Below are 115,343 nucleotides of genomic sequence, written 5' to 3' on the forward strand. Positions count from 1 at the left end.
CGCAGCACCCCGCCACTCCGACCTGCCGGGGTGATCCTGGCCCGGACCGCCTTCCGGGCCGGCAGTGAGGACCAGCGCAGCGAACTGTTCCTGGCAGGGACCGAACCGTCGACCATGGAAACTGTTTCGCAGAAGGCCGAGGCCTGGCTGATCCCGCGCATCGCCTATCCCCCCGAGGGCACCATCATCGTGCTCGATCCGGATATCCCCGAACAGAACCAGCGGGTCTTCTTTGAGGTCGAGAACGCCAATAATAGTGAACTCAGATGGCAGCTGAACGGTGCGCTGCTGCCGCCCGGTGAAGAAGGCCGGCGCTGGGCACCGCTGCCCGGCAAGCACGAACTGGCGCTGGTTGACCTTGCCGGAAAAACCCATGATGCCGTTTCCTTTGTTGTGCGTTAACATGTATGGTCTGAATAACATGCTGGCGCTGAGGAGGGTATCATTGCCATGATCAATGCTGCGATCGCCATAACCTGCGCCTACCTGCTGGGTTGCTTCAACACCGGCTACTACCTGGTGCGGATGATGGCCGGGCAGGATATCCGCAGCCTGGCCAGCGGCGGCACCGGCAGCCGCAATGTGGGGCGGCTCTTGGGGACCAAGGGCTTTGTCATCACCCTGCTGGGCGATGCCGGCAAAGGGATGGCGGCGGTCTGGCTGGGCCAGTATCTGGCTCTGGGGGCGTGGCAGCTCATGTGCGTGCTGCTGGCGGTTACGGCCGGCCATATCTTTCCGGCGCAACTCGGTTTCCGGGGCGGCAAGGGCTTTGCCACCCTGGCGGGAGGCTTGATCCTTCTGGCGCCTGCCGTGCTGCTGGCCGGGCTGCTGCTCAGCGTACTGTTTCTGCTGGTGCTGCGCCGCACCACCATGTCCGGCCTGCTGGCCCTGGCCTGTTCTCCCGTGATTCTGGCGATTGAACGCAGTCGCCACGGTCAGTCCTGGTTTTCAGGAGAGCTTGTCATCTACTGCCTGCTGGTGCTTCTGGTTCTCTATGCCCACCGCTCCAATATTCGCAATGATTTCTTCACTAGTGAGCGAAGGTTTCCTGAAAAATGAAGTTTATGCGGTGTATGTTTAATTTGTTTGACCTTTTAATAATCTCATGTAGATTTTCAAAAACTAACTTTTCTGTTTAGGAGTCTCTGTGAACGTATCGTCCTTTCTACCGGTGATGTTTTTCTGTTCTCTCTTGACTGCCATTCCGTTTCTCTGTCCCTCAGATGTTCAAGCCGAATTTTACAAATACAAGGACTCTAGCGGGGCGCTGGTCATCACTAATCAATTTGAGGACGTTCCCCTGAAATACCGCAAACGAGTCAAGGTGGTCTGGGACGAAGAGCTGGTTGCCAAGGATCCCCATGCACGGCGCATGGCTGCAGTCGAGGCGCAGCGGGAGGAATGGGAGCGGCAGCAGGCCCGGGAAAAGGAACAGCAGGGTGGAGGTAAAAAGTTGCAGCCAAGTGACGGCAAGCGGCTTGTCATTACTGTTGATGAGCAGACCGGTCAGTTGATCCGCACCATGGAGTAGGAAAAGGGGTTTCTCATGAGACAGGTTACTGTTGTAGTGTTGGTCATGCTGTGTTCCGCGATTGCGTGCCAGGCTGAAATGTACAAGTGGGAAGAAAACGGTGTCGTGACCTTCAAGGATACACCGCCACCGGCATCGAAAAAACGAAAGGTCCGGGTCTACAAGGATAACGACTTTGCCGCTGCACCACCCGCCCCGGCACCCTCGAAAAACAGCCGAAACAGTTCCCCACCACCTTCACAGCCTCCCCAGTCGGCAGCAAAAAAGACGGAGCGCTTTAGCGGTACCATTGAGATGTATGCCACCTCGTGGTGCGGCTACTGTGTGGCTGCCGAAAACTATATGAAAAGTAGAAACTATTCCTATGTGAAATACGATATCGAGAAGGATAGCGCGGCCAAGCAGCGGCACAAGGAACTGGGCGGCCGTGGCGTGCCGCTGATCATTATCGGCAACAACAGGATGTCCGGTTTTTCTCCGGAAAACCTGGAATATTACCTGGGAAAACCGTAGGTCGTTCCGTCAAGTCTAGACGGTTGTCGGTTGGAAAATTTGTACTAGCTGCATACATAAAATGTACAAATTATTTTTTGCAATATTCTTGTGGTGTCAGGAATATATTTGAATAGGCTAGCAATATTAGTGCATTATCCCTGTTTGGCTGTTTTGGCACACTCCCTGTAATACGTTCAGCGGAACACGAACACACTCTGCAGGGAGGCACACAATGGAACCTTTCATTCTCAAGCTGGCTGTCGCCGTCATCCCCCTGGTTGTCCTGGTTGCTTCAATCGTACTCATCTCTCACCTGTCATCATGGTACACCCATCATTCACTTACCTGGCACCGCAATCGCCGAAATGCTCTGCGCGCGCTGGCAGGCGGCGTCATGCTGCGCTGATTCGAAAGGAGATTTCCATGTCGAAACGTTTTGTTATTCCCTTGGTTGTGATCGTGCTGATTGTTGCATCCCTGGCGGCGGTTGCTGCCGTTGGAACAGGTTCCACGCCGACGCTGCAGATCGTGCCCCAGGTTCATCGGGAAGCGGATCAAGGCTGGTTTCGCCTTGCCGTACCGCTGCCCGGGAACTCTCCCGTGCTGCCGGGACTTGTGGTCAAGGTTGTTGAGGGTGATGTCTGGCTGGTGAACGCCCAGGTCTCGCAACCCTCCACCAGGGGACATGACGAGGATGACGATGACGGGGATTCTGTGCCATCTCCCGCAGGTCGTGAGATAATTGTCACGGGTCGTTTTTCCCGCCCCGGCCCGGCCCGGCTGAATATCCAGGGACGAACGGCCAATGAACCGTTTAAGCCGTTGATGGCGGTGAGTTTCCGGCTCCCGAAAGACGCTGTCAGTCAGCCTGATGTGCGGGCGGCCTGGGCACGCCAGCAGCAGGCACTCCTCTCCAGCGCCGATCCGCGGAGCGAGGACTCCTACACCCACTACTGGAATCTGGCGATTGCACCGCGCTACGGCCTGGAGCCGAACCTGCGCGAGGCTGTCAGCCGTTTCCGGCGTGAACCGCCTGACTTGTACAGTGTCTTCACCGGAGCAGCCGCCATCCAGGAGTCGCTGCAGCTGGAGCTGCTCGGCAGCGGCCCGCAGCGGTTCTCGGCCAAGAGCAACGATGAGGCGGAGGAGGGCCCTGTGCCTCTGTCGGCCCTGGTTGGGCCAACGGTAAAGTCTCATCCCTTCAAAGAGATGCTTAAAGGTCGAAACCCTCAGCTGCCGGCCCTGGCCGCCATGATACCGGGTGACCAGTACGCGGTCTTCTTCAGCAACATAACCAAACAGATCGAGCTGGCCGACCTGATGGACGAGTGGGGCGGCAACCTGCTGCACCAGGCCCAGGCCAGCGCCCGCGATTTCCGGGTACGTGAGAAGGTCACCCATCAGCTCTGTCTGGAAAACAGCTGGCTGACCCGCATGTTCGGTGACCGGGTTGTCGCCGAGATGGCCTTTACCAGCAGCGACCCCTTTCTGAAGGAGGGGACCGCCTTCACGGTGCTGTTCTCCCTCAAGGACCGGGAGCGTTTCCGCAAGCAGATCGACAAACGCTACGCCGAGGCGGCCTCTGGCAAGACTGCCAAACGTTCCAGTTTTACGGTCGACGGATTCAGCGGTTTCAGTGTGGTCTCGCCTGACCGCAGCATCTCATCCTATACCCTGATCATGGGCAATACCGCGATTGTCTCCACCAGTCTGCCGGCCCTGCAGCGGATTGTGGCGGTCTCCGCCAAGCGCCTGCCGGCACTGGCGCAGGCCGATGATTTCCGCTATATGCGTACCATCTTTCCCCAGAACGCTGACGAGGAGGATATCTTTATCTATCTCTCGGATGCCCACATCCGCAACCTGGTGGGGCCGCGCTGGAAGATCGGCGAGGCGCGCCGCATGCGCTGTTCCGGCAACATGACCCTGCTGGCCAATGCCCGGCTCTGGTTCAGGGCCGAGAAACGCTGTGAGCCGACGGTGCAGGAACTGGTTGCCGGCGGGTATCTGGGTGCTACCCCGCCGGTCTGCCCTGATCACGGCAGCTATGAAATCGACAGGGCCGGCCAGCCGCACTGTTCCCTGCATAATCGCCAGGGGCTGCTGACTCCGGTGGGCGAGGTGGCGCTTGACCAGGTTACCCCCCAGGAGGCGGAACAGTACACCGCCTTTGTGGAGAACTACAACCGCTACTGGACCAAGTTCTTCGACCCGATCGGTATCCGGGTCAAAATGGGCAAGGATATCCGCGTGCAGACCTGTATCCTGCCGCTGATCGAGAACTCCTGGTACGACGGAATGGCCGCCTTCTCCGGCCGCTCGCCGGGCGTCCTCAGCGAGAGTTCCGTGCTGCCGCGCACGATTATGTCCATTCGCGGGCATATGGCCAGCGATTGGCTGCAAAAGAGCGGCATGGAGCGCCTCATTGCACGGGGAAACGGTCTGCGTCTCGATTGGCTGGGGGACGGGATCGCCCTCAACCTGTGCGACGGCCAGGTGCTGTTCAGTGTCGGCGGCAGTGCTATGGGGCTGATGGGGCAGCAGATGGGGCGCTCGTCGCTGGAGCCGATCATTGTAGGCTACCTGGGTTCGGCCCTCAACCTGCCCACCTATCTGACCGTCAAGGTCACGGATGCCAAAAAGGCCGAGCAGGCCATCCCCGGGATGTTCCGGGCGCTTGGTCCACGGCATGGCAGCAGCGATGGATTCTCCGTCGAGACCTACAGCATCGAGGATCACCGCGGCAAGCCGCTCTACGTGGCGACCTTCAACATCTGGCTGCTCAAGCTGCGGCTCTTTTCGGCCGTCGTGGATGACCGTCTGGTAATCGCCTCTCGCCGGGATATCGTCACCGACCTGATGGATGCCTCCTCCAAGGGGGGCGGAGCAGAGGTCGCCAAACATGAGGGCAATCTGGAGATGTCGGTCTATCGCTCGGCCTTCAAACAGCTGGAGGAGACCGTCAACCTGGGATGGCAGGAGGATCTGCGCCACGCCTGTCAGCAGAACCTGCCCCTGGCCGCCATCCTGCTCAAGTCGCTGGGTTTTCCTCCGGACAGCCTCAATGCGACCATCGCGGGTCTGCGGGGGTATCAGCACTACTGCCCGTCGGGTGGCCGCTATGGCATCGACGAACAGAGCGGTGCCGTTGCCTGTTCTATCCACGGTACCTCATGGAATCCGAAGCAGCCGCCGGCAAGCGACACGGCCTCCAAGACCCTCGCGTTGGTCAATACCCTGGAGCGGGTCAATGCGCGGCTGGCATTCACTCCGGAAGGGTTGATGACGACGGTAGATATCAGGAGATCAAAGTAGTAAGTTGAGTGGCTTAAATAGATTCGTTACCAATGGGAGGATTTCCGGCAGCCGAGGGAATCCTCCGTTTTGTTTGTCGGTGCAATGTGCTCAAAATGTATATATGTAATACACGAAATGTACTAATGGCGACGCGGTTTAGCGACGGCTCAGTGTTTGTGCTAAAATAAGAACTAAATAACAGTGTGTTATGCGGTGGTTGCGCCTTGGCACGCTCCCTGTAATACGTTAAGTGAAGCACGAACGAACTCAAACAGGGAGGCAATCATGAAAACCTTCATCAGCAAACTGGTAATCGCTGGTATCCTCAGTTTCACCCTGGTCGCCGTGGTCAATATCTTCTCCCATATCCCTTTCAAATCGCTGCCGTACCGGACCGCAGCAGTGTCGCAGACCCAGCCGGGTCCGGAGATTCTCAGCGGCAGCTACAGCAGCATGATAAACTCCCTCAATGCCAATTCCGGGAGATAGACATGAGCCTCTTATCCGCACTCATCGGCATGGTCGTGGGGGGGATGCTGTTCCACTTCGTCGGGGCGGTCTCCGGTGGCATCATCGGCTGGCTCTGCAGTAGTCTGTACGATCTGCGGCAGCGCCAGGACAAACAACAGCAGGAACTGGCCTGGCTGCGCAAAAGGTTGTCGGAACACCTGCGGGACGCTCCCGGGGAAACGGAGCCGGAAACGGCTATGCAGCCGGAGGCAGCCTCCGCTGTAGAGCCCCTGCCTTCATCCAGGCCAATTGTGTCCCCACCGCTGTGGCAGGAGGTACGGGTGCCGGTCGCTGCCGAGGCGGGTGAGACATGCGGAGCTGAGTCGGAACCCGAGTTCGAATTCTCGAACGAAGCGCTGAATCCCGCCGAACCGTCGGCCATTGAAACAGCCATTCGCAAACTCTTCAGCGGCGAGAACCTGCTGGTCAAGCTGGGGGTGGTGATCCTGTTCTTCGGCGTCTCCTTCCTGGTGAAGTACGCGGCCCAGATCGGCCTGTTCCCGATCCAGCTGCGCCTGACGGCGGCGGCTCTGGGCGGCTGCGCCCTGCTGGCAGTCGGTTGGCGCTTGCGCGAACGACGCGCCGAGTATGCCCTGGCGCTGCAGGGGGGCGGTATCGGTATCCTGTACCTGACGACCTACGCCGCCTTCCGGCTGTTCGCCCTGATTCCGGCGCTGCCGGCCTTCGGGCTGCTGGTGGCCATCACGGTCGTGTGCGGTACTTTGGCGGTATTGCAGGAATCCCGCACCCTGGCCCTGTTCGGTATTTCAGGCGGGTTTGTCGCCCCGCTTTTGGCCCCCATCGGCAGCGGCGACCCGCGACCCCTGTTCGGTTACTACCTGGTGCTCAACGCCGGGATCATCGGTGTGGCCTGGTTTCGCTCCTGGCGCTCGCTCAACCTGGCCGGATTTCTCTACACTTTCCTGTTCAGTATGCTCTGGGGCGCCCAGTTCTATCGTCCGGCCTACTTCGCAACTGTGGAGCCGTTTTTGGTGATCTTCTTCCTGATGTACGTTGCCGTGGCGGTTCTGTTCGCCTTCCGCCAGCCGCCCGACCTGAAGGGGATGCTGGACGGTACCCTGGTCTTCGGCACGCCGATCGTGGCCTTTGCCCTGCAGGCCGGGCTGGTGGAACAGTATCGTTATGGATTGGCCTGGAGCGCGCTGGCGGCCGGACTGATCTATCTGGCGCTGGCCGGGCAGCTGCTGCGCTGCGACAAGGAGCTGCGCCCGCTGGCCGAGGCCTTCCTGGCCTTCGGCACGGTATTCATGAGCCTGGCGATCCCGCTGGCCTTCGACGGGCGCTGGACATCAGCGGCCTGGGCCGTGGAGGGAGCAGCCATGATATGGGCCGGATTCCGCCAGGAACGACGCCTGGCGCGCGGCCTCGGCATCCTGTTGCAGTTTGCTGCCGCTGCTGCCTTTCTCGCAGACATCACTCGGCCGACCGGCCATCTGCCGGTCCTGAACAGCATCTACCTGGGAACTGTTCTGCTCAGCCTGTCGGCACTGGTCTCCAGCCGGATCATCCTCTGTAACAGCCACCGGGCCAATGAGATTGAAGCCGTAGTGGGTAGCATCCTGGATGTATGGGGAGTTGCCTGGTGGTTCGGCGGTGGCTTGAATGAGATCGGCACTCAGCTGCAGCGTGAGCTGGTCTACAACGCCCGGCTGGTCTTTATCGCCATCTCCTGCGGCGTCTGTCACCTGGCCGAACGGCGTCTCGTCTGGCAGGACCTGGCCTGGCCTTCCGTACTGCTGATCCCGGTCATGGCCGGCTACTCGCTGGTGGGTGATCATCACCACCCATTGGCCAACTACGGCTGGCTGGCCTGGCCGCTGACCTTCGGGAGCGCCTGGTGGCTGCTGCATGCTCGCGAGCAGGAGCTGGATGAAACGTTCCGTAGCTGGCTGCATGCGATCGCCATCTGGTTGCTGGCCGGCCTGGCCACCTGGGAGCTGGGCTGGCAGGCCTATTTCTTCCTCGGTGATAAGGGGAGCTGGTTCATTATCAGCCGTGGCTGCGTGCCGACCCTGCTGTTGGCCTTCTTGACCCTGTTCAGCAGGCGCATCGTCTGGCCGCTACGGCATAACGAAGAAACGTACCTCGGCCTGGCAGCCGTGCCGCTGGCGGTTTGGAGCCTGGCCTGGGCCATCTTTACCGCCTTCACTCAGCGGGGCGACAGCTGGCCGTTTCCCTGGCTGCCGCTCTTCAATCCTCTGGACCTGGCCATCGTTGCCGCTCTTGCTGTCCTGGCCTGCTGGGTGCTTAAGTTACGAAGCATTATGTCGCTTTCAAGTTATGTGGAGAGCAACCGCGCCCTGCTTCTGTACGGCCTGGCGGCGGCCCTCTTCATCTGGCTCAATTCGATCCTGGCGCGCTGTCTGCATTTCTGGGGCGGTGTGCCGTTTAATGCCGATGTCATGTTCCGCTCGAATCTGGTCCAGACCTGCTACACCCTGTTCTGGAGCCTGTTGGCACTCTGTATCATGGTGGCCGCTGTCAGGCGCCGCTTGCGGCCGGTCTGGCTGGCCGGTGCCGGCCTGCTGGGCATCGTGGTGGTCAAGCTGTTCCTGGTGGACCTGGCCAGCCACGGTACGGTGGAGCGCATTGTCTCCTTCGTGGCAGTAGGCTTGCTGATGCTGGTGATCGGCTGGTTCGCGCCAGTGCCGCCGAGATCCGTTGATGAAAACGTATGAGAAAACGGTAGAGAATATTGCGATGAAATTCGGCCAAGCTGTGATAAAAAAGAGCAGGGTTGTTAAATGAAACTTTTTCCCGAAAAAATAGTGATGATTCTCTCTGCCCTGGTGCTCACCTTGCCATGCCAGGGCTGTGTGAGCGGCATGTTCTATCAGCCGGATCACACGGTGTACGATACTCCCGACCGCCATGGCCTGAAGTATGAGCAGGTCGCATTCCGGAGCAAGGACGGCACCCGTCTGTCTGGCTGGTTTATCCCGGCCGTCGGCACGCCCAGGGGGACCGTCATTCATTTTCATGGCAATGCCCAGAACATGAGCGCCCATTTCGGCTTTGTTTCCTGGCTCCCGTCACAGGGCTTCAACCTCTTCGTTTTCGACTACCGAGGGTATGGTAAATCGGCCGGAAGGCCCGACCGGCGTGGTGTGTATGAAGATTCGCTGGCAGCGTTGGATTATATCGCTGCCCGTCCGGGGATCGATGACAGCAGACTGCTGGTGCTGGGGCAGAGCCTGGGGGGCGCCAACGCCATTGCAGCGCTCGGCAGCCGTCAGAACAAAGGTATCCGCGCCGTGGTCATTGACTCGGCATTCGCTTCGTACCGAGGCATTGTCCGTGACAAAATAGCTGCTATGCCGCTCCTGTCCGTTTTTTGCACCCCGCTTTCGCGCCTTTTGATCGGCAATGATCTCAGTCCTGAGGACGTCATCGCCAGGATCGCTCCGACGCCGCTCCTCATAATTCACGGCACCAATGATTCGGTCGTCCCGTACACGCATGGAAAGCGTCTCTTCGAGCTGGCGCAGGAACCGAAGCGCTTCTGGACCATCGAGGGGGGCGATCATACCGAGGCCTTCGCCGATCCTGGCTCCGAATATTGCCGACGTCTGGTTGCCTTTTTTGATGAGGTACTGGCAGGGCGATTAGTGGCCGGCATGACGCAAGCTACATCCAATGTCGGCGATGACAAAAAGATTGAAGGACAGGCAAATTGAGTGCGATAAGGGAAGTTGCAATGGTGAAATGCCGGCCGGAGTTTGACGAGATGTGTATATCGAAGGGGATGCTGGCCGTGGTGGTGAAAACAGAATGAACATCTCCCGACGACAATTTCTCAAACGCAGCCTCCAGTTTGGTTCAATCGGCCTGTTGGCGAGCTACCCGGTGTTTGTTGAGCGCATGACCGTTCTTACAAACGAGTACCGGATCGCTGTTCCCAACCTTCCCGCTACGTTCTCTGGATTCAGGATTGTACATCTCTCCGATATTCATCATGGACGTATGATGCCGCTGCCGTTTATTCAAGGCATTATAGAGCGTGCAAACGCTCTCAAGCCGGACCTGATCGCCTGCACCGGCGACTATGTGTATCGGAAAAGCAGGCCGGATGAGATCGATGCTGTCTGGCAGGCCCTTTCACACCTGTCTGCACCCCATGGTGTCTGGTCGGTTCTCGGTAATCATGACCACTGGGCAGATACTTCCCGGGCCGACCATTGGCTCAAAAAGAACGGTCAGGACCTGCGACACAAGACAGTGCGGATCGAGCGGAATGGCCAGGCGCTCTGGTTGGCCGGCGCGGGCGATTTCATGGCGGATCACCGTAACCTCGACCAGGTACTGGCAAAGATACCGGACAGCGATTTCCGGATTGTTCTGGCCCACAACCCCGATACAGCCGACAGCTTCTTCTCGCGTCGGATAGACCTGATGCTCGCAGGACATACGCACGGGGGGCAGGTACAGATTCCGCTGGTAGGCGCGCCTTTTTTGCCGGTAAACAACAAACGCTATGTCAGCGGAATCGTGACAACATCGCGGGGCGGCCAGATGTTCATTTCCCGCGGCATCGGCTGGTCGATCCTGCCGGTCAGGTTTAACTGCTATCCCGAAATCGCCGTGCTGGAACTGGTCCCGCAAGCGGTTTGAATGTTGTCACTTCCCCTGTAAAGGAGTTCGTTATGAGGCTGAAAAATTCTCTGGTCCTGTCACTTATTCTGGTCGTCGCCGTGTCCTCGACTGTTTTTGCATCGGTTGGCAATCTCGTTTCTCCTGCACAACTCACACTACCTGCCACTGCTCACTCCTCCGAGCGTCTCTATAACCTGCCCGGCCTCTCCAATGTCGGCCGCTTGGCGCCGGGTGTGCTGCGCGGCGCCCAGCCGGGCAGGGAGGGTTATGCCACCCTCAAGGACATGGGGGTCAGGACCGTGATTGATATGCGCACCTCCGAAAGCGAAAAAAGCCAGGTTGAGGGGGCTGGGATGCGGGCTATCGCCATCCCGATCGAGATGACCCGCGAGGGGTTGAAGGAGAAGGTAGAGCGGGTGGTGGCCATGATGGCCGATCCGGCCAACCAGCCGGTCTACGTGCACTGCCGACACGGCCAGGACCGCACCGGAATCGTGGTGGCCGCCTACCGCATGAAGCTGCAGGGGTGGTCCCTGGCCGATGCCGAGACCGAGATGCAGGCCTTCGGCTTCAATGATGTCTGGATCAATTTCAAGCGGTTCATCCGCCAGTATGGTGCGCAGCTAAAACAGTGATTTCGGGAGGGCTTCAGAATGTCCAAAGAACAAGCCGTACCCAAAAAAATCGCCATCCTGAGCGTTTCGGCCGGGGCCGGACATGTGCGGGCCGCCCAGGCGCTGCAGGCTGCTGCCGAGAAGTGGTATCCCGGCGTGGAGACGGTGCATGTGGACCTGATGGAACTGGTGCCCAAGCTGTTCAAGACGATCTATGCCGACACCTACATCAAGGTAGTGGAACGGCATCCCGCCTTCTGGGGCTACCTGTACGACAAGTCCGATCACGAAAAGGTGGACTCGGCCCTCTCGCGACTGCGCATCGCCATCGAACGGCTCAACACCCAGAAACTGAAACAGGTACTGGCCGATATCGACCCGGACCATGTCATCTGTACCCACTTTCTGCCGGCCCAGCTGCTGTCGGGCAAGATCGCCCGGGGGGGCTTCAACAAACCGGTCTGGGTACAGGTGACTGACTTCGACGTGCATGCCCTCTGGATCCAGCCCCACATCAGCGGCTACTTCGCTGCCAGTGAAGAGGTCGCGTGGCGCATGGTAGAGCGTGGCATTCCGGCCGAACGGGTTTGCGTTACCGGGATCCCGATCATGCCGGTTTTCGATGAAGAGTATGAGCGGGCAGCCTGCGCGGCAGAGTTCGGGCTTGACCCGGCCAAGACCACGCTCTTGATGATGTCAGGCGGCGCCGGGGTGGGCGGGATCGAGACCCTGGCCGAGCGGCTGCTGCAGCTGGAGGGTGCATTCCAGCTGGTGGCCCTGGCCGGCAGGAATGAGAAGCTGCTGGCGGATTTGAAGGCAGTTGCGGCCAAACATCCTGGCCGCCTCTTCCCTATGGGCTTCACCAGGGTGATCGAGCGCATCATGGCCGCCAGCGACCTGGCCATCACCAAACCGGGCGGCCTGACCACCTCGGAATGCTTGGCGGTCGGACTGCCGATGATCGTGGTCTCACCGATCCCCGGGCAGGAGGAGCGTAACGCCGACTTCCTGCTGGAAAACGGGGCGGCCCTGAAGGCCTGTGACGCCGGGGCACTGGCCTGGCGGGTGGACCGGCTGTTGCGGGAACCTGAACGTATGGCAACCATGCGGGCTCATGCACTGGAGTTGGGCAGGCCGGATGCCGCCCGGGAGGTGCTGGCGGTGGTCCTCGCTTCGGAAGGTCGCCAATGACCGGACGTTGTTGGCTGCATGTACTCTTCCTGCTCGGCTGGGTTGTGCTGCTGGGGCTGTTCTTTGCCATGACCGAGATCCAGATCGAAGGGGCCAACGGCTGGGCCTGCGCCCTGCCGACCTGGCGCATCGAGCAGCACTGGCTGCTGGATATCTTCTGGGGCGGTCGTCCCATGACCGGCTATCACGCCTGGGTCTTCCCCTTCATGTTTCTGGCCTTTCATCTGCCCCATGCCGTCAGCGGCACAATCTCCTGGAGGCTGGAAGCCCGTTGTCTGGGTGCGCTGATGTGCTTCTGGATCATCGAGGATTTCCTCTGGTTTGTCCTCAATCCCTGTTACGGCCTGGCGAAGTTTGCGCCCTGGTTCATCCCCTGGCATAAGAAGTGGCTGTTGGGGGTGCCGAGCGATTATCTGCTGTTTTCAATCATCGGCATTTTGCTTATCATGGCATCATTTTACGTGAAGGAGTCCCGCTCATGAAACTGACCTCCATTTTTTTCACCTTCCTTGTCTCCTTCTCCCTGTCTCTGCCCGTATTCGCAGCCAACAGCTGCAAGGAACATCAGGCCGGCGTCCACGGCACGACACAGGCGACGGTGGAAAGTTCGCTGAAGCAGGAGGTCGAGGAGTTCCGCTACCTGGCGGAGCGTGCCCTGACCCTGCGGGCTGAGACCATCACGGTCGGCACGGCAATCAAGAACAAGATGGACAAGGGCAGGCCGCTTTCCGGAGAAGACCTGGCCATGATCAATGCCGGCATCAACGAGCATCTCTCGTTGCGCAAGAATCTACTGGCGGTGGCCGAGGCCCATGAGTGCTGGCTGGACGGATCCGAAAAGGAACTTGCCCGGCAGGGGGTTTCGCCTGAATCACGCCTGACCGGGGTGATGCTCTCGCTTTCATCCGCCATGCTGCTGTATGATAACTACCTGCTCTCCATCGCGCTTTTCGAGGGGGACGGCAAACTGCGCCGCATACTCAACGAGCGCGACCCCGGCTATGCCGTTACCAGCGCCGCCCTGGCCAAAGTGACGCTCAACTACAACTCGATCAGCAATCGGGCCAGGGTGCGCAAAGCGATCCGATTCTATGAAAAAGAAACAGTGCGCTTCCAGAAAACGCTGGAGCAGAAGCCAGAGAGCGAGTATCTCAACCTGCTGATCTCCCAGAGCCCCTCCTACTCCATGGTAAAAAAATGGTCCCCCTTCTACGTGGTGGGTCGTAAACTGGGCTTCCTGACCGGTGTCACCACCGACACGCTGAGCGGCATGGAGCGGGAAGGGGTCAGCCTGTTCAGCATGGTCTTCGGCAATGCGGTTGGCCTGGTGGAGACCCGCAAGGGCAAGCTGTACAAGAAGGGAGAGGTTTTGGCCGAGGTGCGCGCCAGTCTGAAAGCCGGCGACATCCTGCTGGAGAAGACCCCCTTCCGGCTGACGGACAAGATGATCCCCGGCTACTGGGGTCATGCCGCGGTCTGGGTCGGCACGGAGGCCGAGCTGAAGGAGCTGGGCATTTGGGAAAATCCTGTTGTGGTCCGCCACCGGGATGCGATCCGCGAAGGTCGTTTGGTGGTGGAGGCGTTGCGTTCGGGGGTAGAGATGAACTCGCTGGAGCATTTCCTTAATATCGACAGCATCGGTGTGCTGCGCAAGCCGGACTTAAGCCGCGAGGGCAGGGCCACGACAATCATCCAGGCGCTGCGCCAGGTGGGCAAGCCCTATGACTTCAATTTCGACGTGGAGTCCAAGGGACGGGTCTACTGCTCCAAGCTGGTCTACCTGAGCTACAGCGGCATCGACTGGCCCACCAAGCGGTCCCTGGGCCGGACAACCTTCACACCGGATGACGTGGCGGTCAAGGCTGCCCGCGATAAAACCCTTGAACTGGTGACCTTCTACCACGATGGCCAGCGGGTCACTGAGGCGCCTACCGTGCGCATGGCTGAACTGATGGGTGTTGCGGGGAAATAAACTGGTGCGGGATGATGTAGCGTAACCAGGAAATTGAGTTCCGACTACTTGTCCAAGCGTTTTCCGGCCGCCCGGTACACCGCCAGGTTTTCCCGCTTGCCGACGGCCACGACAATGACAACGATACGGTCGTCATTCACTTGGTAGACCAGCCGGTAGCCGGCGTTTTTCAGCTTGATCTTGTAGCAGTCCGGCATCCCGGAAAGCCGGGCCGATTCCACGCGCGGGCGCTCCAGCCGCTCGACCAGTTTCTTCTTGAATTGTGACCGGATTGCCCCATCGAGCTTTTTCCATTCCTTGAAGGCGCTTTCCTTGAATTCAAGGCTATAGCTCATCAAGGGAGACCTTGACAGTTGGTTCCTTCTCCCGCTCCTTGACAAGCCGGGTAAGTTCGTAATCCTCGAACCGTTCCATCAGCGCCTCGAAGGCCTCGGCCGGGATGAGGTAGGCACTCGGTTTGTTGTGGTTGAGGATTGCTACCGGGGAGCCTTCCGCTTCATTGATGATGCGGGAGGGATTCTTCTTCAGGTCGCTGATACTGACCGATGCACGTGCGTAAAGACGATCCATTGCTGACCTTTCCTGAGTCATAAATTGTGGTACAAATATAGGTCATATATTGCGCCGCTGCAAGTCGATAATTCATCGGTAGGGGCAGCAGGGACGTTCCTAGGATGAAGGGCATGGGAGTTGTACCGCGACCGTGTGATAAGAGTGCATTAATTTTATTGCAAGTCGTCTGGAGATTAATGGTTGCCGGTTTTATTAATGTGCACAGACTAAATATTCCATTTGGGTAGATCACCGGTTCACGCGCGTGCGTGAACCGGTCAATACCGAGTTAGACAAAAAATGAATACACAGAGGCGAAAATGACAAAATCCATCATGAGGTTGGGCCTGATAGTTTTTCTGATTTTATTTGCGCCTCTTATTTACACCGAGGTCCAAGGATACATAACCACTCATGCGGCCTTTCCTGTGCTAAATGAATTCTCAGCCAAATCGAAAATGGCACTAGCCATATTCACAACTTTCAACCTCTTGAGTGCAATATTGACAGCAATTATCATAGCGTTGCCTTGTGGATATTTAGCAAAAAAACAACCTAAAATGATTGCCATTCTTTTTATAATTTCAGTTCAATGCATTCCAGTGTATGTGTTTTTTCAAGAGCCAAAAGTAGGGAGTTTTGTCACAAATGTCTGGCTTGGACAATTTGTTGCCGTGGTAATATCAGCTTTTGCTTTTGCAGAGATAGGCAGTCGTATTGCAGCAAAGAGGCAAGATAAAGCAACTGTGTAACACGCGAATAGACCTGCTTCGCTACGCTCACAGGTTATCTGCAGCACTGTTCGTCCCCAACAGTGGGGAGCTTGGTATGGGGGAGTGGAATATTGCTGCATTGTAACGCGTGAACCGATGATGCGACACAAAGGCCTCCCATGACAGCACCAGATCCCCTCATCGCCGACTGCCATTATCTCTCCGAACTGCTCCGTCCCTGGAAGCTGGTCACGTTCTCCCTGGGGATGGTTTGGTTGATCTACGGCGCCCGGGTCTACGGGATCAGCGACTGGGACGTGGGCATCAGTCTGATTATGGGGGGGCTGACCTATGTTTGCGCCCCCTGGAGCGTACTCGTCCTGCACCAGGCCCTGCGTTACCGCCCTAGAGGATGGGTGGTGCAGGTGCTTGCTGCCCTGGTGCCGGCCATGTTCTCCGTGGACTGGGTCTACTGGATTTACCATAGCGCTGTCGGCAATCGGATGCTGCGCTGGGAGAACTTCAAGGTCTCCATGGCGCTCTATTTCATCTGCGGGATCGGCTGGTGCTATCGCGGCTCGCTGAAAGAAATGTACCGGGAACTTGCCCGCATTACTAAAATTTGATACTCAAGTGCTTAGATATTTAGTCCGGATCGCTCAAACAGATTTCCTTGTCCCATATCATAACGGAGGACCCGCATGTTGCGTTTCATTCTGCTCGTTTTTATCGCCATCATCGTTTTCCCCCAGTGGGCAAAGGCCGTCCCGGTTACCCCCGATCCCGTCTTCCAGAAGCACATCGCTGACGACAGCAGGGCTTTTGCTCTTCTGCGCGGCAACCTGTGCAAGGCCGCAGATTTTGCCCGTTCCCGGCCCGAACTGTTCAGCCCGGCCAAGGAGCATAAAAAAGCACTGCTGGCTCGCGAGGACAAGCTTGCTGTCTGGAACACCTGGAGCGGGGTGCTGGACAGCCTGTCCGGTCTGGACCAGCTACGCCGCGAGCACAAGAAGTTTGATCTGTTCCAGGACAGTGAGCGCAGGAATGCCTCGTTCGCCATCGCCAACGCCGCATTTCTGGCCGGGTATCGCTACGCCCTGGAGATCATCGCTCTGGCTGACAAGAATCCCGCCCTGGATACGGTCCTGAACGAAGCGGTGCCGGAACTGGGCATTCCGGCCGGGACCTTCAACCGCTTCAAGTTCCGCTTTCTGAATGTGGCGGTGGCCACCGAGTTTGCGGCCCTGCAGGTGATCGGCAAGGCCTATGTCAATGGATCACAGGAATTACGTAGCGCCATTGACGAGGACAGCAGGATTATCTGGGAGATGGGCAAGGGTAAGGGGCATGAGCTGACGCTGAAAAATGCCCTGGCAATGGTGCAGAAAAGCGGCTTTGCCGCCTGGTTCCCGCTGCAGAAAGGGGTCTCGGAATGGATGGGGGACACCAAGGTGCTGCGCAAGGGCAGCCACCTGATCTCGGCCAAGCAGATCGAAGCCATGGGTAAACGCCTGCAGCCGGGGGATATCCTCTTCGAACGCCATGAGTGGTATCTCTCCAACCTGGGACTGCCCGGCTTCTGGACCCATGTGGCGCTGTACATCGGTACGCCGGACGAGCGGCGCTCCTTTTTCAATGATCCGGAGGTGAAGCAATGGGTCAAGAGCCTGGGAACTGCCGATGGCGAGTATGAAAGTCTGCTGCGGCAGCGCTACGCGACCACCTACAGCAGAAGCCTGATCCCGAAGGAGGACCGGCACCCGGCCCGGGTTTTGGAGGCCATCTCGGAAGGGGTCTCCTTTACCTCGCTGGAATACACCGGTTCGGCCGACTCGATCGGTGTGATCCGCCCGCGGCTCTCCAAACGCGAAAAGGCCCAGGCCATCATGCGGGCCTTCCATTACAGCGGCCGACCTTATGATTTCAATTTTGATTTTCAGACCGACTCGGCCCTGGTCTGTTCGGAACTGATCTTCAAGGCCTACGAGCCGGGCGGCGGCATGCTGGGGCTGCGTTTTCCGATCAGTGAGGTCATGGGGCGCAAGGTCAGCACCCCCAACGGGATGGTCAGGCAGTTCGATGAGCAGATGAGCGGTGGTGGAGGCCAGTCTGATTTCGTGCTGTTTCTGGATGGCTACGAGAAGGGAAAGCGGGCGGTGGAATCAGTTCAGGATCAGTTCCGCTCCAGCTGGAAACGCCCCAACTGGCATATCCTGATCCAGGATGCGCCGCTGGAGGCGCGGAAGAAATAAAATTATCGGGAGGGCCAACGGTTCATTTCCGGCTCAGTGAAGGCGTGTGCCAGCTAGAGGTACGGCGAAAAAAGGCGGGCAAAATTGTCCCGGAGTTTGCACGGCAGGGAGCGCTGTTCAACTTCCTGCAGAGTAATTTCCCGGGCTGCGTTGAAGGACTGTTCAAAATGCCGGTTAACTGCGGCTGCAAAACCGGTGTCAAAGACACTCATGTCCAGTTCGAAATTGAGCCGCAGGCTGCGGGTGTCAAAATTTGCCGATCCAACCAAAGACCAGATTCTGTCCACCAGCATGAGCTTGGTATGTACAAACGGTGACGGCTGGTAGAATACCCGGATGCCGTTGGCGAGCAGTTCCCAAAGCAGCGCCCGGCTGGCCCAGTGGACAAACGGCAGATTGTTGAGGCCGGGCAGTACAATGCGAACGTCGACCCCGCGCAGTGCGGTGGTGATCAGGGCTGATGTCATCACCCGGTCGGGGATGAAGTAGGGTGTCATGATGCTGACCTGCTGCTTTGCGCAGGAAAGCGCCCCCATGATGATCTGCTCCAGCTTGCGGAAGTCCTTGTCCGGGCCGTCACTGACGCAGCGCACAAGCGCATTGCCGCATTGCTCGATAACGGGGAAATAAAGCGGGGTGTCCAGGCGCTCTCCGGTCACGAAATACCAGTCCTCCAGGAATGCCCGCTGCAGATCCGCGACTACCGGCCCCTGTACACAGAAATGCATGTCGCGCACGGCCGTGGCGGTCGGTGTCGCAGCTGTCAGGTGACGATCACTGATATTCATTCCGCCTGAAAAAGCCTCGCGCCCGTCAATCACCAGCAGTTTGCGATGGTTGCGCAGATTGATGTAAGCGCCGTGCTGCAGAGGCAGGTAGTGTTCAAAGCGGACCCGCGTGCCGCGGAAAGCCTGGTGAGGTGATATGCGGCTATACTTTTCTCCCAGGGCATCAATCATGACCCTGACCTCGACGTCCCGCTCGGCGGCCTTTATCAGGTGTTTGACAAAATCCGCGCCAATGCCCTCGGCATCGAAGATATAGCTGGAGAGGTTGATGCTTTCCTGGGCGCGTCGGATGGCGACCAGCATGGCCGGGTAGGCTTCCTCACCATCGATGAGTGGAATGATGCGATTGCCTTCACGCAGACGGTTTGTGACGACCCGGTCAGCGAGAATGCTCAGGTCTTGAAGGTGGGCAGCGGCGGCGGGCAGCGGCGGCGCTGCACCCTGGTGGTCTTCGAGCGGGTAGATGTCTGTCCCGCTCAACCTGCGGCCGCTTTCCTGCCAGCTCCGCGCCCTGCGGGAGATGCGGTTGATGCCCATGCACCAGTAGAGGAAGGGGCCGATCAGGGGCAGTGTGAGGGTAAGGATCATCCAGACCAGGGCCGAGCGGGAGTCGCGCTTGTTCAGCAGGGCATGACCTGCTGCGGCCAGCGACAGCAGGCAGGTACCTGCAGCCAGCAGTGTGATCAGCACGTGATCCAAGCGTTAATCCAGAGAGATCAGAATGTCATCGCCCTGCAGTTCCACCGGGTAGGTGCGGAGTGTGTACTCCGGGTGTTCGCTGCATGTGCCGTCGGACAGGTTAAAGCGGTAGCCATGACGTGGACAGGCAATGTAGCCATCCTTTACTATTGCGGCAGTTAACGGGCTGCCCTGATGGGGGCATTCGTTTTCTACAGCAAAGATGCTCCCTTTTATATTGATGAATAAGATATCCTGCCCGGAAACCGTGATTACTTTTTTGCCGAAATTTGGTACATCGCTGATTTTTGCCGCTGCGATCATAGGGGTGCCTCCATTAGTATAGTCGAAGTTTTTTTGCGAATTTTCGGCAGAAAAACTTCGTTAACGTACGTATCCTGTTTGTCAGGGCGAAATTTTACTGAATTTTGACAGAGTACCCGAAAAAAGCCTTCCACGTCAAAGCGTTTCATCTCCTGCCCTGTTTTAGAGCAACTACCCCGAAGACCTGATGCAACCTGTATGAAACGCACAGAATATGTGACGCTTTCGGATTACTGTGCAGTTATGTAACGCTCGCTGCCTAAAAATAAAGCAGAGCGGTTGAGCGGAAGTGTCAGCTGAGTCTGATTTGTAGTGCTATTAATTTAGTAACATGCTTGAATTGTTGTAAAAAACAAGATTGGCACGGTCTCTGCTAAGTGAAAGTCACAAATGGCAGGTGCTGTAACAGATGTTATGGCCAACCACATTTCACTCTACAGAACGTGCAGCGATGAGACCAACGTAGCTTTCATCCCATCACCGTTCAAAATCAACGTTGAAAAGGAGAGGAAAGATGAAACTCGGAAAAATCATGGCAATGGCAGCAGTACTGGTAACACTGGCAAGCGGTTCGGCAATGGCGACTCCCTCAACACAAATCTGGATTCCGTCAACCGATGTCAAAGGCTTCAAGGACATTCATATCGATGTTGACAACTACATGCGCTTTTCACCAAAAACCGATGCAGGCCCCAATTACTATAACCTTGGTTTAAGTGCCGGTGTACTCCCTTCTGAAAATATCAAGCTCGAAGTCGGGATTGATATGCTCATGACCAGTCTCCAGGGCGACAATCAGGCCGACAATCACCCCTTCTATTTCAATGCAAAACTGGGAACACCCGAGGACGCCTTTGGTGTCAAAGGGTTGCCGGCCTTCGCAATAGGGGCGTATAACCTGGGAACATACGATAAGCCTGAAGTAAATGGCGTTTCCACTCGTCAAAACATTGTGTACGGTCTGGTTGGAAAAACCCTTCCGGTGATTGGTCGTCTCTCCGCCGGAGGATATTACGGCTCATCACGTGCGCTGGCTTCTGCCGGCAACCCGAGCGGCACAAAAAACAACAGTGGCGTGATGGCTTCATGGGACCGCAGTATGCCTGAAATATCCGATAAGCTCTGGCTGGCTGTTGACTATATGAGTGGCAACAATTTTAACGGTGAGATCAGTGTCGGCGGTTCTTGGGCCTTTTCCAAACAGGTTTCCCTTATAGTGGGCGTAGTATTCTTTAACCCGTTTTACAACGTCTCTGCCGCTGATAACGGTATGATCCCCGGCGGCAAACCGGCTCTGACCACGCAGCTCGACATCGCATTCTAGGCTGTCCCTCCTTCAATTCGGGGGTGGGCGCCACCCACCTCCACCTTTTTGAGGAGTTCCCATATTCACACACGGAGGTAGAGCAATGAAACTCATTGAAGCAATCATAAAACCATTCAAGCTGGATGAAGTAAAGGATGCCCTCAACGAAATCGGCATCGAAGGTATCACCGTCAGCGAAGTCAAAGGTTTTGGCAGACAGAAGGGACACACCGAACTTTACCGCGGCGCAGAGTACGTGGTTGATTTTATCCCCAAGATCAAGATGGAAATCGCAGTAAGCGATGACCTGGTTGCCAAGGTGGTCGAGACGATACAAAATACCGCCAAGACCGGCAGGATTGGTGACGGCAAAATTTTCGTCATCTCGCTGGATGAAGCTGTTCGCATACGGACTGGTGAACAGGGAAATGACGCGATCTGACAGGGATGATCACAACTACTTACACGGAGGAATTAGTATGAAACTCAAATTATATGTATCAGCACTTATGTTTATTCTTCTGGCAGGCCTGATCCCGATCAGCGCCATGGCAGAAGAAAAGAAAGAAGCCGCTCCGGCAGCTGCCGCAACAGCTGCCCCGGCAACAGCAGCCCCGGCAGCAGCAGCGGATGCCGCCAAGCCTGCTGATGCAGCAGCGCCTGCAGCCGCTCCGGCCACACCGCCGGATGTCAAGCCGGTGCTGAATACGGGTGACACCGCCTGGATGCTGGTCTCTTCGGCCCTGGTCCTGCTGATGATCCCCGGCCTGGCCCTGTTCTACGGCGGCATGGTTCGTCAGAAGAACGTCCTCTCCACCATGATGCACTCCCTGGTAGCCATGGGTATTGTCGGCGTACAGTGGGCCGTGATCGGCTACTCGCTCTCCTTCGGCCCTGATATGGCGAAGATGGGTCTGATCGGTGACTTCAGCAAGGTCATGCTCAACGGCCTGATCATCATGAAGGATGCCGCCAGCGGCACCGTCGAGTGGGCACTGTTCCAGAACTACGCCAAGGAGCCGGGTGCTATCCCTGAGCTGGTCTTTGCCATGTACCAGGCCATGTTTGCCATGATCACCGTGGCCCTGATCTCGGGCGCCATGGCAGAGCGTGTCAAGTTCTCGGCCTACTGCGTATTCGTCCTGCTCTGGACCACCCTGGTCTATGACCCGTTGGCCCACTGGGTCTGGATGACCGATGGCTGGTTGTTCAAAAAAGGCGCTCTGGACTTCGCCGGTGGTACGGTTGTTCACCTCTCATCCGGTATTTCGGCTCTGGCCTTCCTGATCTTCCTCGGTAAGCGTCACGGTTACCCGACCGAGCGCATGGCTCCTCATAATCTGCCCTTCACCCTGCTGGGCGTCGGCCTGCTCTGGTTCGGTTGGTTCGGATTCAACGCCGGTTCCGCCATCGTGGGTGTCAATACCTCTGATGCAGCAGGTGGTTTGGCCGGCCTGGCCTTCGCCACCACCACCATCGCCCCGGCTGCAGCCGGCCTGACCTGGATGATCGCTGAATGGGTCCACTCCGGCAAGCCTTCAGCACTCGGTTTCGGTTCCGGTGTTGTGGCCGGTCTGGTTGTCATCACCCCCGCAGCCGGTTTTGTACAGCCCGGTGCTGCCCTGCTGATGGGAGCTGCTGCAGGTATCATCTGCTACGGCGGCATCCTGCTCAAGGCCAAGCTGAAATATGACGACTCACTGGATGCCTTCGGTGTACACGGCATCGGCGGTACCTTCGGCGCTATCCTGACCGGCGTGTTCGCCACAGTCGGCGCCACCGGGCTGCTGGCCGGCAACGCCAAGCAGCTCATGATTCAGCTGATCGCGGTTGTGGCTGCAGGTGCCTATGCTTTCATCGTTACCATTGTCATTGCCTTTGTCCTCGAAAAGACCATGGGTCTGCGGGTCGAGAAGGAAGACGAGATCATGGGCCTCGACCAGACACAGCATTCGGAGTCCGGTTACAATATGTAATCTCATCTCCTCAACTTTGTTAAAAACAGAAAAGCCGTCCGGGGGTCCGGGCGGCTTTTCTGTTGGGTCTGAAGTGAGGGTAACCTGTTTTTTAATTGCCCACAACAATTGACAAAACCTGAATGCCTAGTATGGTTAATTAATGTGTAAATATATGAATTACAAGGAAAAAGGAGACTGGGCCATGTTCAGGAAAGTAATGGTTACCTTGATGTGCATTTCGCAGCTGTTTTTCGCCGCAACACAGGCTTCTGCTGCAGATGCTGTTAGGATACCTGTTGGAGATCTCAGGATTTCTGACGGTGATATCAGGCTGCCAACACAAGGAAAGGGTATTGTCTTCTCAGATAGCAGTGTCATGAACAAATTAAGTGATGCGCATGGGATAGCGGGGCCTCAAGGGGAAAAAGGAGACCCCGGGCCGCAAGGGATTCCCGGCTCCAGTGGCGGCTTGTCTGGTACCCAAATTGTGCAGCAGTCAAGTTCCGGAACTAATTTTGTCGAAGTTAATGCAAATTGTCCTGATGGAATGGTCGTGACCGGCGGCGGGGTAACAAAAAACAACAATGGGTCGGGAAATATGATTCTGACCGATTCCTGGCCCTGTTCTACCGTTACGTGGTGCGGCACAGGGTTAAACATGGGGGGAGGCACTATTGCGACATTCAATATGACGACCTACGCAGTATGTGCTGCAGCTGCACCCATTACGCCGGATATCAATGCAACGGTGCTCCGCTTTCCGGGAAATGCCGCGCCCTTTGGATGGCTTCAGCAGGTAGATGTGTATTCCGATGCCCAGCAATCGACGCCCGTCACAAATGCTACCGTTACGGTAAATGGAAATCCACTCGTCTACAACCCGAGTAACCAGAGCTACGAGGGGATGCTGGATATCCCGCTGGGAGCCTCTGTGACGGTTTCTGTAACGGTTGGAGGCGTCATCTATACTGCATCCGGTACCCAAGTTACGGCACTCCCTACTCCTTCGCTCAGTTCCACATGGCAGGCCAATGCCGCCAACGCAATCAGCTGGACAGACGGCGCTCCATTGACGGGCACGGGATATCTGGTCGGAGTGATGGGTAATACGGGATTTGTGTACCCTGCCGGTGACACCGGACCTCTGGTCCTGCCGATCAGCCCCGCCAATCATACCGTTCCTGCCAACAGTGTGGCTGCAGGCAGTTATCAGGTGCTGGTCGGAATCGGCGCGCAAATTCCAGTAACCAACGCCGCTCCCGGATCAAAACTCTTTTTAGCCGGGTTTGCGACGCCTGTTTCCATAACAGTCCAGTAGCCGCAGTCATTTAATAATTTCAGAAATATGCTGATGTAACAGAAAAGCCGCCCGGGATTCCGGGCGGCTTTTCTAATGGGACATCATACGGTTGGATGATGCATGCGTCGGTTTACTTCACTTTAATGTTCTTGAAGATCACCTTGCTGGCGGCTCCCCTGATGTTCACCCTTCCCGGTATGGTCGTGTATCCACTGACCGCACTGTAATCGTTGCTATACCCTCCGGAGATGGTGACACCCTGTGTCAGCGTCAAAGGTGGAGTCAGCGTAATAAGCCCTGCCTGGGCGTTGATCACCCCGCCTGCGGTAACGAATGAAAGTGCGCTGGCCAGATCGGCATACCCGGTCGTGCTGATGCGGAAAGGCGCAAAAATAGGGGCTATATCGACAGTGTTAGATGCAGAACTATACAATACACCATTGTATGCTACTACCGAAAAACTGTACGTCACGCCGCTGGTCAATCCGATAACAGTAATTGGACTTGAAGTCCCTGAAACCTGGATATTGCCGGGATTGGCTGTAACAATATAGCTCTGAATCGGGCTGCCGCCGTTAAAGGTCGGAGCGCTGAAATTGACGGTTGCTTCGCCGTCCCAAGGGGTAATGAAATTGAGAGTTGGAGCGCCGGGAACGGTGGCTGCGACGGTTCCGGTAAGGGAAAGCGTAAATACCGGGTTGGACGCATTGGAATTAATAGTCAGGGTAGTGCTTTTTGATCCGACTGTCGTGGGTGTAAAGGTGGCCACAAGTGTACATGAACCCTGGGGAAAATCAGCCGGCAGTGAAGATGGGCAGGGTGATGTCCCGCCTGGCTGAATATCCAGCTCAGAGGTATTTCCGGTAGTGCCGGCAATTGAAATGGTAACAGTGCCCGGGCCGCTGTTGGTGAGGGTAATCTCCTGTGTGGTGGCACCGCTTCCAGCGTTGACGGTCCCGAAATTGACAGGTGAAGGTGTCGCACTGAGTGTACCGGAGGTGGCCGAGTACTCGAATGCCATGCCCAGGCTGTCCGTATTTGGCACCATGTGGCTGAAGCTCGGATTGTAGAAGGTCTTGCCTGTCTTGCTGGCATTGAGGGTGATGTTGCTGTCGCTGGAAACAGCATCAGGCAGTGCAAAGATGCCGTTGGCAAAGGTGCTGCCGCCCGTCACCAGGGTGAAGGCATCATTGGCATACTGTACCGTGTAGCTGTGGGAAGGGGTGGACGATGCTGTCATGGTCACGCCGCTTTGCGGCTGCCCCAGGGTGTCGACCACCATCCCGCGGATGAAGGTTGTATCTGCGGTCAGAGGCCATCCAATCGAGCCGTAGTCGGCGGCCGACATCAGGATAAAGTTGGCCAGGGTGCTGTTCTGGTTCAGTTGGAGATCCTGGCTGTAGGCGGTGCGATAGTCGCTGGAGATAATCTCCAGGACAAAAGGGGCGTTACCAGGCACACCCAGGTTGAATTTGCCATTGCTGTCGGTCAGGGCCGGGTTGCCGATCAAGGTTCCTCCTGTCAGGGAGTAGGCCGAGGCCTTGGCTCCCGCAATCGGAAGATTGAAGCGGTTGATGGCGATTCCGTTCACCGTGATGGGGGCGCTGGCTGGGGTAAGGTAGATGCTCCCCAGGCTGAGTTTACCATTGAGGACATGGTACGTGCGTGAAGCATTTGTAGCAATGTTGTACCCTGAAGCTGCCGTAACGGTGAGGGTAACGGTCGTGCTGATGGCTGTGGAAGAGATATCTTTTACATAAAATTTACCGTTGGCCGATGTGGAGCTGCCTGCTACGGGATTGCCGCTGCCGTCATCGTACATGATGGTCCCGGCAGTGGTGGAAAGGGTGGCTCCACTGATCGGCTGGCCGGTCATGCCGTCTCTGATTACCCCACTAATGACGGCGCTTGCCGTTCCGAAACCCCAGGTGGTAAGTTGGCCGCTTGGGAACAAGGTGTAGGGACGATTGGTCCGGTCCATGTTGCTGCCGGTTCCCATATTGCTGCTGTAGGTTTCAATATAGGAGGTACCGCCACTGAAGCGAAGGTAATAATTGGTCCCTTGTAAAAGGTCTGCAACGGTAAAGAGCCCATTGGAATCGGTGGGGACCTGGCCGACGATCTGATTGGCATCGGTGAAGAGTGTCACGTTGTTTCCGAAAACTGGAGCGACTGCTGAATCGAGCACTTTACCGGTGTAGGTGTAGCTGGCCGAGCTCGTAGCAATGCCGATCCTGCCCTGTGAGACGCTGTCGGCTGCAACCAGGAAGTTTCTTGAGCCGCCGTTGTAGCCGGACTTACTGGCGGTGACCGTAACCTGTTGACCGGCCGGGACATTGAGGATATAGAAACGGCCGTTCGCGTTGGTTGCTGTTAAACCGCAGTTAACTGTTCCGTTATTGTAACAGATCGTATACGGGGTGCCGGTCCCGTCGGATGCCGACAGGGTTACACCGGGCAGGGTCATGAGCTGGTTGGCGGAGGATGCCACCCGGCCGGCGATGGTCCCGGTATTAGGGGTGTGGGTGATACTTGCCTGGGTGTACCAGGATGCCACATCTGTTGAAAATTGCAGCGAGTACGGGCGATCACTGGTGTCAGAATCCTTGTTAAAGGACATGATGCTTGTGGTGGTTGTCACATAATCCGTTTTAGATATTCGCAGGTAGAAGGGGGTCTGGGACGGTACGCTGATGTTGAACATGCCGTTGACATCGGTGCTGGTGGCGTTGAGGATAACATTCCCGGCATACACATCGATCTGGGCACCGAGCAGTGCAGCGGAGCTGCTGTCGGTGACCTTGCTGGTGTAGGTGACCGTGGCGGGGATCGGCGGCAGGTTAATAGTGGCCGGTGTCGTTTGACCTGAAACCACGTTGTAGACGGTTACGGGGGTGCTGGTCCGGTAGCCTGTGGCGCTGATCATGAGTTTGTAGCTTCCCGGATTGATAGCTGAAATCTGGAACCCACCGTCAGCAGTGGTGAGCATCGATGGGACCCCGCCGACCATGTTGTTGGAGGTGTCCAGCAGCTGTACGGTCGCATTGGAGACCGGCTGGTGGGTGGTGGCGTTGACCACGAAACCGGTGATGGTGCCGCTGTTGGGGGCCGTGTTCAGTTGTGCGTCAACAATCACGGGAGGGCCGACGGTAACATTCAGCATCTGGTTGTATATCTGGGACTGGTATCCGGGGCCGGCACTGAAGTAGAGCCGATAGTTGCCGGCCGGGATGTTGTTGATGGCATATGCGCCGCTGCCGCTGTCGGACGGAATTGCCGGAAAGCCGGCCATCGGTAAGTTGCTAAACGCGTCGAGCAGTACGGCATAGGTGCCGGCAATGCCGTTTGTGCCGTCACGGGTGACCTTGCCGCTGATGCTGCCGCTGCCATAGGTGAAATTCGTGCTGGCCTGGGTGCTGTTGCCGTTGGCGTCCTGAAGGGCGACGGTCCAGTTGTAATTGAGACCCGCCTGGGGGGTGAAATCTGTACCGCTTGGATTCACCGTCAGGGTGCTGCCGGGCATGTTGTAATACTGGTCGGAGTTGAACCAGCCATTGGGAATATTCAGCCAGAAGTTGTAGGTGTAGGGATATCCCGGAGTCGGGCTGGGCTGGCCCCAGGTAAAGCTTACGGAAGCTGGTGGTGGCGCAGCATTGACCCCTTTCGGTGAGACCGGTACGGCAAAGTCATCGAGCACCCCGGTCACTGGGCTGTTAACGGCTTCCGAAGTGTCATCGGAGTAGCCGACGGTAAAGCTATAGTTCTGGCCGACGACCGGGCGAAACACATTCGAATAGTCGAACTGGTAACCTCCCCACTGGCTGAGTCCTAGATCAACAGGGCCGGTGACGTTTGGTCCGCCGTTCAGGACCACTGTCACGGGAAGCTTGATCAGGCTGCTGGCTTCGAAACGCAGATTGTACAAGTCCGAGCCGTTGTAGATGCCGTGTGTGGTGGCGGTGGTGACCGATGCGTTGGCTCCGTTAAACGCTATTGCTCCGATGTCCAGCGGAGTGCTGGATACGGTAACCGATCGTTCACGGTTATTCGGGCTGCGGATGTCTCCCAGGTCGATCCGACCATTGACGTTATTGTCGATAAAGGCAAAAACCATATAGTTGCCGGGTGGAACGCCGCTGACAGTGAATGCTTGCGGATTGTCCAGCGGAGCAGGTATCAGCGTAAAGGCGAGCGGAGCACTATTGGAAGGGCTGATCCCGACAAAGAGGGGACCGGTTGCCGTTGCGCCGGACAGCGAGACGGTCCCTGATACGGTGGTGCCGCCGGATGGTGGATTGATCGTAACCTGAGCCGATGTAGCGGCAGCGCTTTCCGCTGCGCCGATCACTGAAGTAACGGCGAAATAGAGTTGGGAAGTGTTTGTGAGACCGGAGACAAACTGGTGCCCGTCATCACGGGCCGGTATGCCGGTAACATGCCCTCCTCCTGGCTCCCCCCAATGATTCAGGACGTCAATGTTTGTGCTCCAGTAGACGTTGTAGGATTGTGCGACTTCCATATTGTTGGTCGAGGGTCCCTTCCACATGACCAGGGCCGCGCCGTCACCCGGCGTAACTTCGACTCCCTGCGGTGGCGATGGGGTCAGCGCACCAGGACCGGCCAGTGGCACAGCCACCCCGGTAAGGTCGGTTCCGCTGACCGTGACGTTTGCCTGTCCCTGCGGGTAGATGGCGTTGGCTACGCCGTAACCGATGGTATCCAAAAAGGCCTTTATTATATAACTGCCTTGTTGCTGGATACCCCTGATCGTGAAAGACCTGGACGGAGAAACCGTTGATGCGTCTATGCTGGTGCCGAGTCCGGTCGAGCCGTATTGGTTGTATACGGAAAGGTAGACACGGCCGGTTTTGCTGCCGGTGTAATTGACGAAACCGGAGATGGAAGTCGCCCAGGAGGTTCCGGCCGACAAGAACATCACGCAGAGAAGGGTAACTACTGTCAAGAAGTGCCTGACTTCTCTTTTCATTGATGACTCCTTTTAGTGACTCGGTTTAATGAAAATCAGAATAAATTATTAAGTGTGGCTTATTAGCGAATGGTAGGAAAAGATATGAAGATTGTTACCTTGTGGTGGGAAAATTTGCAAGCAAATTAATTCACATAATTACTGGGTAACCTGCTGATAAACCTGATTGAATTATTCCAGCAACAACAAGGGATAATAGCGTTGGCCCACTCCTTGCTCTATCTACGTATAAACCCCCGGATTCCAGCTCAAACAGCCCGATTTTGTTCATTTAGTATGCAATAACACATGTACGGTGCCTCTTTGTTGGGCGCTGTTGACACGACAACCACACATCACCAGTTCCTCTCGAAACGTATAACACACCGGAGTGTTTATGAAAGAAGCACCAGACCGGCATACCACAAAAGTCATCGGCGGAAAACTTCCGACTCTGACAAACGGGATACGTACATTTACCAATGAATTTTTGTTTGAAAATCCGCTGAAAATAAGTTCTGAGATGTTAAAGCAGTTGGCCTACAATGAAAAAATGGCCGAGTTGGGCAGGATATCCGCCGGCGTCGTGCATGAACTGAATGCTCCGCTCTCCGTTATCACTTCCGCCTCGCAGCTGATCCTGCGCGAAGAGGAGTTGTCGGAATTTGTGCGCGAGATGGTGGCCCGGATCAACAGTGAGGCGCAGCGGCTTTCGCAGTTGACCCGGGGACTTTTGAATTTCAGCAGCCATGATGACACCCCCGGTGAGCTGGATGTCAACCTGACGATCGTGTTTATCCTTGATTTCCTGGCCTACGAGGCGGCCCAGCGCGGCGTCAGCATCATCAGGACTCTGGACCACCACCTGCCGGTTGTTACGGTCGATGGCAACGCCCTCAAGCAGATCCTCCTGAATATCATCATGAACGGTCTGCAGGCCATGGAGCCGGACGGTGGCCGGATGCTGGTCGAATCAACGTCCCTCAACGACCACGAAGTTGCCATCATCATATCCGATACCGGTTCCGGCATACCGGCCGAAGCGCTGGATACGATCTTCGAACCGTATTTCACCACCAAGAAGCCGGGGGAAGGTACCGGGCTGGGGCTGTTTGTCACCCGGAAGCTGGTGGAGAACCTGGGGGGGAAGATCAGCGTTACCAGCGAAGCGGGGCAGGGAACCGCATTTACCATTACGCTTCCGACCGGCGAATAATCGGGAAAATGATGCAATTCGGCAGTCAAGCGGGGTTTACAGGTAAAACATCTGCGCGTAACGTATGATGTGCCGTGACGGTTGCAACAGGTGTATAGAATAAATATGCAGGGCATTGCTGCGACAAGCACTGCTTATTGACAGTGATATCAAGGTGTTATAAAAACAAATCCTTCCGCATCGATACGCGCGGTTGTATACGGACTGTATACGTATCACCGCCCCGCCGTCACTCCTATCCCCATAATTAGGAAGCTGCTAATTAAATAACTGCTGTTATTCAGGCATGTTATGCCGAAGGTTTCAAATAGGTGCTTTCTTGGCACGCTCGGTGCTTTAGTTTATATGCAGAGAGCATCTGAACTATTCAGAGCTACAAGGCGCGTAACAGTCATCAAAAAAGGAGGATGTCATGAAAACCATGTCAGCATTTGTACTGTCCCTACTGGTAACCGGATCATATGCATGTGCTTCCGGCGGAGCTGAGGTTGAAGGCCTTGGGTTTATGGCGACATTCTTCATTGCCTTTGGTGTGTTGATCGTCATGTTCCAGTTCGTTCCCGCGCTGATACTTCTCGGCGGGATGCTCAAGGGGATCTTCTCTCCAGCCGACAAGAAGGCCACGGTTGCCAACAGCAAATAGGCCGCGTGCACGTGACACGAGACATCTGATACAGGCATATCATTCAATAAAGGAGAACAGCCATGAACGCAAAACAGACATTGACAGCAGTGTGCAGTGCCGTTGCCCTCAGTCTTGTTACCGGCACCGCAGCCCTGGCCTCAGGGGGCGTAACCAATAAGGTTTTCATAAGCGGTCCCCTGATTCTGCTCTTTCTCGGATTCTGTGCCCTGGTGGTTGTAATTCAATGCGTCCCGGCAATTATCATGCTGTATGGCCTGATCAAAGGCGTCGCCAGCGACAAGGAAAAAGAAACCGTCAAGGCCAGGTAAAGCCGGCACGGGTGGTATCCTGTGCCATCAAATCCGATGAGATTTGGAAAGGAGAAGTCCGGTAAGGAGGTGCTTCATGTTCCAGTTATTTTCAGCGCTCGGTGAATTCAGGGAAGTTTTCACCATGGTAGATTTTTACCAGTACATCAAAAGTGTTGAATACCTGATCTGTGTTGCCTTTTTCGTAGGATTTCCAATGTATTACCGCTGTATCAATAAAAGCGAGGAAGGTGACGCCTCTGATGATCACCGTTAGCCCCGCGGTTGGTCTTCTGGATGTTCGGGGTTCCGGTTGCACGATCCGCCGTTTATTGCGGGACACATCATTCCAGCAACACAGCACTGTTTGACGATGCCGCCATGATCCTGATTTCATTCAGGGGATGGCGGTTTTTGTGTATTGCTACAAAAACCACCGGCACCCTTGCACTTTCACCTGCTAATCATTATTATCTGACTAGTGAAAGCTACTGAACACCATTCAGGCGAGGACGATAATGAATACACTCAAGACAACATTTTTGATGGCACTGCTTACGGTATTGCTGGTCACTCTGGGGGGCGCTCTGGGAGGCCAGGGGGGCATGGCCATTGCCTTTGTGATGGCCGCCGGCATGAACTTCTTCTCCTACTGGTTCTCGGACAAGATGGTGCTCTCCATGTACGGGGCCCGGGAGATCAGTGAAGCTGACGATCCCCGTTTTTACGGTATCGTGCGACGGCTGGCACAGCGGGCCGGACTGCCCATGCCCAAGGTCTATCTGATTGATACGGATACACCCAACGCCTTCGCCACCGGCCGCAATCCACAGCATGCCGCCGTGGCTGCCACTTCCGGCATCCTGCGCATCCTTACCGAGGATGAACTGGCCGGTGTCATGGCCCATGAACTGGCCCACGTCAAGAACCGCGATATCCTGATATCGACCATTGCGGCCACCTTTGCCGGGGCGATTACCTATATGGCCCACATGGCACAGTTTGCCGCCATCTTTGGCGGCCGCAGCAGCGATGATGACGAGGGGGGCGGAATCTTCGGCATGATCCTGATGGCCATCCTGGCCCCGATTGCGGCCATGCTGGTACAGATGGCCATCTCCCGCTCCCGTGAATTCGGAGCCGATGCCGGCGGCGCCAGCATCAGCGGCAGCCCGCTTTCGCTGGCCAATGCCCTGCAGAAGCTTGAGATGGGCAACCAGCAGGTTCCCATGGAGGCAAACGCCGCTACGGCCCATATGTTCATCGTCAGCCCGCTGACCGGGGGGGGCATGATGTCCCTGTTTTCCACCCATCCGCCCATGGCCGAACGGGTGGCCCGCCTGCAGGAGATGTCACGGATGCGCACCTTTTGAGCGCCGCAGGTTCGACCTCATCCAATCCCCGCCAGGCAGCCTGTTCCGTACTGCTCCGTATCCACAAGGAAGGCTGTTACGCCGATCAGCTGATGGATCGCGAGTTGACAGGCGGAAAGCTGAACGGTCCGGACCGTGGGCTGTTCGCCGAGTTGGTGTTCGGCGTGCTCCGCCGTCAGGGCACCCTGGATTATATCCTGACCGGCCTTCTGACCCAGCCGCTCCTCAGGCTGGAGCCCCAGGTATTGATCTTTCTGCGTCTGGGCTTGTATCAGCTGATGTACCTCGACCGCATCCCCGAGTCGGCTGCTGTCAATGAATCGGTCAACCTGGCCAAGCAAACCCTGCCCCGCGCCAGCGGCCTGGTCAATGCCGTCCTGCGAAATTATCTACGTAACAAGGATACGGTCACATTCCCTGATCCGGTTGCCGCCCCGGTCGACTCGATAGCTGCCCGGCATTCACATCCGGCCTGGCTGGTGAAGCTGTGGTTCAGCCAGATCGGGGAAACTGAGACGGAGCTGCTGGCCGAGGCCTCATCCCGGCAACCCCCCCTGACACTGCGTGCAAATACCTTGAAGACCACCCGGGACGAACTGCTGCAGACCTTTGCCGCCAATGGCATCTCTGCTGCTGCCTGCCGTTATTCACCTCACGGGATTCAGGTCGAGGGTCGTCACCATATCCCCGGTCTGCCCGGTTTTCGCGAGGGCTTGTTTGCAGTCCAGGATGAGGCGTCGCAGATGGTCGCATTTTTGCTGGATCCGCAACCGGGGGAGCGGGTGCTGGATACCTGTGCCGCTCCCGGCGGCAAGGCGACCCACCTGGCCCAGCTGATGGTCAATCAGGGCGAGTTGCTGGCGATGGACAACTCCGCTTCCAAGCTGCCGTTGATACTGGAGTCATCCGTAAGGCTGGGCATTACGAACATCCGTACTCGCGCCGCCGACCTGCTGCAATCAGCGGCGTTACCAGCCGCTGCCTTTGATCGGGTCCTGCTGGATGCCCCCTGTTCCGGTCTGGGTGTCATTCGACGGAATCCTGAGGCCAAATGGCGACTGACGCCTGACGATATTACCCGTCTGGCAGCTGTTCAGAAGACCATGCTGAAAAATGCCGTCAGGCTGCTGAAGCCGGGCGGGGTGCTGGTTTATTCAACCTGTTCGACCACGCTGCAGGAAAACGAAGAGGTCGTGCGCGATTTCCTTTCACGCCACAGCGATTGTGTGATAGAAGACCTGAAGAAGGTCTGCCCGGAGTATCGTGAAATTTTTACAGAGGATGGCATGTTCCGTGCTTGGCCACATCGCCATGGCATGGACGGGTTCTTCGCGGCACGACTCAGAAAAAAGACATGAGGACATGTATGAAAAAGATCGCCCCTTCCATCCTGTCTGCAGATTTCTCCCGACTGGGGGAAGAGATCCGCGCCCTTGAAGCGGCCGGTGCCGACTATATCCACATTGACGTGATGGATGGGCACTTCGTACCCAACATCACCATCGGTCCGCTGATTGTTGAGGCCGCCCGGCGGGTGACCCCGTTGCCGCTGGATGTGCACCTGATGATAGAAAATCCGGACCGCTATATCCCCGACTTTGCTGCAGCCGGCGCCGACATCATCGTTGTGCATGCCGAGGCGGTCAACCACCTGCACCGTACCGTCCAGCTGATCAAGTCCCTGGGCAAACGTGCCGGTGTCTCCCTTAACCCGGCCACACCGCTCAATTGCCTGGATTATGTGCTCGATGACCTGGACCTGGTGCTGCTGATGACGGTCAATCCCGGTTTTGGCGGGCAGAGTTTCATCGATGCCTGTCTCCCCAAGATTCATGCCCTGCGTGCCATGCTGGACCGGCGCGGCAGCGAAGCCGAGCTGGAGGTGGATGGCGGCGTCAAGATCGACAATATCGCCCGCATATCCCATGCCGGGGCTGATGTCTTTGTGGCAGGCAGCGCCGTTTTCGGTAGCCCTGATTACGGAGCAACCATTACCGAAATGAAGCGATTGGCACAGGAGCCGCTGTTATAGGGTACAACTACCGGATAGTTTATACGCAGGTATTGGGGTAGAGTTCATGACCATGTCTAATAGTGTGCTGATAATAGATGACTCGGAAGCCATCCGTGAGCGGATCATCAAGACCCTGGAATCATTCAATCTTTTTGTTCGTTATTACGAGGCTGAAGACGGGTTGGAAGGTTTTAAAAAGCTGCTCTCTTCACCGGTCGATATTATCCTGTGTGATCTGGAAATGCCGCGCATCGATGGTTTCAAGTTCCTGAACATGATGAAATCACGTCCGGACCTGCAGGATACACCGGTCATCATGCTGACCGGCATGGATGATCGCGATCTCAAAATAAAGGGCCTGCAGCAGGGGGCCAGCGACTACATCACCAAGCCATTCGATCCGGATGAACTGGTGGCACGTGTCAAGATCCACCTTAAGATAAAAAATCTGCAGGATGACCTGAAGCGGACCAATGAACTGCTGCTGGAGCTGTCCAACACCGACCACCTGACCGGACTATTCAACCGCCGTTACCTGATGGAGGCGCTGGATAAAGAGATTCAGCGCAGTGTCCGCAAGGGGGGCAACCTGTCCCTGATCATGCTGGATATAGATCATTTCAAGCAGGTAAATGATGTCTATGGTCACCTGCAGGGGGATATCGTCCTGCAGAAGGTCGCTGTCCAGTTGCAGAAGGAACTCCGCAGTTATGATGTCGCTGCCCGTTACGGGGGGGAAGAGTTTATCGCGGTGCTGCCGGATGCGACCCTCAAGGAAGCGGTCTTTGTAGCCGATCGCGTACGTATGTCGCTCCAGAAGGCCAAGTTCAGCGGTGCGTTGACAAAACTGTCACTGACGGTCAGTCTGGGAGTTGCCCTCTTTTCAACAGCTGGACCAACCACGGTGGATGGTTTCATCAAAATGGCTGATGATGCCCTTTACCGGGCCAAGGCCAATGGCAGAAACCGGGTCGAGTGCGCCGAATAAGATTCCGTAACAAGGTTCGTGCAGGATGGAAATGTATACGCAATCTGATCGCCTGAGTCGATATATCGGGTTGTCGGTTGCGTTGTTTTTTAGTAAGTTAGAAATCATATCTGCGGCTTTAGTACGGATGGAAAAGGACTACTCGTGAAACGATTATTGTATGGTGCTCTATTCTGTCTCCTGGTATCAGCGGGCATCTGTCAGGCAGCGGCTGCACCCTTGAAAAAGCTGGATAAACCTGCGCTTTCGGAGAATTGGTTCGGTATTTATGTCGATAATGAACGGGTAGGATTCTACCGGCAAAAGATCTCCGAGACCGCTGACGGCTACCGCTTCGAAGGGGACGGCAGCGTACGCATGAAGGTCATGGGCTTTTCCAAGGAAGCCTCCATGAGGGAAACGTATCTGGTGGCAAAAAATCTGACCATGCGCTCATTTGAGGTGGAGCAGACCATCAATGGCGTTTCATCACGCGTTTCGGGCAAGGCTGCAGACGGAAGGGTGCGGGTAAAAAGTGAACATAACGGTAAAATAACCGAAAAACAGCTCAAGTTTAAAGGTGATCTGTATCCGGGGCCGGCCCTCAACATATTCCCGCTGATGCGCGATGCGACGCCCGGCAAAATCTACCGGACCACTACCTTCGATGCGGAAGAGGTCAAGACCAAAGAGGTCAAGATCACTGTGCTGGGTGAGGAGAATACCCCCGATGGCCAGCCGGCTCTCAAGCTGCGCAATGACCTTTATCCCTTTGTCAGCAATGATATCTGGGTTGATGCACAGGGCAACACCCTTATCGAATCGGTTCGCGACGGTCTGGTCACCACCAGGGCCGAGAACCCGAAACAGCTCGGTGCATTTGTAGGTGAACTGGTGCTGTCCAAAAAGGACCTGATCTACGATTTCAGCCTGGTACGGGTTGATCCGCCTATTCTCGACCAGGCCAAACTCACCGGTCTGGCTGTGGAGATCAGCGGCTGGAATGAAGCCCTGCCGCTGCTTCAGGAAGGGGGCCAGTCCGTGGATAAAAGCGGTGAAGGGCGTATCACCGTACGAACCGGATCGGCTGTTCTGCCGGTTCCCGCGCCCGCAGCAGCGGTCGCAATGGATATGTACCTGAAGCCAGCGGACAAGATCGAGTCCGCTGCCCCCGAGATCATTGCAAAAGTAAAGGAGCTTGCGGCCGGCAAAAAGGATGCGCGGGAAATTGCGCACGTGCTGGCAGCATGGACAGCCGACTGGCTGAAGGATACGATCGAGGATGGCGGCAGCGCCCTGGTCAGCCTGAAGGAACGCACCGGAAACTGCCAGACCCATGCCCGTCTCTACACTGCCCTGGCACGGGCTGCCGGTATTCCGACCCGCTTTGTATCCGGGCTGGTCTACCAGCAGGGCAAGGGGTTCCTGTATCACAGCTGGGCAGAAAGTTTGCTGGCTGATCGCTGGGTCGCTGTCGATCCGACTTATAACCAGCTGCCGGCCGATCCGACCCATCTCAAGTTCTTCGAAGGGCACACCCAGGAAGACATGGTCCCGATCATTGCCATTATCGGCAGGATCAGGATTGGGGTGCTGGAGGCGAAATACAACTGAATTTCAGTGCACATGCAACACAAAAAAAAGGCAGAAACCAAGGGTTTCTGCCTTTTTTGCGTCTGACAAGCCTTCTCCGCACGGTTACTCCTGATATCTGGAATTCCCTGCGTGCCTAGCGCGCCTTTTTCAGCCGTTTGCAGAGCGCCGACTGGGTGATGCCGAGCAGGCGGGCGGCTATGCTCTGGTTGCCGCCTGCCCGGGCCATGGCCTCTGTCACCAGCAGTTCTGCGCCCTCGGCAAAGGTCGGCAGGTGCTCGAAATTCGTGAAGGGGTTATTCTCCGAAAGTTCTGCAACAGCCGGGCTGACCTCTACCCCGGGGCGGTCGATCACCTTGAGGAACGATTCCATGGAGAGGATCCGGTCGCGGTGGATGCTGACAGCATCGTAGACCATGGCCCGCAATTCCCTGACATTGCCGGGAAAGCTGTAGGTGGCGAGCAGTTGTGCCAGCTCCTTGGGTGGTGTCGGCTTCTTCTTGCCCAGTTCGCGCGCCGCCTCGTTCAGAAAGTGGTCGAGCAGCAGCGGAATATCTCCCTTGCGCTCCCTGAGCGGCGGCACCTGGATATGGTGGGTGCAGAGCCGGTAATACAGGTCCCGCCGGAAGGTACCGGCAGCCTGCTTTGCCGCCAGATTCTGGTGGGTGGCAACGATCACCCGCGCCTTGAGCCTTTTGGGCCGGTCGCTGCCCAGGGGGAAGTACTCCCCTTCCTGGAGCAGGCGCAGCAACTTCACCTGGGAGGGGATGCTCAGGTCTCCGATCTCATCCAGGAAGAGGGTGCCGTCGCCGGCTTCCTCCACCATGCCGCGTCGGGCCTGGTCTGCACCGGTAAAGGCGCCGCGCACGTGACCGAAGAGGGTATCGGCGAAGACCGTGTCGTCCAGGCCGGCCACGTTGACCGCTACCAGCGGTCCTCGGCAGCCGCTGAGGGCGTGGGCGGACTGGGCGATCTGTTCTTTGCCGACCCCGCTCTCCCCGCTGATCAGCAGCGGTTGCGGACTCTGGGCCACAGCCTCGATGTAGGCGAAAATGCCGTGCATGGCCCGATCGGTGGTTACGATGCTGCTGAAGGTCCGGGGGTGTTTCAGCGCACCCGTCAGGATGCAGTGCGACATCTCGCGGTTTTCACGCTCCAGTTCAATCATTCTGACGGCCCGCATGACGCCGCCCATCAGCCGGTCTTCCTCATCGGTTTTGACGTAGTAATCGAAGGCCCCGTTCTTGATGCAGCGCACCGCAGTCTCAAGCTGATTCAGGCCGCTGATGACGATGACGGCGATCTCGGGGTGCTGCTCGCGGATCAGGGCCAGCAGCTCTTCACCCCCCAGCTGCGGCATAACTAGATCGAGCAGGATCAGACCGATCTCCTCCCGCCCAAGGATTTCCATCACCGCACGGCTGTCCTGACAGGTGATCACATTGGTGATGCCGGCGCAGCGCTCCAGGCTGACGGAGATGGACAGATGCCAGGCCGGCTCGTCGTCTACCAGCAGGATGCCGAACGATGGATAGGGGGTGTCGTTCATGTCAATGCTCCTCGTCTGCCGTCGGCAGGGTCAGGGTGACGGTCGTACCCTCTCCGGGTTGCGATGCGAATTCCAGCGCACCACCGTGGTCCCTGACAATGGTGGTGGAGACCGACAGTCCGAGTCCGGTGCCGCCCGCCTCCCGCTTGGTGGTGAAAAAGGGGTCGGAGAGGTGGCTCAGGTGCTCCAGCGGGATACCGATCCCTTCGTCTTGCACCTGCAGTGTGACCGTGCCTGCCTGGCGGTCGCAGGCGGTGGCGATGGAGATGCCATACGTGCAGTCGGGCAGGGACTGGCAGGCGTTCAGGATCAGGTTGATGATGACCTGTTCGATCCTCTGGGGGGTGCCGCGTACCTTCGGCAGGTTGTCAGCGTAACGGACCTCGCAGCGCCTGGTTGCCGAGCGGATGGTGGCATCGACCAGTCGCAGTGCCGTTTCCAGAACCCGGTTCAGATCAAACAACTCATGGGAATCGCCTTGGTCGATGCGGGCGAAGTCCTTGAGGTCATCGACAATCCGTTTGATCCGCTTGGCACCATCCTGCATCTCCGTCAGCAGTTGGGGCAGCTTGTCCCGCATGCGCGAGTAGGGGATGCCGCCGTAGGTGAAATCACCATGTTCGCGGAAATACCCTTCAAGGATGGTTTCGGCATCCTGCTGGGCCTCCCTGATGGTCGGCACATTCAGCAGAATCAGGCCATTGGGGTTGTTGATCTCGTGGGCAACACCCGCGACCAGGATCCCAAGCGATGCCATCTTGTCGGCCTGCACCAGCTTGTCCTGATGGCGGTGCAGTTCATCCAGGGCGAGATTCTTCTGTGCCACCTCCTGGGCCAGTTCCTCCGTGCGCTGGGCCACCTTGCGCTGCAGGGTCCGCGACCAGACCACGGTGCCGGTCAGGAGGAGCATCAGTGGAATCATGACCATGGCGCCATACTGCAGGACTTTGTCCCAAGGCACCCGGTGCGGCTCCAGCACCCCCAGCCACTTGTCGTAGATGGTCTGGTACTGCCCGTTCTTTTTGAGGATCGCCAACCCCTCGTTCAGGTGGGAAAGCAGTTCCGTGTTGCCCTCTCTCACGGCAAAGGAGAAGCGGAAGGAGGCCACGTTGCGGGCCACCGGGACAAGGTTGTCGAGTTTGTTTTCCCGGATGAGGTACATGCCCGGCAGCAGGGCCACCACGGCGTAGTCGTGTTCGCCCGAGGCCAGCAGGCGCAGTGCACCGGCCGGGGTATCGGTGAACACCAGGTCCTTCTCGAAACCCAGTTTTTTCAGGCGTTCGTGCATGATGCCGTTGCGGTGCAGGAGCACCTTCCTGCCGCGCAGCTCCTCCAGTGAATTGACAACCGGCGACTCCTTGCGGGCAAAGATGGCATGCTGGACGATGGTATGGGGCGAGGTGAAATCGAAGACCTTCTCCCGGTCGTCCGAGTTTGACATCCCCAGGGTCATGTCGATCCTGCCGGCCAGGAGGTCATCGTGCACCTTGGCCCACGGACCAAGCTGGATGTCGAGCTGCATACCCATGACGCCGGCAATCGCTTTCATCAGATCGACCGTAAAGCCGGTCGGCTTGCCGTCCTTGTCGATCAGCTCGTACGGGGGGTAGTCGCGGTTTCCACCGACGTGGATGACCCCGTCGCCGGCCTGCAGCGGCGCGGCGATAATCATTGCCAGCAGCAGGCAGGACAGGGTGAGACAGGCGTGCCACAACATAGGCGGCTTGCGGCCTGCCAGGCGTATCACCCCTGTTACGTTGTTCATCTAGTCAATCCTGTTGATTGATATGATTGTTTTGCCTGTATCGAACAGACCTGCCTTCTGAACGACCTCCAGCAACAGAACCTCATGTGATGCCGGGTCGTAGGTATAATCCGCCAGGTAACTCTGTGTCGTGCGGGTATGCCAGGCTTCTTTGAGCAGTGAGCCGGTCCATTTCAGGGCAAACAGGGAATGCTTGTTAAAAGAACGGTTATTGCCGACAGAGAATATCCCCTCGTTGTGCGGCACGAGCAGGGTGCCGTCGGGCAGGGCAATGATTCTCTGCTCGATAAAGGTCCAGCGGTACTGATCGCCCATGGAGCGCATCTGGGTCAGGGACTCGTGTTTGAAGCTGGTTTCTGAACCGCCGTACTTGTCGCTGCTCTTCCAGAGCTTTTTACCGTCATTCGTGGAGACGATCAGGTAGCCGTCTCCATCCAGAATTGCCAGGAGTTCGACTCCGGCGGCATCACGAAAACGGGTGAAGTTGAAGATGTTGCCCTGAGCGGGCAACTTGCGGCTGTTCCTGGTCTCGAATCGGTTTCCGATTTTTATCAGTTCGGCGACATCGTCGAAATAGTTTCCGTCAGTATCCATTCCCTGGACAATAATGGTACGACTCTTCAGATCAGCGCCAATGCCCCTGAAGAACCAATGCAGATTGTCCGCCAGCAATTCAAGGCCGGAATCAGTCGGGCGGTAGATGCGGGAACTGAGGGTCTCCCGGTCCAGCACCGTGACGTAAAGTTCAGGGGTGCCGTCGCGGTCCAGGTCAGCCGTATCGATAGCCAGTATTTTTGCGGGATTGGGGATGACGACTTCGGCGATCAGCTTCTGTTCGATGCCGGCCCGAAGAAAACGGATTGTTCGTTCCCCGGCCACAAACAGTTCTCGCTCACCTGACGGAAAGGTGCGGCCCAGGGCGATGCTGGTAAACACCCCCTCCAAGGGAGACGCGGCGCCACTTGCGGGGAGTGCGCTGTCAGGCTTGATCATATAAGCGTCTGCCGGGGTGGTGGGCTGTGCGGCGGTTTTCAGTATGGTGGTCGTGGCAGCAGCCTGCGCAGGGGCTGGGAGAGCAAGCACTGGCTGAGAAGCTGAAAGGGCTGAAGTAACAGGTGTTGTCGCCGGGATCCTGCCCAACTCACGGTCGATCTTCCCGGCCAGTCGCCCCATGGCGGGAAGCAGGTCGTCCTGGCCCTCTCCCTGTTCGAAGACACTGATCATTGCACCGTTGCTGGTCTGTTTGATGAGGACGTCGAGACTGAAGATCCTTCCGAACAGGGCATAGCTGCCGGACAGCAGCAGCTCGGCTTTGTCGGCACTTTCGACGCGTATCACCTGATCGCGGTTGAGTCGGGAGGCCAATAGCACCTGTAGCGTCGTTTTGAGCTCATCCTTTCCGGGTGCCCCTGCCACCGTGAATTCGGATATATAGGTTTTAAGCGGTTCGGCAGGAGCGGCACACGTCAAGGTTAGCAGCAGGAGGGCAGACATCAGGACAGGGAAAGGCAGTTTCATGGTGACTCCTTAGTAAGTTAGAAAGTATTTTCTGCGGTTTTTTGCAGAAAAAACTTTCGTTAACGCACTTATCCAGTTTATCTGGGTCAGGAAGGCGATGGGGCGCAGCCGGGTTTATTATTACCCGACTGCGCGCCAAACCGGCAACAGAAATTCAAACTGCTCAGGTTTTTGTTGGCAAACGAAAAAAACAGCCGATATGGACAAACCTCCGGTGTTTTGAAACCCCGGAGGTTGTCGGATGGGGCATGCCCGGCTGAAGCGCCTAGAATGTCAGGTTGAGTACCACCATGTTTTTCCATGGGTTGTCAGGTGTTTTTACAGAGCCGTTGGGAAGGATGGCCGTATCCTTGTAATAGTCACCCAGGAAGACATAACCGCTTACCAGGCTGGCGGTCAGGTTCTCACTGATGCGGTATCCCACTTCCGCGTTGATCTCGGTGCCGATGTAGTTGCTGTTGTAACCACCGGTTTTCTGATTCTTGGGTTTGAAGGTCTTGTTTTCGCGGGCTGCTGCAGCCAGGCCAAGATTGGCCTTGATAAAGGACTTGTCGATGTCCATGTCGTAGCCCAGAAAGGCGCCCATGACGCCCTGGTCATAGTTTGTAGCGGTATAGATCAATGCGCGGTCTGTGTTTGCGGCGTATTTGGTGTTGGCGATCAGCAAGAACATCTGGGCAGAGGAGAAGGTGGAGGTGCCGTTGCCTTCACCCAGCTGGTTAACGGCCTGGAAGGCATGGACGCATCCATCTTTGCCGTCGTCACCCGAGGTGTAGAGGAAGGTCGCCCGAGCCGTACCGGGACCGGCCTTGATTTTGCCGGCCACGTTGGCGGCAAATGCGGAGACCTTTTTACCGACCTGACCAAAGTTATTGGTCGGGTTGTCGCCGGCCTGGTACAGCAGGAAACCGTCCACAACGCCGGGACCAAAGTTGTAGGATGCATTCACACCCAGCGTGTTCAGTATGTTATACCCCTTGTTGAGATTGTCGTACGTCATGTAGTACGATCCGCCGACCTTGAACGCCTTGCTAACGTCATGCTTAGCTTCCAGAATTCCGATATCCAGCGAGTAGCGTCCGGGAGTGTAGTTTCCGTTTGACGAAGCGCCGACGGTGTCGGAAACGGGGCTGTCTTTAAAGCTCTTGTTGTCATAGCCGCGCAGCCATCCAGCCGTGATCACGGTGTTATCAAGTCGAGTGTTCGTAATGACACCACCGGTGTCTGTGCCCAGAAATATACCTTTGTAGGCATCATCATACGACTGGATGCCGGCCCGCACGGTAGTTGGCATGTAGGGCACCTTGAATTCCATGTAGACATTTTTGGTTTCCAGGTTGATGGTGTCAGCTTCCATGCCACCACCCTCATTCCGTTTGACATCCTGGGAATTGTCACCCCAGCGGGAGTCGATTTCAAACTGGGTCACCAGTTTGATATCGTTGGTAAGTTTGCCGGTGTATTTAAGCCTCAAGCGTTGTTCCGTGTAGAAATAGGATTTGCCCAGGCTGTCACGGGACAACATGCTGTTGGTTTGGTTGGCCGGGGTGGGGGCGGGTGTGACTCTGACCGCCGAATCATTCTTGCCGGCCTGGTCCCAATTGGTAAAATCTCCCTTGATTCTGAGCAGGCCGTTAAACTCATGCTCCATGGCCAGTGCCGTCGTGCCCATACATCCCACTGCCGCCACGGCAGCTACCGATACCTTAAGACTGTGTTTCTTCATGTTGCCTCCTGATAATAGTGTGTTTAGTAATGAACTCTGCACCGGAGCGGGTGTAACCGCGTGCTTGGAATGTTTCCGGATGAAGCTGCCCCCTTTCTCTGAGATGTGGATATCGTGGACTCCGTGTCACAAAATCACTTCAAAATACCCGTACATGAATGAGTGGTGAAAAAGTGGGGGCATCTCATAACTGCCCCCCATTGAAGGAGGTACTGCTGTTTCAGGTGCTGCGAGAGCTGCCGGGTGTCAGAATATCCACAGGTGTTCGGCCGGAACCTCCACCAGTTGGTCCCCGGGCGGCAGTGGTTCCGTGCCGTAGCCGCGCATCAGCGTGCCGGCCATGTCGAAGACGTACTCCCAGGTGTTTCCCAGGTAGACCGAGGAGGAAAGCGGCAGGCGCAGGGTGTTTTCCCCCGGGGCATTGGCCAGCCGCAGCCGCTCCAGACGGATGACCGCCGTGCCCTTGTCCCCTGTCTTGAGGGGGGATTTGAGCCGGCCGTTAAGTGCCCACCCTTCACCCACGATCCTGGCGTTGTTTCCCGAGACATCGGCCACCTGGCCGGAGAGCCGGTTGTTGTTTCCCATGAATTCGGCCACAAAGAGGGATTCCGGTGCGCCGTACATCTGCTGGGGTGTGCCGGCCTGCTCGATGATCCCGTTCTGCAGCAGCACGACCTGGTCGGCCATGGCCATGGCCTCGGCCTGGTCGTGGGTCACGCAGACCGCCGACAGGTTCAGGTCGATGATCAGTTGGCGCAGCCAGATGCGGGCCTCTTCGCGCAGCTTGGCGTCCAGATTGGAGAGTGGTTCGTCCAGCAGGATCACCTGCGGCTTGTAGACCAGCGAACGGGCCAGGGCCACGCGCTGCTGCTGGCCTCCGGAGAGCTGATGGGGATGACGGTCGCCCAGATGGCCCAGTCCCAGGTTGCCAAGGACCTCCTGCACCCGCTCCCGAATCTCCTCCTGCGGGGTCTTGCGCAGTTTGAGGCCGTAGGCAACGTTTTCAAAGACCGTGCGATGGGGCCAGAGGGCGTAGGACTGGAACACGAAGCCGAGGCTGCGCTTCTCCACCGGTACCTCGATCCGGCTCGCCGAGTCGAAGACGGTCTGGTCGCTGATGCGGATCATGCCCTGGGTCGGGAGTTCCAGCCCGGCGATGGATCGGAGCAGCGTCGTCTTGCCGCTCCCGGAAGGGCCGAGCAGGGCCACGATCTCGCCCCGTTTGACTTCCATGGAGACACCCTTCAGGATGTGGTTTTTGCCCAGTGTGACGTGTAGATCTTTAATAGTTAATTCAGTCATGCAGTTTCACTCCATAGCGCAGGGCGATGCCCATCCCGACGCTGACCAGTAGTATGTTGATGAACGAAAGTGCGGAGATGATGTCAATGGAGCCGGCGGCCCACAGGGAAACCATCAGCGAGCCGATGACCTCGGTGCCGGGACCGAGCAGATAGACCCCGGTGGAGTATTCACGCTCGAAGATCATGAAGATCATCAGCCAGCTGGCCAGCAGGCCGTACTTGATCAGCGGCACGGTCACGTGGCGGCTGACCTGGCCCGGTGTGGCGCCGGTCACCCGGGCGCATTCCTCCAGCTCCGGCCCCACCTGCAGCAGCGAGGTGGAGACCAGCCGCATGCCGTAGGCCAGCCAGACGACCGAATAGGCCAGCCAGAGGCTGAAGAGCGTCTTGCGGAAGGGTGCCAGCGGCGGGAAGAAGAGGAACACCCACAGGAAGGCCAGGCCGGCCAACAGCCCGGGGACCGCACGCGGGGTCATGACGGTGTAGTCCAGCAGCCGTGTCCAGCCGTTGTTCTTGCGGTGCGATGACAGTCCGATGAAGGTGAAGCAGATCACCGACAGACCGCCGCCGAATACGCCTAGCAGCACGGTGTTGATAACGCCCCGCATCAGGTTTCTCTGTTCGAAGACCTCCTTGAAATTGTTCAGGGTAAAGGCCTCAAGGAAGGTGACCCCCTCGCCCCAGTTGGTGACGAAGGCGCGGAAGACGATGCCGACAATCGGGATGATCACGGTTACCGCCAGCCAGGCGAAGATGGCTCCGGCTGCCACCCAGCGCCAGCCACCCAGGGGCAGGGTGCGCTGCAGCGCACCTTTTCCCTTGAGGGTGATGTACTTGTGGGCGTTGCGCAGCAGGAAGCGTTGTGACAGCACCATCGGCACCGTGATGGCGACGATGCACATGGCCACGGCCGCCATCAGGTGATAGGACGGCGTGCCGAGTTTGTTGGTCAGCTTGTACAGGTAGGTGGCCAGGACCAGGTGCCCCTCGGGATCACCCAGGACCAGGGCCAGGCCGAAGACCTGGAAGCCGAGGAAAAAGACCAGCACGCCGCTGTAGAGCATGGCCGGCATGACCATCGGCAGGCTGACCGTGGCCGCCACCTTGAGCGGGCCGGCTCCGGCCACCCGGGCCGCTTCCTCTACATCCGACGCCAGGCTGCGCAGTGCCGAGGAGGAGTAGATATAGACGTGCGGCACATGGGAAAGGCCGGCGATGATGACGATGCTGGTCATGGAATAGATGTTCCAGGGGACCATGCCCAGGATGTTCTGGGCCCAGATGGAGATGAAGCCGACCGGCCCGACCGAAACCGTGTAGCCGAAGCAGAGGATCATCGGCGATACGAATACCGGAATCAGCAGCAGAGGTTCGATCCAGCTTCTTCCCGGAAGGTTGGTGCGCACCATCAGAAAGGCCAGCAACCCTCCCAGCGGCACAGAGATAAACGCCATGCCGAGGGAGATATAGAAGGAGTTGAGAAAGGCCCGTTTGAAGTCCGGATCTTCAAAGATGAAGCGGTACGCATCCAGGCCGTACAGCTTCTTTGGGTCGAAGAACGGCGCATCCAGAAAACTCTGCCAGCAGAGCAGGCCGATCGGCAGGAAGACCGCGATGGCGGTGAGTATGATCACCACAATCTTTGAGAAGGGCATCTTGTTCATTATTTAACCGTCCCGAGTGCCTGCTGCCATTTTTTGAGGAAATCCAGGCGCTTTTTCTGATCGAGGAACTCAACGGTTTCCTTGCTGATCGGGATCGTTTTGGCGCCTTTGCCCAGCTGTTTGGAAAGTTTGGCCATGGTGGTGTCACCAACGATATCGGAGCGGATGGCGAACAGATCGGCCTTGTCGGATACGATCTGCTGGCCCCTGGCCGAGAGGAGGTAGTCCAGCCAGAGCTTGGCTGCATTGGGGTTCTTGGCATGTTTGGAGATAAACATGACGCGGGACATGACCACCGTGTAATCCGATGGGTAGAGATAGCCGATGGAGGGGTCTTTCTTTGCTTTCAGGAAGGCGTAGGAACCGATGATGTTGTAGCCCATCAGCGCTTCGCCGGAGCTGACCTTTTCCATCATGGCACCTGTACTGGTGTAGACCTTGACCTTTGCATCGCCCATGGCTTTGGCCATATTCCAGAAGCCCGCAGTATTGTTTTTAAGATCCTGTGTCAGGTACGAAAAGCCGACGCCGCTCCGCTCAGGATCGTAGGTGACGACCTTGCCTTTCAATTTCGGGTTGGCCAGGGCCCTGGCCAGGTCGGCGTGTGACTTGGGTATCTCGTCACCCTTGAGCAGACGCTTGTTGTAAACAATGGAGATCGGTTCGTAGGTGGTGCCGTAGGCCTGGTCCTTCCAGTTTGCCCACCCCGGGAGGCTCTTGGCTTCAGGGGATTTGTATGCCAGGGCGTGCCCGTCGAGGACCAGTTTGACCTGCAGGTCCATGGATGAACTCCAGGTGATATCACCGGTGCCGCCGCCGGCAGCGGCTTCACCGATGAAGCGGTTATACAGTTCGGTGCTGTTCAGGTCGTTGTACTCGACCTTGATGCCGGGGTAGAGCGCCTCGAAATCCTTCACGATCGGTTCGGCGGCCTTGGTGTCGGTGGTGGCGTAGATCACCAGCTTGCCTTCCTTCCGGGCGGCGTCGATAATTTTCTGGTAATCGGCCGGGTAGCCGGCAGGAGCTGCCCATACGGCCAGCGGCAGCAGGAGTGCGCATGCCCCTGCGATGACCTGCGTGATTCTTCGTGCGACGGTGTTTGATTTCATGCGGTACTTCCTCCTTTGGTGTGGGTCGCCTTTAGCACGGTGCATGGCAAAGGTCCGTTAGATGATATATAAAACAATGTTAGCAACCAGTGTGCCACGTGATTTCTGGATTTATAATTGCTTGATGTTGCAGGGGAAACGCTGCTATTTCTTGATTGAGGCTACGGAGGAAGGGTATGACCAGATTCATAGGCATTGGTGTGCGTGGACGTTCAACCTGCTTGAATTGCAGGCATAAAGGCACTATGCCCAAAGGTATGACCTTTCCTTTGGGCATAACCTTTCGTCTGATCGATGTAATGAATCGAATGTTGCTCAATGCAAAAAAGGCCCACGGTTGCGCGGGCCTTATTGCATTGATGTGAGACAGGATTTATATCGTGTACTAAGATTCAGAGACTCGTACTACGTTCATACGAGGTTACCGGAAAGAGCAGGTTCGAGACGGTGCTGTAGCAAAGAAAGGCATCTGTTGGCGATACCTCACAGGGATGAAAACTTTTCGGCATAGCCCGCGACCAGTGCGCGCACCTGTTTTTTCATCCCTTTTTTCCAGGGACCGACGGCTACCAGGCGCAGGTTGGCCGGCGTAAAAATCGCCCGGGCAATGGCGGCTATATCCGCAGAGCCGGTGTTGCGGGCCGCATGCTGATCTTCTTCAATAGAACGCACACTCTGCATCAGTTCGCCCCAGCCGTAGCGGCCGCCCATCTCGTAGGTCGAATCCTGGCTGTACTCCAGGTCGAAGATATATGATTGCCTGACCCGATCCAGTTCAGCGTCAGGCATGGGCTCTGTTGCAATTCTGACGAGCTCCTCCAGCGTGACCTCGATAGCCTGAGCCAGGGTTTCCGGGGCCGTGGAGAGATCGATAGCCAGGCATCCGGTTTCATCATAGGTGCCGATGGCGGCCTCCACCGAATAGATGATGCCGAGTTCCTCCCGCAGACGCAGATACAGGCGCGCGCTGCCGCCGCCAGCCAGCACCCGGCGCAACATCCGCAGTGCCGTAATGCGGGAGTCTCCACGGGGTATGGCCAGAAAGGCTAGCTGCAGATTCATCTGGCTGTCGGAATCATGCACAAAGCTCATCCGGGGCGACGTGATTCGGCTGAGCGCCGGAGTGACCGGTGGAAGTAAGCCGGCCTGCCAGGTGCCAAAGATTGTTTCGGCGCAGGCGAAAACCTCGTGGCTGCGAACCGGGCCTGAAACTACCACCACCGCGGCGTTGGGGCGATAGTAGGCCTGCAGGTGGGCGCTCAGATCCTCCTGGGACATGCTGCTGATGCTTTCCAGGGTGCCGATGGTCGGCATACCCAGGGGGTGTCGCGGCCAGAGCAGTCGACTGACGATCGTATCGGGGTTGATCTCCTTCCCCTGCTCATTCAGGTCTTCCCGTGCCTCTTCGGTGATGATGCGTTTTTCGACCTCGATCCCGGTCAGCAGCGGCCGCTGCAGCATCGAGGCGAAGATCTCCATGCCGCGCCTGACATGATCGGGGTGGATGCGGGAATAATAACAGGTTGATTCGGCATCCGTGGCCGCATTCGGGGCGCCGCCGATGGCTTCGAAGGCATTTTCGATCTCCAGCGACGAAGCGAAATCCTGTGTCCCGCGGAACAGCATGTGTTCAAGGAAATGGGAAAGTCCCGTTTTGCCGGGTGGATCATTTCGGCCGCCGACCTTGAGGTAAACGGCCAGTTCTGCCGCATGCAGATGGGGCATTTCCACGCAGACCACCCGCAGGCCGTTGAGCAGGGTATGGATGTACGGGCGGATCATGGCAGCGCCTGCCGGATCAGCTGGATGCGCCGGCAATACTCTTCCGGTGATAAGGTGAGCTCCTCATGGTGCTCGGCCCAGATCGGGCGTGGCCAGAGTGGTTCCGTCGCAAAGCGCGGCACCAGGTGCCAGTGGATATGGGGTACCATGTTTCCCAGCAGTTCATAGTTGATCTTGTCGGGCTGAAACAGGGTGTGAAGCGCCTTGGCAACAGTGCTGACCTCTTCCATCAGCGCTGCGCGCACCGTGTGATCCAGATGAAAGAGTTCGGTTACATGTTTTTTGGTGAACAGCAGGGTATAGCCGGGGAAGAACTGGTCGCGATTCAGGACCACGAAAGAATGTTCCAGTTCAATGATCCGCAGATCGCAATGTTCTTCCCAGCGCTGACACATGGGGCAACCTTCAACATAACTCATGGAGCGTGTCCTCCTGGATGTGTGGCTTTGGTGGTCCAGCGGGTACGCAACCGCGCCAGCTCCCTGTTGTCCTTTTTGTTGATGATCTGGTGCAGGCACAGCCCGGGCCCGGTCACGACACAGCGGGACAGGACGGCTTCTCCGTACAGCACCTCGGCCCGGAAGGAAATCTCCAGCTCGCACAAGGTGCCTGCGGCGATCTCATCCGGCACGGTTTCCAGGGCCCAGCCGGCATAGATGGCATTGTTGACATGATGATTGGTATCCAGGTCACTTCGCAGCACGCGGAAGGGGTACTCGGCTGTCGAAGCAGCCGGTAGCAGCGGCAGGGTTGCAAAATCATCATCGATCGCCCGGTGAGGGTGCAGTGGATAGGCGGGGAGGTGTTCCTCAAGCCTTACCGGCCGGCGGCTGATAATGTTGAGAACCGCCCAGGAGGTCGTGGCCCGGCCGTAGACCAGCCCACTGGCGCCGGTCAGCTCGAATTCGCGGCAGCTGAACAGACCCTGCCGTGTGGCCGGCCAGGTTTTTACCACCACACTCTCATCTGCCCGCGGATACTGTGCGACATGCAGGTGGATCCGTGAAAGTACCCAGGTAAGACCCTGTCTGCGCAGGTCTGTTACCGAAATGCCGAGTCGGGCGGCATGGAGCCCGGCGGTGTCCTGAAGGTAATTAAGCAGGGTCACCGGGCTGACGTTGCCATGAGAATCAAGCTCATGGTAACGGACCGGCAGTTCATATTCAAAAATGGGGCCCTCTGCAGTCATTATGGCCAGCCTGTTATGGCGTCTCTTCCTGGTCTGCCGCTTGATCCGCGTCCTCTTCGGTTTCCTCGGTCTCTTCGGCTCCGTCGGTCCCTTTTTCCAGTTTGCGCTGGGCCTTTTCCTCTTTTTTCTTCTTCTTTTCCAGTTCCTTCTGCCGCTTGATAAAGTTGAAATTCGGTTTTGCCATGTGTCACCGCCTTTTAGTTAAGTATGGACCATGTAACTGTTTAAATCTTCGCAAAAGTTCCCCTCCCGTCACCAGAAGTAGGTGCCTCTGGGCAAGGGAGGGGAGTACATACAATCTGTATTCATTGTATCCGGCTGCTATTCGTAGCGTAGCGCGTCGATGGGGTTGAGCCCGGCCGCTTTCCTGGCCGGGTAAAAGCCGAAGAAGATGCCCACGGCCCCGGAGAAGAAGAAGGCCACCGTAATCGACTGGATCGAGATCAGTGTCGGCCAGGAGAGAATCCGGGAAACAATCATTGCGCCCGCGGCACCCAGGATGATGCCGATAATGCCCCCCAGCATGGTCAGCAGCACCGCTTCGGTCATGAACTGCCACAGGATGTCTTTCTTGCGCGCCCCGATGGCCATGCGGATACCGATCTCCCGGGTGCGCTCCGTCACCGAAACCAGCATGATGTTCATGATGCCGATGCCGCCGACGATCAGCGAGATAGAGGCTACTGCGCCGAGCAGCAACGACATGGCCTTGGAGGACTGCTCTGCCACGGCCAGGATTTCGGACAGGTTGCGGGTGGAAAAATCCGCCTCCTTGCCATTGGTGATGCGGTGGCGCTGTTTCAGCAGGCTGTTGATCTCCTCTTCAGCTTTATCCAGGAGCGCCTCGCTTTGTGCCTGTACAATCACGGCGCCGACCGAGTTGGGATGCGAGGAACGCGACAGCTTGATCTGGGCCGTACGCAGCGGCACGAAAACGGTGTCGTCCTGATCGGTGCCCTGGGGTGACTGTCCCTTGCGCTCCAGCACGCCGACCACCGTAAAGGGTATCTTTTTGATGCGCACCATCTTGCCGATCGGGTCATCGCCGCTGAACAGGTTGTCGGCCACGGTCTGACCCAGCAGGCAGACCTTGGCTGCTCCGTCCACATCCTGCTGGCCGATACTGCGTCCGATGACAACCGGCCACTCGCGGATATCGAACAGTTCCGGGGTGGCACCCATGATGAGGGTCGACCAGTTCATGTTGCCGTAGACCACCTGGGACGTGGTGCGGGTTGTGCCGGATGCACGAGCAACCGAAGGACATTCAGCCATGATGGCGCGGACATCATCCGCAGTCAGGGTCTGGCTGCCGCCGCTCCCCATGCGCAGTCCACCGCTGGTCGTGGAACCGGGGATGACCAGAATGATGTTGCTGCCGATACTGGCGATCTGCTGCGAGATGACGTAGCTGGCGCCCGAACCGACCGCCATCATGGCGATAACGGCGGCGATGCCGATGATGATGCCGAGCATGGTCAGAAACGAGCGCATTTTGTTGGTGCGCAGGGCCCGCAGGGCTATTTTGAGGGTCTGAAGGAAGTCCATCCGTTATTCCCTGGTGTCGGTGATGATCTGCCCATCCTTGAAGGTGATCTGCCTGTTGGCATAGGCTGCCACGTCGTGCTCGTGGGTTACCATGATGATGGTAATGCCCTGTTTATTGAGGTTGGTGAACAGGGTCATGATCTCTTCCGTGGTAGTGCTGTCCAGGTTTCCGGTCGGCTCGTCAGCCAGGATCACCGCCGGGCTGTTGACCAGGGCCCGGGCAATGGCCACCCGCTGCTGCTGGCCGCCGGAGAGCTGGCTGGAGTGGTTGAATTCCTTGCCGGCCAGACCAACCTGCGCCAGGGCTGCCAGGGCCTTCTCACGGCGTTCCCGGGAAGAGAGGCCGGCATAGACCAGCGGCAGTTCCACATTTTCCACCGCCGGGGTGCGGGCCAGCAGGTTGAAGCCCTGAAAGACGAAGCCGAGCTTGCGGTTGCGGATAGCGGCCAACTGATCCGGATTCATGCCCCCCACGTCCAGTCCGTCCAGCAGGTACTCGCCGGCAGTAGGACGGTCCAGGCACCCCAGGATATTCATGCAGGTTGATTTTCCGCTCCCGGAAGCCCCCATGATGGCGACGAATTCACCGGCAGCCACACCAAAAGAAACCCCTTTGAGCGCCTCGAACTGCTGGTCGCCCATGATAAACACACGACGGATACCGGTGAGGGAGATGACATCAGCCATGACTAGAACGGCCGTCCCATGGGCGAACCTGTCCCGCCGGTCTTCTTCTTGCTGTCGCCCCCCTGCTGCTCGATGATGACTTCATCGCCTTCCTTGAGGGTGCTTTCCACCAGTTCGATGCTGGTATTGTTGGCTATGCCGGTTTTGACCGGAACTGCCAGCGGTTTGCCCTCTTTCAGGATATAGACCTGTTTGCCTTTGCCCTTGCGCTGGCCTTTGGCGGTATCTGCGGAGCCCGGGCGCTTCGTCGCCGGCTGATCATCCTCTTTTGTTTTCGGTTTGAATCGCAAGGCCGCCGGCGGCAATTTCAGGATGTTGTCCCTGCTGTCAACCTCAATGGACACATTGGCGGTCATGCCGGGCTTGAGTTTCAGGTCCGTATTATCCACGTTGACCACGGTGATGTAGGTAACCACGTTCTGGTTGATGATCGGTGAGCTGCGGATCTGGACAACCTTGCCCTTGAAGGATTGTTCGGGATAGGAATCAACGGTGAAACTGGCCTTCTGGTCCATCTTGATGCGGCTGATATCGGCCTCGTCCACGCTGACCTCGATCTGCATCTTGGTCAGGTCCTGGGCAATGGTGAACAGCGTCGGGGTCTGGAACGAGGCGGCCACGGTCTGGCCCACATCCACAGCCCGGGAGATGACCACACCATCCACCGGGGAGCGGATGATGGAATAGCGCAGGTTGGTTTTGGATTGCATCAATGAGCCGCGGGTCTGGGCGACACTCCCCGCAGCGGCCTTTACGCCGGCTTTGGCCGACTGGTAAGCGGTTTCCGCCACGTCATAATCGCTCTGGGAGATGATGCCGTCTGCCAGCAGTTTCTTGTTGCGGTTGTTGGTCCGCTCGGCATCCGCCAGAGCGACCTTGGCCTTCAGCAGGTTGGCCTCGGCACTCAGAAAATTGCCCTGTGATTGTTCGACCGAGGCATTGAACAGCGACGGGTCGATCTCGGCGATGGTCTGGCCCTTCTTGACCCGCGAGTTATAGTCTACATACAGCTTCTGGATCGTCCCCGAGACCTGGGTACCGACCTGGACGGTGGTGACGGCGCTCAGATTGCCGGTGGCGGACACGGTGCTGACGATGGCGCCCCGTTCAATTTTAGCGGTCTTGTACGTGATCTCCGGTTTCCTGTTCAGAAACAGGTAGATGGAGATACCGGCAATGAGCAGAAGTGGTCCGACAATCAGCAGTATCTTTTTCATGGAACGCTCACACGGGGAAGAATGGGTGGATAGGGGGGCATCATACCAGAAAAACAACCAAAAAAAAGCCCCATGTCCGCGGACCGGGGCTTTTCTTCGAGGACGCCCACCGCGATTAGGCGGCGGGCCAACTAGGGCAACCCTCTTTGCAGTGGGATACCGGACGGATTCTGAATCTTGAAGTCCACATACTATGGGTCTCCTTTCGTTGGTTATTTGATTCTTAACAGGACTGATCTTATCTTAAAGCTTTTCCCCGATAAGTCAATCGAAAAAAATGGGTGGTCAGGCTGGTCTCATACCACTGCGTGCAGATGGAAATGCCGTTACGCGGAATAGATCAAATCGCTCCTTTATCACAGGCATGGATGTCCCAATCAAAGACCCGCAGCTTTTCCATGACTTCACTGTCGATCGGCATGGCCCAGTAATTCTGAAACCACACGAGCGTGAGGCAGGACGAAACGGGCGGGTTGCTGTCGTTCTCATCCCTGACAACAGGTTCACACGGCTTCGATTCCATTCGGGCAATGCAGGTAACACCGGGAAGCACCTCAAACGGGTCCTCGGCACACCTCTTTGCCAGCGAAGATCCGGGGGGGAGCATCCGGGCAATAGTACCGTAGAGACGCGGTGCATGCAGGACGTAGGTTTCGCGGTCATAGGCATAATCGACCTTTCTGTCATTATAGCTTCTGGTCGGCAGGATTTTTATCGCCCGCGAATACGTCGGACGCTGGACCAGACTTGTCATTATCAGGACTCTGCCGTTATTCAGGGTGATTTTGTGTCCGCTTCCATATATGATAGTGGCCATTTCCCGTTTCATCCGGGCAAGTTCGGCTTCCATATCATCATTTTGATGCGTATCCATGTTGCGGCCTCCCTGGTTATTGCCACCGTCTCAGAACGACGTAACTTCCCCGGATTGGAATAAGATTTGCGCACACTACCATTTCGGGCTTCCCTGCGTCAACTTGCGTAACCATTCATGTGCCCCGGGCCGGACGCTCTTATGGTAGAAATATATGTTAAACTGAAACGTCTTGACGCCATGACGTCATAACGCTAAGGTAAAACAAAGGAGGTACGAACCATGGGCACACTCACCAAACGGGCAACCGTATATTTTGACCCTGCCATGCACCGGGCACTTCAGCACAAGGCGCTGGAGACATCGCGTTCACTTTCCGATGTCGTCAATGATGTGGTTCATCGTGCCCTTGCCGAGGATGCCGAAGATCTGGCGGCCTTTGAGGAACGGGTCAACGAACCGCTGGTTTCTTACGAATCCGTGTTGAAAGAGTTGAAGGCCAATGGCCGCCTATAGTATTTTCTTCAAGGATTCGGTCAGGAAGGATCTGGATTCCATTCCCAATGCGTATCTGCAACGGATCATGGAACGGATCGGAACTCTTGCTGAAGATCCCCGACCTGCCGGTTGTGAAAAACTCTCCGGCCAGGAAAAATACCGCATTCGCCAGGGAGATTACCGCATTATCTACTCGATACAGGATACCCAGCTGACCGTCTGGGTGGTCAAGGTCGGCCACCGACGAGAAGTTTACCGAAACTAGTTTAGGGAGAACCCAATGTCATCACCCGTTTCATTCGTCGGTGCAGGACCAGGTGCAGCAGATCTTATCACCGTCCGGGGGGCGCGCCTGCTGCGTCATGCTGATGTGGTCATATTCGCCGGCAGCCTGGTCGACCGGGAGCTGGTGCGCAGATATGCCACCTCCGCCGATGTATTTGATTCGGCCGGCATGACCCTGACGGAGGTCATTACCGTCATGATGGATGCGATCGCGGCCGGTCGGAGCGTGGTGCGCCTGCATACCGGCGATCCCTCGATTTACGGCGCCATTCAGGAACAGATGGAGGCCCTTGACCGGATCGGCATTGACTACCAGGTTGTTCCGGGTGTCACCAGCGCCTTTGCCGCTGCCGCCGCACTCAAACAGGAACTGACCCTGCCGGAGGTCTCCCAGACGGTGATCTTCACCCGGGTCGAGGGACGTACCCCGGTGCCGGAGAACGAGCAGTTGGCCAAGATTGCCGCGCTGGGTGCCACCCTGGTGATCTATCTGTCGGTCGGCATGATCGAGAAGGTGGTCGAACAGCTCCTGCAGGGGGCCTATACGCCCCAGACCGCTGCTGCGGTGGTCTGCCGGGCTTCCTGGGAGGATGAACAGATCATCCGCGGCAGCCTGGGCGATCTTGCCGCTACCGTGCGTGCAGCCGGCATCGACCGCCAGGCGCTGATCATCGTCGGGGACGTGCTGGCGGCACGCCGTGACGGTCTCAAGGCCAAATCGCTGCTCTACGACGGTGAGTTCACACATGGATTCCGCGCAGGCATCGTGGCCTGACATGCGGGTGGCAATCATCGCCATAACCCGCAACGGGGCCATGCTGGGCAAGAAGCTGCGGGGCAGCCTGCCCGGCTCGCAATTGTACGTAGCCGCCCGCTATGCCGGCCAGGCCGGGAAAGAACGGCAGCTCTTCGAGCCCGCTGACCTGCGGGCGCTGATAACTGCTCTCTGGCATGAAGTGGACGGTTTTGTCCTGGTCATGGCCACCGGCATCGTGGTGCGCATGATCGCGCCGCTGCTGGAATCAAAACAGAGCGACCCGGCCGTGGTGACCATGGATGATGCCGGCAGGTTTGCCATCGCGCTGCTCTCGGGCCATCTGGGGGGCGCCAATGAGCTGGCCGAACGCTGCGCCTATCTGACCGGTGCCCGGTCGGTCATTACCACCGCCACCGATGCCAATGAACTGCCCTCCTTTGACATGCTGGCCAAGGAGCAGGGCTGGGTGATCGACGACATCAGCGGCGTCAAGACCCTCAACCGCCTGCTGCTGGATGATGAAACGATCGCGGTGGTCGACCCCAGTGGGAAAACGCGCACCTGGTTTCATGGCCGGGGGCGGCTCTCTTTTTTTGAAACTTTTACTGAAGCCTTGAAAATCACGGCGCAAGGATTCCTGTTTGTCACCAACCGCCAGCTGCCGCCCCAGACGATGCCGGCTAACCTCCTGATCCTGCGCCCCCGCAATCTGGTGCTGGGCATCGGCTGCAACCGCGGCACATCCGCCGCAGAGATTGATGACCTGGTCAGCGCTCACCTCAAACGGCTCTTCCTTTCCCCCAGGAGCCTGTGCTGTATCGCCTCGGCTGCGGCCAAGCGCGACGAGGCCGGGCTGATCGCCTTTGCAGCTCAATATAACTGTCCGCTACGGTTCTTCGAGAGCCAGGAACTCAACGATGTGGCTTGTCCGACACCACCATCGCAGCATGCCCTGGCCGCCATCGGTGCCGCCGGTGTGGCCGAACCGGCGGCCCTGTTGGCTTCCGGCGGCGGACGTCTGCTGCTGAAAAAGGTCAAGTCGGAAAATGTTACCCTGGCGGTAGCAGAGATCAAGGAAGGTTCTGGTGACTGATGTGCAATTGATAGCCATAACCATGGGTGACCCCTGCGGCGTAGGCCCCGAGATCATCGTCAAGGCGCTGACCCATCCGGATTGTGCCGCTGGCTGCATACCGGTCGTGATTGGTGATCCCGGCGCGCTGCAGCGGGCCTTGACGACCTGCGGTTCTCCTCAGAGAATCGTGGAGATAGCGACCCTGGAGCAGGCCCGGCAGGTGGCAACGGGGCAGATTCCCCTGCTGCCGCTCTCGCAGCTGGCTGCAGCTGACCTGCAGTACGGTCAGCCGACGGTTGCGAGCGGTGATGCGGTTTTCAGGTATATCTGTGCTGCTGCCCGTTTCTGTCTGGATGGCCAGGTGGCGGCCATGGTCACCGCTCCGATCAACAAGGAGGCGATGCATCGGGCCGGGCATGATTACCCCGGTCATACCGAGTTGCTGGCCGAACTGTGCGGAACGGACAACTTTGTCATGATGCTGGCCGGGGACGTGCTGCGGGTCAGCCTGGTGACAATTCACGAGGCCTTGCAGGATGTCCCGCGCCTGGTAACCTTTGAGCAGGTCCTCAAGACCATTCGCATCACTGCAGAAGGGGTGTCCCGCCTGACCGGCACGCAGGCGCCGAAGCTGGCGGTGCTGGCGCTCAACCCCCATTGCGGCGAGGGGGGCAAGTTCGGCGCCCAGGAAACAGAGGTTATCGCTCCGGCGATTCAGGCCGCCCGACGGGAAGGCATCGATGCCGTCGGGCCGCTTTCGGCGGATACGCTCTTTCATTTTGCCCAGCAGGGGGCTTATGACGGCGTGGTTGCCATGTACCATGACCAGGGCCTGATACCGCTCAAAATGCTGCACTTCGATGACGGTGTCAACATCACCCTGGGGCTGCCGATCATCCGTACCTCGGTGGATCATGGCACCGCCTATGACCTGGCGGGGACCGGGCAGGCCTCGGAGCGGAGCATGCTGGCAGCCATCAGGATGGCGGTGCAGATGACGAAGTCCCGCTAACAACGCATTTATGTTCTGCATCAGTACTTTTTTGCCTCCGCAGCTGTAAAAGGATATACTTACATCCATGCCCAGCGCATCACCTGTCATATGTTTGCCCAGTGCGAAATTGTCACGGTATCTTCCGTTGATTGTCACATTGCTGGTCTGCCTGTTGTCAACTATTCCCGCATTTGCCGTTCCGCATGACCCTTCCGGTATTACGACCGTTATTGTCGGCGGCGACCGCGATTACCCTCCCTATGAGTTTATCGATGCCAAAGGACAGCCCTCCGGCTACAATGTGGAGTTGACCCGCGCCATCGCCGAGGTGATGGGGATGCGGGTGGAGTTCCGCCTGGGAGGCTGGTCGGAGATGCGCAACGCCCTGCAAAGCGGCAAGGTCGATGTGCTTGAGGGGATGTCCTATTCGATGGAACGGAGCAGTGAGGTTGATTTCTCCCTGCCTCACACCATTATCAACCATGCCATATTTGCCCGCCGCGACTCGCCCGTGGTCAATTCACTGGAGGATTTGGAGGGCAAGTCGGTGGCTGTGCACCGTAGCGGCATCATGCACGACTACCTGGCTCGGAACGGGTTTCGCGGCAGGCTGGAGCTGACCGACACCCCGGCCGACGCCATCCGCTTTTTGGCCGCGGGCAAGACCGACTTTGCCGTGGTGGCCATTGTACCGGGCATGTACCTCATCCGCGAACTGAAGTTGACCAACGTGGAGCCGGTGGTGCGCAACGTGGCCGCCCACCGTTACTGCTACGCCGTTGACAAGGGTAACGGAGAACTGCTCTCCCGCTTCAACGAGGGGTTGGCAATTCTCAAGAAGACCGGACAATACCAGGTGATCTACAATAAATGGCTGGGGGTGCTGGAACCGGCGCCGGTTGACCTGCGCACCCTGGCCAAGCACGCCGCTGTCGTGGTGATACCCCTGGTGCTGCTCCTGGGAGGCTTTGCCCTCTGGTCACGCACCCTGCACCGCCAGGTGGCCCTGCGCACCGCCGATCTGACCCGCGAGATCGCCGAGCGTAAGCATGCCGAGGAGGAGTTGCGCCTCAACCAGCAGCAGCTGGTGCAGGCCGACAAGATGGCGGCTTTGGGGGTACTGGTCTCCGGGGTGGCCCACGAGATCAACAATCCGACCGGCCTGATCCTGCTGGAGGTGCCGACGCTGAAGCGGTTCCACAGCGACGCCTCCAAGGTCCTGGAGCGGTACTACCGGGAAAACGGCGACTTCACCTGTGGCGGGCTGCCCTACTCGCGCATGCGGGAGGAGGTGCCGCGCAGCCTGGAAAAGCTGCTGGACTCGGGCAAGCGCATCAAGCGCATCGTGGATGATCTCAAGGACTTTGCCCGGCAGGGGGACAGTGCCTGCAACGAGATCGTGGACATCAACAGCGTGGCCCAGGCCGCCGTACGGCTGGTGGAACCTTCCATTCGCGAGGCGACCGCCCGTTTCAACGTGTCCTACGGCGAGCATCTCCCGTCGTTCCGGGGCAACAGCCAGCGTATCGAGCAGGTGCTGGTCAACCTGATCCTGAATGCCTGCCAGGCCCTGCCAGACCGGGAGCGGGCCATAGAGCTGACAACCTGCTGCGGGGCGGAGCGGGCCACGGTGGTATTTCGCCTGCGGGACGAAGGGTGCGGCATGACCCCCGAACACCTGGCGCGTCTGACCGACCCGTTCTTCACCACCAAGCGGGACAGCGGCGGGACCGGACTGGGACTGTCGGTCTCAGCCGGGATCGTCAAGGAGCATGGCGGGGAGCTGGCCTTTGACTCAACCCCGGGCAGCGAGACGGTCGTGACACTGACGCTGCCGGCGTTGACTGCCGCTACAGGCGCAAACAGGGAGGAACACCTATCATGAGCGATACCACCTATCCCGATTTCGGCGTGCTGCTGGTGGACGATGAACCGGCCTGGCTCGGCTCCCTGGCGCTGACCCTGGAGAGCTGCGCCGGGATCTCCAACATCACCACCTGCAGCGACAGCCGCCTGGTCATGGATATTCTGGACCAGGGCGCCATCGGGCTGATACTGCTGGATCTGACCATGCCGCACCTGTCGGGAGAGGAGTTGCTGGAGCAGATCGCCGAGCGCCACCCGGAGATTACCGCCATTGTGGTCAGCGGTTTGAACCAGATCGAGACCGCTGTGCGCTGCATGCGCCAGGGGGCCTTCGACTATTTCGTCAAGACCGACGACCAGGACCGGATCGTGGGCGGGGTGCTGCGGGCGGTGCGCATGCAGGAGTTGCAGCGGGATCACCGGGAGATGGCCAGCCGTTTCTGTTCGACCGTTGTCCGGCATCCCGAGGCCTTCGAGGCCATCGTCACCAGCGACCGGGGCATGCTGGCGGTCTTCACCTACGTAGAGGCGGTTGCCAAAAGCCAGCAGCCACTGTTGATCACCGGCGAGAGCGGCGTGGGCAAGGAACTGGTCGCCCGGGCCGTACACCGACTGAGCGGCTGTCGAGGCAAGCTGGTAACGGTCAACGTGGCCGGCCTGGACGATACGGTCTTTGCCGATACACTCTTCGGTCATCTGCGCGGCGCCTTTACCGGCGCCGAACAGGCCAGGCGGGGCATGGTGGAGGAGGCCGCCGACGGCACCCTGTTCCTGGACGAGATCGGCGACCTCTCCATCCCCTCCCAGGTCAAGCTGCTGCGTCTGCTCCAGGAGGGCGAGTATTTTCCCCTGGGCAGCGATCTGCCGAAACGTCTCAAGGCCCGCATCATCGTCGCCACCCATCAGAACCTGCAGGAAAAGGAGCGGCAGGGGGCCTTCCGTCGCGATCTCTACTACCGGCTGCGGACCCACCAGGTCCACCTGCCGCCGCTCAGGGATCGGGCCGGCGATATCCCGCTGCTGCTGGATCACTTCCTGGAACAGGCGGCCCGTGAACTGGGCAAGAAGAAGCCGACCCCGCCCAAGGGCTTGGCACCGTATCTTGCAACGTACTGTTTTCCCGGCAATGTGCGCGAACTGAGGGCCATGGTCTTCGATGCCGTCAGTGTGCACAGCGACCGGATGCTCTCCATGGACGCCTTTGCCAAGGCCATCGAGCCCCTGCGCTCAGCATGCCCGGCTGTCGCGCCTGGCGCCCCGGCCCGCAATCCGTTTGCCGGCTTTGAGCAACTTCCGACCTTCAGCGACGCGGCCGCCTTTCTGGTGATGGAGGCCATGGACCGCTCCGGCGGGAATCAGACCCTGGCGGCGCGCCTCTTGGGTATCTCGCAGCCGGCACTCTCCAAGCGCTTGAAGATGCGGCAGGCCTGATTCCCCCCCTCTGCCAACCCCCATAACCAGCGGTTATAATCATAACCCTTGGCTATATCCTGCCTATCCCGATAAAAATCAGTTAGTTATCGTTGTTTCCCCTTTTGGCCATAACCTCTGGTTATGAGGGTTTCTTTGGCCGTGCGGCCATTGTGGTAGAATTTAACCAGTATAATTAATATGTTGTAAATATCTGCCCGGTTGGCACTCTCCATGCTCTTCATAGATTACGAAGTCGCACTAATCAGCTTAGCGGCTGAATAAGGAGGAATGGTCATGGACTACATCATCGCACTCGAATTCCTGGTTATCATTGCATGCCTGCTGGTGGGCACCCGTTACGGAGGTTTCGGTCTCGGTCTCATCAGCGGCGCCGGTCTGCTCGTCTTCACCTTTGTCTTCCATCTCGCGCCCGGCAAGCCCCCGGTGGATGTACTGCTGACCATCATGGCGGTCATCGGATGCGCGTCGGTGCTGCAGACCGCCGGGGGGCTTAACGTGATGATGCGCTTCGCCGAGAAGATCTTGCGCCGGAATCCCCAGTACATCACCATTCTGGCCCCTATTACGACCTGGAGCCTGACCGTCATGTGCGGCACCGGTCACGTGGTGTACACGATGTTTCCGATCATCTACGACATCGCCATCAAGGAGGGAGTCCGTCCGGAACGCCCCATGGCGGCGGCATCCGTTGCATCCCAGATGGGCATCTGCGCTTCTCCCGTATCCGTGGCTGTCGTCTCACTGGTCGCCATCCTGGCAAAATCCACCCATCCGGTCAGCCTGCTGCAAATGCTGAGTATCGGCATCCCCGCCACGTTCTGCGGTGTAATCGTGGCGGCACTCTGGAGCCTCAAGCGGGGTAAGGACCTGGACAAGGATCCGATCTTCCAGGCAAAGCTCCAGGACCCGGAGCAGAAGGCCTACATTTACGGCGAATCCGCCACCCTGCTGGACAAGGTCTTTCCCAAGGAAGCCTATTGGGCTACCTGGATCTTCTTTGCGGCCATCGCCGCAGTGGTCCTCCTCGGCGCCTTCCCCGAATTGCGGCCGGTCTTCCAGGTTGCCGGGAAAGCCAAACCGCTTTCCATGAACCTGGCCATCCAGATCATGATGCTGACCGCCGGTTCGCTCGTCGTGCTGATCTGTAAGGTGCGCACCCAGGACATACCCAACAGCACCGTGTTCAAGGCCGGCATGGTTGCCGTCATTTCCATCTTCGGGGTGGCCTGGATGGCGGACACCTTTTTCGAAGCGCATTTTGAATTATTGAAGGGGGCCCTGGCGGGTATTGTGGCCACCAAACCCTGGACCTATGCCCTCGTCCTGTTTGTCGTCTCCAAGTTCGTTAACAGCCAGGCCGCGGCCATCGCCGCCATGGCGCCCCTGGGGGTCAGCCTCGGTGTCGACCCGCTGATGATGGTAGCCTTTATTTCAGCCAGCTACGGCTACTTCATTCTGCCTACCTATGCCAGCGATCTGGCCTGCATCAACTTCGACCGCTCCGGTACAACGCGCATCGGGAAATATATCCTCAACCACAGCTTCATCATCCCCGGTCTGATCGGCGTCGGCACCGGCTGTGGCGTAGGCTATCTCCTGGTGAAGCTGCTCATGGTGTAGGCGTGAAATGTTGCAATGGCTATTACTGTTGCCCTCTCAGATAGAATTTTCTTTGAAAACGCAACCAATAGAAGTTATGCTTGCCCATCTTCAAATGAATGAACCTACACAAGGAGACAGGTAATGGCACGAGCAAGCGCCCGCCACATTTTAGTGGCCAGCAAGGAAGCATGTGAAAATCTCAAGACCCAGATCGAAGCCGGAGCTGATTTTGCAGCCGTAGCGAAGGAACACTCGTTGTGCCCGTCAAAGAATCAGGGTGGCGCATTGGGCGAATTCGGCCCGGGGCAGATGGTCAAGGAGTTCGATGAGGTTGTGTTCAGCGGTGAGGTCGGGAAGGTTCTGGGGCCGGTGCAGACCCAGTTCGGCTTTCACCTGCTTGAGGTGACCAGTCGTACCGAGTAAAAATTTTCCATGGGCAGGTAACGGGTGAATAGAAAAAGGCGGCCAGATGGTCGCCTTTTTCGTGAGAGCAGGGCTATACCCGATTGTTATTTCAGGACGCCGAGTATTTTGTTGGCAACATCCTTGCCGCTGATATTGTATGTGCCGGCGGCCAACTGGTCCCTGATGGCAGCCACCCTTTCGCGGCTGATCTCATCCTGGTCCAGAGGTCTGTTCAACTGCTCTGCCTTTGAAGATATATCAACGCTGAAGGCTTCGTCGTTCGAATGGATCGGCTGAGTAGAATCCGAGACAGGGTGCGATGCCGTTTTCTTCGGTTGCGTGTTCATCTGTGGTATTGATCCCATGGTTGCATTTTCAATGTTCATGGCAGCCTCCGTGTAGTACGGTGTGCTCTGTTTCCAGATATAGACTATATCGGCAGACCGCCGGAAAAACTTTAATTAAACCGGTTTTTCGCCCATCTTGCCAAGGATGAAGCGGCCGTAGTTCTGATCGGTGCCCTTGATGTGGCACACAATCCAGTCAACCATGAAGTCCAGCGTCTTCCTGCTGGTCTCGTCACTGTCCTGAAACCCGCCCTGGATCTCTTTAAGTTTCTGAACGAAATAATCATGTTCCTGACGGTGGCTGGTGAAGCCGGGAAAGTTGTATGAGAGCATCAGCTTTTCTTCTGCGGCAAAATGTTCGAAGACGTAATTGATCAGCTTCTGAAGGGTCTCGTCGATCAGGCGCGCTCCTTCACCTTTCTGTACCGCATCGTTGAGGGCATTGATCCAGCCGATCAATGCCTTGTGCTGAGCATCGATAGCAGGAATATGCAGTGCAATACTTTCGTCCCATTCAAGAATCGCCATTCGTTACCTCCCGTTGCCAGATTTTTGGGTAAGATCCAGTTCACGCACGCTTCCGAAGCTGGCCAGCGGTTTGTCGAACTTTGCCGTATCGCCAACCACCACCAGTTTGAAGGCACCCGGCTTCAGATGTTTCCTGGCGGCAGCCAGCACGGCCTCTTTCGTTACCCGCGAGATATTGTCGCGGTAGCTTTCCAGATAATCCGGGGCATAGCCGTAAAACTCCAGGCGCGCCCTCTGGGTTACGATGGAGGCCGGGCTGGTAAAGCCGAACATAAAGGAGTTGATGATATACTCCTTGGCCGCATTCAGCTCCTGATCGCTGACCGGCGCCTGTGTCATGCCGGCAATGATCGACTGCATCAGGGTGATGGCCTTGGCCGTGGATTCGGCCTTGGTCTCGGTCTCGGCAATGAAGCTGCCGGTAAAACGGCGGCCGATATCGAAATGGCTGCCGACATTGTAGGCCAGACCCTGGTTGGTGCGGATTTCCATCGTCAGCCGCGAAGTGAAACTGCCCCCCAGGATATAATCGATGATCCGGATCGCATACAGATCAGGGCTGTCCTTGGTGATGCCCAGGTGTCCCATGCGGATGACGGACTGGTTGACCTCTTTTTTGCCGTAGATGACCTCGGCTGCAAAAACAGGGGCCGGTTGCGGGATCTCCGGCAGAACGGTTGCCTCAAATTTTGAAGGTTTTACGAACAGGGCATTGAGTTCGCGCAGCATGGTTGCCCGGTCGAAGTCGCCGGAGACGGCCAGAATCACGTTGTCGACCCGGAAGAAACGGCGGTGGTAATCAACCATATCCTGACGCGTAATGGCTGCGGCTGACTCGGGTGTGGGGACGTCTCCCAGGGGGTGTCCGGCATAGATGGCCCGGTTGATCTCGCGCCCGGCAATCTCCTTGGGATCGTCGTTCTGGCGGCGCAACCCCTCAATCAGGTGCTTGCGGGCGATATCGACCCGTTTCTCGCTGAACGCGGGACGCAGCAGTACATCTGCGAAGATCTTCAGTGTCCGGCCGAAGTTTTTCGTCAGGCTGGTCAGTGATACGGTACCCATGTCGGGGCCGATGCTGCTTTCTACTGACGATGCCATGAACTCGAGCTCATCGTCCATCTGCTCCGGCGTCAGACCGCCGGCTCCGCCGCTGCGCATGACCGTGCCGGTCAGGGATGACAAGCCGGACTTGGCCGCCGGTTCGTAGACCGATCCGGCGCGTACCATGGCGGTGATGTTGATGATCGGCAGCTCCGGATCGCGCAGCAGAAAGACCGGCATGCCGCACTCCAGCACAACCCGCTCGGCCTTGGGAATGTCGAAACGCAACTCGGGGAAGGTCATGCTGCGGGGATTGGCCTTGACGCTGTCTGCGGCAAAGACTGCCGTAACGGAACATAGAACAAAGGATAATGTAATGATCAGTCGTTTCATTTCAGGCCAGCCCCCTTTTTGGTAATAAAGCCAACCATGCGGTTTTCGCGGGTAAAGTATTCGCGGGCAACCCGTTGGATATCAGCGGGCGTTACCTTGGCCACCTTCTGGCGGTATTCAATCATGTAGCGCCAGCTGCCGGTCGTGGCCTCGTACTCGGTCAGGTTGCGGGCCAGGCCGCCGTTGGTTCCCATACGACGTGATTCTTCGTACTCGATCTTGTTGAGGATGCGCTGCAGGTCCCGCTCCGTAACCGGCTCGCTCTTCAGTCGCTCCAGTTCGGCCAGAACAGCTTCTTCGACTTCCCTGACTGAGTGGGGCGCCCGAGGATTGGCATTGATCACGAACATGCCGGGATAGCGGCTGCCGGGGGCGTCAAATACACCCACCTCGGTGGCCAGCTGCTTTTCGATCACCAGATGCTTGTGAAAGCGCGAGGTGCGGCCACTGCCCAGGATCATGCTGATCACATCCAGCACATAGTCGTCGGGCGCGGTGATGGCCGGTTTATGAAACCCAATGATCATGGTCGGTTCCGATTCCGCCAGCAGTTCTATGCGCCGCTCACCCCCCTGCTTCGGCTCTTCGGCTGTCACCGGTGCCACTGTCTTGCCGGGGAGGATTGCCCCGAAATAGCGCTCCACCAGGGCAATCGTAGCTGCGGGATTGATGTCGCCGACGACCGCTACGATGGAATTATTGGGGGTGTAATAGCTGTGGAAAAACTGCTCGGCCTTGCTGCGCGACAGGTTCTCGATGTCCGTCATCCAGCCGATGGTCGGCTGGCCGTAAGGATGGGCCAGGTAGGCAGAGGCAACAAAGGTTTCCCACAGTTTGCTTTCCGGGTCGGCATCGTAGGAACGTCGCCGCTCCTCCATGACCACCGCCCGCTCGGTGTAGAATTCACGCAAGACCGCATTCTGCATCCGGTCCGACTCTATGGCGGCCCACAGTTCCAGTTTGTTGGAGGGCAGGCTGATCAGATAGGTGGTGCCGTCGCGGCTGGTGAAGGCGTTGTAGCCGACGCCGCCGTTCTTGGAGTACAGCTCGAAGAACTCATCCTTTACGACGAATTTCGAGGCGTCCGCCTCCAGCCCGGCCAGCTGCTTTTCCAGAGCGGCAATTCTGGCCTTGTCGGCATGTTCCCGTTTGGCCTTCTCGGCCATCAGCAGTTGGGCGGTATGTTCGATCTTGTCCAGGATCGGCTTCTCGGCAATATAATCCTTTGTCCCCAGGGTTGTCGTGCCCTTGAACAGCATATGCTCCAGCAGATGGGCGATGCCGCGCTCATCACTGCGCTCGTCGACACTTCCCACCCGGAAGCGGATCCAGGCCGAGACGGTCGGCGAGGTGTGGCGTTCCACCATCAGCAGCTTCATGCCGTTTTTCAGGGTGTGCTCAATAACCTTTTCCTCCAGGCCGACCCTGGGCTCAGCAGCAGGTAGTGCGGCCTGAAGGGTGGTGGTGGACAGGCACAGCGTCAGGGCAATCAGCCAGACATTTTTCATACGGACACCTCTGCTTGATATTTTAAATTGTAATCATACACAGGTAAGGGGGTTTGAATCAATCCATGAATAGTCTTCCGGCCAAAAAACTTGACAACCTTCGGGCGGGGATGCTATCAGAAATGTTCTGATTTTTAAACCTTTTCCTGGAAATCAGGATTCGTGCATTACCGAAGTTGTTTTCTGACGAAAAAACTTCTAACTAACTCATTGGAGGAACAGATGGAACGTACATTCGCAATCATCAAGCCGGACGCAGTCGAGCGCAAGCTGGCCGGTAAAATTCTGGACAGGATCGAATCCAAGGGCTTCAGCATCGTCGGCATGAAAAAGATCAAGCTGACCAAAGCGCAGGCCGAAGGTTTTTACTACGTACACAAAGAGCGCCCCTTCTTCAACGACCTGTGCGCCTTCATGTCCCGCAGCCCGGTGATCGTGCTCTGTCTGGAAAAGGAAAATGCCATCGCTGACTGGCGTACCCTGATGGGGGCCACCAATCCGGCCAACGCCGAACCGGGCACCATCCGCAAGGACTTTGCCGTCAACATCGAGGAAAACTCTTCCCACGGTTCCGATGCACCTGAAACCGCTGCCTTCGAGATTCCTTACTTCTTCAGCGCACTGGAACTCGTCTAGTCCTTTCCATCGCAGCATCATTACAAAAGGCCCTGTTTACGCAGGGCCTTTTCAGATCATTGACAAACCCCGTCTTTTCAGACGGGGTTTTCTATTTCCGGGGCTGTGATGTGCTTGAAGGCCATTTGTACAAAGTTTGTTATGAACCAGCCAAGTTCTTTGAATACCCATTTATAGAGTATTTGGGGCGACTTGAACGGTCGCAGTCGCCTAAATAAACGCAATAAATCGTCCCGGTCGACCACCAGGGCGATCTTCTTCATGTTCTGTACCGCTGAACATAACAGGCATTGCTCAAAGACCTTGCCTCTACCCCGTAACCTCGCATAGCGATGCCCATGCAGTTGCTTGGAATCGGCAAAGCTGCGTTCAACGGTTTCCTTCCGCCTTCGGTAGATCTCCTTTCCCTGTTCCGTGTAACGGTGGCTGTTGACTCTGTCTTTATGGTCCTGCCAGATGTGCCGGGTAACGATTTTGGTGAAGTTTGCCGACCTGGTGCACTGGGGTTGGAGTGGGCATGTTCTGCATTGGGTGGGATCTGATGCGTAGTGACGGTAGCCAAGGCGGTCGGTGGTTCGATAACGGAGGATGCAGCCTTTTGGGCAGGTGTAGCAATCTGTGTCAGTGTCGTATGAGTAGTCACTCTTACGCAAATAGCCTTTGATATGGTTCGGGCGGCGATAGGCAATGGCGCCGTAGATATCCCGGTCTTCAAGTCCCTTGCAGATGCCGGCGGTGAAGTAGCCGGCATCAAGACCGACGGCTTCAGTGCTGAATCCGAATCTCTCCCGCTGACGATCCAGGCGGTCAAGGTAAGGGATGCTGTCATGGACATTGCCTGGGGTCACAAAGGTGTCGGTGATGATGCTGTGGCGACTGTCGACGGTGCGGTGGTCGAGGTAGAAGAATCCCTCCGGTTTGCCTTCCCGCATCATGTAACCACTATCGGGATCGGTGGTGCTTACCTTGGTTTCTTTGGTCTCAGGCTGTGTTTCTTTCTCTTTGAGCGGTTTCTTGCCGTGAGCTTCCCGGTCTTTGGCAATATCCTCTTCCAACTGTTCCATGTAATCACGGGTTGATTTCTGTACATCGCGGACTTCAAACTTGTTCTTGTTGGCGTTGGCCTTGAGATGGGTCGAGTCGCTGTACAGAACGCTGCCATCAACCATCTTGCGGTTGATGGCCTGGACGACGATCTCGTCAAAGATATCCTGATAGATCGTACTCTCGGAAAAGCGCCGGCGACGGTTCTGGCTGATGGTGGAAGCGTCAGGAACCTTGTCGGTCAGGCCGAAGCCAAGGAACCAACGATAGGCGACGTTGACCTGAATGTCGCGTACCAGCTGGCGTTCACTGCGTACGCCAAACAGGTAGCCGATAAAGAGCATCTTGAACAGTACCACCGGATCAATTGCAGGACGACCGTTGTCGGCGCAGTAAAGGCTTCTGACTTTCTCCCGGATAAAACCGAAATCTATCGCCTTGTCGATTTTGCGCAACAAATGATCCTTCGGGACCAATTCCTCGATACTCACAAACTCCATGGAAATCTGACGGGTGTCTTTGTCGATAAGCATGGACGCATTATAAAAAAAGTCCCCGCCAGAGGCGAGGACTTTGTCAGCAGTCTGAAAAGGCCCTGTTTACGCAGGGCCTTTTGTCGTTTTCTGTACCCGGTTATATTTCTAGGCAGCCAGTTTGAGCGACTCGGATTGGAGAATAATCCGGTCATCTTCATAAATTACGGCGTGCGCGTTATGTTCGATGATCTCGTACAGTCGCAGGTATCTCTCGACCTCGGCGGCTGATGCGGTCTTGCGTCCGTAGTACTTGCCGGACTGCGGAAAGACATCGGTGACCACCTGGTCATCATAGATGCCGAAGTCGAAGGAGCTGTTGACGTCACGACCGCTGATTTCATTTGCCGACGGCAGTTCGCTGGTAAAAGCGACTCGCACGTCAATGCCGTCATTATATTGGGCCAGAAGGATCTTCTGGACCTCGGGTTCGTTCATGTCCTCGCGGCTGAGAACAAAGACCCGCGAGATAATCACCCCCCGTTCCAAAGCCCGCTGATTGGACTGGTAGAAGTTCATCAACGCGCCGCGGGTGTTCCAGCCGATGGTAAGGGGATCCACTGCTTTCATTCTCTGGAGTGTATTGTCGGTGCGCTTGGCCGCTTCGAGGTAGTATTCGGTTTCATCGAGGGGGATATAGCCCTGCTGGAGCAGGTGGATCGTGCGCTTGATTCCGTTCAGCAGTTCCTGGGCCTTGATCTGGCATTCCGGATCGTTGATCCGGGCTATGGCAAAGGTGATTTCGTGTGCCTGATTATACTGGGTGGTCAGTTCGCAACGGGTGCTCTCCAGGTCTTCCCGGATCAGGTAGGTCGCCAGGGAAAGGAGTATCCCGATGCCGAAGATGCTGTAGGCCGCCTCGGGTTTGTTGAGCACCATGTGGAAAAAGATGGCCAGTCCCGAACCGGCCAGGAACTCAATAAAAACTGCCATGTGCTTGATTTTTTCGCTGAACTTCATGAACATCCTCCTGTTGGTATGCAGCGCCGGCTATGCCGGCCTGCCGACGAGCGGCACAAAAAAAGCCGGATCGCACGCTATCTGGGAAATTGATAGTTCGGCGACCCGGCTGTCTCATGGAGACCCTGTAGGCTTTCCGTCCCATCCTCGCGGATGGTTTAGTATTATCGCTACCTCAGCTACAAAATGTTACCGGGACACCTTACCCCATGACAGCATCCCTGTCAAGATTCGAATGCGTCTACTATGTTACAACAATGTAAAATCATTCCGTTTTTTGTATACGTACCAGGGGCTGAGCCGCAGGCCGCTATCAGAAAAGGGCACATCACATCGTCGGGGGATGATGTGTCCGGATCGCGGCCACAGGACTCTTTGACATGGAAATTACCTGATATTTCTGATAGGTTGCCTGTGTACGAACAATCTGCTGGACGGAGACCACCATGGCTCATAACGACGTACTACGAAGTATCCGGGACGCCCTGAAAATTGACGACGCTACCATGATACAGATATTCAGGCAGGCCGGCCGCGAGGTTGGCCTATCCACGATCAACTCCTTGATGAAATCCGAAGAGCAGGACGGCTATATCCCCTGCAGCAACCCTGTCATGGGGTTTTTTCTGGATGGTCTGATCATCCATAAGCGGGGTCAGCAGGATGGCAAACCGGTCCCGGCAGATCAGCCGGTCGCGGTGTTGACCAATAATGCCATCCTGAAAAAACTGCGGATTGCCCTGGACCTGAAGGAGGATGACCTGGTCGGGATTTTACAGCTGGCGGGTATCACGGTATCAAAACACGAACTGACCGCTTTGTACCGAAAACAGGGTCACAAGCATTATAAGGAATGCAGCAATCAGTTTCTCAAGGATTTTCTAAAGGGGATTGCCCTGCGTACCAAGGGTTGACGCAAGGCTCTTGATCAGCGCCCGTGCCTCGGCCAGCGGGTCGGAGTCACCTGCCACCCAGTGGATAGTCACGCCATGTGTCTCCATCCTGCGGAACCAGTTTTCCTGGCGCTTGGCAAAATCATGGATGGCGCTGTTCAGCTTCTGGAACATGTCGTTACGGGTCAGTTCGCCCCGCAGGTGCGCCCCCACAAAACGGTACTCCAATCCATAGTAATTCAGCCGTTCCCAGTTGACTCCATTCTCGTGCAAACGCTGTACCTCTTCGATCATCCCGTTATCCAGCCGCTGCCGCAGGCGCTCGGTAATTCTGGTGCGCAGTTCAGCCCGCTCCCAGCGGATGCCGATGGTCAAAGGACGGATATCCGGGCAAGGAAGCTGCCGAGGGGTGGCTCCCTGCTCATGCTTGGCAATCTCAATGGCACGAATTGTTCGTCTGCGGTCCAAAAGGTCGCTGGTATTGTGCTGGTCGGGTTTCAACGCCCGCAACAGATCAACCAGCTCCGCGTCACTGCGCCCTTCCAGGTCGCAACGCAGCTGCACATCCTCGGGAACCTCTGCCATCCGGTAGCCGCGCAGGACGGCATCTAGGTACAGGCCGGTGCCGCCGCACAGAATCGGCAGATTGCCGCGCGTCGTTATCTCTCCAAAGGCTTCATAGAACAGGCGCTGGAAGGCAAAGACACTGAACTCGGCCCCGGCATCCAGGCAATCGATCAGGTGGTGGGGCACCGCGCCGTATTCGTGCAGGTCCTTGCCGGTGCCGATGTCCATGCCGCGAAAGACCTGGCGCGAATCGGCCGAGATGATCTCACCGTCCAGTTCTCGGGCCAGGGCAACTGCCAGGCGGGTTTTGCCCGAAGCGGTCGGAGCGAGGATTGTCAGCAGGTTGATGGGGAGAGATCGTGTCATGTTGTGCGTCTTTGTGATCCTGTGGTCGGTTTCAGAGATTTGCCGGTTTAATCCGCTTTTGTTCACAACGTCTGGTCAAGGGCCTCTCTGACTGCGCTCAACAGTACCTGCATGGTGACCGGTTTGGCCAGAAAACCGACACCCGCCTCCTCCATCTCCTTCTGGGCAATGATATCTGCGGTATAGCCGCTGGAGAAGAGCACCCGGACCTGGCCCCCCTCTTTTCTGATTGCATCGAATACTTCGCGTCCATTCTTCTTGGGCATGACCACATCCAGCAGCATAAGTTGAATCCGGTCGATGTTGGCGCGGTACTTTGCCAGCGCATCCTCGCCGTCCAGCGCAGCGATCACCTGATATCCGTATTCCTCCAGAGCCTGGATCATGAAACCACGGACATCAAGGTTGTCCTCAGCCAAGAGGATCGTCTCCGTCCCACCCAACATCTGTTCGGCCGGTTTGCTCTCGTGCTGCTCATGGCGTGCCTCAATCAGCGGCAGATAGATCCTGAAACAGGTCCCCTTGTCGATCTCACTGTGCACGGTTACTTCGCCGCCATGCTGCTTGATGATCCCGTAGACGATGGAAAGCCCCAGCCCGGTCCCTTTGCCGACCTCCTTGGTGGTGAAGAAGGGTTCAAAGATTCTCTGCCGGACATCTTCGCTGATGCCGCTGCCCGTATCGGTTACCGAGATGCAGGCGTATGCTCCGGGCTTGAGCGAGGTGTCAGGCAGGTCCTCCGTCAGATCAACCCGCTCTGATCTGAGAGTGATAATCCCGCCAGCGGGCATTGCATCGCGCGCATTGACCGTCAGGTTCATCAGCACCTGTTCGATCTGGCCGCAATCTGCCATGATCGTCAGTTCTTCCGCTGCCGGATGACAATGGATCTCGATATCATCGCCGATCACCCGGCGCAGGATCATATCGATAGTGCTGATGATCTTGTTGACCTCCTCCGGCTTGGTCTCCATAACCTGCTTTCGACTGAAGGCCAGGAGGCTGTTGGCCAGTTTGGCGGCCTTATCAGCAGCGATCAGGATGTCATCGACAAATTGTGCATGCTCGGGATCAACCAGTTTGTTCCGCAGGATACTGCCCATGCCCATGATGACCGTCAGGATATTGTTGAAGTCATGGGCCACGCCACCGGCCAGGGTGCCGATCGCCTCCATCTTCTGCGCCTGTCTGAGCTGCTCCTGCGTTGCCTGGCGTTCGGCGATCTCTTCTTCCAGTTCGCGGTTGGCGATATGCAGATCGATGGTGCGCGCCTCGACCCGCGCCTCCAGCAGCTCATTTGATTCCTTCAGGCGGCGGGCCAGGTCTCGCAAGCTCAGGTGGACACCCACTCTGGCCAGCAATTCATCCTGCTGGAACGGCTTGGTGACGTAATCCACCGCCCCGGCCTTCAAGCCCTGCACCTTGTGGCCGCTCTCGGCCAGGGCCGACATGAAGATCACCGGGATGTCGCGGGTGCTCTCCTGGAGTTTCAGTCGGCGACAGGTTTCGTAGCCGTCCATACCCGGCATCATGATGTCCAGCAGGATCAGGTCGGGGCGGGCGTAATCCGCCCGGCTGACGGCGCTCTCGCCGTCTTCGGCTACCAGGACGGTATAATTATATCCGGCCAGGCAATCACGGACTACGGACAGGTTGTTGACATCGTCGTCAACAGCAAGAATTATGGGGGTGCGCTTATCACTTTGAGATGCGTTCCGATCTTCAGGGTTCATAGTTCCTCTCCACGGCATTTTTTAGCCAGCGCCAGAACAGCCTTGGTTCTGAAGCTCCCGGCAAGCTCTTTCAATCTGCCGGCAAAATTGCGGTAACGGCTGTCTCGCTCTTCCAGGCCCGCGGCCCAGTGCTCTACCCCCAGCATATCTCCCCTCATGGCCAGATCCAGCAGTTTATCCAGCTCAACAGGCGGCAGTGGCGGCAACTCCCGGTCGTCCAGAGCAGCGTAAGTTTCCCGGGATGGTACGATGATCTCCCTGGTCTCCCATGCGAGCCCCAGGCGGGTGCCGATCTTGTCCAGCAGCAGGTCGATTCGGATCGGCTTGACAATGTAATCGTCGCAGACCTCGACAAATCCGCTTTTGTGACTGCTGTCGGAAACCGAGGCCGAGGCGCCGATGATCACGGTCCGGTCAAAGCGCTTGTCGGCACGCAACATCCGGGCCGTCTCAAAGCCGTCCATTACCGGCATTACCAGGTCCATCAACACCAGATCCGGTTGTTGTTCGCGTGCCACCTTCAGCGCTTCCTCGCCGTTACATGCGGTATCGATCCTGAAGCCGAGTGGCTCCAGCAGTGATACCAGCATGGAGGTGTTGCTGGCATTGTCATCTACCACCAGAATGCGCTTGCGCTCGCCACAATAGCCGGTCACGGCAACATCCGTTTTCTCCAGGGCACGTTCCGGATCGGTCACGCTTGGCAGCGGCAGTTCCAGGCGGAATGTACTGCCCCTGTTAACCTCGCTTTCCAGGGTCAGGCGGCCATGCATCAGGTCCAGCAGGCGTCGGGAGATGTTCAGTCCGAGTCCGGTGCCCTCGCTCAGTTGGTCCCTGTCGGCTAACTGGGTAAATGGCTCAAAGATGGTCTCCAGCTTGTCGGCCGGGATGCCCACCCCGGTATCAACTACATCGCAGCAGAGTGTTCCGTCTCCCGCGTGATGATCGTAGGCTATCCGGAGGGTTACGCTGCCCCGGCGGGTATACTTGACCGCGTTGCTCAGCAGGTTCAGCAGGATCTGACGCAGCTTGCGCTCATCTCCGCGCACATAGGGGGGCAGGGGTGATAGCTCTTCATACAGGAAACGCAGCTCTTTCTGCTCGGCGTTCAGCCGGGTCAGATTAAAGACCTGGCGCATCAGGGCCGGCAGGTCAAAGGCCACCTGCTCGATATCCATCTTTTGTGCCTCGATCTTGCCCACGTCCAGGATATCGTTGATCAGGGTCAGCAGGTGTTCTCCGCTGCTGTGCATGATCTCCAGCTGCTGGCGCTGGGGTTCTGTCATGTTTTCCTGGCGTTTGAGGATCTGGGCATAACCCAGGATCGCGTTCAACGGCGTGCGCAGCTCATGGCTCATGCTCGACAGGAACTCGCTTTTGGCACGGTTGGCGGACTCGGCCGCCTCTTTCGCGCTTTGCAGCTCAACCACCCCCTGGGCAAACGCCCCGGACAGGTCATTGACCCCCTCCACCAGGATGCGCCATTCACCCTCGAACTGACCTGCATCGCTGCGGCTGTCCAGGTGCCCCTCCTGCACGGCAACGATCAGCCGGTCCGTTTCGTGCAGAACCTTGCGGATGGTGAGGCGCATGGCAGAAAACGATCTGGCCAGGGCGCCCACTTCATCATGCTGATGGATTTCGAACTCGCTGCCGAAATCCCCGTGGGATACACCATCGGCCATCCGGACGATCTGACGCAGCGGGCGGGTGGCCACCCCCATCAGTACATAGGCTGCAATACAGCTCGCTACGGCGAAGGCCAGTGACAGCAGGACTCCGCGCACAACGATGCGTTCCTCGTTGGCGTGCAGCGAGTCCTTGGAGAAACCGATCCTGATCCAGCCGATGGTCTCCTTGAGTTTCGGCCCGGTCTCCATGCCGCCGATGATGGCAAAATCCGCCGGAGCCTTCTCGGTAAAGACCGGTGCATACACCACGAAGGCGTCCTGTTCTTCGGACAGGACCAGTGTTGAAGCTGACGGGGGCGCGGTCAGATGGCTGGTCAGCGGCTGACCGTCATGGGTCAGCAGCGTCATTCTGTTGTCGTAGAAGGTGACCGCCGCAACCTCGGTATTGGACCTGAGAAAGGCCGCCGTACTCTTCAGCAGTTCGGGGTTGCCGGAAAGGATCGGCAGTTCGCCGGTCTTGGTTGCCAGGGTGGTGATCGCCTCGGCGCGTTTGATGATCTCGCTGCGGATAACCCCTTTACCGGCCCGGATCGACTCCCAGGTGTGGACGAACGACATCAGCAGCAGGAGCGGGATCATGAAGAGCAGGGCCTTGATGCGGAAGGTCATGACGGGCTTCAGTCTGTTCATGGATAGGCCTTCCTGGCCATGCGCACGACCTCATCCGGGATGCTGATGCGCATCTTGCGGGCCGTATCCATGTTCAGGTACAGGTCGAACTTGCGGGGGGGGGCGGCCGGCGGCTGTCCGACGCTCCCGCTCTTCAGGGCCCGGGAGGCGGCCTCGCCGATGATCTTGCCGACGTGCCCCATATCCACCACCAGCGCCAGCAGCGCCCCCTCCTTGACATGGCGTTCGGAGACACCCAGGAGGGGGATGCGCCGCCGGAAGGAGAGCAGGTAGGCTTCTTCCATGGCGGTCGAGGTCATGACCCCGCTATCCGGCAGGAGCAGGACGGCGTCCGTATTGCTCAGCTGTTTGACCGTTGAGACGAACTCCACCATGTTCCTGACGGAATAGGTGCTGACCGGTGCTGAAACCTCGCTGGCCAGGATATGCAGGAATTCGCGGCTGGCTACGATTGCCACCCGCTTCAGGGCCGGCAGGTAGTTGCGCACCAGTTCGGCATACTCGCTGGCCGGGGTGGCCATATAGAAACCGGCGGTATTGGGGCGGTTGATGGTCGGCGGGGTTACCACCATGTCATAGAGAACCGGAATGGAGGGGGGCAGGGTCAGGGCCTCAGTCAGGGCCTCGCGCCCCAGGGCGATCACCACCCGTGCGTTTTCCCGCTGGATGACAGCTGCCAGGTTGCCGCGCACCTCGGCCGGAGCAAAGGTCCTGATGGAGGCATGCAGGGTCTTGCGCACCCCCTGGGTGACTTCCAGAACCGGCTTGAGCTGGGCATCGGCAATGATCAGGACATCTGCAGCGGAGCAGGTTGCGCTTGTCAGCAGGATACAGATCAAGGAAAAATGGATGATTTTGAGCATGGTGTGTGTTCTCATTAGAGCAGCGAGTCCGGCAACTATAAGGGTTAATCAGCAAAATATCAACCAAAACCGCTCCCGGAAAACGACAAGTGGAACGGATGTGCAGATGGTGCGTTTCCAGCTGCCGGGTTACGTGACGACGTCCGAAACCAGGCACGTGTAAAACAGCTACGACGGATAACCAAAATACTTTACCTATTTACTGGAATATCGCTGGTTTTGCGGAATTAATAAATCGTAATTTTGTAATTATATCGTATTGTTAAGCCAAATGACTCTTTTTTAAAATACCGGTTTATCTGCTTGACAATAGGTGCCGGTGTGGTATAACCGGCCAGCTTTAATGAGAGAAAAAGTCGTTGATATATGAAGAAGCCGACGGGGAGACGGCATGGTCCCCCGCGGAACTAACCCGCAAAAGGAGAAGACAATGAAAAAGAGCACGCTGGTAGTACTGGAAAAGGGTAACGATTGTGCATTGATGGCGCCGATGGGCGCCTGCTGTATGAATGCGTTCGATTTTCTTATGTAAATTGATTCTGTATGCAGAGTCAGCGGAAGGGGGGAGCGATCCCCCCTTTTTGCATCTGCGGAACGATCTGCAAAATCAAATCCCCCTCAATCCCCCCGGAGGCCCGTCATGCAGCTATCCACCTTTCTGAAGATCTACCCCTGTCCGGAGCAGCCGGGGATGAACCTGGTCTACTCAACTCTGCGCAGTTCCGTTGTGCTGCTGCCGGACGACCTGCTGGAAGCGGCCCGGAACAACTCCCTGCCGGATGAGGAGCGCGAGGTCCTGACCCAACTGGGTATCCTGATCCCGGACCGGGCTGTTGAGCGCGAACAGCTGCGGACGATCTTTGATATTCCCCGCCCTGATACCCCCTTCTGCGCCATCGTGGTACTCAACCTGGACTGCAACCTGGCCTGCCCCTACTGTTACGAGGATGCCTTTCGCGGTCAGCATTACATGAGCGTCGCGACCGCCGCGCTGCTGGTGGCAACCATCCGCCGCGACCGGATAAACAAGGGGCAGCCGGTACGGCTGACCTTCTACGGCGGCGAACCGCTGTTATCCCTCGATCTGATCCGCGCCATCTCCATCCCGCTGCATGCGGCCGCCCGTGAGCAGGGGGTTCCCTTCAGCTTTGCGCTGGTCACCAACGGCACGCTGCTGAATCGCGCCTGTGCCGAAGAGCTGGTCGCGCTGGGGCTTAACGGGGCCAAGATCACCATCGACGGTCCGGCCGAGCTGCACAATCGCAGCCGCCCCTATGTATCGGGAAACGGCAGCTATGAGGCGATCGTGCGCAATGTGCTCGATATCTTCGATATCGTCCCGCTGCAGCTGGGGGGCAACTACACCCGCGACAACTACCGTCAGTACCCGCGCATGCTCGACGACCTGCTGGCCCGCGGCATCGATCCGGCCCGGGTCGCCACAATGCAGTTCGCCCCGGTGGTTCCCAAGGCCGGGGAGCGGGTTCTGGCTGACTTCACGACCGACTGTGCCTGTTCATATGAACCATGGCTGGTGGAGGCCGGCGTCTGGCTGCGCGAAGAGACCCTCAAGCGCGGTTTCCCGGCCCCCAAGCCGAAGCTTGCGGTCTGCATGGTCGAGCTGGAGAACAACCTGGTAATCAACCACGAGGGATCGTACTATAAATGTCCGGCCTTCATCGCCTATCCCGAGCTGCGCATCGGCTCGCTGAGCGAGGGGATTGCTGACTTCCACGAGTCCCACAGCATGGACCTCTGGAAAACGGAGGAGTGTCTGACGTGCGCCTATCTGCCGATCTGCTTCGGCGGCTGTCGGGAGCTGACGCTGCTGCGTTCAGGTGAAATGAGTGATGTTGATTGTCGCCGGGAATATTACGACGCGGTGCTGGAGCGGATAGTCAGGCAGGACCTCGAATTTCAGCGAACCAGGCAGGACAAATAAACCTTCAAGCGTGGTGTCATTGCGCGAAAATGAAAATCGTGCATCTCAAAAAAAGACCTCCGGGCTCGTCTCCGGAGGTCTTTTTGTCTTTGGCAGCCTGTATATCAGAACTTGAATCTGAATCCTCCTTCGACCCAGCGCCCCGGGTTGGGGTAGAAGGCACTTGTGTAGTGGTCACCACTGAAGATGTTGTGAACCGTCAGGAATGTTTCCAGCGTAGTTGTGGTGCTGGTCTGGAACTTTTTGGTCGCGGTCAGATCCCAGAGGAAGATGTCGTAGCGCGGGTTGGGGGTGCCCACGTAGTCCCACCAGACGTAGCTGCCGGAGAGCAGCGCGGAGAATGACCGGCGGTCGTCATACTTGACCCCGATCAGCCAGGCATAGGTGTCGTAGTACGGATTGGCGTAGCCGCTCTGCACCGCATCCCCCTTGACATGGGCATAGGCGTGCCCCAGCTTGAGGGAGAGGTTGTAGAACGGCACAGTGTCGGCTTCCAGTTCGTACCCCTGGCGGGTAATATCGTTCCGGTTTACAACCGTTGAGAGCGGCGCTGTTGCCGATGCCGGCACCTGTGTGATCGCCTTGGTGGTCTCATGACGGAAGAGGGTGCCTTTCAGGTTGACCAGGTCGGCCAGCCCCGATTCGATCCCGACCTGGTACGACCAGCCGTACTCGGCCTTGAGATCCTTGTTGGCGGCATAGTATGGCCCGCCCCCCGCCAGGAACGACAGTGGCGGAGAGGTGAAACCGCGGGCCGCCGAGGCGCGGGCCACGGTATGTTCCCCCAGCTCCCAGGTGGCTCCCAGGCTCGGACTGATGAACGAACCGAAGAAGCTGTCATGGTCGAGGCGGATTCCGGGGGTGACGGTGAACGGGCCGAATTCGGCCGTGTCGTTGGCAAACACCCCCCATTTATCGACATCGGATGTGATCGTAACGCTGGCTGGAAATCCGGCGCGTTGAAAGCGCGGCCCGGCATTGGTGGTCTGATCCATAGAGCCGTGGCTGGCTTCGCCCCCGACGGTCAGGGTCTGGATGCCGCTGCTCCAGGTAGCGCGCAGGTTGCCGCCGATAGTTTCGTCATCTGAGATGGACTCGATCCGCAGTTGACCGGGCGAAGGGGTGTAGGTCGGCAGGAAATGGATGGGCTGATTGAAGTGGAACTTGAAGAAGTGCAGCCCGCCACGGACGGTCAACTCGGGGGTGGCGCGGTACTCGAAGGCGCCGTTCAGAAATTGATCACGAGACATTGAATTGCCGCGGACAAAAGCGGCCGGGACTTCGCCGCTGTTCGTTTCCGGGTTGCTGAAGCCGCCGCTCAGGGTGATATCCAGGTCGCGGTTGGGGGTCAGGAACAGTTTGCCGAAGAGGCTGCTGCGGCTGAAATTGCGGTTGTTGCGCAGCCCGTCCGAGTCCTGCTGGCCGGCGTAGAGGTAGTAGCCGAGCGGGCCGTTCTTGCCGCGCAGTTCGGCTCCCAGGTCGCGGGAACTGGCCTCGCCGTACGAGGCGCTCAGCATGCCGTTGGGGAAGGCCTTGTCGCCTGTGCTGCGGGTGATGATGTTGACCACCCCCCCCAGGGCCGAGCCCCAGGCCGAGGAGGCGGCGCCCTTGATGATCTCGATCCGCTCCACGATCCTGAGCGGGATGAAGCTGGTCTCGGCGTGGCCGTCGGAGAGGAGGTTGACCGGCATGCCGTCCAGCAGCACGGTGACATGGCGCGACTCCGACCCCTGGATATGGAGCTGGGCGTTGGACACATATTCATTGGTGGAAAAGTCCACGAAAAGACCGGGCACGCGGGCCAGCACCTCGCTGATGCTGTTGGCGTTCATGGCCTCGATCTCCCGGGCGGTGATGACGGTCATGTTCTCGGCGGTCTGGGTGAGCGGTTTTTCGCTGCGGGTGGCGGTCTGGACGTACAGCTCCTTCTCCTCCCAGAACATGAGCAGGTCTTCTTCCGTGGGTGTGACCATGGCCACCTGGATGTGTTCAGTTGCTTCGACCCGGGAGGTGCAGAGCAGCGTTGCCACCAGCAGGGATGACGACAGCAACCGTGTGATCCACCTGTTGCCTTTATGTTTCATTGGAGACCTCCGTAGCCGGCTGCAAACTCACGCAAGCATACTACTGCATTGTGCCCTGTTGTCAACAGTGTGGGCTGCTTTTTTAATGAAACGCAGAAACTTTCCATATCCGTAAACTTTCTTCGTTATGTAGTCATAAGCAAATGCAGTGTCATATCAATTCGCTGCCTTGGCAAAAACAAAAAAAAGCGTCTTGTTGCCGTCCGGGTAATGTTCGTTTACGACCTGTTTTCATCCCCATGCAGCCACCCGTAGACTGTATCCGCCATCGTACGGTTCAGGCCTTCCACGGCTGCGATTTCTTCAACCGCGGCCTCCTGCAATTTCTGCAGGCTGCCGAACTGTTTCAGCAGGGCCGTGCGTCGTTTTGCGCCGATGCCGGGGATCTGTTCGACCCCGGATGCAATGCCAACCTTGCTGCGCAGTGTGCGGTGGTACTCGATGGCAAAGCGATGGGCCTCGTCGCGGATGGCGGCCAACAGCAGGAGCGGCGCCGAATTCTGACGCAACACGACCGGATTGCGCCGGCCCGGCAAAAAGACCCGTTCGTTGCTCTTGCGGATAGTGTCATCCGTCATGTTGCTCGCCACACGGCTCTTGGCCAGGGAAACCAGGTCAAAGCGACCCTCCAGGCCCAGTCCGCTGATAATTTCGGCGGCAGCATTCAACTGTCCCATGCCGCCGTCCACTACCACCAGGTCGGGCAGGCCGTCTTGATCAACCTTCTCACTACGGAAACGGCGCGAAAAGACCTCGGCCAGCATGGCGAAGTCATCCTGCCCCGGCACATCCTTGATCCGGTAACGTCTGTAGTGTGCCTTGTCCGGGTGGCCGTTTGCGAAGGCGACTCCGCTTCCCACGGAGAAGCGCCCCTGGATGGTTGATATATCGTAGCACTCGATCCGCCGCGGCAGGCGTGACAGGTGCAGGCGCTGTTGCAGCACCTCCAGTACGGCTTCCGTGGAGGCCTGTTTGTCGTCCCGTTCCCGCAGGGCTGCCGCCGCATTCTTGCCGGCCAGTTCCACCAGTTCATGTTTGGTGCCCCGCAGCGGCCGGGAAATGGTAACCCGGCGTCCCTTGACCTCACCCAGCAGTTCGGCCAATGTTGCCCCGTCTTCGATCTCCAGCGGCAGCAGGATCTGCTCAGGGATATAGGCCCCTTCACTGTAGTACTGCCGCAGGAATGCCGCAATCCCTTCGGCGTCGTCCAGTTCCCAGGTCAGGTTGAAGAGGCGGCTTCCGGTCAGCACGCCGCCGCGGATGAACAGCAGAACCAGCTCCAGGCGGGCACCATCACGGTGGAAGCCGATTGCATCCGTGTCACCACCCTGCAGAACCATCTTCTGCTTCTCCACGGTGACTTCAATGGAACGCAGCAGGTTGCGCCAGCGGGCGGCCTCTTCGAACAGCAATCCGTCCGAGGCCTCCAGCATGCGCCTCTTGAATTCCGCCACCAGCTGACGATTCTTCCCTTCCAGGAACAGCATGGCCCCCTCCACCAGCATGGCGTAATCCTTTGCGGAGATCAGGCCGCAGCAGGGGGCGCTGCATTGGCCGATCTGGTGGTAAAGGCAGGGGCGTTTGCGGGCCATGCAGCGCACCAGGGGATAATGGCGCAGGGGGAACATGCGCTGGAGCTGGCGCAGTACCTCGCGGGCTGCGGATGCCGAGGCATAGGGACCGAAGTAGCGGGCCCCGTCCCGGGGAATTTTTCGCACGACATTGAAGCGGGGGAATTCCTCCCGCGGATCGAGACGCAGGGAAAAATAGGTCTTGTCGTCCTTCAGGCTGAGGTTGTAGCGGGGATGGTGCTGCTTGATGAGGGTATTCTCCAGCAGCAGCGCCTCCTTCTCCGTATCGGTCACCATGACCTCGATATCGGTCACCTTGGCGACCAGAAAGCGCACATGATAACGGGAATCGACCGACGCACCGAAGTATGAGCGCACCCGCTGCCGCAGGCTGCGCGCCTTGCCGACGTAGATGATCTCTCCGGCAGCGTCACGCATCAGGTACACACCGGGCGAGTTCGGCAACTGCCGTATTTTATCTTGAAGACTCATGGCCAGCATTCTAGCTCTTTGGACAGAGAATGAAAAGCCCGCCGTTTATAGAGACTGGTGCCTAATTTTGAGGCATGGAGCTTAAAAGCAAGGCAGGTCGCAGAGGTGTGTCTCGTAAATATTCAAATGATTACAGATTGTTGTCAGGTTGTGTGTGTTGGCAGAATTCTTGCGTTAAGCTACCGTCGCCCAATGTCGGGCGCACGCACAGATACCAACGGGGGTAGCGAGTATGGAGACCATGTCAACGGTGACAGGCCTGAAGAGCAGTGCTGATGTACTTTTTCTGATGTTGGGGGCAGTGTTGGTGTTTGCCATGCATGCCGGTTTCGCCTTCCTCGAGGTGGGTACGGTACGCAAAAAGAACCAGGTCAACGCCTTTGTCAAGATCCTCACCGATTGGTCCGTTTCGACCATTGTCTATTTTGTAATCGGTTTTCCCATCGCCTACGGTATCTCCTTCCTGAAGCCCGCTGAAGAACTGCTCGGCAAGACCCAGGGCTACGACCTGGTGCACTACTTCTTCCTGCTCTGTTTTGCTGCCTGCATCCCGGCCATTATCTCCGGCGGCATCGCCGAACGGGCAAAATTCTGGCCCCAGGTCATCGCAGGGGCGATCTTCGCCGGCATTTCGTATCCACTATTCGAGTCCCTGATCTGGGGAAAAAATGCATCGCTGCTGCAAGGAATCTTCAAAAGCATCGGCGGGGCCGAGTTCCACGATTATGCCGGCTCGGTGGTTGTCCATTCCATCGGCGGCTGGATCGCCCTGCCGGCCGTCATCATCCTCGGTCCCCGCATGGGACGGTACATCCGCGGCAAGTCCCACCCGATCCCGGTCAGCAACATCCCGTTCCTGGCGCTGGGTTCATGGATCCTGGCGGTGGGCTGGTTCGGCTTCAACGTGATGAGTGCCGGCAATCTGGAGAAGATCTCCGGTCTGGTGGCGGTCAATTCGCTGATGGCCATGGTAGGAGGCGTGCTGGCAGCATTGGTGGCCGGCAAGAACGACCCCGGTTTCGTTCACAACGGTGCCCTGGCCGGACTGATCGCGGTCTGCGCCGGAAGTGACATCATGCATCCTCTGGCAGCCTTCGTTGTCGGCTGCATTGCGTCGATAATCTTTGTCTACGGCTTCCACTACGAGCAGGAGAAGCTCAAGATCGATGATGTCCTGGGTGTCTGGCCACTGCATGGTGTGATCGGCTCATGGGGCGGCATCGCGGCAGGAATTTTCGGCCAGAAGGCCCTGGGCGGCATGGGCGGCGTCAGCTTCATCTCCCAGTTGGCCGGCAGCTTGACGGCCATAGCATTTGCCCTGACCAGCGGGTTCATCGTGTACGGCGTGCTCGCCAAGACCATTGGAATCAGGCTCAGCCAGGAAGAAGAGTTCGCCGGAGCCGATATCTCGGTCCATAGTATCGGTGCCTACCCCGAGGATCATATCCGCTGATGCAGTGAGCTTGTCATGCCTGAGCAGATGCTTGGGCTAACACCCGTACAAACCTTTTCTTACGTTGACAAGGGGGCGGAGAGATGCTATTTAACAAGCATTTTACCCAGACATTTCTCCGCCCTCCGTGCGCCTTTTTCATGTGCCGGCCAAGAAGAGGTTACCTATCGTGATAACATTGAAATTATGCCGTAATACTCTGATCAGGTTTTTTGCCGTACTGGTTATAATTTCATCCTTTCTAAATTTCCCCGCTTATTCCCAGGAGTCGGAAGACTCGCAGATTTTTATTTCCGGATTTAACGCCTACCAGCAGAAAGAGTACGCCACCACCATAGCCAAGATGAACGAGGTGCTGCAGAAGTACCCCGATACGCCACTGCGTGACATGGTGCTGTTCTGGCTTTCCCGTTCCTATTACAAGAACGGCAACCTGCGGGATGCCGCCAGGGTCATGTCACAGTTTTCAAAGGAATATCCTGACAATCCCCTCAAAGGGACTGTCGATGAAGAGCTCCTGACGCTGACCGCCCGTTATGACAAGGGTGAGCAACTTCCGGTCAGTTCTCCGCCGGCACCGGACACTGGTGTTCAGCTTGCTGCCCGCAAGGTGGATGCCGAGAAGGCACGTCTGGCCCGGGAAAAAGCCGAACAGGAACAGCGTGCAAAAGAACAGTCCGAACAGGAGCGCATAGCTGTTGAGAAGGCTGCAGAACAACGCCGGTCCCAGGAAAAGGCTGCCTTGGCTAAACGCGCAGTTGAAGAGGCCGAACAACAGAGACTGGCTTCCATCAAGGCTGAAGAAGAGCGCAAGGCCTCAGAAAAACTCAAGGCAGAACAGGCAAAATTGGAACAGGCGGAACACGAAAAGCTTGTCAGTCAACAGGATGAAATGGTTCGCCTGGCACTGGCAAAAACCGAGCAGAAGCTTCTGGCTGCCGAGAAGTCAGCAGAAGCGCAGGAAAATGCCGAGAAAAAAGCGCTTGCCGAACAGTATCGTACTATTGTCGCCAAGGCTGAAGCAGATCGTCTTGCCGCTGAGGCTGAAGAGAAGCGTTCTGCGGCCCTCAAGGCCGAAGCCGATCGGCTAGCTGCTGAAAAGGTTGCTCAAAAAGCCGAACTGCTGCGCGTAGAGCGTGAGAGGGCCGAAAAGGAGCGTGCCGCTATTGCGGCAGCCGAGGCGACCCGTCTGGCTGCAGCCCAGAAGGAGCTGGAGCGCACGGCTGCATCCACGGTTGAAGCGGAGCGCCTGGCTCAGGAGAAGTCAGCTTCGGCAAAGCGCGCTGCAGAGGCTGAACAGCAAAAAATGGCCCTGTTGAAGCAGGCACAGGAGCGCACAGCTGCTGAAATGGCAGAGAAGGAGCGCCTGGCAGTGGTAGCCGCCGAAGCGTCTCAGCGTTCTGCGGCCAAACCTGAACAGTCACCACGTCAACCCGCCCAGTCTGCACAAGCAGCTGCCGCGGCACAGCCGGCTCCAGTCAAGACGGATGACCAGCAATTGCCGCAACAGCGCGATACTGACGAAAAGGCCCGTGCTGCCAAGTCTGCTCTGCGTGAGAAGGCGATAGCGCAATACAAGTCAATTCTGGTGACCTATCCGAATACAAAGGCGGCCTCGGCGGCCGCGGTCAAGCTGAAGGAGCTTGGTGTGGCCGTAGCCATGCCGGCACAGGCTGCTGCAGAACCACAGGCTGAAAATGCCCAGGTACTGCGACTCGAAGTTGCCCAGTTTGCAGGTCTGGAGTTTAACCTGCCTGTCCAGCCGCAGGTGTATAATGCAGCCCAGAGAGTCAGTATCCCCTTCGAAATCACCAACCAGGGCAATGGCAGCGATTCATTCTATCTTGAGTCCGGATTCCCGGCTGAGTTTTCAGCGGGATTCACATCTGTTGCCACGCCTGCCCAGGCCATCAACCAGACAGGCATACTGGCTCCCGGTGAGTCCTTTAAAGGGCTGGTACATCTGACGATTCCTGCAGCAAGTATCGACGGTCTGCGTATTTCCCACCCGATCAAAGCCTCATCACGCACGATGACGGAGGCTTCCCAGTCCCGTGAAGTCAGGGTTGTCGCGGCAGCACCACTACTGCGGGCTACGGTCAAGGCCGACCGGAACAACCCGCTGCCCGGCGAGAAAATTACCTACCGGGTTGCTGTACTGAACGTCGGTTCGACAGCTGCACAGGATGTCAGCTTCCGGCTGAACTTCCCGCCGCAACTGGAACCGGTTGAATATGCGGCGTCAGGTTTCAGGCAGGAAATGAAGGCGGCACTGGTTATAGACGGGCTTCAGATCAAGTCCGGTGAAAACAGGGAGTTCAGCCTGGCGTTTCAGCTGAAGGATGGAACTCTGGCCGGCCAGGAAATCCTGACCCGTGCCGAATTGCACAACAACCTGCTGAAAACATTCTCTGCGTTTGTATCCACTGCAGCCTATGTCCAGCCGCAGCACGGACTTCTGGTGCAACCGGGTTCCGAGCGACTGGTGGTAATTCCCGGCCAGACGGTTTCAATCCCGTTTATCGTTACCAATAGCGGTAACGTGCGTGAGAAGTTTACGGTGGTCTCCAGCGGAAAAGGTGCGCAGGTAACAAATATTTTCCACGACCTTAACCGCGACGGGGTTCGCCAGGCCAATGAACCGTTCATCAGCGAGGTCGGGCCGCTGGCTGCCAAAGAGGAAGCCAGCATCGTCATGGAGATTCAGACTCCGCGCAATGCCGTCGATGGTTCTGAGGACAGTAGCCAGATTTCCTTCCGTTCTGAGGGTGATGCGTCACGATTCTTTAGCGGTGTCACCCGACTGGTCTACTCACGTCCGGTTTTGCATATGGCCATGTCCGGCCGGGACGGCAAGCTCAAGCCGGGTGAAGTTGGGTCATTCGATTTGACACTCACCAACCGCGGAACAAATCTGGCACGAATTGTTGAGCTGCAGAGCGCCTGGCCGGAACAGCTTGAACTGGTTGCTGCCGATCCGGCAACCAATTCGGTCAGTAACGGCACCGTCTTCTGGAAATTCAAGGAGCTCGGCGCTGCTGAAAAGCGTGTCATCAAGGTCTCATTCCGGGTTAAACCGGGCACCGGCATGGGGACGAACATTCAGGTCAAAAACACCCTGACATATGAAGATCAAATCGGGAACAGGTACTGACATGATACGATTTGCTTGTGGAATGGCTGTGATGATGTTCCTGCTGGCGGATGCCCCGTCGTCCGGATGGTGTCAGCAGTATCTCTACACTCCGACGACTGTGGGAGCTGACGCAACGTCTCCGGGAAAGGATGGTGTCCTGGTTCAGGAGGTGTCGGTGCAGAAGGGCGACACACTCTACGGCATCTCGCGCAAATTCAGCGGACATGGAACCTACTACCCGCAAATTCTCCTTTTTAACGAGATCAAGGATCCCAATAAAATATATCCCGGGAATGTTTTCAGGGTGCCCGTTTCACGGAATGCCGTGTCAGCGCATGTCGATTCAGCGCCGGTGAAAAATGAAAAGGCAGCTGCGACCGGTGCCGAGGCGGCAGTACCCCGGAGAGCAGATACCACCCCTGTGAAAAATCCGGTGCCGGTTGTGGTGTCAGCCGCATCTGCAAAAAAACAAACCGCCCGTGAGAAAAAACACGCGGCAGCTGTCGTTGCGAGTGACTCTACTGCAGGTCAGAAACTGTTTGAGCGTGCCGTCAAGGCCTATCGGCAGGATGATTATCGTACCGCATTGGATTTGTTTGACCGATATCTTGCAGAAAACCAGGCTTCACCCCTGGCAGCGGATGCCAGTCTCTACAAAGCCGAATGTTACCTTAAGCTGTCCGGTCAGAACTAACCTCCCTCAAGCCCCCCTTGATGAGGGGCGGTTGGAGGGGTAGACCTGTTGATTGACTATTGCCACGTTAGTACGAATGCCCGCAGCTTTCCACCCTGATCATCCCGGTAATACATCACCTTAAGATTTTGCGTTACGTGCCCTCGCTGGATTTCGTACCCCTCTTTTTTCTCCGTAGACTCCATGACGAATGCCGGGTTTTTGCTGACCTGTCGGAGCACAGCCTTCATAAAGGATTCGGGCACGCCACTGCCGCCACGATCGATGACCTGAATCGCCTTGATGGAGTTGCCCTCACGAAACACCTTGAACTCGGTGACCTGGCCCTTGTAGCGTTCCCATCCGGGATTTGCCTGTGCATAGGTCTTGTCTACCCCGGAACGGGGGATGAAATCCGGCAGCGTAGTGAGACGGGCACCGGCTGCAGGTATGGTCGCTTTGTCCTTGGTGCCGCGATTCTCGGCAATAGCCGATAACACGGACTTGTCGCTCAGCTGTGCATTTGCCTCGACAGCAGGCTTCAGGGCCGCCTGCGTCTGAGGCTGAGGGGCAACAGCTGTTGTATCCGGCTGCTTCGCCGGTAATGCTGCCACACGCTCCGGTGTCGTCGGAGCCAGCGCCGGTGCCGGTTGCAATACAACAGAGGGAGCAGGTGTCGACCGTTTCTGCTGCAGCACGGTTACGACAATTACGGCGATAACCACGGGTGCCAGCCAGAGTAGAAAGCTGGTCCGTTTCGATCGCGCGGTGGCTGGTTCGATGGTTTCGATTTCTTCATCGTGCCAGGGGTGGTGGTGCTGTTCCGGCACCGCTTCATCGAGTGCTACAGGCGGTTTCATGTCACTGACCGCCGAATCAAAGGAACTGTTGAACTCTGAGTAGACTGACAACCGCGCGCGCGGGGCGTAGGTGATCCCCTGATCAACAAGTGATGGTTCTTCCTCACGTGGCGTGGGAGTTGTATCCGTCTCCAGCAGAGGAGCAATACGTGCCGGCATGGTCTCTACTGCTGTTTCTGTTTGCAGCGCTTCCGGCTCAACAGGTGCGATTTCCGGCGCCACGGTTTCTTCGGCAGCTTTTTTTACAGCTTTTGTCAGAAGTGCGGCAATCACCTCTTTTATGCTGTTCTGTAGAGGTTCGTCGCCCTGGGATGTGTCGACATGTCCCTGGTAGAGACGCAAGGTTTCGCTGCCGACCTCAGCAGGAGTGGAGAGGAGCACGAAGCGGGTACGCTTCCGGCCGAGCTGTTTTTTCAGGTGCATCAGGATGATTTCGGCAGATAGTCCCGACAGGTGGGTCTGGACAAAGACGATGCCAGGCTTCTCGGCTGCCAGTTCCTCAGCGCCTTTTTCAAGGTTGTTGGCAATCCTCAGCCGGATGTTTCTGTCTTCGGTCAAACGCGAAAAGATCTTCCTGAGCCTGGGCACATCCGTTATCAGCAGCAGATCGGTCACGTGGTATCCTCCTGATTTGGTGGGCGCATTGTACGGCATGAGGTGGGTGCAATCAATAGTTATAATTGGCAGCCATGATGCAAAACTGCCTTGCGTGGTGTCGGACGTTCATGTATCGTAGAGCATCTTTCAACCCAACCCGGAAAGGTTTGACAATGCTGGATTCAAGCGTAATTCAAGGGCTCGCGGCAATCGTGGGGCCCGAAAATATCCTGACGGAGAAACAGGATCTGCTCTGCTATTCCTACGATGCCACCCAGATGGAGTTCCTCCCGGATGCGGTTGTACATCCGGCCAATGCCGTTGAAGTCTCTGCGGTGTTGAAGCTTGCCAACCGGCATGGTTTCCCGATATTTCCCCGTGGGGCCGGCAGCGGTTTCACCGGTGGGGCGATTCCCAAGGCCGGCGGCGTGGTGCTGGTGACTACCCGTATGAATCGTATCCTGCGCATCGATACGGAGAACCTGATCGCCGAGGTGGAGCCGGGTCTCGTGACTGAGCAGTTCCAGATCGCTGTGGAAAAACTGGGTCTGTTTTACCCGCCCGACCCGGCCTCGCTCAAGTTCTCCACCCTGGGGGGCAATGTGGCCGAGAATGCCGGCGGTCCGCGCTGTGTCAAATACGGTGTTACCCGGGATTTTGTCATGGGGCTGGAGGTGGTGCTGCCGACCGGCGAGATCATCCGCACCGGCGGCGAGACCTACAAGGCGGTGGTCGGCTATGACATGACCCGCCTGCTGTGCGGCAGTGAAGGGACCCTGGGGGTGATCACCAAGATCATCTTCAAGCTGCTGCCGCTGCCGGATGCCAAAAAGACCATGCTGACCATCTTCGATTCCATCGACGGCGCTGCCAAGGCGGTTTCGACCATTATCGGGGCCAAGATCATCCCCACGACCCTGGAATTCATGGATTATGCCACCCTGCAGTGCGTGGAGAAGCGATTCAGCCTGGGGATCCCCCCGGAAGGTCGGGCTGTGCTGTTGATCGAGGTGGATGGTGACCGCGACCTGATCGAGAAGCAGGCAGCCCGCATCCACGAACTGATCAAGCCGTTGGGACTGGTCCAGTTCCGTGCCGCTCAGGACAACGCCGAGTCAGAAGAGCTCTGGCGGGTGCGGCGCCTGGTCTCTCCGTCACTGCGGGATGTCAACCCGGACAAGTACAACGAGGACATCGTGGTGCCCCGCAGCAAGGTGCCGGATGTCATTCGCGCTATCGAGCTGATCCAGCAGAAGTACGATATCCCTATCGTCAACTTCGGACATGCCGGCGACGGCAACATCCACGTCAATATCCTGATCGACAAGACAATTGCAGGCCAGGAGGAGAAGGCCCACGGTGCCATCAAGGAGGTGTTTCAGGCCGCCCTTGATCTCAACGGGACCATGTCCGGCGAGCATGGCGTCGGACTCTCCAAGGCGCCCTACATCGAACTGGAGCTGTCGCCGGACCAGATTGGCGCCATGAAGGCCCTCAAGCATGCGCTGGACCCGAACAATATCCTCAACCCGGGCAAGATGTTTCCCTGGTAATGAGTCGGCTGGCTGAACGACCTTACTACGTCATCACAAAGGACATCCATGGATAACGACAAGCAGCGTCAGGAAGTATCACTCATAGGCCGCATACTGTCGATGGAGGCACTGCTCCTGCTGATGGGGGTCGCCTCTCTGTATTACGGCATTACCCAGGGCGCAACGATGAATATCTTCTGGGGACTCGTCATTATCCCGGGTGTATTTATCCTGATGAAGGTCCGCAAGAAGGACTGGAAAAAACATTGGGAAGATATGGAAGCCGAGCACAAGGGCCGTGAAGCGGCACAGAAGAAAACTTCCCCGCCTGACGCACCGCCCGAGGACTGACCATATGTCCAACCATGGAACAATCGTACTCGCCTCGGCATCGCCGCGCCGCACGGAACTGATGGCCCTGGCAGGGATTGAATTCAGCGTGATGCCCGCCGACATCTGCGAGGATGTGTTGCCGGGTGAACTGCCCGCGGAACATGTCATGCGGCTGTCACGTGAAAAGGCCGATGCCGTGGCCGCTACGGCTACAGGGCGGTTTTTTATCGGTGCCGATACGGTGGTCGTCCTGAACAACCGGATCATGGGCAAACCGGCCGATGAAGCCGAAGCCTTCGAAATGTTGTCGGCTCTGTCCGGGAGGATCCATGAGGTCATCACCGGGTTTACCGTGTACGACAAAATCAGCGAAATCCATCTCAGCCGCTGTGTGCGGACCGAGGTCACCTTCAAGGAGCTTAGTGAAGGTGAAATCCTGCGCTACATAGCCACCGGCTGCCCGATGGATAAGGCCGGTGCCTACGCTATGCAAGGAGGGGCGGTACATTTTATCCGCTCCATCTGCGGCTCCTATACCAATGTCATCGGATTGCCGATGACGGAACTCTACGAACTGCTTGAAACCATGCAGGCCCTGGAACCATAGTGATGGACCATCGTACGAATCCTGTCTGCGCAGCTCCTGTTTCCCTGTCCGCGCCACAAACGCATCCGGGCTGCCTTGAGCCGTACCAGTCAGGCTGCTGAGCCATGTCGAGCTGCAACCTCGTGGTTATCGGCTCATCCACCGGCGGTCTCAAGATCCTTGAACTGCTGTTTCAGCAATTACCAAAATTGAAGGCCACCGTTCTGATTGTCCAGCACATCACGCCGATGATCGACCAGGCCTTTGTTTCCTCGCTGGCACGGGTATCGAAGATGCCGGTCGCGCTTGCCCGCGACGGGCAGGACGTCGAGGACGGTCAGGTGTACCTGGCACCGGGTGGTGTACATCTGAGCCTTGTCAGGAACCGGACCTTTCGCCTTTACAGCGGGGAAAAGGTTAATTCCGTCTGCCCCTCCATCGATGTAACCATGAACACTCTCACGCGACCGGCCAGCGGCAGATTGGCCGGGGTCATCCTGACCGGCATGGGCTGCGATGGCGCCGCAGGTATCGCGCATATCAAGCAGATCGGCGGGATTACCATTGCACAGGACCAGAAGACCAGCGTGATCTACGGTATGCCCAAGGCGGCTGCTGAAACCGGCAAAATCGACTTTATACTGCCAACTGACCGGATTGCAGACAAGTTGCAGGTACTTTTTGGATAAGAAGCTGATACTAATCAGAAATTTCGGGGATGCGAATGCGCTTGTCTGGACGGACAGGGAGTTGCAGCGGTTCGTTGCCCGATAGAGGAAAAGCTGTTTCTATGACCATTGCAGATCGTCTCAGACATATCCAGGATCGAATTTCAGCGGCCACCCGTCAAGCTGGTCGTGAACCAGGCTCCGTTCGTCTGGTAGCTGTTTCCAAAACCCGCCCTGCAGCGGATGTTTTGGAGGCGTACAGTGCCGGGCAGATCATCTTCGGGGAAAATTATGTGCAGGAATTCAGCGTAAAATCCACAGAGGTGCCAGAACCGGTGGAATGGCATTTCATCGGCCATCTGCAGAGTAACAAGGTCAAATATATCGCCGGGCAGGTGGCCCTGATCCACTCGGTGGACCGCCTTTCCCTGGCCCAGGAGATCAGCCGCCAATGGGGCAAGCTGGGTAGCAGCTGTGATATCCTCCTGCAGGTCAATATCTCGGGAGAGACGAGCAAGTCCGGCACGACAGAGGCGGATGCCCTGCAGCTGGTGCGCGAGGTAGCCTTACTGCCCAATGTGAGGATCAAAGGCTTGATGACCATGCCACCATTTTTTGACGACCCGGAGGCTGCCCGTCCCTTCTTCGCTGCCTTGCGCAGTCTCTCACTGATCATAGCCGCCGAAAACATCCCGGGGGTCATTATGGAGGAACTTTCCATGGGCATGTCCGGAGACTTTGAAGCCGCCATCCAGGAGGGGGCCACACTGGTGCGGGTCGGAACCTCCATCTTTGGGACGCGCTGACCATGGCTGTCCAGCTATCGACCGACAGCCGTTCAAAACTGGTACGTATTGCGATCATATCTGTCGCGGCACTGCTGTTGTCTGCACTCACACTCACTCCGCTCTTCTCAACCTTTGAACTGAAGGCCTATGACCTGCTTTCCCGGCTGTGCAACCCGGACACGGGCGGCCGTGAGATTGTGGTCGTACAGATTGACCAGCAAAGCCTGGACAGCCTGGCTGTTGACGGGGTTACCTGGCCCTGGCCGCGTCAGGTATATGCGCCGCTGTTCGAGCGCCTCAGCCAGGCCGATGCGGTCTTTGTCGATATCATCTTTTCCGAACCATCCTCCTACGGCAATGAAGATGACAGCATTCTGGCGGACTCCCTTTCAAAGAGCCGCAATGTTTTTCTGCCGGTCTTCGCTACGGCCAATCAACGGGTGTTGGACGATGCCGGTCAGGCCTTTCTCGATCGTCTGACGATCAGAAACGTCCCTCAACCGTCCAATGCACTGCCCTATGCCATCACCCCGCTTGCGCCGCTTGCTTCTGCTGCCCATGGCGGCGGCAATGTCATGATCAAGCCGGACAGGGACGGTGTGTACCGCCGTCTGCCGCTGCTGTTCCAGGCTGCCGGCCGGACACTGCCGCACTTCGTGCTGGCACATGTGCTGGAACGCACTATTATAAACGTCAACCAGGGGCGGCTTATGCGAGGCAACACAGCACTGCCTCTGGATGAAGGCGCACTGCTGGTGCAGTTTCCGCGAGGGGCCAAGCCGTATGAAACCGTATCGGCCATTGACCTGATCAGCGAGGCCGGAAAAACACGTTATCCGGCGGCCTACTTCAAAGGTAAAAAGGTCTTTCTGGGCCTGACCGCCGCCGGGCTGTATGACCTGAAGCCGACCGCAGTTTCGGCGGTGACCTCGGGGGTCATGGTGCATGCCGCCACTCTGGATGCCCTGCTGCATGGCGCTTTCCTGCAGCGCATCCCGAATGCAGCGGTCATCTGCTTTATGGCAGTCATTGTGATCATTGTCTGCGGGTTTGTCCTGACACATGCCTCCATGTTCGCAAATCTGACCCTGGTACTGGCCATGTCCCTGGTGGCGTTCGGACTGCCGGCAGCCATGTTTGCCCAGGGCTATTACCTGGCGCTGATCCCGTCGTTAGCTGCCCTGCTGATCTCGTTTGCCGCTGCATCCATTTACAGCTATGCCACGGAGGGGCGCGAACGGAGATTTGTCCGGCGCGCCTTTTCCCAATACATGGATGAAACCGTTGTCGCCCATTTGCTGGAGAATCCGGAGCTGATCAAACCGGGCGGCCAGCGACGCCGGGTGACGGTCTTCTTTGCCGACATTGCCGGTTTCACCAGTATTGCCGAACAATTCCCCCCGGAAGAGACCGCCCTCATGCTGCACGATGTCCTCAATGCCGTCAGTGAAGAGGTCATCCGCCACCACGGGGTGATCGACAAATATATCGGTGACTGCGTGATGGCTTTCTGGGGGGCGCCGTTGGCGTCACCGGCTGCAGCGAGCGATGCCTGCCGTGCGGCGCTGGCGTTTCTTGATGCTCTGCAGCGCGTGAATGAAGGCTTTGCAGCCCGCGGCCTGGGGGTGATCTCCATGCGGGTCGGCCTGCATACCGGCGATGCCATAGTCGGTAATCTGGGAAGCGACCGGCTCTTCGATTACACGGTGATCGGAGATACGGTCAACCTGGCCTCGCGCCTGGAGTCCGCCAACAAGTTCTTCGGCACCCGTATCATGCTGAGCGAGGATACGCTGCATGAAGCCGGAGACCGGTTCGTTGTACGTGAACTGGGGCTGATCGCCGTCAAAGGCAAGCAACGGCCGGTGCGGATTTTTGAGCTGCTGGCCACTCGCGAAACTGTTTCAACAGAACTTCAGCTGTGGTCCGACGAGTATGCCCGGGCGATGGCACTGTTCTATGGGAGGGAGTGGCAGACGGCGGGTGAACTGTTCGAGGCGCTGGTGCAGAAGAATCCGCAGGACGGACCGGCGCTCTATTACCGTGACTGGTGCAGTCGCTATCTCCAGTCATCACCCTTGACTGATGACTGGAATGTGATACATTTGAAAGAGAAATGAAAACAACACTCCTCGTCATACTGCTCAGCAGCATGTTTAGCCTGACTGCGGCAGCAGAGACCGTTCAGGTCACCACCCGCGAAAATGCGGTGCGGGGTGATTGCCGCTTCTTTGCGCCGGTCAAGCTCAAGGTGTCACTGGGTGACCGACTGACTGTAAGCGGGCGCAAGGGGGACTGGTATCTGGTCAGCGCCAAGGGTGTCAAGGGCTGCATTCACAAGAGTGCCGTCGAGGTGCGCTCCTTTGCATCGTCAGGCCGGGGCGCTGCTGCGGGAGGGGCGGCGGCCGACGAAGTCTCGCTGGCCGGCAAGGGTTTTAATCCCCAGGTTGAAGCGGGTTATCGCAAGTCCGGCAAGAACCTCAATTATGCTGCTGTGGACGAGATCATGAAATTCACGGTGGCTGAAAAGAGCCTGGAATCGTTTGTTCTGCAGGGAGGGCTGATTCAGCCATGAGATCCGCGCTCCGTGTCAAGTTCGCCCTGCTGGCGATGCTCTGTCTGCTGACGACCGGTTTCAGTTTCAGTGATCTTACGCCTGAAAGAATCAACTCAATAACCTCAGCCGTAAAGAGCATCGGCAAGGCGGCCCGGCCATTGGCCGATGATGAGGAATATTATGTCGGGCGCGCCGTTGCCGCACGTTTGACCTCCACCTGGCCGCTCTATCGCAACGTTCGTCTGACCGACTACCTGAATCTGATCGGTCACACGATTGCGCTGCATACGGAAAAACCGACGACCTTCGGCGGGTACCATTTTGCGATCCTGGACTCCCAGGAGATCAATGCCTTTGCCTGTCCCGGTGGTATCATCCTGATTACCCGGGGGATGTTATCGTCGTTGAAAAGTGAGGATGAGCTGGCTGCTGTTCTGGCCCATGAAATCGGACACGTCATCCACCGTGACGGCATTGCGGCTATTCAATCGTCGCGCTGGAGCGAAGCACTGCTGGTGATCGGCAGCGGTGCCGTCAGGGAGTTCGGTCCCAAGGATACCGCCAAACTTGTTTCCCTGTTTGAAGGCTCCATCGACGATGTGGTCAAGACGCTGGTAGTCAATGGCTACGGCAGAGATCAGGAAATGGCGGCAGATAGCTCGGCGCTGGGGTATCTGGCTGCTGCCGGTTATGACCCCCAGGGGTTGTCGGGGTATCTGAAACGGCTTCAGCAGGCTGGCCGCGGCTCAAAAGGGGGGATATTGACCACCCATCCCGGAACCGATGAGCGGCTGGAAAACGTAGCGGATGCCAGAGTGCCGGAGGTGGATACCTCTTCGCTGTCGCGTCGGACCAAGCGTTTTACCGATATGTCCCGCTGATGTTCTTGAGCGGATTTGAAAAGAAAAAGCCCCGTTTGCAGACAGCAAGCGGGGCTTTCTTCATTTCAGCAGTCCGATCTATTCATCCGGAACCGGCCGGTTGGCACTCGGCTGGAGCACGGGTCGGTCCATTTCCTCAATGTATTTCAGGACAAACCGCTGGGCCGCTTCTACGGCCCGTGGAATGTCCCAGGTTTTCATGTTCCGCTCGTCCACATGGTTGCTGATGCCGCGGATTTCGAGGCAGTCGATGCCGTAACGCAGGCAGACCTGGGCAACGGCCGCTCCCTCCATGTTTTCGCAGATGCCGTGAAAGCTGCGGACAAGTTCTTCGCCGCGCTGCTGGGTACCGCTGCAGGTGGAGACGGTGATGAATCGGCCCCGTACCAGCTTGACGCCATAATAATCAGCCAGCTGCATGGCTTTTTCGGCAGCATGTTTGGAGAGCGGGATGCTGTTGTGAAACAGCCGGTTGCCACGTACAAGCGTTGGTATGCTCATGAAACGCAGATCATGCCAGCCGGCTGATGTCAGTACGCCTTCGTCCCCCAGAAACTCCTCACTGGCAACGGTCAGTTCGCCGACGGAAAGCCCGCTTTCCAGAAAGGCACCGGCGCAGCCGGTGTTAATCACCAGACGCGGGTGATGGCGTTCGATGAGTGCGGTTGTCGCGCTAGCTGCGTTGATTTTTCCGATACCTCCGGCGCAGACGATTACCGGCAGATTGCCGATGCGCCCCTCAGCATAATCGAAGGCAACCGTCTTCAAGCGGACGGCGGTACCGAGCGCATATTCCAGCAGTACGATTTCCTGGGGAGTGGCTGAGATGATCAAAATAGGTTTCATGGCATTTCCTGGGGAGCTCGGATCATGTGACGTTCATCTCATACCCTGCGATCCAGTTCTACGGCAGCAAAGGCCGAGTGATTGTGGATCGACTCGAAGTTCTCCGTCTCGACCGAAAACCAGGTGATGTTTTCCAGAGCCGCCAGGCGAGAATAAGCCTCACGCACCATATCCTCAACAAAGCGCGGATTTTCGTAGGCCTGTTCGGTGACGAACTTCTCGTCCTCCCGTTTCAGCAGGGAGTAGAGCGGGCTGCTGCCGCATTGCTCGATCAGTTCAACCAGGTCCTCGATCCAGATGAATTCCTTGTAGCGTACCCGCACGGTCATGATGCTGCGCTGGTTGTGGGCGCCGAAGCGCGACAGTTCCTTGCTGCAGGGACAGAGCGAGGTCAGCGGCACCTTGATGCCCAGCACGAAATCCAGGCTGTCGGTCATGGAGGCGCTGAATTCGCAGGTGTATTCCATCAGGCTCTTGGCCTTTGAAACCGGTGCCTGCTTGTCGATGAAATACGGGAACTGTATCTCCAGATGAGCGCTGGCGGAGCCGAGTTTGGCCTTCATCTCATCCAGGATTGTTTCCAGCTTGTCCAGGGCGATCTGCTCGCGATGCCGGTTGAGGATCTCCACAAAGCGGCTCATGTGGGTGCCCTTGAAATGGTGCGGCAGGTCGACGTACATGTTGACCCGCGCTACGGTGTGCTGCAGCGAGCGGTTTTTGTCCATCACGACGATCGGGTAGGTGATGTCCTTGACGCCGACCTTGGAGATGGGAATTCGACGGCTGTCCGGGCGTTTCTGCATATCCGGCATGGCCATCACGTCGGCTGAAGCAGGTTTTTTTGTTGAACGTGGTATGGTCATGCCCCGATCTCCAGCTTGCACAGGATCTCGGTCCAGATCTCTGCCCGTCCGTCCTTGGATAATGCCGAAAACGGCAGCATCAGACTTTTGTCGCGTGAGATGGCCGCCGAGATCAGGGCGGTCTGCTTGGTTCGCTCGTTTTTTGATAGTTTATCGCATTTGGTCAGCACGATAATCGGCGGGATGTTGTAACGCTGCAGCCAGCCCAGCATCTCAAGGTCGCCGTCCGAAGGGATGCGGCGGATATCCAGAATCAGGACCACTGTCTTGAGGTTTTCCCGCTTGGCCAGGTAGGTCTCGATCATTGGACCCCACTGTTTGCGTACATCGGGTGGCGCCTTGGCGTAGCCGTACCCGGGCAGGTCCACCAGGGTCAGGATGCCGTTGATATCGAAGAAATTGATCAGCTGCGTCCGGCCGGGAGTCGAGCTGGTGCGGACCAGCGACTTGCGGCCCGACAGCACGTTGATCAGCGACGATTTGCCGACATTTGAGCGACCCACGAAGGCAACTTCCGGCAGCTCCGCAGGAGGAAAGTCCTTGGGCTTGACCGCGCTTTTTATAAAAACCGCCTGATGTACATCCATGCTGTAACTCTCCTTGTGGCGGCATTATAATGCCCTGCAGTTCATCGATACAAGCGCTTATTTCAAAGTATCATCATTATTGGCAGCAGGAGCAAATCGTCTGTAGTTTTCAGATCCATTTTGTGCTATATGGATTACAATCCGCTTGTGTCCCTCTTACCGTGTTCGCGAAGGTCGATATGACGGCATCCTCTGTGGACATAGCGCTGTTCGCTGCCAAGATCGGGCTGGTATTTTTCGTCATCCTGACGCTGGCCGCCTACCTGGTATTTGCCGAACGCAAAATCCTGGCCTGGGTGCAGGACCGCAAAGGCCCCAACCGCGTCGGTCCCTTCGGTCTTCTGCAGCCCCTGGCTGATCTGATCAAACTCCTTACCAAAGAAGATGTCATTCCGTCAGCTGCCGACAAGTGGCTGTTTTACCTGGCTCCGGCCATGGCGGCCATCCCCGCTATCATGATCTTTTCCGTAATCCCCTTCGGTGCACCGCTCTCGATAGCCGGACATACGGTTCCGCTGGTAGTGGCAGATCTGAACGTCGGGTTGCTGTTCTTTCTGGCACTTTCCTCTATCGCCGTTTACGGCGTGGCTATCGGCGGGTGGGCCTCCAACTCTAAGTACTCCCTGCTGGGCGGTATCCGCGGCCTGGCACAATTGATCTCTTACGAACTCTCCATGGGGTTGTCGCTGGTACCGGTCGTTATGCTGGCGCGCTCATTCAGTCTGACAGATATTGTTGACGCCCAGGCCGGTGTTCCCTTTATCGTCTACCAGCCGCTGGCCTTCATCATTTTTCTGATCAGCATCACCGCTGAATGCAAGCGGATTCCCTTTGATCTGCCCGAAGCAGAGGGGGAACTGGTGGCCGGCTTCCACAGTGAATATTCCGGTATGCGCTTCGGGCTGTTTTTTGTGGGCGAATATATCAATATCATCGTGCTGGGAGGTCTGGCGACCACCTTTTTTCTGGGCGGCTGGCATGGCCCGTGGTTTGCGCCGGTGATCTGGTTTTCGTTGAAAACACTGGCTTTTGCCTTCTTCTTCATCTGGATGCGCGGGACACTGCCGCGCCTGCGCTATGATCAATTGATGCACCTGGGGTGGAAGGTGTTGACGCCGCTGGCACTTCTGAATATTCTGGTTACAGCTTGGTGGTTGATACTCACGTAACACATCACGGACATCGCTGTCCGAACCATATATCACCACAAGGAGGAAGCACACATGGAAAGTGTAAATGCCAAGGACCGACACGGACATACCCCATTGATTGCTGCTGCCAAGGAGGGCCAGAAGGATTTTGTTCTGGACCTGCTGCATCGCGGTGCGGATCTGACCTCTACCAGTGCCAAAGGCAAGACCGCCCTCCACTATGCAGCAGCCAACGGACATACCGAGATCGTCGAGATGCTGATCAAGAAGGGGGCTGATATTGATGCCCGCGACAGTGCCGGGCATACCCCGCTGATGCTGGCAGCCATCTACGGCTGCAACAAGACTATTCAAGCCCTGCTGGATGGCGGAGCCAGCCCGACGCTGATTACCTCCTCTGCAACAACCGCCGCCATGTATGCCGAGAATAACAGCCACCCCCTGGCGGTCGCGCTGCTGAAGAAGGCCGAACGGGCCAAACATGGTAATGCCTGACACTACGTCTTAATGTTGAATGCCAAGACGCCCTGCGAGGTAGCCATCCCGCAGGGCGTCTCTACAAAGTATGGTGATTTGTATGTCCGTTGTCGATGATATAAAGGCCTTAGCCGGCGGATTCAGCGTCACCCTGCGCCACATGCTGCGCAAGCCGGTGACGATCCAGTATCCCGAGGAAAAGCGCACTCCCTATCCTCGTTTCCGGGCCCGGATTGTGCTGACCCGTGACCCGGATGGCGGAGAGCGTTGTGTAGCCTGTTATCTCTGCTCTGCGGCCTGTCCGGTGGACTGCATCTCCATGCAATCAGCCGAAGGCGAGGATGGTCGCCGCTACGCCGCCTGGTTCCGGATAAATTTCTCGCGCTGCATATTCTGCGGACTGTGCGCCGAGGCCTGTCCGACCATGGCTATCCAGATGACCCCGGATTACGAAATCTGCACGCGGGATGTCATGACCCTGGTCTATGAGAAGGAAGACCTGTTGATCGACGGCTGCGGCAAGGATGCGTCCTATAACTTCTATCACCACGCCGGCATCGGGGTGACCCAGCCGCGTGGGGAGGGGTTGGAGGAGACGCCTCCAGTGGATGTCAGAAGCCTGATGCCGTAGAGGTGGAAGGTTATCGAATTTTGAGATTATGGAACAGATCCTCTTCTACATACTGGCCGCCACGGCGGTCATAGCCACGCTTTTGGCCATCACCGAAAAGCACCCGGTGCATGCCATCCTTTTCCTGGTGACGTCCCTGTTCAGTATGGCAGTGATCTTCTTCCTGCTGATGGCTCCGCTGGTGGCGGTCTTTGAGGTGATCATCTACGCCGGAGCCATTATGGTGCTGTTCCTGTTCGTGATCATGATGCTTGATCTGGGACACCCGGAGAAGGGGCTGGCGCCTGTTTGGAGAGAATGGCTGCCGGCAACCATTCTCTCGGCCGTCAGCATCGGCTCACTGCTGATCGTGATCGTCTCCCGGCATGTCACAAGTGCTGCCCCGGTTGCCATGCCAAGCATTCGCCAGGTGGCAATCAGTCTGTTTCGCGAGCATGGACTGGCGGTCGAGCTGATCTCGCTGCAACTGCTGTTCGCCCTGGTGGGAGCGCTGTATCTGGGGCGGCAGCGTGAGCCCTCCCCTGGCCTGCGGCCACCCTCTCCCGGAGGGAGAGGGGGTGGGAAAGAGGGGGAGCCGTCATGATCGTCCCGCTCGAACATATCCTGGTCCTGGCCGGCCTGCTGTTTTTCATCGGTATGGGGGGGCTGTTGGCCTGGCGGGCCAATCTGATCATGATGCTGGTTTGTATCGAGGTCATGCTGAATGCCGTCATGCTCGTATTCGTCGCTGGTTCGGTCCGCTGGGGCAACGCCGACGGGCAGCTCTTTGCGATCTTTATCATGGCCCTGACCTCGGCCGAGGTTTCGCTGGCGCTGGCGATGGTGGTCTACCTGCACCGCCGCAAGCGGACGGTTAATACGGATATGTTCAGCGAGATGAAGGGGTAAATCGATGCAGTGGAGATGTGGCGTCTGTAATTCCCAGAACCCGGTCGGCAGCGGCGGCATCTGCGTGCGCTGCCGGAAGTTCGCCTGCAACCGGCATCTCAACACCGTGCTGGATGCAGACAAGAATATCCGGGTCTGCAGTACATGCCTGACGGCTGAGGACAAGGTGCAAAAAGGATTGAAAGGAATGTTGGGAAGAATGTTTGGAAGAACGGCATGAAATTCTACCTCGCCCTGATACTCCTGCTGCCGCTCTGCGGTGGCATCTTCAACGCCCTCTTTGGTCGCCACCTGCCGCGTCGAGTGAGCGAAACCGTTGCCTGCGGCGCTATCTGGAGTGCTTTTGCCTGCAGCGTATTAGCCTTCCTGCAGTTCAGCACTCCACTGAAGATCGAGTATGCTTCCTGGCTGTCGGATTTTGACTTCAAGGCACCCATCGCCCTGTACCTCGACCAGCTCTCCCTTGTACTGACACTGATGATCACCTTCGTCTGCGGCCTGATCCACCTCTACTCTGTCGGCTACATGAAGGATGACCCCTCCTGCGCCCGCTATTTCGCCCTGCTGAACATCTTCGTTTTCGCCATGCTGACCCTGATCCTGGCGGAGAACCTGCCGCTGCTGTACCTGGGGTGGGAGGGGGTCGGATTCTGCTCCTACGCCCTGATCGGCTTCTGGTACACCGAGGAAAAGAACGCCACCGCAGGGCGCAAGGCCTTCATCGTCACCCGTATCGGTGACACCGCCTTCGGTATCGCCCTGGTCTGGATGTTCCAGCTGTTCGGTACCGTCTCCATCACAGAGCTGAACGGCATGGGCTTCCTGATGCCGGGAGGGGTGATTACCGCCATTGGGATTTTGCTGCTGATCGGTGCGGCCGGCAAGTCGGCCCAGCTGCCGCTGTCGGTCTGGCTGCCGGACGCCATGGCCGGACCTACACCGGTCTCGGCCCAGATCCATGCCGCTACCATGGTCACTGCCGGGGTTTACCTGCTGGCGCGCATGTTCCCGCTGATCGGGGCTTCGACGGTTACGCTGGCCGCCATTGCGGTCACCGGCGGTGTGACCGCCTTCTACGCCGCCACCTGTGCCTGTGTTCAGCGCGACCTGAAACGCATCCTGGCCTATTCCACGGTCAGCCAGATCGGCTACATGGTGCTGGGGGTCGGGGCCGGGGCGCTGACCGCCAGCACCTTCCACCTGCTGACCCACGCCTTCTTCAAGGCACTGCTGTTCCTGGGGGCCGGCTGCGTAATCACCGCCCTGCACCACCAGCAGGACATCTTCCGCATGGGAGGGCTGAAACAGCGCCTACCGGCGGTCTATTGGCCCTTCTTGGCCGGGGTGCTCTGTCTGGCCGGATTTCCGGGGAGTGGCGGCTTCTTCAGCAAGGACGCCATTCTGGCGGGGGTCTTTGAAAAAGACGGCCTGCTCTACGGCGGGTTGTTTTGCCTTGGCCTAGTTACGGCCCTGCTGACCTCGTTCTATACCTTTCGCATGTTGTTTGTGGTGTTTCATGGTGAAAGACAGGAAACCCATCCCCACCCTGACCCTCTCCTTGAAAGGGAGGGGGCTCCTGTCCACTTGCCAGCCGTCATGACCCTGACCCTGATCCCCCTGGCCCTGTTCGGTCTGCTGGGCGGACTGGTGAACCTGCCGGAGTACCTGTCGGGACATGTGCTGCTGTCCGGTTTTCTTGGAGCAATTTCCGGATTCGCCCCGCTAGGACATGCCTCGCACGTCACGGAAATCTCCCTGCAGATCATGGCCGCCACCGCCTGTTTCATAGGCCTGGGGCTGGCCTGGTCACGTTATACCGGTGATCGTCGGGCTGCTTCGCTGGCGACGGAAAGCGGTCAGCCACCACTCCATATCCGCTTCCTGCAATCGGGTTGGATGCTGGATGACATCTACCGACTGCTTTTCATTCGCCCGTTTGTCTGGTTGGCGAGATTCCTCTGGAAAACAGTCGATGAGGCCGGAATTGACGGAATGCTGGATGGTCTGGCCCGGTTGACGTTCAGGGCGGGTGGTCTGCCGGCAGGATGGAGCACGGGGAGGGTGGCGACGGCGTTGTTCGGGATTGCGGGCGGGGTGGCTGTGGTGCTGGTGTATCTGGTGTGGGGTATGGCATCATGACAGGAGTCCCGATCCTCAGCATCCTAATCTTTCTCCCCCTGGCAGGCTGCCTGCTGCTCCTGCCGGTCTGGAACAGCCGCTTCGCTGCTCGGCCGGTGGCCCTGGGCGTGGCGCTGGTCGAGCTGGGGCTGGCGGTCTGGCTGTATGTCTCCTGGCAGAGGTTGGCGGCTGTCCCGACACAACTGCCCGGCTACCTGCTGCTGGAGGATGCATCCTGGATTCCGTCCTTCGGTATCCGCTACACTCTGGGGCTGGACGGCATATCGCAGCTGATGGTCATGCTGACCGCCTTTACCTTCTGCGTGGCCCTGCTGGTTTCGTGGAAGTCTGTCACTGAAAAAACGGGCCTGTTTCTGACCCTGATGCTGGCCATGGAGACCGGCATTATGGGGGTCTTCCTGGCGCTGGATCTGGCCCTGTTCTACCTGTTCTGGGAGGTCATGCTGATCCCGATGTTCTTCCTGATAGGCATCTGGGGACACGGCCGCAAGCTCTACTCGACGATCAAGTTCTTCCTGTTCACCATGTTCGGCTCGCTGCTGATGCTGCTGGCCATGGTTGCCCTGCACCTGCTGCACGCCCGCCAGAGCGGCGTATCCACCTTCAATCTGCACCAGCTGATGGTCACCCAGCTCCAGCCGGATACGCAACTCTGGCTGTTTGCGGCCTTCTTCCTGGCCTTTGCCATCAAGTTTCCGCTCTTTCCGCTGCATACCTGGCTGCCGGACGCCCACACCGATGCACCTACCGCCGGCAGCGTGGTTCTGGCCGGGCTGCTGCTCAAGACCGGCAGCTACGGCCTGATCCGCTTCGGTTACCCGCTCTTCCCCCAGGCGGCCCAGATCCTGACGCCGCTGCTTTATACCCTAGCGATCTGCGGCATCATCTACGCCTCGCTGGTGGCTTTTGCCCAGCAGGATATGAAGCGTCTGATCGCCTATTCCAGCATCGGGCATATGGGCTTTGTGGCGATCGGCATTGCCGCCTGGCAACCGGTGGCGCTCTCCGGCTCGATCATCCAGATGGCCAACCACGGTGTCACTACCGGGGCACTCTTCTGCCTGGCAGGCATGCTGGACGAACGGGCCCATACCCGCGAGATCGCCGCCTTTGGCGGCCTGTGGGGCAAGATCCCGCGCTGGTCCTTTTTCTTTCTTTTTTTCTCCCTGGCTTCCCTGGGGCTTCCGGGCTTGAACAATTTCGTGGGTGAGTTCCTGGTGCTGGCCGGCACGATGCGAACAGCGCCGCTGGTGGCGTCGCTGGCCTTTGTCGGCATCGTACTGACCCTGATCTATACCGTGCGCCTGGTGCAGGAGCTGTTGTTTCAGGAGGAGCGCCAGCCACTGCCGCTGGCCGATCTGGATCTGCGCGAGATGGCGCTGCTGTCCGTACTGGCGCTGCTGGATCTCTGGATGGGTGTGCATCCCGCGCCGCTACTGGACATGATCCATCTGCCGGTGCAATTGCTGACGGGCGGTGGCCTGTGACCGCCGTCGATCTGATGGCGATCATGCCGCTGATCATCCTGACGGCCGGGTGTGTACTCTGCCTGCTGACCGGGGCGATCAGGCCGGGTGGATACCTGTACTGGGTGGCGATTGCCGTCGTCAGCGTGGCCCTGCTGTGGAGCGTGATTGTCCCGGCTGAAGCCGTCATGCCTGGCCTGGCGGTCACCCGTTTTTCGCGGTCCTGCTCGGCTTTCCTGTATGGTACCGGGCTGGTGGCCCTGCTGCTGGCTGCCGGCTACAACCGTTGCCGCGGGATAGTAGGCGAAGAGTATCCGGCCACACTGCTGTTTGCCATGGTGGGCATGGGGGCAACCTGTGCAGCGGGTGATCTGCTGATGCTGTTCCTGGGATTGGAGGCCTTCACCTTTGCCTTCTACATACTGGTTGCAATTGAGCCGGATTCAGAGCGGGGTGGCGAGGCGGGATTGAAGTACCTGCTGAACGGGACTCTCTCGGCAGCAATCATGGGGATGGGCATCGCGTTGGTGTACGCCGGTTGCGGGACGCTCAAACTGACAGAGCTGGCATCCGTCGCCGGTACGCCCGATCTGCTGTTTTCCGTCGGTCTTGGCCTGATCCTGCTGGGCCTGGCCTTCAAGCTGTCGCTCGTCCCGGCCCACCTCTGGACCCCGGATGTCTACCAGGGGGCGCCGGCTCCGGTCACGGCCCTGCTTTCCACTGCTTCCAAGGGGGCGGCGATCGTGGCCCTGCTGCTACTGTTCCCGTTCCTGCTCCGGTGGCGGGGGTGGCATGACCTGCTTTGGATCCTGGCACTGCTCTCCATGCTGTCCGGGAACCTGGCTGCGCTGCAGCAGACCAGTATCAAGCGCATGCTGGCCTGGTCATCAATCGCCCAGATGGGCTATGTAGCTTTGGCGTTTGTGGCGTATCCCGCCGGCGGCGATCGAGCGGCACTCTTTTATGCCGTGTCTTATGCGGCTGCAGGGCTGGCTTCGTTCGGGGCAGTAGCGGTATTGTCTGATGGTGCTGAACGGGATGGGCTTGACGGGTATTGCGGCCTCGGCTATCGCGATCCGTTGGCCGGAGGGGTGCTGGCAACAGCCATGTTCTCCCTGGCCGGGATACCGCCGACGGCAGGATTCATGGCCAAATTTGCCGTTTTTTCTGCTGCACTGCGGGGGGGAGAGGTCGCGCTGGCCCTGGTTGGCATGATGTCGGCTCTGGTGGCGGTTTTTTTCTACCTGCGGGTGGTTGTCACGCTGTATATGAAACCTGTTCAGGGGACCGCGAGCGGTGGCCGCCCGCTCCAGCTGCCGGAAATGCTGGCGCTCTCCATTGTGTTGGCAGTGATGATTGTCCTGGGTGTGGTCCCTGCACCGCTGCTGGATCTGCTCGCCACTATCCTGTCATAATGCCAGGCCGGTCTGGTGGCGGTTTCGGCCTCAGGAACCTTGTGATGTCCCTTCCGTTTCCGGATCAGCGTTTGCTTCGGTCCCGGTTTTTATCATTTCAATTTCGTGGTGCAGGGATTTTACATCATCGCTGATGCTGCCGATCCGGGATGCTACGTCCGTTACCCCCTTGACCGTTTCCGAGCTGATCCTGCTAACCTTCTCCATGGCCGTTATCATCTCTTCGCTCACTTCACGCTGCTTCTTTGTGGCAGTGGCGATCTCGTATGTTTTGTCGTTTGCCATGATAAAGTTTTCGGAAATGAGCTGGATCGACCTGACCTGGCTTTCGGACGCGGATCGGGAGATTGTCGTCGCCTCCCGGATCGTATCAAAATCCTGCTGCAGTCCCATGATTCCGTCATTCTCGACGGTGGTTGCACGGTTAACCTCTTTGATCAAGGTCTTGATTTCGTCAAAGACCTTGATGATTCCCTGCAGGTCGTGATCCTGATTATCTGCCACCACCTGAATGGTGCCAACCATCTGGGTTGACTGCTGGGAAGCCTCCGAAATTCGCTGCAGCGCCTGACTTACTTTCCCGGCAACGGTCTTTCCCTCTGAAACCATCTTGGATGTGGCAATGGCCGCACTCACGGCGGAGCTCATCTCCCCCTGGATGGCGGTAACTATGGATTCTATTTCCTTGGTCGAAAGGGCGGTCTTGTTGGAAAGGGCCTTCATTTCGGCTGCCACGACAGCAAACGGGCGACCATAGACCCCCGCCTGGCCGGAGAGGATCTGTGCATTGAGTGAAAGCAGTTTGGTCTGCTCGGTCACCTCTTTGATAACTTCAAGGATCTTGGCGATATCATTCGACCGGCCACCCAGGCTGGAGATGGTCTTGGAAAGGGAAACGACCAGCTGGTCAATGTTCTGCATGCTGTCGATGGCATCGTTTACCGATGTCATGCCCCGTTCGGCAATGATGCGGTTCATCTCGGCAGAAACCAGGGTCGTATCCTTGACGATGGCGCCAATTTTGGAAACCGAGCTGCTGATACTGGATATGGCCAGGTCGGCGTCTTCAACCGATCCGTTGGCGCGTGTCGCCATTGCGGCAACCTCGCTGGAAGTCCGGGAGAGCTCGTTGATGGTGCTGTAGGATGAGTCGACATTGATGCCCAGCCGATCCATCTTGTCCACCACCCCCCGGGAGGCAACCAGAATCTCCTCCAGGGCAGCGGAGCTTTCTTCGGAAAGGCCGAGCAGGTCTTCAGTTGCCGTTATGATCTGCTGCTGGGTGGCCAGGGTGTTCTGCACCGAGATCAAGGCCTGTTCAGTGGAGACCTGCTGCTGCGTGACGCCGTCGATCAGGGTCTTGAATGTCCGGGAGAGGTGATTGGTCGCTGCTGCAACGCTGGTGGAGATGCCCTTGATCCTGGTAACGGTCGTGGAGAGCCAGTCGACAACGAAATCGAGACCCGAGGAGATGGATCCGAGTTCATCATTCGTCACCAGTCTGGTCCGGGTGGTCAGGTCCCCGCTGCTGACCTGGTTCAGGTTGGCGTTGATTAATGCAATTTTGGAGCCGATGTCGCGATTGAAGAAAAAGCGGGTGAACAGTACCAGAAACAGAAAGAGGGCCGCGGTCAGAGCGACCGAGGTTGTGGCCTGGGAAACGATATTTCCGTTGACTCTGGACAGGGAGTAATAAATTACAATCGCACCGACCTTCTCGTTCCCGGCAAGGACCGGCAGCTCCATCTTCAGTGGATCGGATTTGGAGCCGAAGGGGCTCGATACGTCAATAATGGGGACGCCATTGTCGATGTAGTTGATCCTGACAATATCCGGGTCTTTGATCAGCTCGTCGGCCAGTTGTCCAAGGTAGGTGAAATCAAACGAGGCCCGCGAGACTACGGCAACGGCGGCCAGCTGTTTGCCGCAGAGTGTGAGCTTTTCCTTGATATCAGTTTCCTGAATGTCATGGTTCAAATACAGTGACCAGCCAAGTGTCAGGCATTGTCCCAGGAACAGGATAGAGAGCAGCCGGAGCAGAAACCGGCGGGAAAGGCTCATGCGGAACCGTGCTGCAGAATCACTCTGTTTGTTCAGATCATGCATTGTAATCCTGTCTCATTATTCCGGATAATCCCTGCAAGGGCGCAGCTACTCAGCCCCTATGTTTTTGAAGCGCTGAATTAGAACTTGAATGCAGTTGGAACGGCTTTTTCGCTCTTGATGATTGCCTGTCCTTCCGGGGATTTGACGAACATCATGAAGCGCTTGACCGCCTCGCCACGGTTTTTCCCCAGCACGAGGTTGTTGTGGAGGATGAACGGCCACTTGTCCGAAACTTCAGGAGATTTTCCGTCAATCTTGATCGCCTTGAATTTCCCGGCCGCATCTGCCAGGGCGATGGTGTCAACCGGACCGATGCTGTTCCTGGTAGTGCTCAGGGCGTTATGCATATCCGCCGACTTGGGCAGGTTCAGGATTTCCGGTGCTTCTTTGGCGTTGGCCAGGCAGGCAAAGCCTTTGCGGAACATCACTTTGGTGGAGTCGCTCTCCGGCCTGGTGAGCGCTGCGATCGGTGCGTCGGCTCCTCCGACAAGTTTCCAGTTCTTGATCTTGCCGGCGTAGATGTCGCACAGCTGCTGGCTGGTCAGGTTCGTGGCGGTGACAGAGCTGTTTACCGCCACAACGCCGGCGACCCTGGCGATCTCGAACTGTTCGACCTGCAGCTTTGCCTGGGCCGGGGTAATAGGCATGGCGGACATGGCGATATCGATGGCACCGGCGTTGAGGGCGGCAATGCCACCCGGTTGCCCCATGGATTTCTGGTTAACCTCGACGGCATCTTTCGGATTCTTCTTGACGTAGGCCTTGCCAAGAACCGTCAGCAGCGGGATCATGCTCCCTGACCCCCCGATCTTGATGGTTTCGGCCTGGGCCGTTGTGGCCGCAAATATGGTCAGCGCCAGCAGCAGAATAAACTTTTTCATTGCTGTTTTCCTCCGTTATTTTATTGTTTGATAAACAGGCGCGGTTTAGAGTGTAATGGTCATGCGGGCCGGCGAAGTCGACATATGTCCTGATGCGAGTCTGTAGATGTCAGCTGGATAATTGGTCTTCACAGGTAATGCTGGTAAAATTTAATGCAACATACACCATGCTATTTCAGCGGTCAATTGAATAGATTTCAGCCTGGTTGGGGCGGACGTAATCCCTTCGTTCAGCGTGTATGCCGGTCATCCGGGACACTCGAATATTCCGTTTCCATGAAACAGGTTCCCCAATCAAAAAGGCCCCATTCCGGGGCCTTTTTCGTCAAACACGTCGCCAGAATCACCAACTAATCCAGCACCGTAAAAGGCTCTTCCTCCAACTCGGGCATTTCAACGGCCAATTCCGATTCGTTATCAAGCACCCTCTGCAGTTTCCCCAAATCCAGTTCGTTTTCCCAACGGGAGACAACCACGGTAGCGACGCCATTGCCGATCAGGTTGGTAAGGGCGCGGGCCTCCGACATGAAACGATCAATGCCCAGAATCAGGGCCAGTCCGGCCAGCGGGATGGTGGGAACGGCCGCGAAGGTGGCCGCCAGGGTGATGAAACCGCCCCCGGTAACGGCTGCCGCACCCTTGGAGGTCAGCATGAGGATCGCCAGGATGGTTATGGTCTGGGTCATGGTCAGGGGGGTATTGGTTGCCTGGGCGACAAACATGGCGGCCATGGTCAGGTAGATGGAGGTGCCATCCAGGTTGAAGGAGTAGCCGGTGGGGATGACCAGGCCGACCACCGACTTGGTGCAGCCGAGTTTCTCCATCTTGATCATCATCCGCGGCAGTACGGACTCGGAGGATGAGGTCCCCAGTACGATCAGGAGTTCTTCCTTGATGTACAGGATGAACTTGAAGATGTTGAAACCGCACAGCTTGCTGATGCTGCCGAGTACGACAATGATGAAGATCAGGCAGGTCAGATAAAAACTACCCATCAGCAGGCCGAGTTTGGCCAGGGATCCGATGCCGAACTTGCCGATGGTGAAGGCCATGGCACCGAATGCGCCGATTGGCGCCGCCTTCATGATGACGCCTACGATCCCGAACATGACCTGGGACACTTCATCGATAAAGGTGGCGATCGGTTTGCCCTTTTCACCGATGGCTGCCAGGGCAAAGCCGAAGAGCAGCGAGAAGAAGAGCACCTGGAGGATGTCGCCCTTGGCAAAGGCATCGATTACGCTGGTGGGGATGATATTCATGAAGAAATCGGTGGTGCTGAGCGACTTGGCGCCGCTGGTATACGAGGCCAGGGCTTTTGTGTCCAGCGTGGATACGTCGGCATTGAAGCCGGCTCCCGGCTGGATCAGGGTGACAACCGCCAGGCCGATCACCAGTGCGATGGAGCTGACAACCTCAAAATAGAGCAGGGATTTGGCCCCGACCCTCCCGACCTTTTTCATGTCATCCATGCCGGCGATGCCGGTCACGACCGTGCAGAAAATAATCGGGGCGATGATCATCTTGATCAGTTTGATAAAACCGTCACCCAGGGGTTTCATGGAGGTGCCCATATCCGGATAGAAATACCCCAGCAGCACGCCGACCACAATCGCAGCCAATACCTGAAAATACAGAACCTGATAGAATTTCTTTCCTTTCATGCGTTGCTCCATTGAAATCTGAAATTGCTAAATTTCCCAGTCAGCGATTTTCATGGTGCCGTTCTTTGCCAGATTGACCTGCATCTTGAAGACCCGGTCCAGCAGCTGCGGTTCATGCCCCGCCTTCCTGGCCAGGCACTCCTTTGTTGCGATGTCCAGGTATTCCTGGAGGATCGGCCGGTAATCGGGATGGGCGCACTTGTCGATAATCAGCTGGGCGCGGCTCTTGGGATCCAGTCCGCGCAGGTCGGCCAGCCCCTGTTCGGTGACCAGCACATCCAGGTCGTGTTCCGTATGGTCGACATGCGGCACATGGGGAACCACGCAGGTGATCCCGGTTGGATCGATCTTGGACGGCCGCGCCGAGGGGGTATGCATGATGGACAGGTAGGCGTTGCGCAGGAAGTCGCCGGAGCCGCCGATGCCGTTGATCATGCGGGTGCCCCCCACCAGGGTGGAATTGGCGTGGGCATAGATATCGAACTCGACCGGGGTGTTCATGGCGATGCAGCCCAGCCGGCGGATCGGTTCGGGGTGATTGGCGATCGAAAGCTGCCGCATGATCACCTTGCTGCTGTACTTGTCCCAGTTGCTGTAGAAACGCTTGAAGCCTTCCACCGAGAATGAGAGCGACACCGTGGAAGCAAAGTCCAGTTTGCCCGAATCCAGAAAGTCGAGCATCGTGTCCTGCAGTACCTCGGTCCAGACATTCAGGCCGCTGAAGGGGCCGTTGGCCAGACCGCCGATCACCGCATTGGCGATCGAGCCGACGCCCGACTGGAGCGGCAACAGGTTTTTGGGCAAGCGCCCCTGTTTGACCTCGAACTGGAAAAAGTCGATGATGTTGGCGGCGATTGCGTCGGAGTTTGCGTCCTGGTCGCTGAATGACCTGCCGTTGTCCGGCATGGTCGATTCCACGATGGCAACGATCTTGTCCGTATCGACCCTGATGTAGGGCGATCCGGCACGGTCATCAACGCGGCAGATCAGGTAGGGGAGGCGATGGGGCGGGTTGATCGGCTCGATGATGTCGTGCAGCCCTTCGAAGTTGGGGAGCGAGGTGTTCAGCTCGATGATGATTTTGTCGGCAATCTGTACTATTTCCGGGACCGCACCGCAGGAGGCTGTCAGGACCAGTCCGCCGTCCTCGGTGATGGCGGAGCATTCGATGATGGCGATATCGAGACGGCCGCCGTTGTCTTTGGTGTAAAAGCCGTAGCCCAGATCCTGGGCGAACATGGAAAGGTGGCGGTCACCCATGCGGATGCGCCCTTCGTTGATGCCGGCCTGGATGTTCTTACCAGTCTGGTATGGCCAGCGGCGGTCGATCATATCGAGCGATGCCCAGCGGTCTTCCGTTTCGACACCGACGGAGGCCCCGATGAAGAGGTTGAATCGCAATTTACCCTGCAGGTTGTTTTTCTCCACATGGTCGGCTAGTGCGGTAGGGACAAGCTTGGGATAGCCGGCCGGGGTGAAGCCTGACCAGCCCAGATTCATTCCGTTTTTGAACAGTGGGATGACATCTGCAACCTTCCTGATTTTTTCGTGAAGGCTGGTTCTTCTGATTCTTTCATGTAGTTTCGACATGCAATGATCCTTTCTTTGTTGTATTTAAATGTTGTGTCGTTGTTGGCGACGAGAGGCAGTTGCGCATTCAAAATCTGTTATTAATCAAACGTTCGTTTAAATTATGTATAGCATTACGTGGAGTTTGATGCAAATGTATTGTATACGAATTTTGATTGAACGGGGTTTGGACAGAGGGGGAAACAGTAGGTATTTCAAGGCTGCGGGCGCACGTACACCCGGGATTTGAGCTAATCGAGCCGTTTATGTGGCAGGTTTCAGGAATTGCAGGTTAAATGCTTTATTCTATGACATTTTGATGCCGGCTGGTTCTGTGCGGTTACACATTGAAAACGACCTCCGGGGTTTCCGCTGTGGGTCAAACCTCGGAGGTCTCGTATGGTTCAGTAAAACAGTAGCCAGGCATCCAGAAAAAAGAACAGCCAGCCGAAATTACATATCAGCGCGATGTACCAGAGATATTTTCTCTTGGTCAGGCTGGAAATAGATGCCAGCATGAGTGCAATCTGCAAAAATATCAGGGCATAGGCGAAGTTGCCTCCCATCTCCTGTGCCTTGAGTTTACTTTTTGCGATACCTTCGGCCTTGTTCTTGATCTCCTTTTTTTCCGCATCGTAGCGCTTGATTTCATCGCTGTATTTTGCAAGTGTTTTTTCGTAATCAGCGGTTACTTCCGCAGGCAGCCCTTTCTGGGAGCGGAGTTGCAGACCCAGGGCATGATTGCTCATTTCAAAAGAATGCTGCTTGATGCTTTTGGCCTGGTAATAGGCCCATTCGTTGCTTTCCTGTCCCTGTGCCATAA

At 57.4% G+C, this 115,343-nt stretch carries 104 protein-coding genes and 1 riboswitch (2 of these 105 cut by a window edge); of the genes, 63 read left to right on the top strand and 41 right to left on the bottom strand.

Features of this window, described 5'->3' with window-relative positions; genetic code table 11:
• The 14 genes from pbpC to ACOCF6_RS14515 all read left to right on the top strand — a co-directional run.
• On the top strand, positions 1–402 hold the final stretch of the coding sequence (gene pbpC / locus ACOCF6_RS14450; RefSeq protein WP_482461037.1) for a penicillin-binding protein 1C. 1,704 nt of this gene lie to the left of the window's left edge; the window shows 402 of its 2,106 coding nt (coding positions 1,705–2,106); the start codon falls outside the window, past its left edge; its stop codon occupies positions 400–402.
• Between the two features lie 48 nt (positions 403–450).
• Entirely contained in the window at positions 451–1,059 is a 609-nt protein-coding gene (locus tag ACOCF6_RS14455; RefSeq protein ID WP_482461038.1) for a glycerol-3-phosphate acyltransferase, read from the top strand.
• Between the two features lie 88 nt (positions 1,060–1,147).
• Positions 1,148–1,531 carry a hypothetical protein gene (locus ACOCF6_RS14460; RefSeq protein ID WP_482461039.1) on the top strand — a complete coding sequence of 128 codons (384 nt, stop codon included), beginning with the start codon at positions 1,148–1,150 and terminating at the stop codon, positions 1,529–1,531.
• Between the two features lie 15 nt (positions 1,532–1,546).
• Positions 1,547–2,044: a glutaredoxin domain-containing protein gene (locus tag ACOCF6_RS14465; RefSeq protein ID WP_482461040.1), complete on the top strand. Its 498-nt coding sequence runs from the start codon at positions 1,547–1,549 to the stop codon at positions 2,042–2,044.
• A 214-nt stretch (positions 2,045–2,258) separates the two neighbouring features.
• Positions 2,259–2,432, top strand: a complete 174-nt coding sequence (locus ACOCF6_RS14470; protein ID WP_482461041.1) for a hypothetical protein — start codon at positions 2,259–2,261, stop codon at positions 2,430–2,432.
• Positions 2,433–2,449: 17 nt separating this feature from the next.
• The gene (locus ACOCF6_RS14475; RefSeq protein ID WP_482461042.1) at positions 2,450–5,341 is read left to right on the top strand and encodes a hypothetical protein; all 2,892 of its coding nucleotides are present in this window, start codon (positions 2,450–2,452) and stop codon (positions 5,339–5,341) included.
• Positions 5,342–5,608: 267 nt separating this feature from the next.
• Entirely contained in the window at positions 5,609–5,812 is a 204-nt protein-coding gene (locus ACOCF6_RS14480; protein WP_482461043.1) for a hypothetical protein, read from the top strand.
• 2 nt (positions 5,813–5,814) lie between these two features.
• Positions 5,815–8,532, top strand: coding sequence for a DUF2339 domain-containing protein (locus tag ACOCF6_RS14485; protein ID WP_482461044.1), 2,718 nt, complete (start codon positions 5,815–5,817; stop codon positions 8,530–8,532).
• A gap of 66 nt (positions 8,533–8,598) precedes the next feature.
• Positions 8,599–9,531, top strand: a complete 933-nt coding sequence (locus tag ACOCF6_RS14490; RefSeq protein ID WP_482461045.1) for an alpha/beta hydrolase — start codon at positions 8,599–8,601, stop codon at positions 9,529–9,531.
• A 94-nt stretch (positions 9,532–9,625) separates the two neighbouring features.
• Entirely contained in the window at positions 9,626–10,465 is an 840-nt protein-coding gene (locus ACOCF6_RS14495; protein WP_482461046.1) for a metallophosphoesterase, read from the top strand.
• Between the two features lie 32 nt (positions 10,466–10,497).
• Positions 10,498–11,082, top strand: a complete 585-nt coding sequence (locus ACOCF6_RS14500) for a fused DSP-PTPase phosphatase/NAD kinase-like protein (protein ID WP_482461047.1) — start codon at positions 10,498–10,500, stop codon at positions 11,080–11,082.
• Positions 11,083–11,100: 18 nt separating this feature from the next.
• Positions 11,101–12,252, top strand: a complete 1,152-nt coding sequence (locus ACOCF6_RS14505) for an MGDG synthase family glycosyltransferase (protein ID WP_482461048.1) — start codon at positions 11,101–11,103, stop codon at positions 12,250–12,252.
• Positions 12,249–12,734 carry a hypothetical protein gene (locus ACOCF6_RS14510; RefSeq protein WP_482461049.1) on the top strand — a complete coding sequence of 162 codons (486 nt, stop codon included), beginning with the start codon at positions 12,249–12,251 and terminating at the stop codon, positions 12,732–12,734. The genes ACOCF6_RS14505 and ACOCF6_RS14510 overlap by 4 nt, the downstream gene beginning before the upstream one ends.
• The gene (locus tag ACOCF6_RS14515) at positions 12,731–14,224 is read left to right on the top strand and encodes a YiiX/YebB-like N1pC/P60 family cysteine hydrolase (protein ID WP_482461050.1); all 1,494 of its coding nucleotides are present in this window, start codon (positions 12,731–12,733) and stop codon (positions 14,222–14,224) included. Before ACOCF6_RS14510 ends, ACOCF6_RS14515 begins: the two co-directional genes overlap by 4 nt.
• Before the next feature lie 44 nt (positions 14,225–14,268).
• Here ACOCF6_RS14515 and ACOCF6_RS14520 read toward each other — a convergent pair whose 3' ends face one another.
• Positions 14,269–14,559: a type II toxin-antitoxin system RelE family toxin gene (locus ACOCF6_RS14520; RefSeq protein ID WP_482461051.1), complete on the bottom strand. Its 291-nt coding sequence runs from the start codon at positions 14,557–14,559 to the stop codon at positions 14,269–14,271.
• The gene (locus ACOCF6_RS14525) at positions 14,549–14,794 is read right to left on the bottom strand and encodes a type II toxin-antitoxin system Phd/YefM family antitoxin (protein ID WP_482461052.1); all 246 of its coding nucleotides are present in this window, start codon (positions 14,792–14,794) and stop codon (positions 14,549–14,551) included. Before ACOCF6_RS14525 ends, ACOCF6_RS14520 begins: the two co-directional genes overlap by 11 nt.
• 302 nt (positions 14,795–15,096) lie before the next feature.
• Here ACOCF6_RS14525 and ACOCF6_RS14530 point away from each other — a divergent pair, with 302 nt between their 5' ends.
• The 3 genes from ACOCF6_RS14530 (at position 15,097) to ACOCF6_RS14540 (ending at position 17,741) form a co-directional block, all read left to right on the top strand.
• Positions 15,097–15,528, top strand: a complete 432-nt coding sequence (locus ACOCF6_RS14530) for a hypothetical protein (protein WP_482461053.1) — start codon at positions 15,097–15,099, stop codon at positions 15,526–15,528.
• Between the two features lie 140 nt (positions 15,529–15,668).
• A complete protein-coding gene (locus tag ACOCF6_RS14535; RefSeq protein ID WP_482461054.1) occupies positions 15,669–16,115 on the top strand; it encodes a hypothetical protein in 447 nt (148 codons plus the stop codon).
• A gap of 75 nt (positions 16,116–16,190) precedes the next feature.
• Positions 16,191–17,741, top strand: a complete 1,551-nt coding sequence (locus ACOCF6_RS14540) for a YiiX/YebB-like N1pC/P60 family cysteine hydrolase (protein ID WP_482461055.1) — start codon at positions 16,191–16,193, stop codon at positions 17,739–17,741.
• A 53-nt stretch (positions 17,742–17,794) separates the two neighbouring features.
• On the opposite strand, the gene cls is transcribed toward ACOCF6_RS14540, so the two are convergent.
• Both cls and ACOCF6_RS14550 read right to left on the bottom strand, forming a co-directional pair.
• Positions 17,795–19,219, bottom strand: a complete 1,425-nt coding sequence (gene cls / locus ACOCF6_RS14545) for a cardiolipin synthase (protein ID WP_482463364.1) — start codon at positions 19,217–19,219, stop codon at positions 17,795–17,797.
• A 12-nt stretch (positions 19,220–19,231) separates the two neighbouring features.
• Positions 19,232–19,531: a Rieske (2Fe-2S) protein gene (locus tag ACOCF6_RS14550; protein ID WP_482461056.1), complete on the bottom strand. Its 300-nt coding sequence runs from the start codon at positions 19,529–19,531 to the stop codon at positions 19,232–19,234.
• Between the two features lie 514 nt (positions 19,532–20,045).
• On the opposite strand from ACOCF6_RS14550, the gene ACOCF6_RS14555 reads away from it, so the two are divergent.
• The 4 genes from ACOCF6_RS14555 to ACOCF6_RS14570 all read left to right on the top strand — a co-directional run bounded on the left by ACOCF6_RS14555 (position 20,046) and on the right by ACOCF6_RS14570 (position 24,113).
• Positions 20,046–20,855 carry a hypothetical protein gene (locus tag ACOCF6_RS14555; RefSeq protein WP_482461057.1) on the top strand — a complete coding sequence of 270 codons (810 nt, stop codon included), beginning with the start codon at positions 20,046–20,048 and terminating at the stop codon, positions 20,853–20,855.
• Positions 20,856–20,940: 85 nt separating this feature from the next.
• Positions 20,941–21,279 carry a P-II family nitrogen regulator gene (locus ACOCF6_RS14560; RefSeq protein ID WP_482461058.1) on the top strand — a complete coding sequence of 113 codons (339 nt, stop codon included), beginning with the start codon at positions 20,941–20,943 and terminating at the stop codon, positions 21,277–21,279.
• 37 nt (positions 21,280–21,316) lie between these two features.
• Positions 21,317–22,813: an ammonium transporter gene (locus tag ACOCF6_RS14565; protein ID WP_482461059.1), complete on the top strand. Its 1,497-nt coding sequence runs from the start codon at positions 21,317–21,319 to the stop codon at positions 22,811–22,813.
• A gap of 184 nt (positions 22,814–22,997) precedes the next feature.
• Positions 22,998–24,113 (top strand): hypothetical protein, encoded by a 1,116-nt coding sequence (locus ACOCF6_RS14570; RefSeq protein ID WP_482461060.1) that lies wholly within the window; start codon positions 22,998–23,000, stop codon positions 24,111–24,113.
• Positions 24,114–24,225: 112 nt separating this feature from the next.
• Here the strand turns inward: ACOCF6_RS14570 and ACOCF6_RS14575 are convergent, their stop codons facing one another.
• Positions 24,226–29,082 carry a carboxypeptidase regulatory-like domain-containing protein gene (locus tag ACOCF6_RS14575; RefSeq protein ID WP_482461061.1) on the bottom strand — a complete coding sequence of 1,619 codons (4,857 nt, stop codon included), beginning with the start codon at positions 29,080–29,082 and terminating at the stop codon, positions 24,226–24,228.
• A 376-nt stretch (positions 29,083–29,458) separates the two neighbouring features.
• Here ACOCF6_RS14575 and ACOCF6_RS14580 point away from each other — a divergent pair, with 376 nt between their 5' ends.
• The 9 genes from ACOCF6_RS14580 (at position 29,459) to ACOCF6_RS14620 (ending at position 37,178) form a co-directional block, all read left to right on the top strand.
• On the top strand, positions 29,459–30,277 hold the full coding sequence (locus ACOCF6_RS14580; RefSeq protein ID WP_482461062.1) for a sensor histidine kinase: 819 nt from the start codon (positions 29,459–29,461) through the stop codon (positions 30,275–30,277).
• Positions 30,278–30,689: 412 nt separating this feature from the next.
• Positions 30,690–30,920, top strand: coding sequence for a hypothetical protein (locus ACOCF6_RS14585; RefSeq protein WP_482461063.1), 231 nt, complete (start codon positions 30,690–30,692; stop codon positions 30,918–30,920).
• Positions 30,921–30,982: 62 nt separating this feature from the next.
• Positions 30,983–31,231: a hypothetical protein gene (locus ACOCF6_RS14590; RefSeq protein ID WP_482461064.1), complete on the top strand. Its 249-nt coding sequence runs from the start codon at positions 30,983–30,985 to the stop codon at positions 31,229–31,231.
• A 76-nt stretch (positions 31,232–31,307) separates the two neighbouring features.
• Entirely contained in the window at positions 31,308–31,487 is a 180-nt protein-coding gene (locus ACOCF6_RS14595; RefSeq protein ID WP_482461065.1) for a hypothetical protein, read from the top strand.
• A gap of 241 nt (positions 31,488–31,728) precedes the next feature.
• Complete coding sequence (gene htpX, locus ACOCF6_RS14600; RefSeq protein WP_482461066.1) at positions 31,729–32,583, top strand: zinc metalloprotease HtpX; 855 nt, start codon at positions 31,729–31,731, stop codon at positions 32,581–32,583.
• Positions 32,580–33,941, top strand: a complete 1,362-nt coding sequence (gene rsmB / locus ACOCF6_RS14605) for a 16S rRNA (cytosine(967)-C(5))-methyltransferase RsmB (RefSeq protein WP_482461067.1) — start codon at positions 32,580–32,582, stop codon at positions 33,939–33,941. Before htpX ends, rsmB begins: the two co-directional genes overlap by 4 nt.
• Positions 33,942–33,949: 8 nt before the next feature.
• Positions 33,950–34,615, top strand: a complete 666-nt coding sequence (rpe, locus tag ACOCF6_RS14610) for a ribulose-phosphate 3-epimerase (RefSeq protein ID WP_482461068.1) — start codon at positions 33,950–33,952, stop codon at positions 34,613–34,615.
• Positions 34,616–34,661: 46 nt separating this feature from the next.
• Positions 34,662–35,585, top strand: coding sequence for a diguanylate cyclase (locus ACOCF6_RS14615; RefSeq protein WP_482461069.1), 924 nt, complete (start codon positions 34,662–34,664; stop codon positions 35,583–35,585).
• Positions 35,586–35,729: 144 nt separating this feature from the next.
• On the top strand, positions 35,730–37,178 hold the full coding sequence (locus ACOCF6_RS14620) for a transglutaminase-like domain-containing protein (RefSeq protein ID WP_482461070.1): 1,449 nt from the start codon (positions 35,730–35,732) through the stop codon (positions 37,176–37,178).
• Between the two features lie 115 nt (positions 37,179–37,293).
• On the opposite strand, the gene ACOCF6_RS14625 is transcribed toward ACOCF6_RS14620, so the two are convergent.
• From ACOCF6_RS14625 to ACOCF6_RS14655, 7 genes are all read right to left on the bottom strand, one after another.
• Complete coding sequence (locus tag ACOCF6_RS14625) at positions 37,294–38,706, bottom strand: sigma-54-dependent transcriptional regulator (protein WP_482461071.1); 1,413 nt, start codon at positions 38,704–38,706, stop codon at positions 37,294–37,296.
• Position 38,707: 1 nt separating this feature from the next.
• The gene (locus ACOCF6_RS14630) at positions 38,708–40,471 is read right to left on the bottom strand and encodes a transporter substrate-binding domain-containing protein (RefSeq protein WP_482461072.1); all 1,764 of its coding nucleotides are present in this window, start codon (positions 40,469–40,471) and stop codon (positions 38,708–38,710) included.
• A complete protein-coding gene (locus ACOCF6_RS14635) occupies positions 40,472–41,989 on the bottom strand; it encodes an FG-GAP repeat domain-containing protein (protein WP_482461073.1) in 1,518 nt (505 codons plus the stop codon). It abuts the gene before it with no gap.
• Between the two features lie 265 nt (positions 41,990–42,254).
• Positions 42,255–43,715: a histidine kinase gene (locus ACOCF6_RS14640; RefSeq protein WP_482461074.1), complete on the bottom strand. Its 1,461-nt coding sequence runs from the start codon at positions 43,713–43,715 to the stop codon at positions 42,255–42,257.
• A gap of 246 nt (positions 43,716–43,961) precedes the next feature.
• Positions 43,962–45,017 carry an ABC transporter ATP-binding protein gene (locus ACOCF6_RS14645; protein ID WP_482461075.1) on the bottom strand — a complete coding sequence of 352 codons (1,056 nt, stop codon included), beginning with the start codon at positions 45,015–45,017 and terminating at the stop codon, positions 43,962–43,964.
• Positions 45,010–46,683, bottom strand: a complete 1,674-nt coding sequence (locus ACOCF6_RS14650) for an ABC transporter permease (protein WP_482461076.1) — start codon at positions 46,681–46,683, stop codon at positions 45,010–45,012. The genes ACOCF6_RS14645 and ACOCF6_RS14650 overlap by 8 nt, the downstream gene beginning before the upstream one ends.
• Positions 46,683–47,792, bottom strand: a complete 1,110-nt coding sequence (locus ACOCF6_RS14655) for an ABC transporter substrate-binding protein (protein WP_482461077.1) — start codon at positions 47,790–47,792, stop codon at positions 46,683–46,685. Before ACOCF6_RS14655 ends, ACOCF6_RS14650 begins: the two co-directional genes overlap by 1 nt.
• Positions 47,793–47,968: 176 nt before the next feature.
• On the opposite strand from ACOCF6_RS14655, the gene ACOCF6_RS14660 reads away from it, so the two are divergent.
• Positions 47,969–48,157 (top strand): hypothetical protein, encoded by a 189-nt coding sequence (locus ACOCF6_RS14660; RefSeq protein WP_482461078.1) that lies wholly within the window; start codon positions 47,969–47,971, stop codon positions 48,155–48,157.
• Positions 48,158–48,275: 118 nt separating this feature from the next.
• Here the strand turns inward: ACOCF6_RS14660 and ACOCF6_RS14665 are convergent, their stop codons facing one another.
• From ACOCF6_RS14665 to ACOCF6_RS14700, 8 genes are all read right to left on the bottom strand, one after another.
• Positions 48,276–49,610 carry a M16 family metallopeptidase gene (locus ACOCF6_RS14665; RefSeq protein ID WP_482461079.1) on the bottom strand — a complete coding sequence of 445 codons (1,335 nt, stop codon included), beginning with the start codon at positions 49,608–49,610 and terminating at the stop codon, positions 48,276–48,278.
• Positions 49,571–49,993: an HIT family protein gene (locus tag ACOCF6_RS14670; RefSeq protein WP_482461080.1), complete on the bottom strand. Its 423-nt coding sequence runs from the start codon at positions 49,991–49,993 to the stop codon at positions 49,571–49,573. Before ACOCF6_RS14670 ends, ACOCF6_RS14665 begins: the two co-directional genes overlap by 40 nt.
• Entirely contained in the window at positions 49,990–50,763 is a 774-nt protein-coding gene (locus ACOCF6_RS14675) for an acyl-[acyl-carrier-protein] thioesterase (RefSeq protein ID WP_482461081.1), read from the bottom strand. Before ACOCF6_RS14675 ends, ACOCF6_RS14670 begins: the two co-directional genes overlap by 4 nt.
• A 13-nt stretch (positions 50,764–50,776) precedes the next feature.
• Positions 50,777–50,947 (bottom strand): hypothetical protein, encoded by a 171-nt coding sequence (locus tag ACOCF6_RS14680; RefSeq protein ID WP_482461082.1) that lies wholly within the window; start codon positions 50,945–50,947, stop codon positions 50,777–50,779.
• Between the two features lie 137 nt (positions 50,948–51,084).
• On the bottom strand, positions 51,085–52,311 hold the full coding sequence (locus ACOCF6_RS14685; RefSeq protein ID WP_482461083.1) for an ABC transporter permease: 1,227 nt from the start codon (positions 52,309–52,311) through the stop codon (positions 51,085–51,087).
• Between the two features lie 3 nt (positions 52,312–52,314).
• Complete coding sequence (locus ACOCF6_RS14690; RefSeq protein ID WP_482461084.1) at positions 52,315–52,998, bottom strand: ABC transporter ATP-binding protein; 684 nt, start codon at positions 52,996–52,998, stop codon at positions 52,315–52,317.
• Positions 52,999–53,000: 2 nt separating this feature from the next.
• Positions 53,001–54,215 carry an efflux RND transporter periplasmic adaptor subunit gene (locus ACOCF6_RS14695; protein WP_482461085.1) on the bottom strand — a complete coding sequence of 405 codons (1,215 nt, stop codon included), beginning with the start codon at positions 54,213–54,215 and terminating at the stop codon, positions 53,001–53,003.
• A gap of 340 nt (positions 54,216–54,555) precedes the next feature.
• Complete coding sequence (locus tag ACOCF6_RS14700) at positions 54,556–55,089, bottom strand: hypothetical protein (RefSeq protein ID WP_482461086.1); 534 nt, start codon at positions 55,087–55,089, stop codon at positions 54,556–54,558.
• A 222-nt stretch (positions 55,090–55,311) separates the two neighbouring features.
• On the opposite strand from ACOCF6_RS14700, the gene ACOCF6_RS14705 reads away from it, so the two are divergent.
• The 9 genes from ACOCF6_RS14705 to ACOCF6_RS14745 all read left to right on the top strand — a co-directional run bounded on the left by ACOCF6_RS14705 (position 55,312) and on the right by ACOCF6_RS14745 (position 63,963).
• Positions 55,312–55,545 carry a CopG family transcriptional regulator gene (locus tag ACOCF6_RS14705; protein WP_482461087.1) on the top strand — a complete coding sequence of 78 codons (234 nt, stop codon included), beginning with the start codon at positions 55,312–55,314 and terminating at the stop codon, positions 55,543–55,545.
• Positions 55,532–55,792: a type II toxin-antitoxin system RelE family toxin gene (locus ACOCF6_RS14710; RefSeq protein ID WP_482461088.1), complete on the top strand. Its 261-nt coding sequence runs from the start codon at positions 55,532–55,534 to the stop codon at positions 55,790–55,792. The genes ACOCF6_RS14705 and ACOCF6_RS14710 overlap by 14 nt, the downstream gene beginning before the upstream one ends.
• A 15-nt stretch (positions 55,793–55,807) precedes the next feature.
• Complete coding sequence (gene cobM, locus ACOCF6_RS14715; protein ID WP_482461089.1) at positions 55,808–56,587, top strand: precorrin-4 C(11)-methyltransferase; 780 nt, start codon at positions 55,808–55,810, stop codon at positions 56,585–56,587.
• Between the two features lies 1 nt (position 56,588).
• Entirely contained in the window at positions 56,589–57,662 is a 1,074-nt protein-coding gene (locus tag ACOCF6_RS14720; protein ID WP_482463366.1) for a cobalt-precorrin 5A hydrolase, read from the top strand.
• Between the two features lie 22 nt (positions 57,663–57,684).
• Entirely contained in the window at positions 57,685–58,656 is a 972-nt protein-coding gene (gene pdxA / locus ACOCF6_RS14725) for a 4-hydroxythreonine-4-phosphate dehydrogenase PdxA (protein ID WP_482463368.1), read from the top strand.
• A 67-nt stretch (positions 58,657–58,723) separates the two neighbouring features.
• Positions 58,724–60,523, top strand: a complete 1,800-nt coding sequence (locus ACOCF6_RS14730) for a transporter substrate-binding domain-containing protein (protein ID WP_482461090.1) — start codon at positions 58,724–58,726, stop codon at positions 60,521–60,523.
• The gene (locus ACOCF6_RS14735) at positions 60,520–61,935 is read left to right on the top strand and encodes a sigma-54-dependent transcriptional regulator (RefSeq protein WP_482461091.1); all 1,416 of its coding nucleotides are present in this window, start codon (positions 60,520–60,522) and stop codon (positions 61,933–61,935) included. Before ACOCF6_RS14730 ends, ACOCF6_RS14735 begins: the two co-directional genes overlap by 4 nt.
• A 276-nt stretch (positions 61,936–62,211) precedes the next feature.
• Positions 62,212–63,558 carry an anaerobic C4-dicarboxylate transporter gene (locus tag ACOCF6_RS14740; protein ID WP_482461092.1) on the top strand — a complete coding sequence of 449 codons (1,347 nt, stop codon included), beginning with the start codon at positions 62,212–62,214 and terminating at the stop codon, positions 63,556–63,558.
• Between the two features lie 123 nt (positions 63,559–63,681).
• Entirely contained in the window at positions 63,682–63,963 is a 282-nt protein-coding gene (locus ACOCF6_RS14745) for a peptidylprolyl isomerase (RefSeq protein ID WP_482461093.1), read from the top strand.
• 86 nt (positions 63,964–64,049) lie between these two features.
• Here the strand turns inward: ACOCF6_RS14745 and flgM are convergent, their stop codons facing one another.
• The 4 genes from flgM to ACOCF6_RS14765 form a co-directional block, all read right to left on the bottom strand.
• The gene (gene flgM, locus ACOCF6_RS14750; RefSeq protein ID WP_482461094.1) at positions 64,050–64,331 is read right to left on the bottom strand and encodes a flagellar biosynthesis anti-sigma factor FlgM; all 282 of its coding nucleotides are present in this window, start codon (positions 64,329–64,331) and stop codon (positions 64,050–64,052) included.
• Between the two features lie 75 nt (positions 64,332–64,406).
• Positions 64,407–64,820 carry a bacteriohemerythrin gene (locus ACOCF6_RS14755; RefSeq protein WP_482461095.1) on the bottom strand — a complete coding sequence of 138 codons (414 nt, stop codon included), beginning with the start codon at positions 64,818–64,820 and terminating at the stop codon, positions 64,407–64,409.
• A 3-nt stretch (positions 64,821–64,823) separates the two neighbouring features.
• Complete coding sequence (locus tag ACOCF6_RS14760) at positions 64,824–66,257, bottom strand: M16 family metallopeptidase (protein WP_482461096.1); 1,434 nt, start codon at positions 66,255–66,257, stop codon at positions 64,824–64,826.
• Positions 66,254–67,765, bottom strand: a complete 1,512-nt coding sequence (locus ACOCF6_RS14765; RefSeq protein ID WP_482461097.1) for a M16 family metallopeptidase — start codon at positions 67,763–67,765, stop codon at positions 66,254–66,256. Before ACOCF6_RS14765 ends, ACOCF6_RS14760 begins: the two co-directional genes overlap by 4 nt.
• A gap of 222 nt (positions 67,766–67,987) precedes the next feature.
• Between ACOCF6_RS14765 and ndk the strand changes: the two genes are divergently transcribed.
• Positions 67,988–68,401: a nucleoside-diphosphate kinase gene (ndk, locus tag ACOCF6_RS14770; protein ID WP_482461098.1), complete on the top strand. Its 414-nt coding sequence runs from the start codon at positions 67,988–67,990 to the stop codon at positions 68,399–68,401.
• Positions 68,402–68,478: 77 nt separating this feature from the next.
• On the opposite strand, the gene ACOCF6_RS14775 is transcribed toward ndk, so the two are convergent.
• Together ACOCF6_RS14775 and ACOCF6_RS14780 are read right to left on the bottom strand one after the other, a co-directional pair.
• On the bottom strand, positions 68,479–69,978 hold the full coding sequence (locus tag ACOCF6_RS14775) for an IS1182 family transposase (protein WP_482461099.1): 1,500 nt from the start codon (positions 69,976–69,978) through the stop codon (positions 68,479–68,481).
• 108 nt (positions 69,979–70,086) lie between these two features.
• Positions 70,087–70,938 (bottom strand): hypothetical protein, encoded by an 852-nt coding sequence (locus ACOCF6_RS14780; protein ID WP_482461100.1) that lies wholly within the window; start codon positions 70,936–70,938, stop codon positions 70,087–70,089.
• Positions 70,939–71,034: 96 nt separating this feature from the next.
• Positions 71,035–71,111, bottom strand: a riboswitch (cyclic di-GMP riboswitch).
• A 273-nt stretch (positions 71,112–71,384) separates the two neighbouring features.
• Between ACOCF6_RS14780 and ACOCF6_RS14785 the strand changes: the two genes are divergently transcribed.
• On the top strand, positions 71,385–71,852 hold the full coding sequence (locus ACOCF6_RS14785) for a YehS family protein (protein ID WP_482461101.1): 468 nt from the start codon (positions 71,385–71,387) through the stop codon (positions 71,850–71,852).
• Here ACOCF6_RS14785 and miaA read toward each other — a convergent pair.
• The 4 genes from miaA to ACOCF6_RS14805 all read right to left on the bottom strand — a co-directional run bounded on the left by miaA (position 71,820) and on the right by ACOCF6_RS14805 (position 77,681).
• Entirely contained in the window at positions 71,820–72,764 is a 945-nt protein-coding gene (gene miaA, locus ACOCF6_RS14790; protein ID WP_482461102.1) for a tRNA (adenosine(37)-N6)-dimethylallyltransferase MiaA, read from the bottom strand. The genes ACOCF6_RS14785 and miaA overlap by 33 nt on opposite strands.
• Before the next feature lie 62 nt (positions 72,765–72,826).
• Positions 72,827–74,497 carry a response regulator gene (locus ACOCF6_RS14795; RefSeq protein ID WP_482461103.1) on the bottom strand — a complete coding sequence of 557 codons (1,671 nt, stop codon included), beginning with the start codon at positions 74,495–74,497 and terminating at the stop codon, positions 72,827–72,829.
• Entirely contained in the window at positions 74,494–76,818 is a 2,325-nt protein-coding gene (locus tag ACOCF6_RS14800) for an ATP-binding protein (protein WP_482461104.1), read from the bottom strand. The genes ACOCF6_RS14795 and ACOCF6_RS14800 overlap by 4 nt, the downstream gene beginning before the upstream one ends.
• Positions 76,815–77,681 (bottom strand): ABC transporter substrate-binding protein, encoded by an 867-nt coding sequence (locus tag ACOCF6_RS14805; protein WP_482461105.1) that lies wholly within the window; start codon positions 77,679–77,681, stop codon positions 76,815–76,817. The genes ACOCF6_RS14800 and ACOCF6_RS14805 overlap by 4 nt, the downstream gene beginning before the upstream one ends.
• Positions 77,682–78,321: 640 nt before the next feature.
• Between ACOCF6_RS14805 and gptM the strand changes: the two genes are divergently transcribed.
• Positions 78,322–79,623, top strand: coding sequence for a geopeptide radical SAM maturase (gene gptM / locus ACOCF6_RS14810; protein ID WP_482461106.1), 1,302 nt, complete (start codon positions 78,322–78,324; stop codon positions 79,621–79,623).
• 104 nt (positions 79,624–79,727) lie between these two features.
• On the opposite strand, the gene ACOCF6_RS14815 is transcribed toward gptM, so the two are convergent.
• Together ACOCF6_RS14815 and uvrC are read right to left on the bottom strand one after the other, a co-directional pair.
• Positions 79,728–81,707: a TonB-dependent receptor plug domain-containing protein gene (locus ACOCF6_RS14815; protein WP_482461107.1), complete on the bottom strand. Its 1,980-nt coding sequence runs from the start codon at positions 81,705–81,707 to the stop codon at positions 79,728–79,730.
• Between the two features lie 218 nt (positions 81,708–81,925).
• Positions 81,926–83,770 (bottom strand): excinuclease ABC subunit UvrC, encoded by a 1,845-nt coding sequence (gene uvrC, locus ACOCF6_RS14820; protein WP_482461108.1) that lies wholly within the window; start codon positions 83,768–83,770, stop codon positions 81,926–81,928.
• A gap of 232 nt (positions 83,771–84,002) precedes the next feature.
• Between uvrC and ACOCF6_RS14825 the strand changes: the two genes are divergently transcribed.
• The 3 genes from ACOCF6_RS14825 to ACOCF6_RS14835 all read left to right on the top strand — a co-directional run bounded on the left by ACOCF6_RS14825 (position 84,003) and on the right by ACOCF6_RS14835 (position 89,053).
• Complete coding sequence (locus tag ACOCF6_RS14825; protein WP_482461109.1) at positions 84,003–85,223, top strand: ammonium transporter; 1,221 nt, start codon at positions 84,003–84,005, stop codon at positions 85,221–85,223.
• Positions 85,224–85,392: 169 nt separating this feature from the next.
• Positions 85,393–88,377 carry a hypothetical protein gene (locus ACOCF6_RS14830; protein ID WP_482461110.1) on the top strand — a complete coding sequence of 995 codons (2,985 nt, stop codon included), beginning with the start codon at positions 85,393–85,395 and terminating at the stop codon, positions 88,375–88,377.
• 1 nt (position 88,378) lies between these two features.
• Positions 88,379–89,053, top strand: coding sequence for a LysM peptidoglycan-binding domain-containing protein (locus ACOCF6_RS14835; RefSeq protein WP_482461111.1), 675 nt, complete (start codon positions 88,379–88,381; stop codon positions 89,051–89,053).
• A gap of 56 nt (positions 89,054–89,109) precedes the next feature.
• Here ACOCF6_RS14835 and ACOCF6_RS14840 read toward each other — a convergent pair whose 3' ends face one another.
• Positions 89,110–90,507, bottom strand: coding sequence for a hypothetical protein (locus tag ACOCF6_RS14840; RefSeq protein ID WP_482461112.1), 1,398 nt, complete (start codon positions 90,505–90,507; stop codon positions 89,110–89,112).
• Positions 90,508–90,662: 155 nt separating this feature from the next.
• Between ACOCF6_RS14840 and ACOCF6_RS14845 the strand changes: the two genes are divergently transcribed.
• The 8 genes from ACOCF6_RS14845 to ACOCF6_RS14880 all read left to right on the top strand — a co-directional run bounded on the left by ACOCF6_RS14845 (position 90,663) and on the right by ACOCF6_RS14880 (position 97,837).
• Positions 90,663–92,042, top strand: coding sequence for an FAD-binding oxidoreductase (locus ACOCF6_RS14845; protein WP_482461113.1), 1,380 nt, complete (start codon positions 90,663–90,665; stop codon positions 92,040–92,042).
• A gap of 48 nt (positions 92,043–92,090) precedes the next feature.
• Positions 92,091–92,375: a hypothetical protein gene (locus tag ACOCF6_RS14850; RefSeq protein ID WP_482461114.1), complete on the top strand. Its 285-nt coding sequence runs from the start codon at positions 92,091–92,093 to the stop codon at positions 92,373–92,375.
• Positions 92,376–92,379: 4 nt separating this feature from the next.
• Positions 92,380–92,964: a Maf family nucleotide pyrophosphatase gene (locus ACOCF6_RS14855; RefSeq protein WP_482461115.1), complete on the top strand. Its 585-nt coding sequence runs from the start codon at positions 92,380–92,382 to the stop codon at positions 92,962–92,964.
• A 104-nt stretch (positions 92,965–93,068) separates the two neighbouring features.
• Entirely contained in the window at positions 93,069–93,632 is a 564-nt protein-coding gene (locus ACOCF6_RS14860) for a CheB methylesterase domain-containing protein (RefSeq protein ID WP_482461116.1), read from the top strand.
• A 101-nt stretch (positions 93,633–93,733) separates the two neighbouring features.
• Positions 93,734–94,417: a YggS family pyridoxal phosphate-dependent enzyme gene (locus ACOCF6_RS14865; protein WP_482461117.1), complete on the top strand. Its 684-nt coding sequence runs from the start codon at positions 93,734–93,736 to the stop codon at positions 94,415–94,417.
• Positions 94,418–94,419: 2 nt separating this feature from the next.
• Entirely contained in the window at positions 94,420–96,519 is a 2,100-nt protein-coding gene (locus ACOCF6_RS14870) for a CHASE2 domain-containing protein (protein WP_482461118.1), read from the top strand.
• On the top strand, positions 96,516–96,974 hold the full coding sequence (locus ACOCF6_RS14875) for a hypothetical protein (RefSeq protein ID WP_482461119.1): 459 nt from the start codon (positions 96,516–96,518) through the stop codon (positions 96,972–96,974). The genes ACOCF6_RS14870 and ACOCF6_RS14875 overlap by 4 nt, the downstream gene beginning before the upstream one ends.
• Positions 96,971–97,837, top strand: coding sequence for a M48 family metalloprotease (locus ACOCF6_RS14880; RefSeq protein ID WP_482461120.1), 867 nt, complete (start codon positions 96,971–96,973; stop codon positions 97,835–97,837). Before ACOCF6_RS14875 ends, ACOCF6_RS14880 begins: the two co-directional genes overlap by 4 nt.
• 78 nt (positions 97,838–97,915) lie before the next feature.
• On the opposite strand, the gene mqnB is transcribed toward ACOCF6_RS14880, so the two are convergent.
• Genes mqnB through yihA form a run of 3 tightly spaced genes read right to left on the bottom strand, consistent with a single transcriptional unit; the run spans position 97,916 to position 100,133 of the window.
• Entirely contained in the window at positions 97,916–98,683 is a 768-nt protein-coding gene (mqnB, locus tag ACOCF6_RS14885) for a futalosine hydrolase (RefSeq protein WP_482461121.1), read from the bottom strand.
• A 38-nt stretch (positions 98,684–98,721) separates the two neighbouring features.
• Positions 98,722–99,495, bottom strand: coding sequence for a GTP cyclohydrolase FolE2 (folE2, locus tag ACOCF6_RS14890; RefSeq protein ID WP_482463370.1), 774 nt, complete (start codon positions 99,493–99,495; stop codon positions 98,722–98,724).
• A gap of 47 nt (positions 99,496–99,542) precedes the next feature.
• Positions 99,543–100,133: a ribosome biogenesis GTP-binding protein YihA/YsxC gene (gene yihA, locus ACOCF6_RS14895; protein ID WP_482461122.1), complete on the bottom strand. Its 591-nt coding sequence runs from the start codon at positions 100,131–100,133 to the stop codon at positions 99,543–99,545.
• Between the two features lie 179 nt (positions 100,134–100,312).
• Between yihA and nuoH the strand changes: the two genes are divergently transcribed.
• From nuoH to ACOCF6_RS14940, 9 genes are all read left to right on the top strand, one after another.
• Positions 100,313–101,302 (top strand): NADH-quinone oxidoreductase subunit NuoH, encoded by a 990-nt coding sequence (gene nuoH, locus ACOCF6_RS14900; protein ID WP_482461123.1) that lies wholly within the window; start codon positions 100,313–100,315, stop codon positions 101,300–101,302.
• A gap of 54 nt (positions 101,303–101,356) precedes the next feature.
• Positions 101,357–101,779: an ankyrin repeat domain-containing protein gene (locus ACOCF6_RS14905; RefSeq protein ID WP_482461124.1), complete on the top strand. Its 423-nt coding sequence runs from the start codon at positions 101,357–101,359 to the stop codon at positions 101,777–101,779.
• Positions 101,780–101,861: 82 nt separating this feature from the next.
• Entirely contained in the window at positions 101,862–102,392 is a 531-nt protein-coding gene (gene nuoI, locus ACOCF6_RS14910) for an NADH-quinone oxidoreductase subunit NuoI (protein ID WP_482461125.1), read from the top strand.
• Positions 102,393–102,420: 28 nt separating this feature from the next.
• On the top strand, positions 102,421–102,975 hold the full coding sequence (locus tag ACOCF6_RS14915) for an NADH-quinone oxidoreductase subunit J family protein (RefSeq protein ID WP_482461126.1): 555 nt from the start codon (positions 102,421–102,423) through the stop codon (positions 102,973–102,975).
• Positions 102,972–103,280: an NADH-quinone oxidoreductase subunit NuoK gene (gene nuoK / locus ACOCF6_RS14920; protein WP_482461127.1), complete on the top strand. Its 309-nt coding sequence runs from the start codon at positions 102,972–102,974 to the stop codon at positions 103,278–103,280. The genes ACOCF6_RS14915 and nuoK overlap by 4 nt, the downstream gene beginning before the upstream one ends.
• A gap of 4 nt (positions 103,281–103,284) precedes the next feature.
• The gene (locus ACOCF6_RS14925) at positions 103,285–103,500 is read left to right on the top strand and encodes a hypothetical protein (protein WP_482461128.1); all 216 of its coding nucleotides are present in this window, start codon (positions 103,285–103,287) and stop codon (positions 103,498–103,500) included.
• On the top strand, positions 103,497–105,419 hold the full coding sequence (gene nuoL, locus ACOCF6_RS14930; RefSeq protein WP_482461129.1) for an NADH-quinone oxidoreductase subunit L: 1,923 nt from the start codon (positions 103,497–103,499) through the stop codon (positions 105,417–105,419). The genes ACOCF6_RS14925 and nuoL overlap by 4 nt, the downstream gene beginning before the upstream one ends.
• Complete coding sequence (locus ACOCF6_RS14935) at positions 105,416–106,906, top strand: complex I subunit 4 family protein (protein ID WP_482461130.1); 1,491 nt, start codon at positions 105,416–105,418, stop codon at positions 106,904–106,906. The genes nuoL and ACOCF6_RS14935 overlap by 4 nt, the downstream gene beginning before the upstream one ends.
• Positions 106,903–108,300, top strand: a complete 1,398-nt coding sequence (locus ACOCF6_RS14940) for an NADH-quinone oxidoreductase subunit N (protein WP_482461131.1) — start codon at positions 106,903–106,905, stop codon at positions 108,298–108,300. Before ACOCF6_RS14935 ends, ACOCF6_RS14940 begins: the two co-directional genes overlap by 4 nt.
• Before the next feature lie 30 nt (positions 108,301–108,330).
• Here ACOCF6_RS14940 and ACOCF6_RS14945 read toward each other — a convergent pair whose 3' ends face one another.
• From ACOCF6_RS14945 to ACOCF6_RS14965, 5 genes are all read right to left on the bottom strand, one after another.
• Positions 108,331–110,406, bottom strand: a complete 2,076-nt coding sequence (locus ACOCF6_RS14945) for a methyl-accepting chemotaxis protein (protein ID WP_482461132.1) — start codon at positions 110,404–110,406, stop codon at positions 108,331–108,333.
• 77 nt (positions 110,407–110,483) lie between these two features.
• The gene (locus tag ACOCF6_RS14950) at positions 110,484–111,287 is read right to left on the bottom strand and encodes a substrate-binding domain-containing protein (protein WP_482461133.1); all 804 of its coding nucleotides are present in this window, start codon (positions 111,285–111,287) and stop codon (positions 110,484–110,486) included.
• Between the two features lie 350 nt (positions 111,288–111,637).
• Positions 111,638–112,951: a dicarboxylate/amino acid:cation symporter gene (locus ACOCF6_RS14955; RefSeq protein ID WP_482461134.1), complete on the bottom strand. Its 1,314-nt coding sequence runs from the start codon at positions 112,949–112,951 to the stop codon at positions 111,638–111,640.
• A 27-nt stretch (positions 112,952–112,978) separates the two neighbouring features.
• A complete protein-coding gene (locus tag ACOCF6_RS14960; protein WP_482461135.1) occupies positions 112,979–114,541 on the bottom strand; it encodes an acetyl-CoA hydrolase/transferase C-terminal domain-containing protein in 1,563 nt (520 codons plus the stop codon).
• A 383-nt stretch (positions 114,542–114,924) separates the two neighbouring features.
• On the bottom strand, positions 114,925–115,343 hold the 3' portion of the coding sequence (locus ACOCF6_RS14965; protein WP_482461136.1) for a DUF4337 domain-containing protein. Its footprint extends 112 nt past the window's final position; the window shows 419 of its 531 coding nt (coding positions 113–531); the start codon falls outside the window, past its right edge; the stop codon is at positions 114,925–114,927.

Source organism: Geobacter psychrophilus (genome assembly GCF_056821595.1).

Coding starts and splice junctions, on each gene's coding strand:
- ACOCF6_RS14455 (WP_482461038.1), top strand. CDS start 451: ATGATCAATGCTGCGATCGCCATAACCTGCGCCTACCTGCTGGGTTGC.
- ACOCF6_RS14465 (WP_482461040.1), top strand. CDS start 1,547: ATGAGACAGGTTACTGTTGTAGTGTTGGTCATGCTGTGTTCCGCGATT.
- ACOCF6_RS14470 (WP_482461041.1), top strand. CDS start 2,259: ATGGAACCTTTCATTCTCAAGCTGGCTGTCGCCGTCATCCCCCTGGTT.
- ACOCF6_RS14475 (WP_482461042.1), top strand. CDS start 2,450: ATGTCGAAACGTTTTGTTATTCCCTTGGTTGTGATCGTGCTGATTGTT.
- ACOCF6_RS14480 (WP_482461043.1), top strand. CDS start 5,609: ATGAAAACCTTCATCAGCAAACTGGTAATCGCTGGTATCCTCAGTTTC.
- ACOCF6_RS14485 (WP_482461044.1), top strand. CDS start 5,815: ATGAGCCTCTTATCCGCACTCATCGGCATGGTCGTGGGGGGGATGCTG.
- ACOCF6_RS14490 (WP_482461045.1), top strand. CDS start 8,599: ATGAAACTTTTTCCCGAAAAAATAGTGATGATTCTCTCTGCCCTGGTG.
- ACOCF6_RS14495 (WP_482461046.1), top strand. CDS start 9,626: ATGAACATCTCCCGACGACAATTTCTCAAACGCAGCCTCCAGTTTGGT.
- ACOCF6_RS14500 (WP_482461047.1), top strand. CDS start 10,498: ATGAGGCTGAAAAATTCTCTGGTCCTGTCACTTATTCTGGTCGTCGCC.
- ACOCF6_RS14505 (WP_482461048.1), top strand. CDS start 11,101: ATGTCCAAAGAACAAGCCGTACCCAAAAAAATCGCCATCCTGAGCGTT.
- ACOCF6_RS14510 (WP_482461049.1), top strand. CDS start 12,249: ATGACCGGACGTTGTTGGCTGCATGTACTCTTCCTGCTCGGCTGGGTT.
- ACOCF6_RS14515 (WP_482461050.1), top strand. CDS start 12,731: ATGAAACTGACCTCCATTTTTTTCACCTTCCTTGTCTCCTTCTCCCTG.
- ACOCF6_RS14520 (WP_482461051.1), bottom strand. CDS start 14,559: ATGAGCTATAGCCTTGAATTCAAGGAAAGCGCCTTCAAGGAATGGAAA.
- ACOCF6_RS14525 (WP_482461052.1), bottom strand. CDS start 14,794: ATGGATCGTCTTTACGCACGTGCATCGGTCAGTATCAGCGACCTGAAG.
- ACOCF6_RS14530 (WP_482461053.1), top strand. CDS start 15,097: ATGACAAAATCCATCATGAGGTTGGGCCTGATAGTTTTTCTGATTTTA.
- ACOCF6_RS14535 (WP_482461054.1), top strand. CDS start 15,669: ATGACAGCACCAGATCCCCTCATCGCCGACTGCCATTATCTCTCCGAA.
- ACOCF6_RS14540 (WP_482461055.1), top strand. CDS start 16,191: ATGTTGCGTTTCATTCTGCTCGTTTTTATCGCCATCATCGTTTTCCCC.
- ACOCF6_RS14550 (WP_482461056.1), bottom strand. CDS start 19,531: ATGATCGCAGCGGCAAAAATCAGCGATGTACCAAATTTCGGCAAAAAA.
- ACOCF6_RS14555 (WP_482461057.1), top strand. CDS start 20,046: ATGAAACTCGGAAAAATCATGGCAATGGCAGCAGTACTGGTAACACTG.
- ACOCF6_RS14560 (WP_482461058.1), top strand. CDS start 20,941: ATGAAACTCATTGAAGCAATCATAAAACCATTCAAGCTGGATGAAGTA.
- ACOCF6_RS14565 (WP_482461059.1), top strand. CDS start 21,317: ATGAAACTCAAATTATATGTATCAGCACTTATGTTTATTCTTCTGGCA.
- ACOCF6_RS14570 (WP_482461060.1), top strand. CDS start 22,998: ATGTTCAGGAAAGTAATGGTTACCTTGATGTGCATTTCGCAGCTGTTT.
- ACOCF6_RS14575 (WP_482461061.1), bottom strand. CDS start 29,082: ATGAAAAGAGAAGTCAGGCACTTCTTGACAGTAGTTACCCTTCTCTGC.
- ACOCF6_RS14580 (WP_482461062.1), top strand. CDS start 29,459: ATGAAAGAAGCACCAGACCGGCATACCACAAAAGTCATCGGCGGAAAA.
- ACOCF6_RS14585 (WP_482461063.1), top strand. CDS start 30,690: ATGAAAACCATGTCAGCATTTGTACTGTCCCTACTGGTAACCGGATCA.
- ACOCF6_RS14590 (WP_482461064.1), top strand. CDS start 30,983: ATGAACGCAAAACAGACATTGACAGCAGTGTGCAGTGCCGTTGCCCTC.
- ACOCF6_RS14595 (WP_482461065.1), top strand. CDS start 31,308: ATGTTCCAGTTATTTTCAGCGCTCGGTGAATTCAGGGAAGTTTTCACC.
- htpX (WP_482461066.1), top strand. CDS start 31,729: ATGAATACACTCAAGACAACATTTTTGATGGCACTGCTTACGGTATTG.
- rpe (WP_482461068.1), top strand. CDS start 33,950: ATGAAAAAGATCGCCCCTTCCATCCTGTCTGCAGATTTCTCCCGACTG.
- ACOCF6_RS14615 (WP_482461069.1), top strand. CDS start 34,662: ATGACCATGTCTAATAGTGTGCTGATAATAGATGACTCGGAAGCCATC.
- ACOCF6_RS14625 (WP_482461071.1), bottom strand. CDS start 38,706: ATGAACGACACCCCCTATCCATCGTTCGGCATCCTGCTGGTAGACGAC.
- ACOCF6_RS14630 (WP_482461072.1), bottom strand. CDS start 40,471: ATGAACAACGTAACAGGGGTGATACGCCTGGCAGGCCGCAAGCCGCCT.
- ACOCF6_RS14635 (WP_482461073.1), bottom strand. CDS start 41,989: ATGAAACTGCCTTTCCCTGTCCTGATGTCTGCCCTCCTGCTGCTAACC.
- ACOCF6_RS14640 (WP_482461074.1), bottom strand. CDS start 43,715: ATGAAGAAACACAGTCTTAAGGTATCGGTAGCTGCCGTGGCGGCAGTG.
- ACOCF6_RS14645 (WP_482461075.1), bottom strand. CDS start 45,017: ATGACTGAATTAACTATTAAAGATCTACACGTCACACTGGGCAAAAAC.
- ACOCF6_RS14650 (WP_482461076.1), bottom strand. CDS start 46,683: ATGAACAAGATGCCCTTCTCAAAGATTGTGGTGATCATACTCACCGCC.
- ACOCF6_RS14655 (WP_482461077.1), bottom strand. CDS start 47,792: ATGAAATCAAACACCGTCGCACGAAGAATCACGCAGGTCATCGCAGGG.
- ACOCF6_RS14660 (WP_482461078.1), top strand. CDS start 47,969: ATGACCAGATTCATAGGCATTGGTGTGCGTGGACGTTCAACCTGCTTG.
- ACOCF6_RS14670 (WP_482461080.1), bottom strand. CDS start 49,993: ATGAGTTATGTTGAAGGTTGCCCCATGTGTCAGCGCTGGGAAGAACAT.
- ACOCF6_RS14675 (WP_482461081.1), bottom strand. CDS start 50,763: ATGACTGCAGAGGGCCCCATTTTTGAATATGAACTGCCGGTCCGTTAC.
- ACOCF6_RS14680 (WP_482461082.1), bottom strand. CDS start 50,947: ATGGCAAAACCGAATTTCAACTTTATCAAGCGGCAGAAGGAACTGGAA.
- ACOCF6_RS14685 (WP_482461083.1), bottom strand. CDS start 52,311: ATGGACTTCCTTCAGACCCTCAAAATAGCCCTGCGGGCCCTGCGCACC.
- ACOCF6_RS14690 (WP_482461084.1), bottom strand. CDS start 52,998: ATGGCTGATGTCATCTCCCTCACCGGTATCCGTCGTGTGTTTATCATG.
- ACOCF6_RS14695 (WP_482461085.1), bottom strand. CDS start 54,215: ATGAAAAAGATACTGCTGATTGTCGGACCACTTCTGCTCATTGCCGGT.
- ACOCF6_RS14700 (WP_482461086.1), bottom strand. CDS start 55,089: ATGGATACGCATCAAAATGATGATATGGAAGCCGAACTTGCCCGGATG.
- ACOCF6_RS14705 (WP_482461087.1), top strand. CDS start 55,312: ATGGGCACACTCACCAAACGGGCAACCGTATATTTTGACCCTGCCATG.
- ACOCF6_RS14710 (WP_482461088.1), top strand. CDS start 55,532: ATGGCCGCCTATAGTATTTTCTTCAAGGATTCGGTCAGGAAGGATCTG.
- cobM (WP_482461089.1), top strand. CDS start 55,808: ATGTCATCACCCGTTTCATTCGTCGGTGCAGGACCAGGTGCAGCAGAT.
- ACOCF6_RS14720 (WP_482463366.1), top strand. CDS start 56,589: ATGCGGGTGGCAATCATCGCCATAACCCGCAACGGGGCCATGCTGGGC.
- pdxA (WP_482463368.1), top strand. CDS start 57,685: ATGGGTGACCCCTGCGGCGTAGGCCCCGAGATCATCGTCAAGGCGCTG.
- ACOCF6_RS14730 (WP_482461090.1), top strand. CDS start 58,724: ATGCCCAGCGCATCACCTGTCATATGTTTGCCCAGTGCGAAATTGTCA.
- ACOCF6_RS14735 (WP_482461091.1), top strand. CDS start 60,520: ATGAGCGATACCACCTATCCCGATTTCGGCGTGCTGCTGGTGGACGAT.
- ACOCF6_RS14740 (WP_482461092.1), top strand. CDS start 62,212: ATGGACTACATCATCGCACTCGAATTCCTGGTTATCATTGCATGCCTG.
- ACOCF6_RS14745 (WP_482461093.1), top strand. CDS start 63,682: ATGGCACGAGCAAGCGCCCGCCACATTTTAGTGGCCAGCAAGGAAGCA.
- flgM (WP_482461094.1), bottom strand. CDS start 64,331: ATGAACATTGAAAATGCAACCATGGGATCAATACCACAGATGAACACG.
- ACOCF6_RS14755 (WP_482461095.1), bottom strand. CDS start 64,820: ATGGCGATTCTTGAATGGGACGAAAGTATTGCACTGCATATTCCTGCT.
- ACOCF6_RS14760 (WP_482461096.1), bottom strand. CDS start 66,257: ATGAAACGACTGATCATTACATTATCCTTTGTTCTATGTTCCGTTACG.
- ACOCF6_RS14765 (WP_482461097.1), bottom strand. CDS start 67,765: ATGAAAAATGTCTGGCTGATTGCCCTGACGCTGTGCCTGTCCACCACC.
- ndk (WP_482461098.1), top strand. CDS start 67,988: ATGGAACGTACATTCGCAATCATCAAGCCGGACGCAGTCGAGCGCAAG.
- ACOCF6_RS14775 (WP_482461099.1), bottom strand. CDS start 69,978: ATGCTTATCGACAAAGACACCCGTCAGATTTCCATGGAGTTTGTGAGT.
- ACOCF6_RS14780 (WP_482461100.1), bottom strand. CDS start 70,938: ATGAAGTTCAGCGAAAAAATCAAGCACATGGCAGTTTTTATTGAGTTC.
- ACOCF6_RS14785 (WP_482461101.1), top strand. CDS start 71,385: ATGGCTCATAACGACGTACTACGAAGTATCCGGGACGCCCTGAAAATT.
- miaA (WP_482461102.1), bottom strand. CDS start 72,764: ATGACACGATCTCTCCCCATCAACCTGCTGACAATCCTCGCTCCGACC.
- ACOCF6_RS14795 (WP_482461103.1), bottom strand. CDS start 74,497: ATGAACCCTGAAGATCGGAACGCATCTCAAAGTGATAAGCGCACCCCC.
- ACOCF6_RS14800 (WP_482461104.1), bottom strand. CDS start 76,818: ATGAACAGACTGAAGCCCGTCATGACCTTCCGCATCAAGGCCCTGCTC.
- ACOCF6_RS14805 (WP_482461105.1), bottom strand. CDS start 77,681: ATGCTCAAAATCATCCATTTTTCCTTGATCTGTATCCTGCTGACAAGC.
- gptM (WP_482461106.1), top strand. CDS start 78,322: ATGCAGCTATCCACCTTTCTGAAGATCTACCCCTGTCCGGAGCAGCCG.
- ACOCF6_RS14815 (WP_482461107.1), bottom strand. CDS start 81,707: ATGAAACATAAAGGCAACAGGTGGATCACACGGTTGCTGTCGTCATCC.
- uvrC (WP_482461108.1), bottom strand. CDS start 83,770: ATGAGTCTTCAAGATAAAATACGGCAGTTGCCGAACTCGCCCGGTGTG.
- ACOCF6_RS14825 (WP_482461109.1), top strand. CDS start 84,003: ATGGAGACCATGTCAACGGTGACAGGCCTGAAGAGCAGTGCTGATGTA.
- ACOCF6_RS14835 (WP_482461111.1), top strand. CDS start 88,379: ATGATACGATTTGCTTGTGGAATGGCTGTGATGATGTTCCTGCTGGCG.
- ACOCF6_RS14845 (WP_482461113.1), top strand. CDS start 90,663: ATGCTGGATTCAAGCGTAATTCAAGGGCTCGCGGCAATCGTGGGGCCC.
- ACOCF6_RS14850 (WP_482461114.1), top strand. CDS start 92,091: ATGGATAACGACAAGCAGCGTCAGGAAGTATCACTCATAGGCCGCATA.
- ACOCF6_RS14855 (WP_482461115.1), top strand. CDS start 92,380: ATGTCCAACCATGGAACAATCGTACTCGCCTCGGCATCGCCGCGCCGC.
- ACOCF6_RS14860 (WP_482461116.1), top strand. CDS start 93,069: ATGTCGAGCTGCAACCTCGTGGTTATCGGCTCATCCACCGGCGGTCTC.
- ACOCF6_RS14865 (WP_482461117.1), top strand. CDS start 93,734: ATGACCATTGCAGATCGTCTCAGACATATCCAGGATCGAATTTCAGCG.
- ACOCF6_RS14870 (WP_482461118.1), top strand. CDS start 94,420: ATGGCTGTCCAGCTATCGACCGACAGCCGTTCAAAACTGGTACGTATT.
- ACOCF6_RS14875 (WP_482461119.1), top strand. CDS start 96,516: ATGAAAACAACACTCCTCGTCATACTGCTCAGCAGCATGTTTAGCCTG.
- ACOCF6_RS14880 (WP_482461120.1), top strand. CDS start 96,971: ATGAGATCCGCGCTCCGTGTCAAGTTCGCCCTGCTGGCGATGCTCTGT.
- mqnB (WP_482461121.1), bottom strand. CDS start 98,683: ATGAAACCTATTTTGATCATCTCAGCCACTCCCCAGGAAATCGTACTG.
- folE2 (WP_482463370.1), bottom strand. CDS start 99,495: ATGCCGGATATGCAGAAACGCCCGGACAGCCGTCGAATTCCCATCTCC.
- yihA (WP_482461122.1), bottom strand. CDS start 100,133: ATGGATGTACATCAGGCGGTTTTTATAAAAAGCGCGGTCAAGCCCAAG.
- nuoH (WP_482461123.1), top strand. CDS start 100,313: ATGACGGCATCCTCTGTGGACATAGCGCTGTTCGCTGCCAAGATCGGG.
- ACOCF6_RS14905 (WP_482461124.1), top strand. CDS start 101,357: ATGGAAAGTGTAAATGCCAAGGACCGACACGGACATACCCCATTGATT.
- nuoI (WP_482461125.1), top strand. CDS start 101,862: ATGTCCGTTGTCGATGATATAAAGGCCTTAGCCGGCGGATTCAGCGTC.
- ACOCF6_RS14915 (WP_482461126.1), top strand. CDS start 102,421: ATGGAACAGATCCTCTTCTACATACTGGCCGCCACGGCGGTCATAGCC.
- nuoK (WP_482461127.1), top strand. CDS start 102,972: ATGATCGTCCCGCTCGAACATATCCTGGTCCTGGCCGGCCTGCTGTTT.
- ACOCF6_RS14925 (WP_482461128.1), top strand. CDS start 103,285: ATGCAGTGGAGATGTGGCGTCTGTAATTCCCAGAACCCGGTCGGCAGC.
- nuoL (WP_482461129.1), top strand. CDS start 103,497: ATGAAATTCTACCTCGCCCTGATACTCCTGCTGCCGCTCTGCGGTGGC.
- ACOCF6_RS14935 (WP_482461130.1), top strand. CDS start 105,416: ATGACAGGAGTCCCGATCCTCAGCATCCTAATCTTTCTCCCCCTGGCA.
- ACOCF6_RS14945 (WP_482461132.1), bottom strand. CDS start 110,406: ATGCATGATCTGAACAAACAGAGTGATTCTGCAGCACGGTTCCGCATG.
- ACOCF6_RS14950 (WP_482461133.1), bottom strand. CDS start 111,287: ATGAAAAAGTTTATTCTGCTGCTGGCGCTGACCATATTTGCGGCCACA.
- ACOCF6_RS14955 (WP_482461134.1), bottom strand. CDS start 112,951: ATGAAAGGAAAGAAATTCTATCAGGTTCTGTATTTTCAGGTATTGGCT.
- ACOCF6_RS14960 (WP_482461135.1), bottom strand. CDS start 114,541: ATGTCGAAACTACATGAAAGAATCAGAAGAACCAGCCTTCACGAAAAA.